Here is a 113,231-nt window from a genome sequence, read left to right as displayed (position 1 = left end):
CGGCCTTGAGGTAGCCGAGCAGACCGAAGATGCCCGGGATGACGCCACCGCAGAGGAAGCCGACGATCATCGCGATCAGGGCGTTCTTCTTGATGGTCTCGTTGCCGGCGCCGGGCACGGGGGTCTGGGGTGCGGGGTAGGTCATGGGATGAGCTCCTCGAATAGGCGGTGCCGAGCGGCACCGGATCACGGGTGTGCAGCGGGACCCGGTGAGGTGCCCGCACATGGCAGAACACTACCCAGGTCTGTGCCGCACGGCACCCTCCGATCGTCCCGGATGGGATGGACTTCCGTCGGATCGAGCGGGCGTCGCGCCGACGAGACACGCCTACGGCACGGGATCCAGCGCGATCCGGTGCGCCAGCACGGAGAGCTCCTCGCCGGTGCGCGGATCGCGGGCGCGCACGCGGCCCTCTGCGACGCCGAGGATCACCAGCTCCCGCACCTCCATCCCGCCTCTGCCGTCCACGATGCCCACGCGCACGGCGGCACCGGCGTCGGCCGCGAGATGCAGGCGCTCGCTGGGACTGAGCGCCGCGCCGCCCTCGTCGGCCGAGCGCAGGGCCGCGACCACGCGCGCGGCGAGATCACCGGGGGCGGGCGCGATGTCGCGAGGGCCGACGGCTCGGGCGGGCGCGTCGCGATCGAGCGGGGGGAGCAGACGGTCGGTCGGGAGCGACCCCGTGAGCAGCCCGCCCGTGCGATCCCCCGGACCGGGCGCGCTCGCCTGCGCGCGGAATCCGCTGCCGTCGACGGCATGCGGGGTGAGCCCCGTGCGCAGGGCGAGGCGCAGCAGCGCGCGCGGATCCCGGTTCGCGATGACCACGGTCGGGGCGATCTGCTGCAGACCTGCGGCGCCGGCCTCGGGGTGCGCGAGCAGGCGGGCGAGAGCGTCGGCCTCCCCGGTGACCCAGGCGGCCGCCGCACCCACGCGCACCTGCCCGGAGCGGCGCTGCTCGTCGGCCACGAGGTACTCGAGCGCCTGGGGGAGCGGGGTGCGGGAGGCGGAGCGCAGCAGGTCCAGCAGGGCGTCCGCGTCGAGTCCCTCACTGAGCGCGCGGCGCACGGAGGCGGAGGTGAGGCGCAGGGTGAGCCCGCTGCCGCGCGAGACGATCTCCGTCCAGTCGAGCAGGGCCAGCAGTCGTGACGAGGGGCGGCCGGGGATGACGATCGTGAGGTCCGCGCCGAGCAGCACCTCCTCCACCGGCGGCGGGGCGAGACGCGCGAGAGCGGCGGCGAGCTGGGACTCCGCGGCCTGCGGGGTGCTCTCGGCCTCTGGGGAATCCAGCACAGCGAGCGCCGCGCGGCCGAGCTCGGTGAGCACCCCGTCGGCGATCAGGCCGAGGGTGCTGCCCTCCTCCAGCACCGCGGCGGCCTCCTGCTGGAGGAGCGCGGGGGGCACGAGCGGCTGCCACCAGGCGAGGGCATGCGCGAGCTCCTCCGCGCTGACGCGGACCGCCTCGCCCCTGCCCGCAGAGGCGAGCAGGCGCAGGAGCTGGAGCCGCCGGGCGGCCGCACCGGGCCGGGCGGTCGCCTCCGACAGCGCGGCGCGCGGCTGACCTGCGGCGTCAGCGGTCCCGGCGAGCGCGGCGAGGTGGTCGGCGGCGGCCCAGGTCCAGGCGATCTCCGCCCACAGCGCCTCATCCGGTGCGTCCGCCAGGGCGAGCCACTCGGTGCTCGGGCCCCAGACCTCCCCGTCGTGGCTCAGGAGAGAGGCGAGCCAGGCGCTCTGCAGCACGAGGGCGAGCACCGGAGCCTCGACGCCGGCGTCCTTCGCGAGGCGGCGCAGGTCGCGCTGCGGCAGCCCGCCGCGGCGCAGCAGCCCCGGGGCGTCGTCCCGCCACTGCAGGATCGAGCGCAGCAGGCGCACCGCGTCGAGCGCGGCCTCCACGGCGCCGGCCGTGCGGGCCCCGGCGAAGCGCTCGGGCGCGGCCTGGCCGGTGACGGGAGGCGGGGAGAGCTCCAGGTGCGGGAGGAGTCGCCCGCCCCGCAGGGCCAGGTGGATGCTGCGGGGGATCCGCCACGATGCCCCGCCCTCGCTCGTGGGCTGATCGAGGACGGCGAGACCGACGGCCTCCAGGGCTTCGGCGGCGCTACGCCCGCGGGTGGGCCCGCCGTCGGGCTGGCCACTGCGTCCGCTGCTGTTCCCGTGGCCCGTCGCATCGGCCGTCTCGTCGGCCCCCGCTCTGACGCGCCCCGGGGCGAAGCGCAGGGACTCCAGCACCGGCGCGAGCGAGGCAGGCGCGTCGGCGACGAGCGCCCGCGCCTGCACGGCGCTCGGATCCTCGGGGCCGACGGGCGCGAGGCCGCCCGGCCAGGGGCGCGCCTCCCGCACGGCGCGCACCAGGCGCAGCGCCGCGCCCTCCTCCCACAGCAGGGCGCGCGTGGCGAGGTCGGCGATCGTCGGCGCCAGGTCGGCTTCCGGTGCGCCGAGAAGATCGGCGACGTCCCCGCGCGGCGCAGGGTCGGGGAGGACGTTCAGCGCATCGAGCACGGCCAGCTGCGGAGTGCTCAGCTCCCGCAGCGCCCGCCGCACGGACAGCGGCGAGGCGGCCCGCGCCGCGAGAGCCGCGATGCTCGCGGGCGGCGGGGAGAGCAGATCGGGCCGGGCGCGCAGCAGGGCGGCGCGGCGCGCATCGTCGAAGAGGCGCAGGGCGTCCGCGAGGGAGCGAGGGGAGGCGGGCATGGCGACCCCAGCATAGGGTGGGCCGCAGTGCGCGGGACGGCGCGGAGCAGCGCTCCCGAGGTGCCCGAGCACGGGCCCCCATAGCCCAATCGGCAGAGGCATCCGACTTAAAATCGGCCAAGTCTGGGTTCGAGTCCCAGTGGGGGTGCCCGGATGCGCGGCTGCGGCTGCCGCTGCGGTTGCGGCTGCGGCTGAGACGGGACCCCGGGCGTGCAGGCAGGGCGGCGGCGCGGAGCTGGAAGAATGGCCCTATGGCCGCCGACTCTCCCCCCGCCGATCCCGCCCTCGACGCTCGCGTCGACGCCCTTCTCGCGCGCATCGACACTGCCGCGCGCGCGGCCGACCGCGATCCGTCGGACGTGCTGGTTCTGCTCGCCACGAAGACTCGGACTCCCGCCGAGGTCGCCGCGGCCCTGCGCGCCTTCCATGCTCGCGGCGTCACCGTCGCGGTGGGGGAGAACCGCGCGCAGGAGATCGCGACGCACGAGGATCCGCAGCTCGCGGCGCTCGAGGCCGAGCTCCGCGTCGCCCGCCACTTCATCGGCCGCCTGCAGCGCAACAAGGCCCGCGACGTCATCGACTTCGCCTCCCTCGTGCACAGCGTGGACCGCGACGAGATCGCCGACGCCCTCGAGCACCGCGCCGCGCTCGCCGGCGTCGAGCGGGACGTGCTGATCCAGGTCAACACCTCGGGCGAGGAGAGCAAGGGCGGGTACGCGCCGACCCCCGAAGCCGTCGGCGCGGCGCTCGCGCATCTCGACGCGCGCCCGCACCTGCGAGTGACGGGCCTGATGACCATCGGCGCGAACACGACCGACGAGCCGGCCGTGCGCGCCTCCCTGTCGCAGCTGCGCGTGCTGCGCGACGGGCTCGGCCGGCCGGAGGTGCGGGAGCTGTCGATGGGCATGAGCGCCGACCTCGAGATCGCGGTCGCCGAGGGCGCGAGCATCGTGCGCGTCGGCTCGGCCGTGTTCGGCCCGCGCAGCTGAGCGCGAGGCGGCCGCCCGCCTGAGAGGAAGCGGTCACAGGCGCGGCGGATACCCGCAGGCCCGGCACTACCGTGGAGCGGTGACGGAACCCTCCCCCTTCTCCTCTGCACCCGCCCGCCCCGCCTCGACCGCGATCCCCGCCGCGGCCGACGAGCCGCCCACCACGACCGGCGCCCTGCTCACTCCCGGACGGCGCCGACTCGCGCTGTTCGCGCTCGCGCTCGGCGGTTTCGGCATCGGCGCCTCCGAGTTCGTCTCGATGGGCCTGCTGCCCGGCATCGCGCACGGACTCCTGCCGGACCTGATGGCCGTGGATCCGGAGCGCGGCATCGCCCGTGCCGGCCAGGCGATCAGCGCGTACGCGCTCGGCGTCGTCGTCGGCGCCCCGACCCTCGCGCTGCTGGGCGTGAAGATGAGCCGCACCCGCCTGATCGTGCTGCTCGCCCTGATCCTCGCGGTCGCAACCGCCGTCTCCGCCCTCATGCCCACCTTCGGGCTGACGGTCCTCGCGCGCTTCCTCGCCGGAGTGCCGCACGGCGCGTACTTCGGCGTCGCCTCCCTGATCGCCGCCTCCCTCATGGGGCCGGGCAGCGCCGGCAAGGGCGTGGCGCTGGCCCTGTCGGGCCTCACTATCGCGAACCTCCTCGGGGTGCCGCTGTTCACCGCGCTCGGGCAGGCCCAGGGATGGCGCGTGGTGTACCTGTGCATCGCCGCGATCTTCGCGCTCACCATGGCCCTGCTGATGCTGAGCCTGCCGAAGCGCCCCGCCCCGGTCGGCAGGAGCGTGGCCGACGAGCTGCGGGTGCTGCGCCGCGTGCAGCTGTGGGCGCTGGTGTCGATCGTGTCGGTCGGATTCGCCGGTTCCTTCACGATCTTCAGCTACATCGCCGACATCACCGAGGGCGTCGCCGGGGCGAGCGCGAGTTTCGTGCCGTGGGTGCTGGCGGCGGCGGGCCTGGGCATGACGATCGGCAACATCGTCGGCGGCATCTCCGCGGACCGCTCCCTGTTCGGCACGATCGTCGTCGGCTATGCGCTGTACATCGTCGCGATCCTCGTGCTGAACCTGACGATGGCGACCCCGATGGGCCTGCTCCTCGCCTTCGGGATCATGAACTTCTTCCACGCCTCCCTGAACCCGCCGATGCAGGGCTGGCTGATGAGGATCTCCGGCAGCTCCGAGGTGCTCGGCGCCTCCATGCACCACGCCGCCTTCAACATCGCCAATGCGATCGGTGCCTTCGCCGGCGGTGCGGTCATCGCCGCAGGCTTCGGCCTGCGCGCCCCGGCCGCGCTGGGACTGATCCTCGCCTCGACCGGCTTCGCGATGACGATCATCGTGCTCCTGACCCTCCGGGCCCGGGCCGAGGCGCGGGCGCGGCGAGCTGGCGCTGGCGCGGCGGGCTGACGGGCTGACGGGCTGACGCCGGCACGGCGGGCTGACGCCCCATCCCCCCACCTCGCAGCTCCCTCTCGCAGCTCCACCTCGCGGCCGCGCGATCCGCACCGCGCGGGAGTGCCCTCCGGCGTGCCCGTCGGCGCTCCGGCATTCCCCCTCACACCCTTCGGCCTGCTCCGTCGCACACTCCGGCCCCTCCCGTCGGCCCTCCGCCCCGAGGTGTACCTGGGCGTCGTTATGAGGCGCGCATTCCGACGATTACGTACACCTCGATCCGGGGCGGGGCTGCATTCCGACGTTCACGTACACCTCGATCGGGGGTGGGGCTGCCGAGTGCACCCTCCGCGCCGAGGTGTACCTGGGCGTCGTTATGAGGCCCGTATTCCGACGACTACGTACACCTCGATCCGGCCTGCGGCTGCATTCCGACGCCCACGTACACCTCGATCGGGGGCGGGGTCGCATTCCGACGTCCACGTACACCTCGATCGAGGCAGGGCCGGGAATCCGACGCTCGCGTACGCCGCGATCGGTGACGCGCCCGGAACGCGAGACCCGCCCGCGCGCCAGGCCCGCCCTGTTCCTCCTGCCACATCTGTTCACGCAGAGTTATGGAACCCCAAAGTAGCCCTTAGGGTAGTCACGTGCTGCGCGCCCCACCGGTCGCGCGGAACCCGACCTGAGGAGCTGCATCCGTGCGCATCGAGACCACCGCCGTCCAGGCGCTGCGCGACCACGAGCACGGCGCCGTGGTGCCGCCGATCCACCTGGCGTCGACCTTCGAGCTCGATCCCGCCACCGGCGAGGGCGACTTCGCCTACCAGCGCGGCGGCAACCCCACCCGCGCCCAGCTCGAGACGGTCCTCGCCGCGCTCGACGGCGCGGCCCACGGCTTCGCCTTCGCGACCGGGATGGCCGCCACCGCCGCGGTCTTCTCGCTGCTGCGCACCGGCGACGAGGTGATCCTCCCGGCCAGCGTCTACGGCGGGACCTACCGCTTCGTCGACCAGCTGTTCGAGGCGCGCGGGCTGACCGGCCGCTTCGTCCCCGACCTCGCCGACCTCACGGCCGACGACTTCACCCCCGCGACCCGCATGGTCTTCGTCGAGACCCCCGCGAACCCGACCCTGCGCGTGACCGACCTGCGCCGCATCGCCGCGCTCGCGCACGCGGCCGGAGCGCTCGTCGTCGTGGACAACACCTTCATGACGCCTGTGCTGCAGCGCCCGCTCGAGCTCGGCGCCGACATCGCGGTCCAGTCGGCCACGAAGTACCTCGCCGGGCATTCGGACCTTCTCGCCGGCGCCGTGACCACGAACAGCGATGAGATCGCCGCGTCCATGACCCTCGCGCAGAAGGCGCTCGGCGGGGTGCTCTCCCCGTTCGACTCCTACCGCCTCATCCAGGACATCAAGACGCTGCCGCTGCGCATCGCGCGCCAGCAGTCGTCGGCCCAGGCCATCGCCGCCCATCTTGCGGAGCACGACGCCGTCGGCCGGGTGCTCCTGCCCGGCTCTCTGAGCGCCGACGAGGCACGCATCCAGGAGTCGCAGGCCGCCGGCCCCGGCGCGATCATCTCCTTCGAGCTCGCGGACGGCGTCGATCGCGTCGCGTTCCTGCGGGCCCTGCGCCTGCCGGTGTACGCGGTGAGCCTCGGGGGCGTCGAGTCCCTCATCTGCCACCCCGCGACCATGACCCACGAGGCCATGAGCCCGCAGGCGCGGGCCGACGCGGGCATCAGCGACGAGCTGCTGCGCCTCTCCGTCGGCATCGAGCACGTCGACGATCTCATCGCCGACCTCGACCAGGCCTTCGCCGCCGCCCGCTGAGCCCGGCCTGCCGAGCTGGACCGCTGAGCCCGGCCCCCTGGCCCGTCGGCACCCCGCCGGCTCTCTGCACCCCCTCCACCCCTCCCCGCCACCCCGAATCAGGAGCACACCATGACCCGCACCGCCCGCCCCGCCTCCCTGCGCCCCACCCGCCGCACCGCCCTCGCCGCCGGCTCCGCGACCGGCCTCGCCGCCCTCCTCGCCGCGTGCGGCGAGTCCGCGACCCGCACCGAGGACGGCTCCGTCGTCAGCGACGGCGGCGGCGCGACCGAGGACGCCCTCGCCCGCATCCAGAGCAGCGGCACCGTGCGCATCGGCATCGAGGGCACGTACAAGCCCTACGCCTTCCACGACGACTCCGATGCGCTCGTCGGCTTCGAGAAGGAGATCGCCGACGCGATCGCCCAGGGCCTCGGCGCGACCCCCGAGTACATCGAGACCGAGTGGGACTCGCTGATCGTCGGCCTGGATGTCGACAAGTACGACCTGGTCATCAACAACGTCGGCATCACGCCGGAGCGCGAGGAGCGCTACCTGTTCTCCGCGCCGTACGCGCGCTCCATCGGCCGCGTCGCGGTGCACGAGAGCAGCACCATCCAGTCCATCGCCGACCTCGCCGGGAAGCGCGCCGCGCAGTCGGCCACCTCGAACTGGGCCGCGAAGATGACCGAGCTCGGCGCCGAGATCGTCGCCGTGCAGGGCTTCGCGGAGGCCATCGAGCTCGTGGTCCAAAACCGCGTGGACGCCCACGCGAACGACCTCGTCTCCTTCCAGACCTACCTCGAGGAGAAGCCCGACGCCCCCTTCCGCCTGCTGGATGAGGAGCTGCCGGACAACGGCGTCGTCGGCGTGCTGATGGCGAAGGGGCAGGAGGCCCTGCAGTCGAAGGTCGACGAGATCCTCGCGGGCATGAAGTCCGACGGCTCCCTCGCCGAGATCTACCAGACGTGGGTGGGCCAGGACCTCACCCCGCAGAGCTGACCCGCGCATGGGCGAGACGCTCCAGCTCTGGGCCGACACCCTCCCGCGCCTGCTGAAGGCGGCGATCGAGGTGACGGTGCCGCTGTCGCTCACGGCGTTCGCGATCGCGATCGTGCTGGCCGTGGCGACGGCGCTCGCCCGGCTGTACCTGCCGGCGCCCTTCAAGGCGATCGCGTGGCTGTACGTGTGGATCTTCCGCGGCACCCCGATGGTGGTGCAGCTGTTCATCGTGTTCTTCGGCCTGCCGAACATCGGGATCGTGTTGCCCGCGTTCACGGCGGCCGTGGTGACGCTCGCGCTGAACACCGGTGCGTACGCCTCCGAGGCGGTGCGCGCGGCGATCCTGTCGGTCCCGCGCGGGCAGTTCGAGGCGGCGCAGACCCTGAACCTCTCGCGCACAGCGACGTTCCGCCGGGTCATCGCCCCGCAGGCCTTCCGGATCGCGCTGCCGCCGCTCATGAACGACTTCATCGACCTGGTCAAGGGCACGAGCCTGGTCTTCGCGATCACGATCACCGATCTGTTCCAGGTGGGCCGCCAGATCGCGGCCTCGAACTTCGAGTACATGTCGATGTATTCGCTGGTCGCCCTGATCTACCTGGCGATCGTCTCCGTGCTCAGCCTCCTGCAGTCGGTCCTCGAGAAGAAGGTGTCCCGCCATGTCCGCACCAGCTGATCGCGTTCCGACCGACGGCACTGCGGCGGTCCGTGCCGATGTCGCTCGCAGCGCGTCGGCCGACGCGCCTCGCGCCACCGGAGCCGCGTTGCAGCCCGACCGAGCCGCGGTGCCCGCCCCCCTGACCCTGCGGGGGATCCGCAAGACGTTCGGCTCCCTGACGGCGCTCGACGGCGTCGACCTCGACATCCCGCGCGGGCGCACCACCGTGCTGCTGGGCCCCTCGGGCTCCGGCAAGTCGACCCTGCTGCGCTGCATCAACCTGCTCGAGCGGCCCGACGCCGGAGAGCTCGACTTCGGCGACGGGCCGATCCCCGTGGGCGGGCGGATGAGCGATCGCACCGTGCGCCGGGTGCGGGAGCACTCGACGATGGTGTTCCAGCAGTTCAACCTGTTCCCGCACCTCACCGCGCTCGGCAACGTCACCCTCGCCCCGGTCGAGCAGCGCCGCATCCCGCGCGCTCAGGCGGAGGCGTCCGCCCGGGAGCTGCTCGCGAAGGTGGGCCTCGCGGACAAGGCCGACGCCTACCCGGGGAACCTCTCGGGCGGTCAGCAGCAGCGCGTCGCGATCGCCCGGGCCCTCGCCATGGAGCCCGACGTGCTCCTGTTCGACGAGCCGACGTCGGCCCTCGACCCCGAGCTGGCCGCCGAGGTGGTGGCGGTGCTCGCGGATCTGGCAGCGGAGAACCGCACGCTCGTGGTCGTCACGCACTCGCTGTCGTTCGCGCGGCGCGTGGCCGACAGGGTCGTGTTCCTCGAGGACGGGCGGATCGTGCAGGACGGCACGCCCGAGGAGTTCTTCACCAGCGAGGACCCCCGCCTGCGCCGCTTCCGCGACGTGGTCGAGGCGGTCTGAGGGGTCGCCCGCACTCCGACGTGCACGCGCACGCCGAACTGCGAGCCGCGAGGCGCGAGGCGCGGGCGCGCGCCGACCTGCGAGACGGGGTACGCACGCCGACCCGCGAGGCGCGCGGCGCGGAGGGTTCTGATGGGCCCCCTCGCGATCGAGGTGTACGTAGCCGTCGGATAGACCGCGCCATTCCGACGTTCAGGTACACCTCGATCGGCGGGGTCACCCTATTCCGACGCCCACGTACACCTCGATCTGCGAGATCGCGCCGACCCGACGGGCAGGTACGCCCGGATCAGTCACGGTGGTCGTGGTCGTGGTCGTGGTCGTGGTCGTGGCCCGGTGGTGGCGCCGGGGGCGGTGTGGTCAGCCCTGCGGGGAGGCGGCGCCGCGCGAGTGATGGCGACGGCGCACCTGGGCCCGGCGCACGCCCCGGCTGAGCACCCGCCGCAGCCCGGTCACGGAGTCGGCGGCGATGGCCACTCCCACGGCCGAGACCACCGAGACGACGAACGTGCCGGTCGCGGTGCCCAGCACCCCGAGATGCGCGGCCAGCACCCACGCGCCGGTCGCGGCGGATCCGCCGCTGAGGAGGTCGCGCATGCGCAGTGCGCGCACCGACGGACCTGCGGGACCCGGGCTCGTGGCCGCCGGCGGTGCAGCGGCTCCCGGCAATGCGGCGGCGCCGGGCGGCACAGCGGTGCCGCCCCGAGACGCCGAGCCCGAGGTCCCTGCAGAGCCCGACAGCGGAGCCGCGGGGGAGGAGCCCGAGGCGTGGACCCTGCGCAGTTCGAGAGCCTGGGTGTCCATCGCGCGGAGCGCCGTGGTCGCAGTGACGGCGCGGCGCGCGCGGTGACGGGCCGGGGCGCGGCCCGTGGGGATCGCAGCGAGCGGGGCAGCCGAGGCTGCGGGCAGCGGGGCGGGCGCGGGCGCGGGGGTGGAGGCCACGGCGTGTGCAGAGTCGACCGGACGCGCAGTGTCGGCAGCGTGCGCGGAGGCGACCGGGTGCAAGGGGGCGGCTGGGGTCGCGAGTTCGGCAGCCTGCGCGGGAGCGCCGGGGGTCGCGGGGGCGGCGGGGTGCGCGAAGGCGGCAGGGGTCGAGAGCGGAGTGGGGGCCACGGCTCCAGCCTCGGCCCTTCGCAGCTTGAGCGGGCGGACGGATCGTGAGCGCACTGTGAAGATCGTGCGCTGTGACCCACGCAGCGTGAGCCGCCCCGCAGCCCGCCAGTGCGCTGGGAGCGGAACGGGGGCGCGCTCCCTGGTGCGCTCCAGGAGCGCCCGATAGCATGAAACGGACTTCCCCCGACTCACCCGCACGTTCGAAGGAGCCCTCATGGCACGGCACAACCCGATCTTCGGCAACGACCAGGCTGTCCGTCAGGGCCAGAGCTACGAGTACGGCCGGCCGGCGTCGGCCCCCGGCTCGCAGTTCACCTCGGACTTCGGCAGCCAGTACGGCCAGACCCAGACCCAGCAGGCCCCCGGCACCTACGGCCAGGGCCAGTACGGCCAGGCCGCACCCGCGCAGTACGGCCAGTCCCAGTACGGCCAGGCCGCCCCGTCGGCCGAGAGCCTCGACGCGATGTACGCGCGCCCCGCGGCGAGCGGCCACGACACGGGCCGGATGACGATGCGCGACGCTCTGAACGCGATCACCGCGACGCTCGGCATCATCATCGTCGTCGGCGCGGGCGTCGGCCTGCTGCCGTCGGTCCTCGGCATGGTGGCGGGCGACCAGGGCTTCTCGATGGGCGTGATGGCCGCGACCGTCGCGATGATCATCGGCGCGATCGGCGGTCTCATCTCGGGCCTCGTGCTGAGCTTCAAGAAGGCGCCGTCGGCGATCCTCACCCTCGTGTACGCGGTGTTCGAGGGCATGCTGCTCGGCGGCATCTCCGGCCTGTTCGAGCAGATCTACCCCGGTATCGCGCTGCAGGCGGTCCTCGCGACCTTCGCCGTCGCCGGCACCGTGCTGGTCATGTTCCGCATGGGCGTGCTGCGCACCTCCGCCCGACTGACGAAGATCTTCATGGTCTCGATGGTGGCGTACCTGATCTTCTCCGTCGTGAACATCGGCATCATGTTCTTCACCGGCGCGAACCTGCGCTACGACAACCCGTGGCTCGGCCTGATCATCGGCGGCCTGGCCGTGGTGATGGCCGCGTACTCGCTGGTCATGGACTTCGAGGACGTCCAGCGCGCCGTCAACGGCGGTGCCCCGCGCACCTACGCCTGGCGCGTGGCCTTCGGCGTCGCCGCCACCCTGGTGTGGATGTACATGGAGATCCTGCGGATCATCTCGATCCTGCGCAACAACTGACGCCCGCCGGGGCCCGGCCCCGGAGCAGCGCACCACCGCGGCGGCGGATCCCTCTGGGGGTCCGCCGCCGCCGGCGTTCCGACGGGCATCCGGGCCGGATGTGGGAGAGTGCTCCTGCAGGCGGGACGCCGCTTGCGCGCACAGCCCCTCGGGAGCGCAGACGCCCGGTCGCGCGAGGATGGCGCCCGACGGGGCAGTGAGCAGGGATCGGCGATGGACTGGACGGACCTCCAGGAGGCGTGGGGCTGGTTCGCCGAGCACGTGCTGATCGTCCTGCCGTACGCGCTGTTCGCGCTCGATGTCGTCCTGCGGATCGCGGCCGTGATCGTGGTGCCGCGGAACCGCCGGCCGCAGTCCGCGTTCGCCTGGCTGCTGGCGATCATGGTGCTGCCGATCGTCGGCTTCCCCCTGTACCTGATGCTCGGCCAGGCGCAGCTGCCCCGCAAGCGCCGGGAAAAGCAGCGCGTGGTCAACCGCCTGATGCGCGCGCGCTCGATGGACATCCCCGACAGCGACCTCGACGAGGACAGCCCCAGCTGGCTGCAGTCGGCCGTCGCGCTGAACCGCGAGCTCGGCGCCTACCCCCTGACGGGCGGCAACTCCGCCGATCTCGAGATCGACTACCAGACCTCGCTCGACCGCATGGCCGAAGACGTCCGCGGCGCCCGCGAGACCGTGCACGTCCTCTTCTACGCGGCGGGCCTGGACGACTGGACGCAGAACTTCTTCGACGCGGTGGGCGAGGCCGCCGATCGCGGGGTGAAGGTGCGCTGCCTGTATGACCACTTCGGCTCGTTCAAGTACTGGGGCTCCTACCGCCGGATGATCCGCTTCCTCGACGCCCACGACGTCGAGCACTACTCGATGATGCCGATCAAGCCGTTCCGCGACGGGGCATTCCAGCGCCCGGACCTGCGCAACCACCGCAAGCTCGTCGTCGTGGACGGAGAGGTCGGCTGGATGGGCAGCCAGAACCTGATCGCCGCCCACTACAACAAGAAGAAGCTGATCCGCGCGGGCGTGCGCTGGCAGGAGACGATGGTGCGCCTGCAGGGCCCGATCGTCTCCGAGATGAACCTCCTGTTCGGCATCGACTGGTTCTTCGAGTCCGACGAGTTCATCACCGAGGACCAGCTCGTCAAGCCCCATCCTGAGGCCGACGGCCCCTACGAGTGCCAGCTCGCCCCGAGCGGCCCCGGCTTCGTGCTGGAGAACAACCTGCTGCTGTTCAACCAGCTGTTCTACAGCGCCTCGAAGCGCATCGTCGCCGTCAGCCCCTACTTCGTGCCCGACGAGTCGATGCTGTACGCGCTCATCACCGCCGCGAAGCGCGGGGTCGAGATCGAGCTGTTCGTCTCCGAGAAGGGGGACCAGTTCCTCGTCTCCCACGCCCAGCGCTCGTACTACACGACGCTGCTGCAGGCGGGCGTGCGGATCCAGATGTACCGCGAGCCCGCGATCCTGCACGCCAAGCACATCACCGTGGACGACTCGGTGACGGTGATCGGCTCCTCCAACATGGACATCCGCTCGTTCATCCTGGACATGGAGAGCTCGCTGATGGTCGGCGGCAGCGACTTCATGGTGCGGATGCACGAGATCGAGGACGTCTACCGCTCCCGCAGCCGCGAGCTGACGCTCGAGGAGTGGGAAGCGCGCCCCTGGTACGTCAAGATCGTGGACAACACCTGCCGCCTGGCCTCCTCGATCGTCTGAGGCGCGCTCGCGGCGCTGCGCGCGGGCCGACGGGACGGGTGCGCGCGGGGTGCAGGCTGCACCTCAGCCGGCGCGGCGCAGGCTCTCGCGGGCCGCGCGCACACCGTCCTCGTGGTCCGTCAGACCGTCGGCCGCGTCGGTCATCATCACCGCGGGACCGCCCGGGGTGTCCACGACGGTGATCTGCAGGTGCGAGGCGCTGGTGGCGGTGACGATGTCGCTGGTGAAGGACTGGTCGGCCTCGACCTGGAATCCGCTCATGCCGTCCACCGAGACCGGCCCGCCCTCGTACCGGGTCACGGTGCGCGCGCTCGTGCCCTCCCAGATGGTGTCGTCGGCCAGCAGGCAGGCGAGCATCCGCTCTGCGGCGGCCTGCGCTCCCGGGTACTCCCCGTAGCCGGGAGCGGTGGCCCCGTCCCACCGCACCCTGGCGAGGGTCACGCTGGAGATCCAGTTCGCCTCGACCTCGGCGTAGGCGGTCGTGGAGTCCACGGCGAAGGGCAGAGCGACGATCTGGTAGGTGTCGGTGAAGACGGCGGGGGTGTCGACCTCGAGGCCCCCGGCGCGAAGGCCCCCGGCGGGATCGCTCGAGGTGCGCGCGTTGTCCGTGGCGTACCAGCACTCGGGGGCCGGGTCGATCGGGGCGAGCGCCGCTCCGCTGCCCTCCCCGCTGCCGTCCTCCCCGCCACCGCTGCTGCCGCTGGAGCCGGCGCCCCCGCTCGGCGTGCTCGACCCGCCCGTGACCGGATCAGCCGCCCCGGGCCACCACTGCCGCAGCGCCAGCCCCCCGCCCACGATCAGCGCGAGGACCAGCACGAAGGAGCACGCGCCGACGATCCCCGGCACGAGGGGAGAGGCGGGACGTTCCCCGGCGGGGCGCATCAGACGACCTTCAGGCTCGCGATGATCTCCTCGAGATCCTCCACGTGCGCGGGGACGTCGGCAGCGCAGTCGGAGGCGAGGGCCTGCGGGCCGTCGTCGGTCTCCACCACGATGGAGGTGACGATCGAGGCGCTCGAGGAGGAGAGGTAGTCGGGATCGGTGAAGTGGTAGGTGGCCTGCACGATCCACGCGGGATGGCCGTCGACCGTCGTCGCCTCGCTGCGGTAGTCCGTGATGGTGGGGTGCTCGCCGAAGCCCTGGCGCACGCCGGAGGTCGTCGCATAGCACTGGAAGACGGCCACGGCCGCCTCCTCCATGCCCGGGTACCCGCCGTCGACGTCGTCGGGCCAGTCGAGCGCCCCCACGTTCACCACGGAGTACCAGGAGCCCTCGACGTTTCGGCCCCAGCCGTTGACGTCGGTCATGAAGGGGAGCACCCCGGTGGACCACGGGTTGTTCCAGCGGTCGGGCCGCGTGTACTGGAGGTGGCCGCCGCGCACATCCGAGCCGCTGTCGCTGCCTGCCGTCTCGTACTCGGGCACGTAGCAGGAGGTCGTCGGGGTCTCGGTGAAGATCGGCGGCGGGGGAGCGATGTCGGGATCGTTCGGATCGGGGATGTACTCCCCGCCGCTCTCGCCGACATCGCGCGAGGTCGGGGCCGAACCGCTGACCACCAGATCCTCGGGGGAGGGGTCGCGCAGCACCGTCTGCCACAGCACGAGCGCGGCGATGCTCAACAGCACGACGGCCCCGGCGATCACGGCGATGATGGTCGTGCGGGTGCGCGAACGGGCGGCGTCGTCGGCCGCGAAGGGGTTCTCGCTCGCGCGCGCATGCTGCAGATCGGGCAGGGCCGCCGGGTCGCCGGGAGCGGAGAAGTCCGGGAGCGCGCCGCGGGGATCGCTCGGATCCGAAGCCATGGAACCCCCTGGTGGACGCTGCCCGGCGCACGGCGCCGGAGCGGATCATCGTGCCGGCGGATCACGCCGGCGCACCGTGCCAGCGAACATGCCGGCGCCCGGGAAGCGGGCGCACCCGGATTCTCCCACAGCGCGCAGATCCGGTCAGGCCGCGAGCACCCCGCGGTGGATCTTCAGGGCCAGCATCCGGGCCGCGGATTCCCGCACCCGCGCCTCGTTGCCAGCCTCCGCCCACTCGACGATCGCGCTGACGAGGCCTTCGGCGAGGTCGGGGTCGGCCGTCAGGACGCAGTCCCCGCCCGCCTCCAGCAGCCGCGTGGCGCGCTCGCCGAGGGGGACGTCGGCCACGGCCGCGGCGGCGCCGATGTCATCGGTGATCACGAGACCCTCGAACCCCCAGTCCTCGCGCAGCAGCCCGGTCACGAGCGCAGGGGAGAACATCGCGGGCACCCCCTCCTCGATGCGGGGGTAGACGGCGCTCGAGAGCATCACCATCTCCGCGCCCGCGTCGATGCCGGCGCGGAACGGGTCCAGGAAGGGATCCTCGGCGTGCGTATCGGCGTCGGTGATGCCGCTCGCGGAGAAGTCGGTGTTCGCCTCCACGCGGCCGAGGCCGGGGAAGTGCTTGAGGGCGGAGGCGATGCCGCTGGCCGCGAGGCCCTCGACCGCCGCGACCACGCAGGGGCCGACGGCGTCCGGGTCCGTCCCGAACCCGCGGTCGAGCTGGCCGACGGGCGCGTTCGCAGAGCCGAGCTGACCGGAGACGACATCGGCGACCGGGGCCAGATCCGCATGGAGCCCGAGCGCGGCGAGATCCTCGCCGATCGTACGGTAGGCGCTGCGCACCGCCTCCGGGCCGTCGGCCCCGAGGGTCTCGGCGCTCGGGGTGTCCCGGGCGGCGTCCCCCCGCAGCACGCGGATCTGCCCGCCCTCCTGGTCGACGGTCATCAGCGGCGCGACGCCCGTGCCGACCGCCTCGCGCGTCGCGGCGACGACGTCCCGCACGGCGCCGGCGGAGGTCCACCGGCCCAGCAGGAAGTAGCCGCCCACACGGGTCTCGGAGCCGAGGGCGGGGGCGGGAGAGGTCCCCGCGGGGACGCCGGCGAGCACGAGCTGCCCGGCGGCGGCGCGCAGGTCGAGGGCGTCGGCCTGGCGGCGGGCCGACTGCTCAGGGGTCTCCGGCTCCGGTGAGGCGGGGGCCGACGCCGAGTCCTCGGAGCCGCCCGCGCCGCCCGCGCCGCTTCCCGATCCGTCCTGCGCGGAGCACCCCGCGATCAGCAGAGCGGCGGGGGCGGCGGTGAGCAGGGATCGTCGGCGCATCCTTCCAGTCTCACACGCACGCCCTGAGGGCAGGAGCGGGCCCAGGCCCGTCCCAGCGCGCCGGCCGCGGATCGCTAGGCTGGCCCCATGAACGAGGTGCGACGCAGCCCACAGCTTCCCTCCGGCGACGGGACGGAGGATCCCTGGCTGATGCTGGAGGACGTCACCGGCGAAGAGGCCCTGGACTGGGTGCGCGAGCGCAATGCGCGCGCCGAGGCCGAGATCGACGCGATCCCCGATCCCCGCGCGAGCGGCTCCGGGGATCCGCTCGCCGCGACCCTGCAGCGCGAGATCCTCGAGATCCTCGATGCGAAGGACAAGATCGCCTACGTCACCAAGCGCGGCGAGCACGTCTACAACCTCTGGACCGACGCCGAGCACGAGCGCGGACTGTGGCGGCGCACCTCCTTCGAGAGCTACCGCAGCGGCAGCCCCGAGTGGGAAGTGCTGCTGGACATCGACGCCCTGAACGCGGCCGAGGGCGAGACCTGGGTGTGGCACGGCGCGCAGCTCCTGCGGCCCGAGGCGGGCGAGCCCTATCGCCGGGCGCTCGTGACGCTCTCGCGCGGCGGCTCCGACGCCGACGTCACCCGCGAGTTCGACCTCGCCACGCGCGGCTTCGTGCCCGAATCGGAGTCCCCGTTCGTGCGCCCCGAGGCCAAGGGCTCGCTGCACTGGATCGATGCGGACACGGTCTGGGCGTCCACCGACTTCGGGGAGGGCACGCTGACGGAGTCGGGCTACGCCCGGCAGGCGCGGATCTGGCGCCGCGGCACGCCGATGGAGGACGCCCCGCTGGTCCACGAGGCCGATGCCCGGGACATGGCCGTGTTCGCCTCCCACGACTCCACCCCGGGCTGGGAGCGCGACTGGGTGGTGGTCGCGCACGCCTTCTACGACCAGACCCTCCTCCTCGTGGATCGCAGCGGGGAGGAGCCCGTGCTCACCCCCGTTCCCGTGCCGCGCGACATGGAGCCGAACGCCCACCGCGACCTCGGCGTCTTCTCCCCTCGCAGCGACTGGACCGTGGGGGATGACGTCTATGCGGCAGGCTCCCTGGTCGTCGGCGATTTCGAGCGCTTCCTCGCGACCGACGGCGGGGCCCAGGGCGATCCGGGGCTGACCACCCTGTTCGCGCCGACGCCCAGCACCTCGCTCGCGGGGATGACGATCACCAAGAGCACGATCGTGCTGACCATCCTCGAGGACGTCGTGCACCGCCTCGAGGTCCACCACCGCGACGAGCACGGCGCGTGGGTGCGCGAGGACCTCTTCCCGGAGCTCACCGGCGCGCTGTCCGTCGGCGCCGTCGACTCCGATGAGGACGACCGGGTGTGGATCACCGTGGAGGACTTCCACACCCCCACGTCCCTCCTCCTGGCGGATCTCTCGCCCGTCCTCGAGGGCGCCTCGCCCGAGGAGCCGGAGCTCGTGGCCGCGACCCCCGCGCGCTTTGACGCCCAGGGCGTGGAGGTCACCCAGCACTTCGCGACCTCGGCCGACGGCACCCGGGTGCCGTACTTCGAGGTCGGCCGCCCGCGCACGAGCGAGGGCGGGCCCGCGCCGACGCTGCTCTACGGCTACGGCGGCTTCGAGATCTCCCTGACGCCCGGGTACCTCGGGGCGACGGGGAAGGCGTGGATCGAGCGCGGCGGCACGTACGTGTTCGCGAACATCCGCGGCGGCGGCGAGTACGGTCCTGCGTGGCACCAGGCCGCCCTGAAGGAGAACCGCCACCGCGCCTACGAGGACTTCGCGGCGGTCGCGGAGGATCTCGTCGAGCGCGGGGTCACCGATCGCGCGCACCTCGCCGTGCGCGGCGGCTCCAACGGCGGCCTCCTCACCGGCAACATGCTCACCCAGTTCCCGGAGCTGTTCGGCGCGGTCATCATCCAGGTGCCGCTGCTGGACATGAAGCGCTACTCGCACCTGCTCGCGGGTGCCTCGTGGATGGCCGAGTACGGCGACCCCGACACGTCGGACTGGGAGTTCATCCGCACCTTCTCCCCGTACCACCTGCTGCGCGAGGGCGTGGAGTACCCGCCGACCTTCCTGCTCACCTCCACGCGCGATGACCGCGTCCACCCCGGTCACGCCCGGAAGCTCACCGCGGCGCTCGAGTCGCTCGGGGCCGACGTGCGCTCGTGGGAGAACATCGAGGGCGGCCACGGCGGCGCCGCCTCCAACGAGCAGGCCGCGCGGATGTCGGCGCTGATGTGGGCGTTCCTGTGGTCGACCATCGGGGCCGAGGGGAAGGACGCCTGATGGCGACCCTCGCCGATCTCGCCGACCGCGCCGGGCAGGACGAGCTGCTCCAGATCCGCAACGACCTGATGACCGTCTACCGGCCGATCAGCAGCGACGACGAGCGCCTCTTCCCGCTGCGGTACGCGCGCGTGAACCCGCGGCGCGTCGGCCGCGCGAGCGAGAAGGTCCAGCGCGCCGCCCGGCGCCTCGTGACGCCGACGGTGCTGGTCCTGCCCGACGGGCCCGGGACCGCGTCGGTGCTGCCCTACGACCTCCTGCGCCGCGCGCTCGCCGCCAAGGGGCTCGACGTGATCATGGTCGAGCATCGCGGGGTGGGGCTCTCGCGCCTCGACGCCGAGGGCCACGACCTCCCGCCCCACGCGATGCGGATGCGGGAGGTGCTGGAGGACATCGTCGCCGTGCTCGACCACGCCCAGGTGGGCGAGGTCGTCGTCTACGGCTGCGGTTACGGCGCCCACCTCGCGCTCGCGCTCGCCGCCCTGCACCCGGAGCGCGTCGCCTCGCTCGTGCTGGACTCCCCGTTCGTCTCCGCGGCCGACGAGGCCTGCGCGCAGAGCGCGGTGCGCGCCCGCTACTGGGACGGCGCCGACCCCGCCACCGACACGATCGCCGCCGCGCTGCGCCGCCTCGACGAGAGCGGCGCAGTGGACGCCCGCCGCGCCGGGCCGGTCATTCTCGCCGCCCACGAGTACGGGGGCGTGGAGGACGTGCGCGAGCTCGTGGACCTGCTGGCCCTCGGCCGCGGGCAGCTGACCTGGGCGAGCCTGTGGCAGGCGCTCACCACGGAGTGGCTGACCTCGACGCGCTTCGTCAACGAGCCCGACCTCGTGGCCCGCATCGCGCACACCGCGATCGGCCTCGGCTCCCAGGCCGACGGCGGACCCATGGATCCCCTCCTGCTCGCAGGGGAGGCGGCCCGCGCGGTGCCCGCCTTCACGGAGCCCGAGATCGACCTCGAACCGCTGCTCGGCCGTATCACCGCGCCGACCCTCGTGCTGGTGGGGGAGCGGGACCTCGTCACGCCGCCCGAGGTCGCGCGCCGCGTGGCGGACGCGATCCCCGGCGCGCGGCTGCTGGAGGTGCGCGGCACCGGTCATGCTCTGCTCGATGCGCACTCGCAGCTCGCCCGCATCGCGATCTGGTGGAGCGCCGCCGGGGCGCACGACGCCCTGCTCGAGCGGGCCGAGGAGCTGCAGGACCTTCCGCGCACGCCCACCTCCTGGGCGCTCACGCACGGCCTGCGCCTCGCGCTCGCCGCGGAGCGCTACTCGCCCTGGCGCCTGCGGCTGGAGAGCGCCCGCTCGCGCCGGGCGATCTCGCGGCTGGACCCCTCGGGGCGGAAGGCCGCGAAGGGGCCGCGGCTGTAGGGAGCCGGCGGCAGTCCCGCAGGGGGCGCCGGGCCGGGCGGCCGCTCAGCGCGGGCCCGTCGGCCGTCGGCCGGGGCTCAGCTGTCCTGGCAGGCGACCTCGAGGCCGCCGTCGGCGTGAACGATCCGGTAGTCCGCGCCGTAGGTGCTGCGCGCCCACTCGGCGGCGTCGGCGGGCGGGGCATCCTGCCAGGAGAAGGCGAACTCGTCGATCAGCACGCAGTCGGGGACGCGAGTGTTCGGCCCGTGCACCCACTGCACGTCGTGATCGGGAACGAGCGGTGCCATGAGGGTGATGTCGGAGGCGACGACCGCGCGGTCCGGCACGGCGGCCATCGCGGCGCGGGCGGGCTCGGCGCGCCACGTCGGCTCCCAGGAGGAGCTGCGGGCGAGGTTCACCAGCGGCAGCGCGGGGCCGAGGGCGAGGGTCGCGATCGCGCTGAGCGCCACCGCGCCGATCTGCACGGCCCGGCGCGGGCGCGGGCGGTCACGCCGCAGGAGCGCGGTCGCGGCGCCCGTGCGGCGATCCCCGAGCGCGTCGAGCAGGGCCGCGATCGCGATCGGCATCAACACGGCGTTGTAGTGCCAGTACCAGTCCCAGTAGAACGGGACGGTGCCGACGAACCGCCACGCGAGCGTCGGCAGCATGACGGCGATGAGCGGGGAGCGCGCGCCGATGACACCTGCGGCGACCACGAGCATCGCGACCAGCAGCCATTTCTGCGCGGGCACGAAGACATCGAGGATCGAGCCGACGTTGCCGGTGTAGTCGTACTGGCCGCCGGTGTTCAGCGCCGGCAGGATCACGAACGTCGCGAGCACGAACCAGAGGAGACCCCAGGCGGCGAGGGCGAGGCCGGTGAGGCGGGAAGCAGTCCCGCGCAGCGCGATCACCAGGCCGAGCGCGAGCACCGTCAGCCCCAGATCCTCCTTCACGAAGACCAGCGGCGCTGCCCACAGGGCCGCGGTGAGGGGTCGCTCGCGCAGCAGTGCGGTCAGCGAGAAGGCGAGCAGCGGCACCGCGAAGGCGATCTCGTGGAACTGGACGTCTGCCGCGGACTGCAGCCCGAAGGAGAACGCATACGCGAGGCCGGCGGTGGTGCCGAGGCCGGTGCCGAGGCGGTCGATCGCGAGGCGGGTCAGGGGGATCGCGGAGACGCCGAAGAGGAGCGCCTGCACCCACAGCAGGGCGAGCGGGGAGGGCCAGATCGCCCACACGGGGCCCAGGAGCACCAGCAGCGGGTGGAAGTGGTCGCCCAGCAGGTTGAACTCGTCGCCCTTGATCGGCACGATCGGCGCGCGCAGCTCCGCGTAGGAGCGGGCGAGCTGCGAGAAGATCCCCAGGTCCCAGGAGCGCGGGGCGAGGGCCCGCCACTGCTGCACGCCGAGCAGGCCGTACGCAGCGGTCGCTGCCAGGGCGATGAGCACCGGGATCAGCGTGCGGCCCCGAGCGGGCGGCGCGGCACCCTGCTCCGACGCGGCCACGCTCCTGCGAGACCGGCTGAATGTGCCAGAAAGCGGCACAGAACGGCGGTCTCGTGCGGCGTGGGCGCCGGGCGTGTCGGGACGGGTGGGGCGAGAGCTCACCCGTGCAGGGTAGCGGCCGGGCGGTTCCTCTCCACGCCCCCTGCGCCGCCGCCCCGGGTTGTCGAGGTGCGCCTGGACGTCGGAATCGGTGCGGGTGAAGAGTCGAGGTGTACGTGACCGTCGGAATCAGCCCGGCTGACAGATCGAGGTGTACGTGAGCGTCGGAATGGGTGCCCCATTCCGACGGCTGCGTACACCTCGATGCCGGCAGTCAGGCGCACGGGACGAAAGCAGGCCGCGCCTCCGTGCCCGTGCCCCGCCGCCCGTGCCCAGCCGCCCTCACCCCCGCTCCAGCCCTCACCGCCCGCACCCCCCGGTCTCGCGTTCCGCGCCCCGCCGCAACGCGCCTAGACTTCCCGCATGTCGACGACGCCTGCGCAGGGAGCCCCCGCGCTCCGCCCCCGCCTCGCCGCGCGGGCGTTCGGGAGGCCGGGCCGAGCGGCGCTCGCCACCATCGCCGCGGGCGCGCTCACGCTCGTCGACCCCCGCAGCCTCACGCCCGTGCAGCAGGCCGCGCGTCGCCTCGCCGAAGCCGCGCTCGCCGGGTTCGTGGTCGCCGACACCGGCGAGGACCCGATCATCGATCCCACGGCCGACGGCCTGCTGACCGCAAGCATCGTGCTCGGCCTCTCCGACCTGTCCGACGCGCTCGACACGCGCGTCACCTCCGAGCTGCGCCGCGCCGGGGTGGGCGGTCCGCGACTGGTGATGGGCTCGCTCGCGGTGGTCGCCGTCGGCTGCCTCTACGCGCTCAGCTGCCACGCGAAGCCCGAGGACGAGGAGCAGGGGCCGAGCACCGAATCCTTCGACGCCCCAGACCTCGCGCCCCTGCCCCCGGCAGCCCGCGCGCTCACCGCCGCCCTGCTCGGGCTCCGCGGTGAGGGGGCCGACGGCTCCGCGGGCCACGCCGACGGCACCGCCGCAGTCCAGTCCGACGCGACAGCCACCGCGGCCGACGGCTCAGAGGTTCACGCCGGGTCCTCCGTCTCCCCGGGCGATGCCGCCCGCGAGGCCCTGCGCGAGCAGCTCGAGAGCGCCCGCTGCCTGCACCTCGGGCAGCAGGGCCCCGATGTCGTGTTCGCCGTGGAGCACCCGCGGCGTCTCGCCGTCCCTCACCATCAGGTCTGGCCGCAGCGCGCCCGCTTCACGAGCGAGGGCTTCCGCTATGAGGCCTTGCTGCAGATCGCCGAGGGCCGCCTGGCCGCGCTCGCCGTGCAGCTCGCCCCCGACGAGGATCGGATCGAGGACGCGCTCGAGGCGCTCGTCGGCGCGGATCTGCCCCGGCCCGACGAGGTCGAGCTGATCGCGGACTCCGCCCTGCCCCCGGAATAGTGCGCGCCCAGAGCGCGTTCCACTGGCCGGTGCACCCCGCGCAGCGACAGCTGCGCGACCTCCCTCAGGACCATCCCCCAGGAACGAGGACCCCGTGGCAGATGCCGCCCCCGAGACCATGACGGACTCCGCCCCGGCTGCCGCGTCCGAGAGCAGCGCCCCCGAGACCGCCGCGGGGGACGCCGCCCCGGCAGCGGAGGAGCCGGCTCTCGCGGGCCTCGACATCTTCCTCCCGGTGCCGCCTCCGGATGCGCAGGCCCAGGAGGAGTTCCTCGACGAGGCCGCGCAGCTCGCGCTGGCCGGGCACCCCATCACGGTCTACCTGCAGGATGAGGACGCCTGGGCGTTCGAGGAGTGCGAGCCGGTGCGCGGTCTGCTCGAGGCCGCGGGCCCGAGCGCCCTGCCGGTCACGCTGCTGGGCCTGGACATCGTGGTCACCGCCGTCTACCCGACGATCGAGCAGATGAAGCGCTTCGCCGCGATGGGCGGGCAGAAGCGCGAACGGAAGTCCGCGGCGGCGTCCGCCTGCGGGCCCGGCGGAACCGCTGCGGCGGCGCCCCGCACCGCGGGCGGGTTCGCCGCGCAGCTGATGGGTGCTCCGACCGCCGGCGGCTTCGCAGGCGCGCTCGGCGGCACCGTTGCACCTCTGCGCGCGGCCGACGCCCCGGAGATCGGCGCGCGCCGCAATCTGCTCGGCGGGGACATCGGCGACGGACTGCCCTCCGCTGGCGAGAGCGCCGTGCGTGCGGCCGACCGCCCGGTCGACAGCTCGGCGGGCCCCGCGGATGAGGACGGCGGCATCGAGGTCGAGGTCAGCGGGGGCTGCTGCGGTGGAGGCTGCTGCGGAGGCAGCTGAGGTCTAGCGCAGAGGCGGCCGCGCTCCTCGCGCTTCGCGCGCAGGCCACGCAGTGGCACCAGCAGAAACATCGGTGCAGGAGCCGGTGGCGTGGACCAGTCCACGCGACCGGCTCCTGGACCGAGAACTTTGCTGGTGCCTGCATGGCAGTCCCGGCACCACGGCACCAGCCGGATCGGGCGCAGGGCCCGCCTACGCGCCGCCCCGCCCCGTACCGCCCGCGCCCGTCACCCGATCGCGCAGGCCACCCCGTTGAAGCCGTGGTTGCAATACCCGCCGGGGTTCTTCGCGAGGTACTGCTGGTGCTCGGGCTCGGCGGTGAAGTAGGCGCCGCAGCCTGCCTCCGCGAGCGGCAGCAGCTCGGTGGTGATGGCGCCGCGACCGGCGGCGGTGAGCGCCTCCTGGTACTGCGCCGCGCTCGCGCGCACGATCTCGCCCTGCGCGGGCGTCGTCCAGTAGACGGCCGAGCGGTACTCGGTGCCGACGTCGTTGCCCTGGCGCATGGCCGTGGTCGGATCGTGCTGCTCCCAGAACGCGGCGAGGATCGCGCGCAGCACGGAGTCCCGCGCGGCCTGGTCCTCGCCCTGGTAGATCACGCGTACCGCCTCGGCGTGGCCGGTCTTCGCGGAGAAGACCTCCTCGTAGGTGGGGTGCGGGGTGAAGCCGCCCGCGTAGCCCGCCGAGGTGGTGTGAACGCCCGGGATCTCCCAGGCGATCCGCTCGATGCCCCAGAAGCAGCCGCCCGCGAGGATGATCTCCTCGCTGCCGACGGGCCACGGCCGCGGATCCCGCGGCGCGTCCGGCCCGAGCATGTCGGTGCCGAGCACCGCGTGCTCGCGCGCGAGCGGGTAAGGGGAGGAGTCGCGGCCGGGGAGGGCGTCCTCGCGCGCGACCATCGTCTTCTTGTGTCCGTTGAGCATGTCCATGAACTGCCACATGCCCCCGACGCTACGCCCGCGGCCTGGGCTCACCCCGCAGGGTGCGGCGAGGCCACGATGACGTGCACGTCCCCGTCGATCCGGGTGAGGATCAGCGTCGCGCTCTCCTCGCCGAAGCGCCGCGGCCGCAGCTTCCGCCGCAGCTCGTCGGGCTCCATGGCGGTGCCGCGCTTCTTGATCTCGAGCACGCCGAGGCGGTGCTCGCGCAGGTAGGCGCCGAGGGTCTTCAGGGAGAACGGGAGCACGTCGCGCACGGCGAAACCGCGCGCGAACGGGGTCGCCGCCCGCACATCGCTCGTGAGGTAGGCGACCGACGGGTCCAGGATGCCCGCCTGCAGCGCGGTCGCGAGCGTGCCGAGCAGTCCCGCGCGGATAACCGCGCCGTCAGGGTCGTAGACATGGTCGCCGATCCCGCGCAGCTGCGGATCCGCCGCAGGCCCGGAGAGCGCCCCGCCGTTCACGGTCTGTCCGCCCGCGAGGTCGGCGCTGCGCAGCTCCATGCGGTGGGCGCCCGCGCGGTCGATGACGAGCGCGCTGCGGGCGATGCCGGGCCGGGCGAGCGGGCCGAACCAGCAGCTCGCCTCGAGCACCTGCCCGTGCCAGGACAGCCACTGGGTCTCGGTGCCATCGGGCAGCGCCTCGCGGTGGATGCCCGGTCCGAGCTTCGCGCCGACGGGCCCGGCTGCCCCGCCTCGGCCGAGGCGCTGGGCGAGCTCCGCGACGACCGACAGCGGCGGCTCGTACTCCTCGGGGTCGTGGAGGCGGCGGCTGCGCCCGCCCCCGGCGGCGGTGCGGCGCGCGGGATCCAGCCAGATCCCCTCGGTGCGGGTGTGGTCGTGGCCCTCGGCGGTGCCGAGCTCGACCCGCGCGGTGGGGAAGGGCCGCAGGTTCACGGTCGCGACGGCGACCGCCGCGGGGTCGCGGTCGATCGCGAGGACATCCAGGCCGAGGCCTGCGAGGGCCATCGCGTCGCCGCCGATCCCGCAGCCGAGGTCCGCGACCGAGGCGACCCCGGCGCGCTGGAATCGGCCCGCGTGGAGCGCGGCGATCGGCAGGCGGGTCGCCTGCTCGACGCCGTCGGGCGTGAACAGCATGGACTCGGCGAACTCGCCGAACTTGTCGCGGCCCTTCGCGCGCAGTCGCGACTGGGTGAGGGCCGCGGCGACGAGCTCGGGGGAGTGCCCCTGCTCGCGCAGGCGCGCGCCGAGGCGCAGGGCATCTGCCTCCTCGTACGGAGGGAGGGAGTTCAGCAGGCGCCAGCCGGCGGGCTGGAGCACCTGCTCGAGGGAGGCGATGAGCGAGGGGGAGTCGTCGGCCACCGGGCTCATGCCTCCGAGCGGGCGGCGCGCTTGCCCGGGGCCTGCGGGTTCTCCCCGCGCAGGTCCAGCAGGAGCTTGCCGCGGGAGTGGCCGCTCTCGAGGATCCGGTGGCCGTCTGCGATCTGGTCCATCGGCAGGATCTGCGCGATCTCCACGTCGATCGCGCCGCTCTCGAGCCCTGCGGCGAGGTGGTCCAGTCGCTCGCGGCTGACCTCCAGCTGCGGGATGTGCGCCTCGATGCCGCGGTCCTTCGCGGGGGAGAGGTCGGCGAGGGTAGGCAGGACGACGATCCGCCCGCCGTCGGCGAGGTGCTCGAGGCTCGGCGCGAAGGTGGCGAAGTAGTGGGTGTCGAGGATGACGTCGGCCCCGCGCCCGGCGGTCGCCTCGTCGAGCACCACCTCCCAGTCCTGCTCGTCGTAGGCGATGGCCTCGGCCCCGAGCTCACGGATGCGCGCGGCGTTCTCGGCGCGGCCCGTCGCCCAGATCTGCGCGGCGCCCGCCTCGCGGGCGAGCGGGATCAGCATCTGGCCGACGCCCCCGGCTCCGCCGTGGATCAGCACCGTGTCTCCGCGGGAGACGCGCGCGCAGTCCCGCACGGCGATCAGCGCGGTCAGCCCTGCGAGCGCGAGCCCTCCCCACGGAGCGAGCGCGTCGGCGTCCGGAACCGCTGCCGTGTCCGGGACCCCGGTCGGAAGTGCGCGCACGGGAGCGAGGCATCCGGCGGGGATCGCGACGACCTCCGAGTAGGTGCCGCGCCAGTCGTCCATCGCGCGCATTCCGAACACGGCGGTCCCGACGGGCATGGCGAGCGCCTCGAGATCGACATCCTCCGCGGCGCCGATCACCGTTCCCGAGAGCTCCCGGCCGAGCACGGCGGGCATGGTCAGGTGCGATGCCTTGCCCGAGGAGCCGTCGCGGAGCTTGTGGTCCAGCGGGTTCAGGCCCGCGAACGCGACGCGCACGAGCACCTCGCCCGGCCCGACGGCGGGCTCGGCGGCCTCACGCACCTGCAGCTGCTCGGGCCCTCCGAAGTCGCTGATCTCGATCTGCTTCATGCACCGAGGGTACGGGCCGGGGCCGCGCGCCGCCTCGACCAGGCCGCCCCGCCAGGTCACGGTTCGGTCAGGATCGTGGCGGACCTGCGGATTCGCGGGGTGCGAGTGTGGCGGGCGCGATAGTCTGGCGCCCACTCCGCGCAGTGCGACGAGTCCCGCAGCGCAGCGACCCCCGATCACAGAGGTACGACCATGACCGAGCCCCTGAACGAGCCCATCCTGCGCGTCAGCGACCTGAGCGTCTCCTTCCCTTCGGAGGCGGGGCGGGTCAACGCCGTGCAGAACCTCAGCTACGAGGTGCGCAAGGGCGAGGCGCTCGCGATCGTGGGCGAGTCGGGCTCCGGCAAGTCGGTCAGCTCTCTCGCGGTGATGGGCCTGCTGCCCTCGACGGCGGAGATCACCGGTGACATCGAGTTCCTCGGCTACAAGATGCGCGAGATGAACGACCGCCAGCTCTCGAAGCTGCGCGGCGACAAGATCTCGATGGTCTTCCAGGATCCGCTGTCGGCGCTGACGCCCGTCTACACGATCGGCGACCAGGTCGCCGAGGTCATCACCCTGCACGATCCCTCGATCAACGACGCGAAGGCGAAGGCCCGCGCCATCGAGCTGCTGGACGCCGTCGGCATCCCGGAGCCGCAGCGCCGCGCGAACCAGTTCCCCCACGAGTTCTCGGGCGGCATGCGCCAGCGCGCGATGATCGCGATGGCGATCGCCAACGAGCCCGAGCTCATCATCGCCGACGAGCCCACCACCGCCCTCGACGTCACGATCCAGGCGCAGGTCATGGAGCTGCTGAAGACCGCACAGGAGATGGTGGGCGCGGCGACCGTGCTCATCACCCACGACCTCGGCGTCGTCGCGGGCTTCGCGGACCGCGTGCTGGTGATGGAGAAGTCCTTCCTCGTCGAGCAGGGGACGGTCGATGACATCTACTACCGCCCGCAGCAGGCGTACACGCAGAAGCTGCTCTCGGCGGTGCCGCGCGTGGACGGCCGCGAGAGCGCCGCGGAGCGGGTCGCGATCGAGCGCGGCGAGATGGATCGCAGCGAGATCAGCGCCGTCGGCGGCGCTCGCCCCGATGCGGTCACCGAGGCCGTCGACACCACCGCCGCGCCGAAGATCCTGGAGATCAAGGACCTGAAGCGCATCTACCCGATCACCAAGGGCGTGTTCTTCCGCCGGAAGATCGGCGAGCAGCCCGCGGTCGACGGCATCTCCTTCGACATCCACGAGGGCGAGTGCTTCGCGCTGGTCGGCGAGTCGGGCTGCGGCAAGACGACCACCCTGATGGAGATCATGAAGCTCGCGGCGCCCCAGAGCGGCACCATCAAGGTCAACGGCAAGCTCACCAGCGACCTCAGCAAGGCCGAGCGCCACCAGCTGCGCTCCGATATCGCGATCGTGTTCCAGGATCCGATGGCCTCCCTCGATCCCCGCCTGCCCATCGGCGACACCCTGCGCGAGCCGATGCAGGTGCAGGGGTACTCGCGCGACAAGATGGACGACCGCATCTCGTGGCTGCTGGAGACCGTGGGCCTGCTGCCCGAGCACGCCGACCGCTTCCCGCACGAGTTCTCCGGCGGCCAGCGCCAGCGCATCGGCGTGGCCCGCGCTCTCGCGTGCGATCCGAAGCTGATCGTGCTAGACGAGCCCACGTCGGCCCTGGACGTCACGATCCAGGCGGGAGTGCTCGAGCTGCTCCAGGACCTCAAGAACCGACTGGGCGTCTCCTACCTGTTCGTCTCCCACGACCTGTCGGTTGTCCGCAACATCTCCGATCGCATCGCCGTGATGTACAAGGGCCGGATCGTGGAGCAGGGGCGCACCGAGGACGTCTTCGAGAACCCCCAGCACATCTACACGCGCTCGCTGCTGTCGGCCGTGCCGATCCCCGACCCGGAGATCGAGCGCAAGCGCGAGCGGGTCATCGTGGATCGTGACGAGCTCGCCGCGCAGCTCGAGCGCGATCGCGCCGCCGCGGACTCGGCCGCCTCGACTCCGGCCGCCGGGAGCAGCGCGGCGTGAGGGGGCTGGGCGTCCGCCGAAGGGCGGACGGCTCGCTGCATCTGCGCCCCGGAGGCGCCGTCGTGCTCTCCATCGCCGTGTGGGCGGTGTGCGCCGCGCTCGTGGCGCAGGCCGTGGCGGTCGCCGGCTGGGACGGCGTGCTGCTCGCGCCGATCCCGCTGCTGATCTGCGTTCTCGTGTGGGCGACCCTGTGGCGCCCGCGCGTGATCCTGCGCCCCGATGCGGTGCGAGTGCGCAACGTCTTCTCGACGGCCGACGTGCCGATGGCGCAGATCGCCGATGTGCGCCTCGGGGCGATGCTGCGCCTGCGGCTGCATGACGGCCGCGTGCTCACGGCCTGGAACGCGCCGGGGGTCGGCAAGGACGACCACCGGGACCGCCTCGCCCGAATGCAGGCGCAGGAGCGCTCGGCGCGCGGAGGATCGCGCGCCGCAGGGCGGGGCAGGGCTCAGGGCGCGGGCCGCTCGACGTGGTCGGACCGCCTGGTCGCCGACCAGCTCGCGAGCCCCAGCTACGCGGTGGTGGAGGCGTGGCAGGCCTGGCGCGCGCAGCACGGCGAGAGCGCTGCCGCGAGCGCCGCTGCGCCCGACGTCACGCGCGCACCGAACACTCTGGTGCTGCTTGTCCTCGCCGCCGCCGGGGTGCTCGCCGCCCTGCGCGTCGTGCTCTGAGGCGCTCGGCCCTGCTCTGAGGAGCTCGGCCCGGCACAGAAGCGTGCCCTGCGCAGAGCCACGAGGTTGCCAGAGCCGCGTGACTGGATGCGCTGCCCGCACCGGCCCGACGAGAACGGCGCCCCCGCCCTCCCCGAAGGGAGGACGGGGGCGCCGTCAGTGCTGGTCGGGGATCGCCCGACCGCGGGACCGGATCAGGCGGTGTAGCCGACCTGCGTCCAGTCGGCGGACTCGAACTGCGAGGCGCCGTAGTTCACGAGGCCCTGCTTCACGCCCACGATGTTCGGGGTCGCGTAGAAGGGGAGCACGTGGAAGCCGGAGGCGACGATCTTCGAGAACTCGTTGGACGCCTTCATGCGCTCCTCGGGGTCCAGCTCAGTCGCCATCTTCTCGGCGTGCTCCTTGAGCAGAGCATCCTGATCCAGGTTCGTGTAGTTCTGCTGGGAGGCCACGGGGTAGAAGATGTTGATGCCCGAGGACTGCGGGAAGGCGGTGCCCACCCACGAGAAGGTCACCATGTCGAAGTTCTTCGGGCCCACGTTCTCGTCGAAGTACGCGTCCGAGGGGACCGTGTTCAGCGAGACCTTGAAGCCGATCGCGTTGAGGTCGTTCATGACCTGCGAGGCGCGGTCCGAGTTGGACTTGGTGTCGGCCGGGATGGTGATGGCCATCTCGAGCTTGGTGCCGTCCTTCTCGCGCACGTCGCCGTTGAGCGCCCAGCCGGCGTCGTCGAGGATCTTCTCGGCGGCAGCCTTGTCATAGGTGACCGCGGAGCCGTTGGCCTCGAAGGAATCCTCGTAGCCGTCCTGGCCGGGCATGAAGATGTAGTTGTTGACCAGCTGGATCGGCGCCTCGAGCGGGCCGACGACCGCCTGGCCGACGGCCTCGCGGTTGACGGCGCGGGCGATCGCCTCGCGCACCTTCACATCGCCCAGCGCGCCGCCGGCGCCCTGGGTGTTGATGGTCAGGTGGGTCCAGGTCAGACCGTTGGTGGTCTGGATGGAGTCGTCGGAGCGGGTCTTCGCCTGCGAGAGCACGTCGCCGTTGGCGATGTCGAGGACATCGAGCTCGCCGTTGGCGAAGGAGGCCGGAGCCTGGGTCTGGGAGACCACCGAGTAGATGATGGTCTCGAGCTTGGGAGCGCGGCCCCACCAGTTGGGGTTGCGGCCCATGGTGACAACACCGCCGGTGGCGTCGATGCTCTGCACCGAGAACGGGCCCTTGGAGGGGGTCTGCTGGGAGACGTAGCCCGTGTTGAACGCCTCCGGGGTCGCGGTGACGGCCGAGGGGACGTCCGGGTGGATCAGGGTGATCCAGTCGGCGTAGGGGGTCGTGTACTCGATCTCGCCGGTGAACTCGTCATCCGTCTGGCGGATCTCCTTCACCTGGTCGTATCCGACGGTGGAGCCGACGAGGAAGGCGGGATCGGCGCCGCTCTTGGCCTTCCACTCGGAGATGAGGTCGGCGATGGTGATCGCGGTGCCGTCCTCCCACTTCGCCTCCGGGTTGAACTTCACGGTGACGATCTGGGGGCTCTCGGAGGTGACCTCTGCGGAGACGACGTAGTCCGGGTTGACCTTGGGAGCGCCGCTCTCGTCGAGGACGAGCTCGGCACCCGCGCCCATGGGGCTGCGGATGGTCGAGAGGTCGGCGAGGAGGCCGTCGGCCTGGTTGTAGTTCCAGTTGTCGGGCAGCTGGGACACGGCGATGCGGAGCGAGCCGCCCTCCTGGACCGCGTCGTAGTCCGCGCGCTCCCAGGCGGTGCTGGGCAGAGCGGCCTGCTCCTCGGCCTTCTTGGAGTTCTCCTCCGCAGCCTTGCTGGCCTGCTGCTCACCGGTCTGCTGGCCGCCGCACGCCGCGAGGGCGCCGACGCCGCCGGCGACTGCGGTGCCCTGGAGGAAGCGACGACGAGTGCTGTTGATGCTCATGGATCTCTCTCTTTCATGGGAGGAGCCGCCGCGCCCAGCGAGGCGCGGGAATCCGTGCGGTCCGGCGGGTGCCGACCGCAGGTACTGCGGTATGGGGGATATGGATCGTGCGGGTACTGCGTCGGGCGGGGGCGCTCAGCTGCGAGCGCCCCCAGGCCAGGGCGCGCCGGTCAGGACCGGTCGGTGCCGCTGGTCGGATCGAGGGCGTCGCGCAGGGCATCGCCCATCAGCGCGACGGCGGTCAGCAGCGTCACGAGGAACGCGGCCGGGAAGATGAACAGCCACGGGCGGCTGACCGCCGCGGAGCTGCCGTCCTGCAGCAGGGTGCCGAGGGAGACGTCGGGCGCCTGGATGCCGAGGCCGAAGAAGGACAGGGAGGTCTCCGCGAGGATCGCTCCGCTCACGCCGAGCGCCGCGTCGATGATCAGCAGCGAGGACACGTTCGGGATGATGTGGCGAGTGAGGATCGTGAAGGTGCTGACGCCCATGTAGCGGGCGGCGAGCACGAACTCGCGCTCCTTGAACGTCTTCGTCTGGTTCTTCACGATCTGCGACATGACCATCCAGCTGAATCCGCCGATGGCGACCACGAGGATCAGCCAGGACTGCGAGGACATCAGCGGGGAGACGATCATCAGCACGTAGAACACCGGCAGCACGAGCAGCAGGTTCACGATCCAGTTCGTCACGCTCTCGAAGATCCCGCCGAGGTAGCCGGCCAGGGAGCCGATGAACGCGGCGATGATCGTCGCCACCGGAGCGGCGATGAAGCCGATCAGCAGGGACTTGCGCAGAGCTGCGGTCATCGAGGCGTAGAGGTCCACGCCGATCGCGTCGGCCCCGAACCAGTGCTGGGCGCCGGGAGCCGCGTTGAAGCCGTAGGGGTCCTGCTCGCCGACCGCGTAGATGTTCGGGATGTTGCCGAACAGGGCGAACAGGATGATCAGCAGAACGATCGACGCGCCGATCCAGAAGTTCGGCTTCCGCTTCAGCCTGCGCCACACGAGCGCGTTGCGCGAGATCGCGCGCGTGCGCTTGCCGGTGGTGAGGTTCGGAAGGCTGCCGGCGGCGCCGGTGCTGGGCTCGAGGTCGCGGGGGAGCTCGGTCGCCTGGTCAGCGGGCATGTTGGGCTGCACCGACATGGATCAGACCCTCACTCTCGGGTCGAGCGCGGCGTAGAGGATCTCCGACAGGGTCGAGGCGAACAGCACCAGGACCGCGGCGAAGAGCACGTTGCCGGCGAGGGCGTTGACGTCGGACTGCTGCACGGCCTGGATGCCGTACTGGCCCATCCCGGCCCAGGAGAAGACGACCTCGAGGAAGGTCGCGCCCGAGATCAGCGTGCCGAACGTGTACGCGAAGTACGTGGACATGGGGATGAGGGCGACGCGCAGGCCGTGCTTGATCAGCGCCGAGTTGCGGGTGGCGCCCTTGGCGCGGGCGGTGCGGATGAAGTCCGAGCCCAGCACATCCAGCATCACGGAGCGCTGGTATCGGGAGTACGCGGCCGCGCCGAAGAGCATGAGGGCGATCGTCGGCAGGAGCAGATGCGACATCGCATCGAGCACTGTCGGTATGAACCCTGTGATGCCTGGCGTGTACGAACCCGTGAAGCGGATGTACTGCTCACCGGTGGCGCGGTTGAACATGGTCGCGAGGATCATCAGGATCACGCCGGCGACGAAGGTCGGCGTCGAGATCAGCACGTACGAGGCGTAGGAGATGATCTGGTCGGAGGCCTTGTACTGGCGCACCGCGCCCCACACGCCGAGGGCCACACCCAGGATCGCCCCGAGGATCGTGCCGATCAGCAGCAGGCGCAGGCTCACTCCCGAGCGGCCCAGCCAGTCGCGCTCCCAGAACATCAGCCAATGGGCGGGATCGCCGAGCATCTCGGGGATCACCTTGCGGTTGCTGAGATCGGTGCCGAGCTTGTCGCGCAGCGGCGCGGTGAAGATCCGCTCGATCCACCACCAGGTGCGCAGCAGGACCGGGTCCTTGTCGTTCACGCCGTGCGAGGACAGGATGGCGTCGACGGACGCCTGGTCGACGGGAGGGTTCCTGCCCAGGTACTTCTTGCGCGGGAAGAAGAACGCGCTGGCCGCGACGTAGGCGAACACCGTCGCGAGGGAGGCCAGGATCAGGTAGTTGACGAACCTGCGCACCACATAGCTGATCACTTGCGACCTCCGAGGGCGAGGGGCGCAGCGAGGAGGGGGATCTCCCTGCTGCGGAGCCCGCGCGGGGCGAACGGCAACGTCACTGTGTGTCCTCACGTCATGGGGGTGATGCATGGGGGCGGCCGACGGCCGGCCTGCGCCGTCTGTGACCGGTCCCAGCACTGTAGGTCACTCCGGGGACCGCGACTGCACGGACCGGGCGACCTTGCCCGAATCGTTATGCGGATCGTTAGCTCGCGCAACGATCCCTGGAGCTCGCATCCGAGGATGCGTCCCGGACTTTACCGCACGTGATGGGCGCCACGAACGGTTTTGACGCTCCCTGGCGACGCTGGCGTCGAATCCGGCAGACCGGACGCAAGTGCGCTGCCGGGGGCTTGCGGGACTCGAAACCTGTGCGCCGCGGTGATAGTGGAATGGGGCTCGGCGCAGTGCTCGGTGGTGCAGTGCTCGTTACTGTGTCCCGGTGCACCTCCTGATGCCCGCTCCGGGCGCTCTCCCGCTCGCAGGCCGCTCGCCCGTTCCGGGCGCGCTGCAGCCAGTCGGCGCTCGCGCGGCTCTGCGCGGCGGGTCGACCGCTCCCGTGCCCCGCGCGGGCTTCCCGGCATGATCGCGCTCGCAGGGGCGGCTGCGAGCCTCGTCGGCTTCGGACTGCTCTACGCGTTCAGCCCCTCGACCTACGCCCTCGTGCTCCACATCCTCACCACCTCGCAGCGCGCCCTGCGGGCGATCGCTTGGCTGTGCGTCGGCATGGCGCTGGCGGCGCTCGGGTGCCTGCTGCTGTTCCGGGTCGTCGACCCGGAGACGCTCACCGCGCTCGCGAAGACCCGCGCCGAGGAGGTGCTCGTGCGCCGCGGGGTCGACCTCGCCGCGGGGGCGGTGCTCCTGCTCGCGGGGATCATCGCTGCGATGCGCGCGCGGGGACCGCGCCCGGCTCCGAAGCCGCGGCGGGCCGTCCGCCGCGGAGAGCCGGCCGGCCACATGATCCTGCTCGGGGCGGCGGAGGCCCTCACCAGCGTCAGCGGGATGGCGACGATGTACGTGGCCGGCCGCGTCATCGCGAGCGCGAGCCGGGACCTGCTCGTCCAGGCCCTCCTCGTCGCGGTGCTGCTCGCGGCGGTGATGGCGCAGCACCTGCTGGTCGCGTGGCTGTGGGGGAGATTCCCTGCGCTCGCCCGGAGGGTGACGGCGCTCTACGACCGCCTGGTCGCGATCGATCGGCGCCCGCTCCTCGCCGCCGGGCTCCTGGTGGCCGGGGCCGTGTTCCTGGTGCTCGGGATCCTTCCGCACGACGCCCCGCACCTCGGCTGACGGCGCCGCCTGGCGACTGCCGGCGCAGCCTGCCGCACAGCAGGCTGCGCGACTGGCTGCACGCCACTGCGCGCAGACCCTGCTCGGATGTCGGCCCGGCCCGATAGCGTCGGGCCATGCGCATCCTCCACTTGAGCGATACCCACCTCTACGGCGACGACGCCCTCCACTACGGGCGGATCGATACGATCGCCGCTCTCGCCGGCGTGCTCGATCGGCTCCGGAGCCTGCGGGAGAGCGGGGCCGACGGCGCTGCAGCGCGCATCGATGCCGTCATCCACACCGGCGACGCCTCCGACGACGGCAGCGTCGGCAGCTACCGGCGGCTGCATGCCCAGCTCGAGCCCTTCGCGGCGGAGCTCGGGGCGCAGCTCGTGGTCGCGATGGGCAATCACGATGCGCCGGCGGCCTATGCCGAGGTCGCGGGGGAGGGTGCTCACGGCGGGCCGTGGCAGGACCGCCTGGTGCCGCTTGAGGGCGGAGGCTGCGTGATCGTGCTCGACACCTCGGTGCCCGGCGCGGGCTACGGGCACCTCGATCCGGAGCAGCTCGACTGGCTGCGCTCCGTGCTGCCGGACGCCCCGGAGCCGGCGGTCCTCGCCCTGCATCATCCGCCGCTGAAGGCCGCGACGCCGCTGCTCGCGGCCCTCGACCTCGACGGGCTCGAGGAGCTCGGGGAGATCCTGCGGGGGTCGGCGGTGCGCCTGATCCTCGCCGGGCACTTCCACCACGAGATGGCGGGGGAGCTCGCGGGCATCCCCGTCCACGTCGCACCGGGCGTCACGAACGTGGTCGATCCGCTCGGGGCGGTGCCGGATGAGCAGGCTCTCGCGCTGTCGGGGGCGAGCCTGATCGAGATCGGCGACGCCGGAGGCGGGGGAGGGCGCGTCGGCCCTCTGCCGCGCATCGTGACGGCGGTGTGGCCGAATGCCGGGGACCGCCTCGGCGACGTCGGCGTCCCCGTCTACCGCTTCGATCCGGAGGAGGGGCGGAGGATCATCGCCGCCGCAGGCAGGCCGGCAGCCCAGGCCCCGCCGGTCCCGGACGCAGAGCTGCCGGGCCCGATCGTCTGAGCCTCGATCGAGGCGGAGACGGGGGTCCCGGCAGCGGGGGAGCGTCGGCCGAGCAGATCGGCCGACTGCGTCAGCGGCCGAAGCCGATGTGGCCGATGCCCTGGCTCGAGTGGCTCTGCAGCATGGCGGCGTAGTCGCCGCCGGCGCGGCGACCGGAGATGGTGTCGGGGCGCTCGGCGTCCTGGCCCTGGAGGCGGGTCGACAGGCGCTCGGCGATGGTGTTGATGCGGCGGAAGATGGACATGAGAGGCCCCCTCAGGCGTCGGCGCGACCAGGGGCCGCGGTGTGCAGATACGTGCAGGCGACGCCGTCGTCTCCGTGCGATACCTCTAGTCATACCGGCCCGCCGCGCGCCCGGCAAGCGATTTCGTACCAGGGGTCGCCGCCCTCACAATGCGGGTGTGACCTGGGGAACCGCCGTGTTTGTCGCGTCACCCTCGCGTCCCGCGAAACGTGAGCTGGCACTCGCCTTGCACGAGTGCCAGGGCGGTTCTAGAGTGGGGCTGTTGGCAGTCACGTGGCGAGAGTGCCAGGTGACCGCCTCGGGATCACCCGCCGGGTCGGCACCGCGACGGCGACCAGGATCGGGCCCCGCACCAGAACTCATGAATACCGCGACTCGCGAGCACCTTCGCCCGAGTCCATATCTGAAGGAGTGGCCCGCATGTCGGTCTCCATCAAGCCCCTCGAGGATCGCGTCGTCGTCAAGCCGCTGGAGGCGGAGCAGACCACCGCGTCCGGCCTCGTCATCCCGGACACCGCCAAGGAGAAGCCCCAGGAGGGCGAGGTCGTCGCCGCAGGCGAGGGCCGCTACGACGACTCCGGCAAGCGCGTCCCCATGGACGTCAAGGTCGGCGACCGCGTCGTCTTCTCGAAGTACGGCGGCACCGAGCTCAAGTACGGCGGCGAGGAGCTGCTCATCCTCGGCTCGCGCGACATCCTCGCCATCATCCAGAACTGATCACCTCTCCTTCTGCAGAACTGAACAGGACTGATACGCATGGCAAAAGAGATCATCTACAACGAGGAAGCGCGCCGCGCCCTCGAGCGCGGCGTCGATCGCCTCGCTGACACCGTCAAGGTGACCCTCGGCCCGAAGGGCCGCAACGTCGTCCTCGACAAGAAGTGGGGCGCCCCCACGATCACGAACGACGGCGTCACCATCGCCCGCGAGATCGAGCTCGAGGATCCCTTCGAGAACCTCGGCGCGCAGCTGGCGAAGGAGGTCTCCACCAAGACCAACGACGTCGCCGGCGACGGCACCACCACCGCCACCGTCCTCGCCCAGGCGCTCGTGCACGAGGGTCTGCGCAACGTCACCTCCGGTGCCGCTCCCTCCGCGCTCAAGCGCGGCATGGAGAAGGCCGTCGAGGCCGTCTCCGAGAAGCTCGGCGAGATGGCCATCGAGGTCGACGGCAAGGAGCAGATCGCCAACGTCGCGGCCGTCTCCAGCCAGGACCGCGAGATCGGCCAGCTCCTGGCCGAGGCGTTCGACAAGGTCGGCAAGGACGGCGTCATCACCGTGGAGGAGTCCTCCACCACGGCGATGGAGCTCGACTTCACCGAGGGCATGCAGTTCGACAAGGGCTTCATCTCCCCGCACTTCGTGACCGACGCGGACCGCCAGGAGGTCGTCCTCGAGGACGCCTACGTGCTGTTGAACCAGGGCAAGATCTCGGCCGTCGCCGACATCCTCCCCCTGCTCGAGAAGGTCATCGAGTCCGGGAAGCCGCTGTTCATCATCGCCGAGGACGTCGACGGCGAGGCTCTCTCGACCCTGGTCGTCAACAAGATCCGCGGCACCTTCAAGGGTGCAGCGGTCAAGGCTCCCGCCTTCGGCGACCGCCGCAAGGCCATGCTCCAGGACATCGCGGTGCTCACGGGTGCGCAGGTCGTCACGGCCGATCTCGGCCTCGACCTCAAGACCGTCGGCGTCGAGGTGCTCGGCCAGGCCGGCCGCGTGGTCATCACCAAGGACGCCACCACGATCGTCGGCGGCGCCGGCGACCAGGAGGCCGTCTCCGACCGCGTCGCGCAGATCCGCTCCGAGATCGCCGCGACCGAGTCCGACTGGGATCGCGAGAAGCTCCAGGAGCGCCTCGCGAAGCTCGCCGGCGGCGTGTCCGTCATCAAGGTGGGCGCCCACACGGAGGTCGAGCTCAAGGAGAAGAAGATGCGCATCGAGGACGCGGTCTCCGCGACTCGTGCAGCCATCGAGGAGGGCATCGTGGCCGGCGGCGGCAGCGCCATCGTCCAGGCGTCCTCCGTCCTCGTGGGCGACCTCGGCCTCTCGGGCGACGAGGCCGTCGGCGTGCGCGCCGTCTCCAAGGCGCTCGTCGAGCCCCTGCGCTGGATCGCGGAGAACGCGGGCCTCGAGGGCTACGTCGTGGTCGAGAAGGTCAAGCAGTCCGAGACCGGCCACGGCCTCGACGCTGCGACCGAGGAGTACGTGGACCTCATCGCGGCCGGCATCATCGACCCGGTGAAGGTGACGCGCTCTGCGCTGCGCAACGCCGCCTCGATCGCCGCTCTCGTGCTCACCACCGAGACCCTCGTGGTCGAGAAGAAGGACGAGGACGAGGGCTGATCCTCCCCTCGCCTTCGGGCACAGCACCGCGCCCCGTCTGCTCCGGCAGGCGGGGCGCAGTGCTGTGCGGGCCCTCCGCGCCTGCCGCGCGCGCAGATGTCCCCCTGGCCTCGTAGACTCGACGCGTCCGGGCTCGAGCGGCCGTCGGGCGTGAGCCCGGCGCGACCGTGCGGAGGATGAGAGAGCAGCGATGAGCAGCGAAGCCCTGGATGAAGCGGAGCGCGAGGAGCCCGGAGCAGGGGTCGTCGCCGATCCCGAGAGCGTGTTCGGCCCCTCGCGATCCGTCGTGCTCGCCACCATCCTCGCGGGGATCCTGTTCGCGGTGGTCCTCGAGTTCCTCGTGATCGTCAGCTTCATCGGCCAGAAGCTCTGGCGCTCGCCGCTCCTGGGCACCGATCCGATCTTCACCCTCCCGCTCGTGCTCGGTGTGGGCGCCTTCGTGCTGACAGTGCTCGCCGTGGTGCGGATCCTGACGATGTGGCTCCAGGTGGATGCGCACGGCATCCGCGTCAACGGCCTCCTGCGCCGCACTCGCCCCACCGCCTGGTCCGAGGCGGAGCGCGTCGTCGCCGTCCACAACATCCAGCGCGCGAGCTCCGCCGCTGAGCTCCTCGACGCCGCCAGCACGCTGGACGGCCTCTACGTCATGTCCCGCGAGAAGGGCCGCATGGCCGCCGTCTCCGGGCGCTTCTTCGGGGCCGACGCCCAGAGCGCCACCCTGCAGCGGGCCGACGCCGCGGGCGTCCCCATCGAGGAGATCGACGAGATCACGGTCAAGGAGCTGTGGCAGCGCTTCCCGGGCGCGCTCTCGTTCGCCGAGGGACACCCGAACCTCACGCTCGTGGCACTGGTCGGCTTCTTCGTCGGGCACAACGTGCTGACGTTCTTCATCTGGGGAATGTGAGCGCCGCGGACGACGGCGCGCGCCCCGTCGCAGGGGCGGGCGCTGGTCCGGGCGCGGGCGCGGGCGCGCGCCCCGTCGCAGGGGCGGGCGCTGGTCCGGGCGCGGGGGCGGGCGCAGGCCGGAGCCCGGTCACGGGCGGCCGTGCCGCACGGCGCCGGGCCCGTCGGCCCCCGCCGCCCCTCGCCCAGCGCGACGGACTGGACGCGGCGCACTGGCGGATCCCGCCGCGCGCGCCCGCGGCCCCGGGGGAGTCGCGAGGCGAGCTGACGGTGCTCGAGGCTCTGCTCTCCCGCTTCCCCGCGCTCGGGGCGCCGGAGGCGACGCCGCTCCCGCTGCGCTTCGCGCGCGGCGAGATCGTGCGGGCCGACGGCACTGCGTGGAGCGCGCAGGATCCCGCGCGCGCGGGCCAGGAGGTCTGGTTCCACCGCGAGCTGCGGCCGGAGGTCGTGCCCGAGCGGGAGATCCCGATCCTCTTCCGCGACGAGCACCTGCTTGTGATCGACAAGCCGCATGACATGGCGACCCTGCCGCGCGGCGCGCACGTGCTCGGGAGCGCCCTGGTGCGCCTGCGCAGGGCCACGGGGATCACGGAGCTCAGCCCTCTGCATCGCCTGGACCGGCGCACCGCCGGGGTGCTCGCCTTCGGCATCCGCTCGGCCGAGCGCGCCGCCTACCAGCAGCTCTTCGCCCGGACCGAGGTCGCCAAGGAGTACCTGGCGCGCGTGCGGATCCTGCCCGGCGCGAGCGAGTCCGAGCCCCCGCTGCACCCCGGTGCGGCCTTCTCGATGCGCGACCGCCTGGTGAAGGAGCACGGGGAGCTGCAGGGCAGGGTCATCGCCGGGGAGCCGAACGCGCACACCGAGGTCGAGGTGCTCGAGGTCAGCCCCGCAGCGGGAGAGCTGGAGGCGCTCACTGCCGCTCGGACTCCCGCCCCGCGCACGGCCCTGCTGCGCCTGCAGCCGCGCACGGGCCGCACGCACCAGCTGCGCCTGCAGCTCGCGAGCCGCGGACTGCCGATCTGCGGGGACGACCTCTACCCCGAGGCGCGCGCCGTGGGCCCGGAGGATCCGCCCCTCGCCCTGCTGGCGCGGCGCCTGGCCTTCACCGACCCGTTCACCGGTGAGGAGCGGGAGTTCCTCAGCGCGCGTTCGCTGGCGGAAGGAGCCGAAGGAGCCGAAGGGGCCGATGGGCCCGGTCGGCCGGGCCCGGGCGTCAGTACGCTGGAGCCGTGACAGCAGCCTCCGGTGCCCCGGTGCCCCCGTCGGCCGCCCCGCGCGCAGACGGGACCCCGCAGCCCCGCCGCACCCGCGCAGGAGCGGTCATCGTCGGCCCCACGCGCCGCGCCCGCTACGGACCCGGCGCCGTCATCGGGCTCCCGCTGCTCGCCGTGCTCCTGAGCTCCTTCCCGGCCGCCATGATCGAGCGCTGGCGCGAAGGCCGCATCGCTGCCGGCGCCGACGGCATCGCGGTGCGGCTCCTCGAGCCCGCCCCAGTGCAGCTCCTCGCCGGTGCGCTGCTGCTGTGGGCGGTGGTGGCGGCGTGGGCCGCGATCCCGCTGGTGCTCGTGCACCGGGTCGTGCACCTCGATCCGCGCACCGGAGAGCTCTCCCTGCGCACCGGCCTGCGGGTCGCGCAGCGGCGCGCGCTCGTCGACGTCGTGCACGCCGGGGCCGATCCGGAGCGCACCGGCACCGGGACGATCGGCTTCGCCGACGGCGCCGACTGGACCATCCCGGCAGCCGGCTGGGACGAGGCCTCCTTCGACGGCATGCGCGCCCTCCAGGAGGCCGCCGGCCTGCCCGTCCAGCCTCCGCGCGCCTCCCTCATCGCCGCCGCGCGCGCCGCGTCCCGGCTGCGGGCGCAGCGCGAGATGGCCGCCCGCATCGCGATGCCCTGGCGCACGGAGTACGACGCCGACTCCACCGCCTTCCTCGCCGAGTTCGACCGCCGCCGCCGCGTGCTCGGGCGCAAGGAGCCCGCCCGGCCCGGCGACCTGCTTCCGGGTGAGCCGCTGCCCGAGGCGCGCCGATGAGCCCGCGCGAGAGCGGGGCGGAGTCGCCCGCCGCAGAGACCGCCGTCCCCACGACGACGAGCCCCATCCCCGTCGCCGACTCCCTCACCGTCCGCTCGGAGGCGGCGGCGGAGGTCGGCAGCGTCCTGCTCTCCAGCGGCATGGCCTCCTACCGGGTGAAGGTCGCGATGGCCCGCACGGCGCGGGCGCTGGGCCTGGACTCCTTCGACTCGATCGTGACCTTCAGCGACATCACCGCGACCGCCACCCTCGACGGCCGGTATCGCACACGGATCACGCAGCCGGGCCACGTCGGCGTCGACGTCGACCGGATGACGCGCACCCAGCGACTCGTCGAGGACCTGCGCCCGGGCGTCCGCGCCGGCGAGATCCTCGAGGGCCTCGACGCGATCCGTGCGCGCGGGCCGCTGTACGGACCGCTCGTGAACGCGCTGGCCGCGGCGCTCGCCTGCGCGGCGTTCGCGTTCCTGAACCAGGGCGGCTGGGTGGAGATGGCCGGGGCCTTCGTCGGCGCAGGGATCGGGCAGGCCGTGCGGCGGCGCCTCCAGCAGCGCTCCTGGAACCACTTCCTCATCACCGTGATCGCCGCGCTGCTCGCCTCCGGCCTGTATCTGCTGGTGGTGAGCGTGCCGACGGCGCTCGGCTGGCTGGACGGGGCGCACCTGGCGGGGTACGTCGCAGCCGTCCTCTTCGTCGTGCCCGGCTTCCCGATGATCACAGGGATCCTCGACCTCGTGCGGGCCGACTACGCCGCGGGCATCGCCCGGCTCGCCTACTCGGCGCTGATGCTCGCGGGAGCGGCCGCGAGCATCTGGGTGACGGGACTGGTGGCCGGGGCCGCCGGCGCGCCCGCCTCGCAGCTCGCCCTCGACCCCGCGCTCGAGCTGGTGCTGCGGGCGCTCGCCACCCTCGTGGGCGTCGTCGGCTTCGCGGTCATCTTCAACTCGCCGCTGCGGATCGCGCTGCTGGCCGGGGGAGTGTCCGTGGTCGCGAACTCGCTGCGCTTCGTGATGACGGAGGCCCAGATCCCCGTGCAGCTCGCGACGCTGCTGGCGACCGTGCTCGTCGGCGCGGCGAGCTACGCGGCGGCCCGCGCCTGGCGCCTGCCCCGCACCGCGATCTCCGTGCCCGCGGTCGTCATCATGATCCCCGGCTTCGCGATGTACGCCTCCTACGCCCTGCTGAACACCGGCGATCTGATCGGCGCCGTGCTCCAGCTCCAGGAGGCGATCCAGGTGGTGCTCGCCGCGGCCCTCGGGCTCGCCCTCGCGCACCTGGCGACCTCGCCCGAGTGGCGGCGGGTCAGCCAGCCGCGCTGAGAGCGGAGGCGGCGCGCGCAGGGCCCGTCGGCCCTCTCGATGCCGGGGCTGACGGGCGGCGATGCCGTCGGCCCCCGAAAGCGCGCGCCGACGTGCGCAGTCCCACGCCTGCGGGACTGCCCCCGCCCTGCACCGCCGAGTAGCATCGATCCATGACGAGCGCGGATCCCTTCGGTTTCATCGGCCTGACCTACGACGACGTCCTCCTCCTGCCGGGGGAGACGGACGTGATCCCCTCCGAGGTGGACACCTCCAGCCGTCTGACCAAGGAGATCACCCTGCGCACGCCGCTCGCGAGCGCGGCGATGGACACCGTCACCGAGTCCCGCATGGCGATCGCGATGGCGCGCCTCGGCGGCATCGGCATCCTCCACCGCAACCTCTCGATCGAGGACCAGGCTCACCAGGTCGACCTCGTCAAGCGCACCCAGACCGGCCGCATCACGAACCCCGTGACCATCGGCCCGGACGCCACCCTCGAGGACTTCGACTCCCTGTGCGGGCAGTTCCGCGTCTCCGGCCTGCCGGTCGTCGATGAGGCCGGTCTGCTGCTCGGCATCTGCACCAACCGCGACCTGCGCTTCATCCCCGTGGCCGAGTGGGCCAGCACGAAGGTCGGCGAGGTGATGACCCGCGAGCTGTTCACCGCCCCGGAGGACGTCACCCCCGAGCAGGCCACCGCTCTCCTGCGCAAGAACAAGCGCGAGCGCCTTCCGCTCGTCGACGCCGCCGGCATCCTGCGCGGCCTCATCACCGTCAAGGACTTCGTGAAGTCCGAGCAATTCCCGAACGCCTCGAAGGACGCGCAGGGCCGCCTCCTCGTCGGCGCAGGGGTCGGCTTCTTCGGCGATTCTCGCGACCGCGCGGGCGCGCTGATGGAGGCGGGGGCCGACGTCCTCGTCGTCGACACCGCCAACGGCCACGCCCGCCTCGCGCTCGAGATGATCCGCTCGCTGAAGGCCGACCGCGCCTTCGACGGCGTCCAGATCATCGGCGGCAACGTCGCCACCCGCGCGGGCGCGCAGGCGCTCGTCGACGCCGGGGCCGACGCGGTCAAGGTGGGCGTGGGCCCCGGCTCGATCTGCACCACGCGCGTCGTCGCGGGTGTCGGCGTCCCCCAGATCACCGCGATCCACGAGGCGTCCAAGGCCTGCGACCCCGCGGGCGTGCCGCTCATCGGCGACGGCGGACTGCAGTACTCGGGCGACATCGCCAAGGCGCTCGTCGCCGGCGCCGACACCGTCATGCTGGGCTCGCTGCTCGCCGGCACCGAGGAGTCCCCGGGCGAGGTGGTGCTGCAGAACGGCAAGCAGTTCAAGGCCTACCGCGGCATGGGCTCGCTCGGCGCGATGGCCTCGCGCGGCAAGAAGTCCTTCTCGAAGGACCGCTACTTCCAGGCCGACGTCGAGAGCGACGACAAGATCGTGCCCGAGGGCATCGAGGGGTGCGTCGCGTACCGCGGCCCGCTCGGCACCGTCGTGCACCAGCTCGCAGGCGGCCTCGCGCAGTCGATGTTCTACGTCGGCGCGCACACGGTGGGCGAGCTCAAGGAGAAGGGCCAGTTCGTGCGCATCACCGCTGCCGGCCTCAAGGAGTCCCACCCCCACGACATGGCCGCGATCGTCGAGGCGCCGAACTACACCGCACGCTGAGCGGCTGCGCGGCTGAGCGGCTGGGCGGCTGAGCGGCTGAGCCTCCTTCCTACGAGATCGTGATCCTGTGCCAAGAACTGGCACAGGATCACGATCTCGTTGCATGCGGGCCGCTGCCACCGCCGTCGGCCCCGGCATTCCCCGCGAGACCGACGTCCTGTTCCAGAAAGTGGAACAGGACGTCGGTGTCGCGTCACCTGCGGTCAGCTCCGCCTCGCGCGCGGTGCTCTGCAGCCGGTGCGCGTTCGCGAGACCGCCTTTCTGTGCCACTATCTGGCACGAAAAGGCGATCTCGCTGGCCTGATCTGGGCGGGGCCGACAGCGGGGGGCCTTGGAGGCGCGAGCAGCGCGGCTCGCCAGCGGCTCAGCGCCGCAGCCGCTCGAGAGCCGGCCGCAGGGGTCGCAGCGCGCCCAGCAGCGCCGCGCCCGAGGCGAGCAGGGCGAGGCCTGCGGCGAGCATGAGGAGGCGCACCGCCACCCCTGGCCACACGGACATGCGGGTGAGGCGCAGTGCCGAGGGAGCATCGCCGCAGGTGACGATGAGGGTCGTGGGGTCGCCGGCGCGGATCACCTCGAGCGTGCGGTACTGGGTGCGCCCGATCGTGACGTGGAAGAGGGTCTCCTCCGAAGCCGCGCCAGGAGCGTCGACGGTGCACGCGCGCGCGGTCTCGTCCGAGGAGAAGGCGAGGACCGCGTAGCGCCCTGGCCCGATCGCGGCAGGCTGTCCGGCGGTGATCTCCTGCATCGGCGAGAGCTTGGCGGAGGCCTGAGTTCCGATCGCCCCGCCGAGCACCAGCAGGGCGAGCAGCGTCCCGAGCCCGGTCGCCAGCAGTGCTGCAGCCAGGATGCGCGGTCCCCATGACTGGGTGGCCTCGGCGAGGGAGGGGGCCGATGAGGCGGCGGGCACCGCGGTGGGGACAGGCCCGGCCGGGGGTCGGCCCGTGGGGGAGGCGGCCGACGGCGTCGGGGGCACGAGGGCGCGAGGCGGTGCCTGCAGTGGGGTCGCAGGGGCAGTCTCGAGAACCGCGTCCGCTGCCGCTATCGCTTCCGCTTCTGCTTCCGAACCCGAATGTGCATCCACATCCGTCTCAGCCTCTGCCCGCTCCTGCGCGAGTGGCGCGATCGGCGTCCCGACCCAGCGCAGGACTCGCGATTCCATCACGTCGTCGGAGGCTGTCGCCGCAGGGGCAGCCGCGCTGGCCGCGCCGTCGGCACGGTTCTCGAACTCCGAATCTCCGGTGGAGTCGGTGCTGGGATGCCCGGCGGGGTTGACGTCGGGCTCCGCCGGAAGCTCCGGCCCGACCGTCGACTCGTCGGCAGAAGCCGTGCCCCACGCGTCCACCGGGCCGTCGCCCCAGAGGGGCTGGCGCCAGCGCGCCGCCCGCACGGCGCTCTCATCGGCGAGGTCGTCGGCAGGGGAGGGGGCGGGAGCCGGCGCGGGGGTGTTGGCAGGGGCAGGGACATCCGAGGGATCTGCCGGGCTGCCTGGCACGCGGCCGTGCTCGGGCTCTGCCATCGGGTGTCCTCTCGGCCGGGGGACCGCCGGCATCCGTGATGCCCGCTCTGTCCGGTGCGAAGGACGATCCTATCCGCGCGCCCGCGGGCCCCGCGGCCCGGCTCGACTGTCGGAGGGTCCGCCTACAGTGGCTCCCATGAGCGCAACCCGCACCTCCGCACCTGGCAGCTGGATCGAATCGCCCCTCCTCGGCTTCGACACGGAGACGACCGGCACCGACGTCACCCGCGACCGCATCGTCACCGCGGCGCTCGTGCACTCCGTCGGCCCCGGCCGGGAGAACGAGACCGTGGCGACCTGGCTGATCGACCCGGAGATGGAGATCCCGCAGGCAGCCCAGCGCGTGCACGGGATCAGCACCGCCCACGCGCGCGAGCACGGGATGCGCAGCGCCGACGCGCTCGACGAGGTCGCCTCCCTCCTCGCGGAGGCCCTCGGGAAGGACGTCCCGATCGTCGCGTTCAACGGCGGGTTCGACCTCGCGATCCTGGAGAACGAGCTGCGGCGCCTGGGCCTGCCGACTCTCGCCGAGCGCCTCGGCCATGACATCGCCCCGGTGCTCGACCCGCTGGTGATCGATCGCGGCGTGGACCGCTATCGCAAGGGCAAGCGCACCCTCGGCGACGTCATGGCGCACTACGGTGTGCAGACCGACGGCACCATGCACACCGCGGATGTGGACGTCTCCGCGACGATCGACGTGCTGCGCGCGATCGCTGCCGCGCACCCGCGCGTGGCGGAATCCCCGCTGGCGGGCCTGCACCAGGAGCAGATCGCCTGGCACCGCGCCTGGGCCGAGAACTTCAACGACTACCTGCGTTCGCGCGGGAAGCCGGCCGACGTCCCCCTGACCTGGCCGCTCTGAGCGACCGGGCCAGGGCTGGCGGAAGCGTCGCAGGTAGAGTGGAGGGGTGATGAGCGAGATCGAGATCGGCCGCAACAAGCGGGGACGCCGGGGTTACAGCTTCGATGATGTGGCAGTGGTGCCCTCGCGCCGCACCCGCGACCCGGAGGACGTCTCCACCGAGTGGCAGGTCGACGCCTACCACTTCGACATCCCGATCTTCGCGGCGCCCATGGACTCGGTCGTCTCCCCGGCCACCGCGATCGCCCTCGGCAAGGCCGGCGGGCTCGGCGTGCTCGATCTCGAGGGCCTCTGGACCCGACACGAGGATCCGACCGCGCAGCTCGAGCGCATCACCACCGCCTCCGAGGAGGACGTCGTAGAGGTGCTGCGCGAGGCCTACGCCGCGCCGATCCGCCCCGAGCTGATCACCCAGCGCATCCGCGAGGTCCGCGACGCCGGCGTCACCGTCGCCGGCTCGCTCTCCCCCCAGCGCACGCAGGAGCACTGGAAGACCGTCGTCGACGCCGGGGTGGACCTGTTCGTCATCCGCGGCACGACCGTCTCCGCGGAGCACGTCTCGAGCGACCGCGAGCCCCTGAACCTCAAGCGCTTCATCTACGAGCTCGACGTCCCGGTTATCGTCGGCGGCTGCGCGACCTACACCGCCGCCCTGCACCTGATGCGCACGGGTGCGGCGGGCGTGCTCGTCGGCTTCGGCGGCGGCGCCTCGCACACCACTCGCGAGACCCTCGGGATCTCGGTGCCGCTGGCGACCGCCGTGGCCGACGTCGCCGCGGCGCGCCGCGACTACATGGACGAGTCCGGCGGCCGCTACGTGCACGTCATCGCCGACGGCGGCCTCGGGAAGTCCGGCGATCTCGTCAAGGCGATCGCCTGCGGGGCCGACGGGCTCATGGTCGGCGCCGCTCTCGCTCGCGCTGAGGAGGCGCCGGGCCGGGGCTTCCACTGGGGCAGCGAGGCGCACCATCAGACCCTGCCGCGCGGGCACCGCGTGGAGGTCGGCACCGCCGCCCCGCTCGAGCAGATCCTGTTCGGCCCGGGGCTCGCGGCCGACGGCACCACCAACCTCATCGGCGCCCTTCGCCACGCGATGGCGACGACCGGCTACCTGGACCTCAAGGAGTTCCAGCGCGTCGAGGTCGTCACCTCCGCGTGAAGCACGACCTGCGCCTGCAGCGCGGCGCGATCGTGCTGCGCCCGCTCGCGCGCGAGGACGCCTCCGCGTTCCGCGCGCTCGTGGACGAGGAGAGCTGGGCGGGGATGTCGGTCCCGCTGCCCGCGACCGACGAGGCGATGGCCGAGCACCTCGGCACGCTGATCGAGGCCCCCGCGCAGCTCGCCTTCGCGGTCGAGCAGGACGGCCGGCTCGTCGGCCGCACCACGCTCTACGATCTCGTCCCCGGACTGAAGGTCGAGATCGGCCACACGATCTATGCGCGCGAGGCGTGGGGGAGCGCCGTGAACCCCACGTGCAAGCTGCTCCTGCTCGACCACGCCTTCGGCGAGCTCGGCGTCGGGCGCGTCGCCCTGCGCTGCGATCACCGCAACGCCCGCTCCCGCGCCGCGATCCTGAAGCTCGGTGCGACCTTCGAGGGCACCCTGCGCCGCTTCCGCCGCGCGGCCGACGGCACCGTCGCCGACGCCGACTACTTCTCGATCCTGGAGAGCGAGTGGCCCGGTGTGCGCGACGGGCTCGAGGCGCGCCTCCGGGCCTCTGCCCAGGCCTGATGGGCCCGGCCGCTCATCTCTGACAGACGCTTCTCGCGCTCCGTGCCGCCGACCCCCGGAACCTCTGCTCCGGGGGTCTCGCGCATCTCGATCTGACGCTGGCGGGACGAACGTCACTTGGAGATCCCAGCGGTTCGGATTAGGTTAGGCATGCCTTGCGAAATTCCGCGGGCAGTTGCACCGCCTGTTCGGGTCGCCCACCGAGCACCCCCGCGACCCGGCCACCCCGGGTCGTCGCCTCTGTGAAAGGGATGCCCATGTCCGATCTCCTCCGCCCTCTCCCGGCTCGCCGCCGAGGACTCACGCGTCGCAGCGCCCTCGTCGGCACCGCCGGATTCCTGAGCCTGGCGCTCGCCGCGTGCACCTCCGACTCCGACAGCGCCGCCTCGGGCGGCAGCGACGCCGGCGGCTCCGCCTCTGCAGCGGGCACTGTCACCGTCGAGGACAACACCGGATCCGTCACGGTCGCCGTCCCCCCGAAGTCCGTGGTCGCCACCGACAACCGCCTGTTCGAGACCCTCTCGGACTGGGGCGTCGCGCTCGCGGCCGCGCCGCGCGCGCTCATGCCCTCTACGATCGCCTACCGCGATGACGAGTCGATCGTCGACCTCGGCACCCACCGCGAGCCCGATCTCGAGGCGGTCGTCGCCGCCGAGCCCGACCTCATCCTCAACGGCGGCCGCTTCGCCCAGTACCAGGAGCAGCTCGCGCAGCTCGCCCCCGATGCGGCGCTCGTGACGCTCGATCCTCTGGAGGACGAGCCGCTGGATGCAGAGCTGAAGCGCGCCGTCGGCGTCCTCGGGCAGATCTTCGGCAAGGAGTCCGAGGCCGCGACGCTCGGCGAGGAGCTCGACGCCGCCGTCGCCCGGGCGAAGGCCGCCTACGACCCTGCGCAGCGCGTCATGGCGCTCAACTCCTCCGGCGGCACGCTCGGCTTCATCGCGCCGACCATCGGCCGCACCATCGGCCCGCTCTACCCCCTGCTCGGTCTCATCCCCGCGCTCGAGGTCGAGGGCGAGAGCGATGACCACGAGGGCGATGACGTCTCCGTCGAGGCGATCGCCGAGGCGAACCCCGACTGGATCCTGGTGATGGATCGAGACGCCGCCGTCTCGGCCGACGACCCGGCGTTCCAGCCCGCGGACAAGGTGCTCGCGGGCTCGGCCGCGCTGCAGGGCGTCACCGCCGTGCAGCAGGGGAACGTCGTCTACATGCCCGCCGACACGTACACCAACGAAGGCATCCAGACGTACACCGAGTTCCTGAACTCCCTGGCCGACGCCATGGAGGCGAAGCGCTGAGCACTGCAGTCCCCACCCAGCAGCAGCGGCGGCTCATCGAGCCGTCGCTGCTGCTGGGGATCCTCGCAGTGCTGGTGCTGCTCGGACTCTCCCTGGTCACCGGCGTCTACGACGTCTTCGGGGCCGAGGACGGCCGCGAGATGTTCGCGATCACGCGCATCCCGCGCACGATCGCGCTTGTCCTCGCTGGCGCCGCGATGGCCATGTCGGGGCTCGTCATGCAGCTGCTCACGCAGAACAAGTTCGTCGAGCCCTCCACCACCGGCACCACCGAATGGGCGGGTCTCGGGCTGATCGCGATGATGGTCCTGTTCCCCGGAGCCGGGCTGCTGGCGACCATGGGCGGAGCGATCCTCGCCGCCTTCGCCGGCACGATGGTGTTCTTCCTGTTCCTGCGCCAGGTGCGACTGCGCTCCTCGCTGATCGTGCCGATCATCGGGCTGATGCTCGGCGCGGTCGTCTCCTCGATCTCCACCTACGTGGCCTTGCGGTTCGATGCCCTCCAGACGCTCGGCATCTGGTTCGCCGGCAGCTTCACCCCCGTCATCAAGGGCCAGTACGAGGTGCTGTGGGTGGTGCTGGTCGTGGTCATCGCCGTGTTCATCGCAGCCGACCGCTTCACCGTCGCCGGGCTCGGCGAGGAGATCGCCACGAACATCGGCCTGGACTATCGCCGGGTCGTGCTGCTCGGCACGGGCCTCATCGCGATCGCGACCGGGGTGGTGACGGTCGTCGTCGGCAACCTGCCGTTCCTCGGGCTGATCGTGCCGAACATCGTCTCGATGCTCCGCGGCGATGACCTGCGCTCGAACCTGCCGTGGGTGTGCCTGCTGGGCATCGCGGTGGTGACGGTGTGCGACCTCATCGGGCGCACGATCATCATGCCGTTCGAGATCCCGGTGTCCCTCATCCTCGGGGTCGTCGGCGCCGCCGTGTTCATCGTCCTGCTGCTGCGGCAGCGACCGCGGAGGTGAGGCGGGCATGACGGCTTCCCCCAGCGCCCCCGTAGGCTCGCGCATCGCCCTGCGCCCGGACGCTGAGCGCGCCGCAGGCGGCTTCGCCGACCGCCGCACCCGCACCCGCTTCGCCGTGGTGCTCGGCCTGCTCATCGCCCTCACCCTCGTCCTCGCCTGGGGCACGATCGCCTGGGACAACCCCATGGACCCCGGCACTCGCGGGTTCTGGCTGATCGCGAAGCTGCGGATCACCTCGGTCGTGGTGATGGCGATCGTCGCCGTCTCCCAGGCGCTCGCGACCGTCGCCTTCCAGACGGTCACCGAGAACCGCATCCTCACGCCCTCGATCATGGGCTTCGAGTCCCTCTACGGGGCGATCCAGACCACCGCCGTCTTCACTCTCGGCGTCACGGGCATCCTCGCCCTGCAGGGCACCGCGCAGTTCATCCTGCAGATCGCGGCGATGGTGCTGCTCGCGACCCTGCTCTACGGCACGCTGCTGACGGGCAGGCGGGCGAGCATGCAGGTGATGCTGCTGGTCGGCATCGTCATCGGCGGAGGGCTCGGCTCCATCTCGACCTTCATGCGCCGCATGCTCTCGCCCAGCGAGTTCGACGTGCTCACCGCGCGGATGTTCGGCTCGGTCACCAACGCCCAGTCGGACTACCTGCCGATCGCGATCCCGATCGTCGTCGTCGCCGGGGGAGCGCTGCTGCTGCTCTCGCGCCGACTGAACGTGCTGGCGCTCGGGCGCGACACCGCGGTGAATCTCGGCCTGCCGCACCGGCGCTCCCTGATCCTGGTGCTGATCCTGGTCTCGGTGCTGATCTCCGTCTCCACCGCGCTGGTGGGCCCGATGACCTTCTTCGGCTTCCTCGTCGCGACCCTCGCCTATCAGGCCGCCGGCACCCACGATCATCGCTTCGTGCTGCCGATGGCGATGCTGCTCGGCTTCGTGACCCTCGCCGGCGCCTATCTCGTGATGGACCACGTGTTCGGTGCGCAGGGCGTCGTCTCGATCATCATCGAGCTGGTCGGCGGCACCGCATTCCTCATCGTCATCCTCCGGAAGGGCCGGCTATGATCCAGTGCCGCGACGTCGTCAAGAGCTACGGGGAGCACGCCACCATCGGCCCCGTGACCCTCGAGATCCCGAAGGGCGGCATCACCGCACTCGTCGGCCCGAACGGCGCCGGGAAGTCGACGCTGCTGACGATGATGGGTCGGCTCCAGGCGCCGGATGCCGGGACCATCGAGGTGGGCGGGCTCGATGTCGCCAAGGCGAAGAGCGGGGACCTCGCGCGCGTGCTGTCGATCCTGCGCCAGGAGAACCACTTCGTCACCCGCCTCACCGTGCGCCAGCTCGTCGGCTTCGGCCGCTTCCCGTACTCGCGGGGCCGACTGACCGCTGCCGACGAGCGCGCGGTCTCCGAGGCCATCGACTTCCTGGACCTCGGCGGTCTCGAGGGCCGCTACCTCGACGAGCTCTCCGGCGGCCAGCGCCAGCGGGCGTGCGTGGCGATGGTGCTCGCCCAGGAGACCGAGTACCTGCTGCTGGACGAGCCGCTGAACAACCTCGACATGCAGCACAGCGTGCAGATGATGCGCCGCCTCGAGGCCGCCGCGCGCGAGCTGGACCGCACCATCGTGATCGTCCTGCACGACATCAACTTCGCCGGCCGCTACGCCCAGCGCATCTGCGCGATGAAGGACGGGCAGGTCGTCGAGCACGGTCCCGCCGCCGAGGTGATGACGCCGGAGGTGCTCACGGGCGTGTTCGACACCGAGGTGAAGGTGATCCACGGGCCCGACGGGCCGCTCGCGGTGTACTACTGAGCTGGATGCCTCAGACCCCGTAGGGCCCTTCGGCACGGATCTGCGCGTACCGCGACGCCGGGATGCGCCGGGCGATGACGAGCGCTGCGAGCCCGTGCAGAACCGCGACCGTGAGCCAGGGTGCAGGCCCCTCGAGGCTGAGCCCCATGGCGACGCCGACTGCGGTGGCGACATGGAACCCTGCGTGGATGCCGATGGCGGCCCACACGGAGCCGACCGCGAGGGCCAGGTACCCCGCGGAGAGGCCGAACGCGAACGGGATCGTCAGGTAGACGACGTGCTCGAGCGCGCTCTGCTGACCGCCGCTGGAGCGGAGATGGGGAAGCATGAACGCCGCGGCGCTCACCATCACGGCGAGATGCGGGCGGCGTGACAGTGAGCGCAGCAGGTAGCCGCGGAACAGCACTTCCTCGCCGATGCCCTGCAGCACGAATGCCAGCAGGACCATGTAGAGAACGATCACCCACACCGGCTCCGCGGCGAACGCCGGCAGCTCCATCTCGCGCCCCCAGCCGGCCACGGCGGAGAGGCCCTGGCTGAGCAGCAGCGCCGCCAGCGAGATCCCCATCCCCGCCGCGAGCCCGACGGCGGCGCGTTGGTTCAGCGCGAGGCCGAGCGCCCGGAATGGCCGTCGGTCCAGGCCCCGCATCAGCGCCCACGAGAGCAGCAGATAGACGCCGAGGGTGAGCACGCACTGCCCCGCGAAGAGCAGGAGCTCGAGGCCGGGATCGACAGCGCCGGGCTCGTCGAGCGGGATCCCTGCGGCCATCAGGAGCGCGTAGTACGGGAGGGCGACGCCGCTCGGGGTCACCACGAGGGCGAGGATCGTCAGCAGCACCCGGGCCCAGACCGGCAGGCGCGGGGCAGGGGAGCGCTCGGGGTGGAGGCCCGGGGCAGTCGAAGGGGCAGACGTCTCGGTTCTCGTCATGACCTCGACGTTAGGTTCTGCCGCAGCGGCGCTCATGTGCCCGTCGTCCTCTCTGCGACCGCCGACCCATGACCACGGTCATGGGTGCGAGACCGCCTGCGCTCCCTAGAGTGGAGGCGTGCCCTCCTCGTCAGCCCCGCACGGCCGCCCCGTCCCGGCCTGGGTGCTCCCCGCGCTGCAGATCACGGCGCTGTTGTGCCTCGCACTGCGAGCCGGCCAGTACGCCCTGGCCGCCGACGCCACGGGCGGCGTGTTCCCCACGCGCCTCGATATCGCGTGGATGTCGCTGCTCGCGGCCACGGTGCTCATCGCGCTCACCTGGACGGTCCGCGCACGCCTCGCACCGGGAGCGGCCCGCGGCGTCCTGTCGGCTGCGGTGCTGCTGATCCTCGTGCTCGCCGACGGCGGAGGCCACCTCGGCTTCGATATCCCGGCGCTCCTGCTCGCCCTCGCCCTGGTGGTCGTGGACATCGGACCGGTGGCGGGGCTTCTCGCCGCGCTGCTGCTCGGGATCGATGCAGCAGTCGGCCACGTGCAGATCGGCTCCGATGCGGCGACGATCGTCATCAATGCCCTCGCGCTCGCGGTGCTCGGCACCTTCGGAGCCGCCATCGGGGCGCTGTGGCACGGCTACCAGCAGACGACGGAGGATCTGGCCGCGGCGATGGAGCGACAGCGCCGCATGGCCGATACGCAGAAGGAGCTCGTCCTCGCCGAGGAGAGGGCCCGGTCAGCGCGCGAACTGCACGACACCCTCGGCCATCGCCTGACCCTGATCGGCATGAGCCTCGAGTACGCCGAGCGAGTCGGCGAGCGCGATCCGAGCGGAGCGCGAGCGGAGATCGCGACGGCCCGCACGACCGCGGCTGAGGCGATGGTGGAGATGCGCACCTGGGTGCGCGCGCTCAGCCCCGTGCGCGACCCTGACGCGACGGGCCTGCTCGCGATCAATGCGATCGCGGAGTCGTTCCGAGGAACCGGGCTCGAGGTGAGCGTCGCGCACGCGAGCGACCCGTTCGTGGTGACGATGAGCGAGGACGCGGAGCTGCTGCTCTACCGGGCCGTGCAGGAAGGGCTCACCAACGCTCTGCGCCACGGCCGCGCTCGACGGGTCTGCATCACCACCGGGCGCAGCGAGCAGACGGTCCGGCTCGAGATCACCAGCGACCTCGACGCCGCCGCCCGAGAATCTCTGCCGGAGGGGCCTCTCGCACCCGGCTTCGGCCTGCGGGGGCTGGCTGAGCGCGCCACGGCGCTCGGCGGCTCGGTCCAGGCGCGGCGAGCAGGCGACGAGGTGGTGCTGTCGATCGAGATCCCGACCGCCGGGCTCGCCACTGCAGGAGTGCCGGCGCAGAAGGGCGGTGTGCGATGACAATGCCCGGGTATGAGGAGGAGACGGATGCCCTGCGCGGAGACGGGCCGACGCCGGTGCGCGTGCTGCTCGTCGATGACCAGCAGCTGCTGCGGCGCGGACTCTCCCTCCTGCTCTCCACGGCCGACGGCATCGAGGTGGCGGCCGAGGCCGCCGACGGCGCCGAGGCGCTCGCGCTCCTGCGCCGCGACCTGCCCGACGTAGTCCTGACCGATGCGCGCATGCCGGGCATGGACGGCATCGAACTCACTGCGCAGTGCCGCACCCTGCATCCGGGCCTTCCCGTCCTCGTGCTGACGACCTTCGACGATGAGGATCTGGTGCGTGGTGCGCTGACCGCTGGAGCTGCAGGGTTCCTCCTGAAAGACACTTCGACCGATGCGCTCGCAGGCGCGATTCGGGCTGCTGCCGACGGCGGCATGGTCATCGATCCTCGCGTCGCACGGATCGCGATGACCCGCGGGCAGGCCGCCGCGCCCGATCCGCTGGCGGTGCTCACACGTGCCGAGCGCGCTGTGGCGGAGCTCGTCGCCGAGGGCCTCACCAACGCCGAGATCGCCGCCCGGCTCGTGCTCGCCGAGGGGACGGTCAAGAACCACGTCTCCGCGCTGCTGCGCAAGCTCGATCAGCGGGATCGGACAGGGCTCGCGCTCGCGCTGTATCGGACGCTGCAGGAGGGGAATCCCGGGGAAGGGTGAGGATCGGCGCTCGCCGCAGAATGTGCAGATCGGCGATGCCGGCACCAGGCGGCGATCCATCCAGCCCGCTCAGCCCTCAGCGACGGCTCTGAGGGCAGCGAGCCGGGTGTCGATCGCTTCTGCGAACAGGGTGAGCTCGCTGTCCGGCACGCCGTTCCTCTGGGCTGCTGCCCTCCACCCGCTGATCGCGGTCCCGATCCGAAGCATCCTCGCTCGAGCCGACTCCTGTCCCAGGCTGCATTCATCGGCGAAGGGGAGGAGAGCCTCGGCCTCGTCCGGCGGGGCGTCCGCCCCGAGGATGGTGGTGGATCGCTGGCGCCACGGATCCGGAGTCGGATTCACGTCGAAGGCGGGGCTGAGCCTCCAGAAGCCCTGGTCGGCGAGGAACCCGTGATTGCGGAGGTGATCGTCGGTGTTGCCGAGCGCGATGCTCGCCACGACACGGTCGAAGAGCGCGTGATGATCGGCCTTCGGCGAGCGGGAGAGATCGAGCATCGCTGCGGCGATATCCGCGTAGTCGCGGTGATCACCGTCGTCCGCGCCCAGGGCCGTCATCGCGCTGATGTATCCGACGCGGCCGCCGCTCTCGGTGCGATCGAAGCGCCGCAGCACCAGCACGCTGCGCTCGCCGACTCGGACCAGACGGCGAGACGGCACCTCGATGCCCGCCGCTTCCAGAAGATCCAGCGCCGTCATCTCCCAGGCCATCACGTCCCAACGGTCGCTCGTGTGCGGGAACTTCGCGAGCGCGAGAGGTCTGAGCATTATTGATCAGATGCAACCCTGGTGTTCGTGAGTCGCTTGGCTTCCTAGTGCCCGGCGAATGCCCTGAACGCGCACTCCGACCGGCAGCGCTCGTCGCTGTCCGGGCAAGCGTCGACGTGAGCCTGCGCCTTATGTAACTGTCCTTGCAGGTCAATCAGGGTTCGCAGCTGTTTCTCGACAGCGGTGATCTGCATGGCCAACAGTGGCTGGAGCGTGGCCTTGACTCCCGTGCAGGTGCCGTTGTCCGCGAGGTCGAGGAGGCGGCGGATCTCGGGCAACTCGAGGCCGAGCCGCTTCGCCGAAGCGATGAAGTCCAAGCGCTCCAGGTGGCCCACGTCGAAGTCCCGGTATCCGTTGGCGCTCCTGTGCGCGGTGAGGATACCGAGCCGCTCGTAGTAGCGCAGCGTGCTCGTGGGCACTCCTGTGCGCTCGGCGACCTCGGAAATCCTCATGCTCCGACCATAGGGGGCTCCGGCTTGACCTTCAACCTGGGTTCAAGGTTTAACGTCCTGGGTATGACGTATGTGATTGCGCCGCCCTGCGTGGATGTGAAGGACCGTGCGTGCATCGATGAGTGCCCGGTCGACTGCATCTACGAGGGGCAGCGAATGCTCTACATCCACCCCGACGAGTGCGTCGACTGCGGAGCCTGCGAGCCGGTCTGCCCCGTCGAGGCGATCTACTACGAGGACGACCTGCCCGACCAGTGGTCCGACTACTACCAAGCCAACATCGAGTTCTTCGACGAGATCGGCTCGCCCGGCGGGGCAATGAAGCTGGGCATGATCCGCAAGGATCACCCGATCGTCGCCGCACTGCCACCGCAGAACGGATAGAACAGCGGGTCCTGACCCAGGCCGCTCGACCCTGGATGCGATTGCGCATCCAGCACTGGTACGAGAAGGAACCTAAGGAGACTCATGCGCGCGAGCGTGGAATGGATGGAGCGGCACCAGGTGGTGCTCTACGTGGCGGGCCTGGCTCTCGGGGCCATCGTTGGATTGGCCTGGCCTGCGGTTGCTCATCCTGCGGAGCTGGCGATCCACCCGGTGCTGGCGCTACTGCTGTACGCCACGTTCCTCGGGATCCCCTTCGGCAGGATCGGGCGGGCGTTCCGGGACTGGCGGTTCCTTTCGACGATCCTCGTCGTCAACTTCGTCTTGGTGCCGTTGATCGTCTGGCCGCTCTCAAGGATCGTCGCCTCCGACCAGGCACTCCTCGTTGGCGTCCTGTTCGTGCTGCTCACCCCTTGCATCGATTACGTCATCGTCTTCTCCGGCCTCGCGGGCGGCGACGAGGAGCGGCTCCTGGCTGCGGCACCGTTGCTGATGATCGCTCAGATGCTCCTGTTGCCGCTGTACATGTGGCTCTTCGTGGGCGCGGAGTTCGCCAGCTCCATCGAGGTCGCGCCGTTCGTAGAGGCGTTCGTGCTCATCATCGCGCTTCCCTTCTTGGCCGCGGCACTGACCCAGCTCGCCGCTGCCCGGTCACGGGCCGGCAGGAAGCTCGAACAGGTTGCTACCGCGGGGATGGTGCCGCTGATGGTCACGACGCTGGCGGTCGTCGTCGCTTCGCAGATCTCCGGCGTGAGCGCCCGGCTCGGTTCACTGCTCCTGGCGGTGCCGGTCTACGTCCTCTTCGCTGCAGTGATGGTGCCGGTCGGGATGCTGGCCAGCCGCATTGCAGGCCTCGACGTACCTGGAAGGCGTGCGGTCGTCTTCAGCGGCGCGACTCGCAACTCACTCGTCGTTCTGCCACTGGTGCTCGCCTTGCCGGCTGCGTTCGACATTGCTCCTCTCGTGGTGGTGACCCAGACGCTCGTCGAGCTCGTCGCCATGGTCGTCTTCATCCGGCTCATCCCGCTCGTCATCCCCGCGCGGCCGGGAGCCGGTACTGACCGGACCCTTGCCGCACAAACCTCAGAGATCGAGACGTAGTCCCGGTCCAAGGTGCTCGTGGGCGATGACCCCATCCCCTCAGCGCCCGTGGACGTGTTGGCGGTACGGGCCAGCCGACGCAACCAAGGTTTAGGTGCATCATTGTTGCGGTAGATGCAATACTGGGTAGATGGCCCAGGACCCCCGTGGCGTCTCACCACTTCGCCAGCTTCGCAACGTGCGGGCGCTGGACGAGGGGCGCTTTGTGTTCGAGGCGATGCTCTCGGGCTGGGCGGATCAGCAGAGCAGTCGAGGACTCGCTGAGCGGACGATCGGGAGCCGTGAGTTGGTCATCCGGAGGTTCGAGGAGTTCGCAGGACGTTATCCGTGGGAGTGGTCGCCGGGTGACTTGGAGGATTACACGACCCAGGCGAAGTCTCGACAGCGGCCGGCGACCCCCTCCACGATCCGCGGGTATCACTCCATCATCCGGCTGTTCTGCGACTACCTCACCGATCCTCGGTACCGGTGGGTGGCGGACTGCGAAGAGCGCTTCGGATCAGCGCCGCAACAGGTCTGCCACGAGTGGAACACGCTCGCGCACCTGGTTGACTACGAGGGCCGTCCGCAGCGGCGAGCACTTACCTATGACGAGATTGAGCAGTTCTTCACCGTTGCCGATCGCCGCGTCGAGACGATCCTCCAGCGGGGCCGGAAGGGAGCCCTCGCAGCGCTTCGTGACTCCCAGATCTTCAAGATGATCTACGCCTACGGGCTGCGTCGGGCTGAGGCTGTGGGTCTGGACGTGGCGGACCTGCGGCCCAACGGTGTGGCTCCGCGCTTCGGACGCTTCGGTGCTGTCGATGTGCGCTGGGGCAAGGGTGCACAAGGCTCGGGCCCGCGACGCCGGTCGGTACTCACGATTCCCGAGCTGGACTGGATCACGGAGGGACTGGCCCAATGGATCGACCACGCCCGACCTCGCTTCACCGCCGGATCGGCGGGGCCTCTGTGGCTGACCGAGCGAGGTACGCGTGTCTCGCTGCGCTACATCGACCTCCGCTTCGCCCAGCTCCGCGACGAAGCAGAGCTGCCGTCAGAGCTCAGCGTGCACGCTCTGCGCCACACGTACGTCACCAACCTCATCGAGTGGGGATACGCCGAGAAGTTCGTGCAGGACCAGGTCGGGCACGCGTACGCCTCGACGACCGCGATCTACACCTCCGTCGGCGACGACTTCAAGAACCGCATGATCAACCGAGCACTCTCCCGGATCTATGGAGGACCCCATGCCGAAGACTCCCGCCCCTGACGCGCCGATCACCTGGAACCTGCGCCCGCTCATGGCTGCGGCCGGGATGTTCCAGACCACGGATCTGATCGAGCCGCTGCGCGCCCAGGGAGTACAGCTCTCTCGCGAGCAAGTGTTCCGCCTGGTGACGAAGACTCCCGAGAGACTGAACGTCGAGGTGTTCGCCGCGCTCTGCCGAATTCTCGAGTGCACCCCCAACGACCTCATCGGGATCCCGAAGGTCCAGAGCGAGCGCCCACGCCGAGCAGCCGGCGCTCCAGACACCACTGGACCGGCGATCGGCGATCTGCGCCCGATCCGCGCCAAGCTGCACCGCCCGCACGAGTGAACCGACCAGGACGAACCCATGGCCACCAGGTCGGCTGCGACAGGTGCGCTCGTCACGTCGCAGCCAGGTACTCGATCCTCGAGCAGCACGTCTGCAACGCCTGCTACTCAAGGCTCCGCCGACACCCCGGACGCTGCCCCGAGTGCGATCAGGTCAAGGTTCTGGCCTTCTACGACTCGATCCGACGCATCGTCTGCGCGACCTGCGCCGGCGTGCCCCCACGGTTCGCGTGCATCACCTGCGGAAGCGAGGAACAACTCACCGGATCCCAGTGCGGCACCTGTCGGCTGACCGAGCGTCTCCGTGACGTCCTCGCAGACGAGGGCGGCGGCATCCATCCCGGCCTTGCCACCCTGTATGACCACCTGCTGACGGCGCGCGACCCACGCGCGGTGGTGCGATGGCTGCGCAAGGAACCGGTCGGGGTGACGCTTCGTGCCATGTCCGCCGACGAACTTCCGATCAGTCACTCCACCCTCGATGCTCTCCCGCTCTCACCTCGCGTGCGGTACCTGCGCCGCATGCTCATCAGCGCCGGAACGCTCCCGGCCATCGACGTACTGCTCCATGACCTCGAGAGGCACGCCACCGCCTTCATTGCCGACCTTCCCAGGGAGCACGGCGCGGTCACCGCCCAGTACTTCCACTGGGAGCTTCTCCGCAAGATCAGACAGCGATCCGCGAACCGAGCCATGACCCCCAGCAGCTACAGCACCCGCTCCACGGAGCTGCGCAAGATCGCTGACTTTCTCGCCTGGCTCGAGACCAACGGGCTCTCTATGGCATCGCTGGACCAAGCTTCCGTCGACCGCTTCTTCGCCCACCACCACTCCCAGGCGGCAGTTGGCACGTTCCTGAACTGGGCGATACGGCAAGGCCTGACAAATCCGGTGCAGATCCCTGGACGGAAGCCGGCCCCGCCGCGCCCCCCGGTCCCCGACGACATCCTCTGGGCCAAGGTCGACCAGCTCGTCGATGATGAGTCCATCCCGCTGGGAAGTCGCCTCATCGGCCTGCTCGTCCTCGTGTTCGCCCAGCGGATCAGCGACTGTGTCCGCCTGCGCCGCTCGGACGTCACGGATGACGAGACGATGCGGATCGCGCTGGGACGGACTCCACTCACCCTTCCCATCCCCATCGCCGCGCTGCTGCGGCATCATCTCGAGGAGCTGAGCACTCGGCGGCCCTACCTCGACGGCGGACCAGATTGGCTCTTTCCCGGGGCCACGCCTCACTGCCACGTCAGCGAAGCCAGCGTCGCCCTCCACCTCGTCCCGCACAAGATCCATGCCCGAGAGATCCAGCAGGCCCGGATCGACCACCTCGTGCAAACTGTGCCGGCCAGCGTCGTTGCAGACATGCTCGGCATCAACATCAACACAGCAGTCAGGCATGCCGCGCGCACCAACTCGAGATGGGGCAACTACCCCGAACTACGAGCTTCGCCCACTGGGGAATAGTGCACGGGCGAACGATCCCGTCCGCGATGACCGGGGACACCCCGGTGAGGCGGCGGGAGAGGTCTAGCCGGCTGTGGGTTTTCTTTGGCAGGGAGCGGGTGAGGGATCGCCTCGCCGCCGTCGACACACTGTTCAGTTTTCGGTATATAGTTCAGTGCATGCTGACTATAGCTTCTCGTCTCGATGTGATGAACCGGTTGGGTCGCGCGCTGGCCGACCCGACCAGGTCCCGGATTATCCTGGCTCTGCTCGATGGGTCCGCGTATCCGGCGGAGCTGGCCCGAGATCTGGAGCTGACACGTTCCAACGTGTCCAACCACCTCGCATGCCTACGCGATTGCGGGATCGTGGTCGCCGAGCCCGAGGGTCGTCGGACACGGTATGAGATCGCCGATTCCCACCTGGCGCAGGCCCTGACCGCGCTGGTCGACGCCACCCTCGCGGTGGACGAAGACGCCCCCTGCATCGATCCCGCCTGCACTGTTCCCGGATGCGACGTAGCAGGGGAGGGCGCATGATGCTCGCCTCGGTCCTGCAGGCGATGGGCCTGTTCGTGGCGACCAACATCGACGACGTCATCGTGCTCTCCCTCTTTTTTGCCCGAGGCGTGGGCCAGCGTGGCACTACCGCCCGCATTCTGGCCGGGCAGTACCTCGGGTTCGTCGGCATCCTCGGTGCCGCTGTCCTGGTGACCCTCGGCGCCGGAGCCTTCCTGCCCTCGGCAGCCATCCCGTACTTCGGTCTCATCCCTCTGGGCCTCGGTCTCTGGGCGGCGTGGCAGGCCTGGCGCGGAGACGATGACGACGATGACGACGAGGCCAAGGTTGCCGGCAAGAAGGTCGGCGTGTGGACAGTCGCAGGCGTCACCCTTGCCAACGGCGGCGACAACATCGGCGTCTACACCCCTGTCTTCCTCAGCGTGGAACCTCTCGCAGTAGTCGCCTACTGCATCGTCTTCCTCGCGCTCGTCGCGGTCCTGGTGGTCCTGGCCAAGTTTGTCGCCACCCGCCCACCGATCGCCGAAGTCCTCGAACGCTGGGAGCACATCCTCTTCCCCATCGTTCTCATCGGTCTCGGCATCGTCATCCTTGTCAGTGGCGGAGCCTTCGGCCTCTGATTCAGCTAAAGCAAACTCAGGTCCCGGGCTCAGTAGATCGGTCTCGGAACCTGGACCCGGGACGCTTCGTCACGTCGTCATCGTCCGAGCGGAGTCCGGATCTGAGCCCCAACGAGTTCCCACCGTTTAACGGGGAGGGCTTGCTCATGGTGAGCTCGTCTGAGCTCCAGCGCGCACCGGTCGATGGCTAACCTGACCGGGGCTAGTGGAGTAGCTGACACAACAGTGAACGGGAGACTGGACAGCATGTTGAGGATCGGTACGCGCCGGGTTGCTTCCCGTGCGGCGAACAGAATGGCAGACAACGACGCCAAGACGGCCGTCTCGCCTGTCCGCGCAGCAGTTTCCGGGATTCGATGCGGGGCGAGCTGGTGAGCTCGATGCGCACCAGAATCCTCATCGTGGGTACTGCGGCTCCGTGGGCTGTTCTGTGGACGGTGATCGCGGCCGCCATGGCGGGAGCACCGGTCTCGATGGAGCTCGTCGATGCCGGCCCGGTGGTGCGGTGGGGGTTGCCGATCGTCGATGCCCTCGGTGATGTGGTCGGTGCCGCCACCGTGGCGTGCCTCGTGCTGGCGCTCGTCGTGCTGCCCCGCCGTGCGGAGCCGTCCGCGTCGGAGGCTGACCAGGAACACGCTGCCGTGTCTCGGTTCCATCCGGCGTACGAGCGGGCGCTCGATATCGGTATGGGCCTGGGAATGGTGTGGTCAACGCTGCTGGTCGTGCGGATGGTGCTTGGCTACGCTTTGGCGGCGGGCCAGGCACCCTTCTCCCCGCGGTTCGGCTCCGATCTTCTGATGTACATCACGCGGCTTGAGCTCGGTCAATACCAGCTTGCCGGGGCGGTGTTCGTCGCCGCTGCCTCGACCATGCTGATCGTCGTGAGGTCCCGCATGGGGCTCCTGATCGCGCTGGGCTTGGTGTTCGCGACGTTGGTGACGAAGTCGATGACGGGCCATGCCTCGGGGCAGACCTCTCACGAGGCGGCCACGAGCGCGATGATCGTGCACCTCGTGGCTGCCGGAGTGTGGCTGGGTGGGCTCGCGCTGCTCGTGCTGGTTGCGGGCCGGCTCGGAGCACGACTGAGGGATGTCGCCGAACGGTTCAGCGTCCTGGCGCTTGCTTGTTATGGGGCGTTGGCCGCCAGCGGTATCGCCTCTGCCCTGGTCCGGCTCTCCGCGCCTCTGGACCTTGTGACCACCGCGTACGGGTGGATGCTCGTGCTGAAGACGGTGTTGCTGGTGCTGCTGGGTGGCGCTGGCTGGTGGCAGCGCCGACGGGTACTGGGCCGGCTGCGGGACTCGGGTCGCCGGAGAGACTTCCTGTGGCTCGCCGCGGGGGAAGTCTTCCTGATCGCGGCGGCGACCGGACTCGCTGCCGCACTGTCGAACACGGCGCCTCCGGTGCCGGACGAGCCTGAGCCGGTCACCTCGACGGCTGAGGCGCTGACCGACTATCCACTGCCTGCTCCGCCTGAGCTGGCGACGCTGCTGACGACCTGGCGTGTGGACGTCGCCGGAATGGCACTCGCCCTCGGTCTCGCGGTCATCTACCTCTGGGTGCACCTGCGCCGCCCGTTGACGGGCACTGGCGGGCGACGCTGGCCCGTGGCCAGGACTTCGGCGTGGGTAGCGGGATGCGTGGTCATCTTTTGGGTGACGAACGGGGCACCGGGCGTGTACGCGCCGGTGCAGTTCTCCGTGCACCTGAGCCAGCACGCGCTGCTTGCTCTGGTGGCAGTGCCTCTACTGGTTGCCGGGCGTTTCGGTGATCTCGTGCGGGATCGGATCGCTCCTCGGTCGGACGGTTCGGCGGGACTGCGCGAGCTCGTCGACTGGAAGCCTCGCTCCCGTGCGGGTCGGTGGCTCGCTCACCCGGCGGTGTTGGCGCTGCTCGGCGCGGCGGGATTTGCAGCGATCTACCTGACCCCGGCGCTCGGCGCGGGGTTGCATACCGCGCCCGGCCGACTGGTCGTGCTTACTGCCGCTGTGGTGGCCGGTGCTGCTGTGGCGCTGCCATTCCAGGGTAGGGCGCTGGGTGGTGGCATGGTCGCTGGGCGGGAGCGCTGGGTGGCCCTGGTTGTGGGGGCCGGCTTTCTTGCTGGGCTGGCGCTTCTGCTGGTGCTGGCGCTCCCGGTCGTGGAGCCCGACTGGTTCGCAGTCATGGGGCGGACCTGGGGCCCCGATGCGTTCGGAGATCAAAGGCTTGGTGGCCGGGTCCTGCTTGCGCTGGTTCTGACGCTGGCAGTCCTGCACGGCGCGGTCATCTCGCGATCGCGACGGAGCAGCGAAGGACTCTCCGTAGGTCGTTCCGCCTCAGCGCGGTACTGAGCCGGGTTCTGTTGCTCGCCGCGGCGTGCCGTGATGCGTTGTCCTGATCGGGTTCGTGATGGTCAGTCGGTGTTGTCACCGGGGCTGCGGCGCAGGCGGACGATGATCGCACCGATCGCGGCGAGCAGTAGGAGCAGAGCGAGGCCGCCGAGGATCATACCGAGAGGAAGGCCGCCCTCGCTCTGTTGAGCCTCTGCCGGTTCGGCAGCGGTGTCTTCCGTGCTCGGTTCGTCCGTCCCGGCGGTCGGCTCCTCGCTCTCCTTCGGCTCCTCCGATTCGGAGTCCGCTGTGGCCGTGGGCTCGGCACCGACTGTGACGGTGAAGTCGACCGTGCCTTCGATCGGGTGGCCGTCCGAGGAGACGACACGCCACAAGACCTGATAGTCATCGGCGGGCAGCGGCGGCAGGTCGATCGTGGCCGTGTTGCCGGACACGGCGGGTGTCTCGGTGAAGATCTCCTCGCCGGCGGAGGTGGTCAGTCGCACGGCCGGAGAGAGGTTGAGAACCTCATCGCTGTAGGTGAGCTCGAGCGCCTCGGGAGCCTGCTCGAGGCTTTCGCCTGCTGCCGGGTTCGAAGAGGTCAAGGTGTCGTGCGCCGACGCCGCGGGCAACAATGCGGGCACCACCAGTGGCATCAGTACGGCGGCGAGCAGCCCGAACAGGCTGGCCAGCATGATCCGCACCGCCGTCCCGGTGGTTCCGCGAGCAGCCGTCGTGTCCGCCGTCATGAACGTCTCCTCCTCGGGTGACCCCTCGTGCGGGCCGGTTTGTCCCCATGACCGGGGCGCATCGAGTGTAGCGACGTGCCACCAGCGACCCCTTCGCTCATCTCCCAGGATCGACTCGTCCAGTCCCACCCCTTTACAGAACCCCACACGACGATATCATCGCCATATGACGATTGATGCGATCCCGGCCGAGCCGCAGTTCGAGGTGGCAGACAGTCATGCCGCGCTCTTCCATGCTCTCGCCGAACCCACACGCTTGGCTCTCCTCCAGCACCTCTCGACCGGTGAGCATCGAGTTCGCGACCTTGTCGAACACATGCACCTTGCCCAGTCGACCGTCAGCAAGCATCTCTCGTGCCTGCGCGACTGTGGTCTGGTCACCGCGCGCACTGAAGGCCGCGCATCGTGGTTCGCTCTCACCGATCTGCCCCGACTGAGCGACCTACTCGAGGCGGCTGACGACCTGCTCGACACCTCCGGGACCACCCTGTCCCTGAAGAACCACCGCGATCACGAGAACCTCGAGGACGGGGGCCTTTGATGAGCTCAGGACACGACCATTCGCACGGCGGTAGCGGATCGAGCACGGCCCGGACGCGACTCGCCATCGCCTTCGCCATCACCTCCGTCATCGTGCTCGCGCAAGCGATCGGGAGCGTCGTCACCGGCAGTCTTGCTCTGCTCACGGACACGGCGCATGCCCTTGTCGACGCCTCCGGTCTGCTGGTCGCGTTGATTGCGGCGACCATGATGTTGCGCCCGGCCAGCAGCAGTAAGACCTGGGGATTCGCTCGCATCGAGGTACTGGCAGCCTTGGCCCAGGCCACGCTCCTGATCGTGGTCGGCACCTACACCGCCGTCGAGGGCATTTCGCGACTGACGGACCCCCCGGACGTTCCCTCGGGTGAGCTGCTCATCTTCGGTGTGATCGGGCTGGTCGCGAACATCGCCGCGATCCTCATCCTGGCCGGAGGCAAGGATTCGAGCCTCAACATGCGTGCCGCGTTCCTCGAGGTCCTCAATGACGCTCTCGGTTCGCTCGGCGTGATCACTGCCGCGATCGTGATTCAGCTGACCGGATTCCAGCAGGCTGATGCGCTGGCCGGTTTGTTCATCGCCGCGTTGATCGTGCCTCGGGCGTTCCGCATCATGGCCGAGACGCTCCGGATCCTCATGGAGTACACCCCGAAGGGTGTGGATCTCGATCAGGTGCGTGAGCACATCCTCGCGCTCGACCACGTCCAGGACGTCCACGACCTGCACGCCTCAGCGATCGGGAGCAATCTGCCGATCTTCTCTGCGCACGTCGTCGTCGGGGAGGAGTGCTTCGAATCGGCCCATGCACTGCGGATCCTCGAAGAGGTCCATGTCTGCGTCAGGACGCACTTCCCGATAGCGTTCGAGCACGCCACGATCCAACTGGAGAGCCCGTCCGTGCATCGAGGTGAATCCGAACGTCCCTTGCACACTTAGCACCCACGGATCCGATCGCCTCCTGACCGCAGGCGAGAGCAAAGACGGCACGCACCCCTCGATGGTGGGGTGCGCGCCGCGAGTGGTCGCTGGGCTCAGCGGAAGGAGACGAAGGTGGGATTGCCCCAGATGGTGCGCTCCGTGACCGCGCCGGGAGAGCGTCCTGCATCGACGACCTTGTCGCCGCCGGCGTAGATGCCCATGTGGCCGGGCCACACGACAAGATCGCCGGGCTGCGCCTCGGACTTGGAGATCTGGGTGCCGGCGTCGACCTGCTGGCCGGAGGTGCGCGGAAGGTCGATGCCGACCTGCTTGTAGGCGTACTGGGTCAGGCCGGAGCAATCGAAGCTCACGCCCGGGTTGCTCGAGCCCCAGGAGTAAGCGGCACCCATCTGGGTCCGTGCGGCGTCGACGATCGCCTGCCCGGTGCTGCTGGAGGAGGATGCGGGCGCAGGAACCGACGCACCACCACCGCCGACACCGGGGGCCGAACCGTTCAGGGAGCCGCGCGTCTCGGGGCCCACCACGCCATCGACCTGCAGGCCGTTGGCCTGCTGGTAGTCCTTCACCGCGCCATGGGTACGCGGGCCGAACTTCCCGTCGACGGCGAGTGAGGAACCCTCATCGTTCAGCGCGGACTGGAGCTGCTCGACCGAGGCACCCTGGGATCCCCAGCGAAGCTTCTCGGAAGAGTGCAGTGCCTGCGTCGGCGCCGGAGCAGCAGGCGCGGCGGCCTGCGTGGCCGCGGACGGCACGGTCGCAGGAGCTGCGGGTGCTGCCTGGGCCGCACCACCAGCGAAGGCGGACCCGAGCAGGACGGTGCCGAGGAGGGCGGCACCTCCGGTGCCACGCAGGGCGCGTCCGCTGTGACGAAGGGGGGTGACTGCGCGGCCGGCCGCGCGATGGGAATTGCTCGTGGCCATGAATGTACTCCGTGAATATCCCCGCATGTATCCACGGGGTCGTCTGGCATTTGGTCGCGGCAACGTCGACAGCAGAGGACGCGTCGGGAAGGAATCTCGCACCTCGTCACCGGTGCAACCAACGTACCGACCGAAACACCCTCGCAATAGCGTCATGTGCGACCCCGACCGACGATTTCGCCTTCTCTTGAACACTCTCGCCACATGGGCCCCGGGGTCACACCCTCTCTTTACCAAACGCCGATGCCGCAATGGGGTAGACGTCACGAGTGCAGTCGAGGTGGACGGACCCCATGTCGGTCACCGGCAGCAGATCGGCAGGAGAGAATGCCTTCGTGAGGCTCACACGACGGGCTGGAACGTGGCGATGGAGCCTTGCAGCTGATCCATCCATGAGGCCCACATTCCCGTGAGCAGCAGCAGGCCGATCGCCATGAGTAGCGCCCCGGATAGAACTCCGATGAGGCGGCGATGGCGTGCAAGTGCCCTGCTCACGCCAATCGCCCTGTCAAGCAGCAGGGCACTGAGGACGAAGGGAACACCCAGTCCGAGCGAGTACGCGAGCGCCAGGGTCGCGCCCCGAGCTGCGGACGCTCCGTCGGCGCCGGCATCGAGGGAGAGCGCGATGATCGCGGCGTAGGTGGGGCCGATACATGGGGTCCAGCTCAGCCCGAAGACGAAGCCCATCAATGGGGCTCCCAGAAGGCCAGCATCAGGACGTTTCCTGGACACCTGGAGATTTCCCGTCAATCGAGGGAACACACCCATGAAAATGAGTCCCATGAACATGACGACGATGCCCGCCACCCGATTGATCCATACTGCGTGCGCCTGAAGGAGATATCCCATCGCGCCGGCGAACCCGCCCAGCGCCATGAATACCACCGCGAAGCCCGCGACGAACAGCAAGCTACCGCCCAGCATTCTTCCAGTTCCCTCACGGAAAAAGGTCATCGGTCGTCCCGCACTCCCGGTATTCCCACGGGTGCCCCGGGTTGGCTCGGTGGTCTTCAGTCCTTGTCCGGCGAGCCCGGAGACGTAACCGAGGTAGCCCGGCACGATGGGCAGCACGCACGGTGAGAGGAACGCGATCAGGCCTGCGATCGCGGCGACGGTGATGGCCAGCAGAAGGGACCCGGACAGGGCGATCGACTGGAAGGTCTCCGCGAGGCCGTTGATGCTCACGCGGCTCCTTCGGCGAGAACGGCGTCGAGCATCGATCTCAGGATGGAAGGGTCGATCGCTCCAGAGATCCGACCTGCGACTCGGCCGTCATGGTCGAGGACGAGAGTAGTGGGAACTGCGTTGGGCGCGACTTGGCCGCGCAGCTGGTACATGATCTCTGCGTCAGAGTCCGGCAGCGAAGGGTACGTGATCCCGTAGGTCTCCTCGAAGGCCCCGGCGGGACCTGCCGAGTCACGGACGTTGATCCCGATGAACGACACGCCCTGGTCGGCGTACTCCTCGTGGATCGCTTGAAGATCCGGGGCCTCCACCCGGCATGGCGGGCAGGAGGCGTACCAGACGTTGACCACCAGCACCGATCCCCAGTGGTCTGAGGAGTCGAACCGTTCGCCCTCGTAGCTGGTCCCGGTGAACACTGTGGGTTCGGCGCGATCGGCGGGAGCGATCTCTGTGGTCACGCCGTTGCCGGAGACGTATCCGGCGTCCTCGGAGTCGTAGCGGTCTCCGGTATCAGTGCTGCCGCAGGCAGTGAACAGACCGGTGGCGGTCAAGAAACCGGTGGCGTACAGAATCCGTCGCCGGGAGTGGGCGCGCATGTGCTCGCTCCTTCAAGGTGATCGAGAGGGGATTGGTGGGTGGGCGGAGATGTGAGCTCTCCGGCGCTTAGAACAGCGTGGACCAGTAGTCCCAGAACCTCACGGCGATGAGTGCCAGGATCACGAGGTACCAGGCCACAAGCATCGGGATGCGGAACTCGATTACGAGACGGGCACCCCGGCGAATGGCCGGGGTGGAGCTGTCTGCCAGAGCGCGGAGATAGTGAATCGTGGTGAACCAGAACAGCGGGATGGTCACTGCCCACACGACCATGCAGTAGGGGCACAGTGCCCCGATCTCGTACAGGCTCTGCCCGATCAGCCACTGCACGAAGAGCACCGCAAAGGTCACGCCTGCCTGGATGAGCACACTCATCCAGCGCGCCACACGGGCGCCGGCGAGGAACGCGAATCCGAGCGCGAGAACGGCCGCGAAGCCGGCGATGCCGAGGATCGGGTTGGGGATGCCGAAGGCTGAGGCCTGCGGGGTGTCCATCACGGAGCCGCAGGAAAGCACCGGATTGAGACTGCACGAGGGGACGTAGCTGGGGTCCTCGATCAGAGCAATCTTCTCGACCAACAGCACAACGGCCATGACCAGGCCGATAGCGCCGCTGACGGTGAAGAGCATCCCCAGGCCGCGCGGAGCCCTCGAATCCCGAGGCTCCCCGGCGGCCGGGCCGTCAGCCTTCAAGTGCGGCATCGAGAGGATCCGTGAGGTCCTCGACGCGGGTGGGCTCCAGGCGCTCCCCGTCGACGAAGAAGGTGGGAGTGCTGGTCACGCCGAGCGCCTCCGCGTCGGCAGCACTCTGCTCGATGCGTTCGAGGGTGGCCGGATCGTCATAGACTTGCTCGAAGCGTTCCATGTCGAGCCCGAGCTCCTCGGCGTACCCGAAGAACGCCTCCCGCTGCGAGGTCTCCTGGTGACTCCACTCGGCGGAATTCTCGAACAGCGCCTTGTACATGGCTTCGAACTCGCCCTGCTCTCCGGCGGCCTCAGCCGCCTTGGCGGCTTCGACAGAATTTCCGTGCAACGGCAGGTACCGCACCACAAAGGTCACGCGGTCGCCGTACTCGGCGCGAATCTCCTCGATCGTGGGGTACAGGGACAGACACGCCTCACATTCGAAGTCCAGGTACTCCACGAAGACGGCATCGCCACCTTCGGACAGCCGGGGACTGTCTTCTCGCACGAGCTGGGCCGACGCGGATCCCGTGTCCTCGGCCGGCGCCGATTCCTGCTCATCGGGGTCGAGGAAGATGATGAACCCGGCGAGGACCAGCGCAGCCACTGCGATCAGTCCGAGAGTGAATTTCGTGCTCCTGCTCATGCAACGGGCCTTCCGACAGTTGACGTCTCACGCAGATCCTGCCCGACCGGACTGGACGGCTCCTGCGCGCCTACCCCTGGAGTGCGTGCGGCCCGCATGCCATTGGCGATCACCACGACCTCGGCGACCTCGTGCACGAGCACCACCGCGGCCAGACCCAGCACCCCGAACAGTGCTAGTGGGAACAGCACCACGATGATCGCCAGCGCGAGGACGATGTTCCCAGTCATGATGCGGTGACCCCGGCGAGCATGAGCCAATGCGGCAGGGATCTGCCGCAGATCAGTGCCGGTGAAGGCGACGTCGGCCGACTCGACTGCTGCTGCCGTGCCGGTCGCTCCCATCGCGATGCCCACCGTCGCTGACGCGAGGGCCGGCGCGTCGTTGATGCCGTCTCCGATCATCGCGGTCGGAGCCTGCTCCGAGAGGCGACGGACGTAGGCGGCCTTGTCAGCGGGCAGCTGCTCGGCATGGACTTCCTCGATGCCGGCCTCTGCCGCGATTGCGTGGGCGGTCAGGGCGTTGTCGCCGGTAAGCATGACGGTGCGGATGCCTTGGGCATGCAATGCAGCCACCGTCGCGGCCGCCTCGGGACGCAGCTCGTCGCGGATGCCGACAGCGCCGATCACATGGCTGTCCTCCTCGACCATGACGACGCTCATGCCACGCGATGCCATCTCGTGGGTGCGGTTCCCGAATTGGCCAGGGGAGATCCAGCGGGGACTTCCCACGCGGATCACCCGGCCATGGATGCTTCCGGTGATGCCGTATCCGGGGACTTCCTGGACGTCGTCAGCGTCCACCGCGGCATCCGTTGCGGCGAGGACTGCGGCGGCGAGGGGATGGGCGCTGGCGGACTCGAGAGCAGCGGCCGCCGCGAGGACCTCCTCGCGGCTGCGGCCTTCACTTGTGGCGACGTCCACGACGCGGGGTTCGTTACGGGTGAGCGTCCCGGTCTTGTCCAGAGCCACAGTGCGGATCGCCCCCAGCTGTTCGAAGGCGGCGCCGGACTTGATGACCACGCCGAGCTTGCTCGCGGAGCCGATCGAAGAGATGACCGTCACCGGCACAGCGATGGCTAACGCGCAGGGCGACGCGGCGACGAGCACCACCAGGGCGCGCTCGGTCCAAGTTGCCGGGTCTCCGGTGAGGACGCCAATGAGTGCGACCAGTGCGGCGACGATCAGCACCACCGGGACGAGGGGACGGGCAATGCGATCAGCGAGGCGGGCACGTTCACCCTTGGCGGCATGGGCCTGCTCGACCAAGCGCACGATCTGGGTCAGTGAATTGTCCCGACCATCAGCAGTAGCGCGTAGCGCTAGCGAGCCCGAGCCGTTGACGGAGCCCGCATGCACCTCGTCTCCGGGGCCGACCTCGACCGGTATGGACTCGCCGGTGATCGCCGAAGTATTCATCCAGGAGCGCCCAGAGAGGATCACACCGTCCGTGGCAACCTTGTCGCCCGCACCGAGCAGGAGCACGTCCTCGGTGCGGACCTCTCCGGCCGCGATGGTCTGCGGCCCGCCCGGACGTGAAACGCGGGCAGTCTCGGGGATGAGGGCAAGCAGCGCCCGCAGGCCTTGCTTCGCGCGATCCATCGACCGGTCCTCCAACGCCTCCGCCAGAGAGAACAAGAACGCCAAGGCCGCGGCTTCACCGAAGTGCCCTAACAGCACCGCACCGAGCGCGGCAATGGTCATCAGCAGGCCGACGCCAAGCCGACCGCGTCCACGGCCCTGCACTAGGCGACGCAGAGTGCCGGGGACGAACGTCCAGGCCCCGGCCAGCAGGGCGAGAACGTGGGCCGCGAGACCGGCTGTATTGAGTCCTGCCCATCCCGTCAAGAGCCCCAGCACCCACAAGACACCAGAGGTGATCGGCAGCAGCAGCGCGCGATCGTGCCACCACGGTGAGAGCTGTTCGAGCTCGAGTGCCTCCGGCGGATCCGTCAGGCCGCTACTTCCGCAACATGCATCCTCCACCACTGGGGCCACGGGCGGTGCGGGCTTCTCGGGGCCGCAGCATTCGTCGCTCATCGCGTGCCCGCCTTGGAACGCACCTCGACGGAGGCATCGCAGCACAGCGGGATGCCGCAGTCCTCGTCGGTGCACGGACGGCCATCATCGACCGCCAGCACAGTCTCGACCAGCCCTGAGAGCGCCTTGGTCAGATGCGCGTCGGCGATCTCGTAGCGCGTGCACCGCCCCTCGGGGGAAGCGACCACGATGCCACAGCCGCGCAGGCAGGAGAGGTGATTGGACACGTTGGTACGGGTCAGCGACAGCTCTTCCGCCAGTACGGCGGTATAGCCGGGATGGTCGAGGATCGACAGCAGGATGCGGGACCGGGTTGGGTCGGCCATGGCACGGCCGAGACGATTCATGACCTCGAGGCGCGAAGCTTTAGTCAGCATGCACTGACCATACAGCTGCGGCTGCCGCCAGCGGTACCGCCTTGACGCGGGCAGTGATGTTCTCAGCCGCCACCCGCAACTCACAGATGGTCCTCCCGCTCGCGCTATCGCTTCCCGATGCCCTGGCGATCGCACCACGCGCAGTGGTTACTCAGACTCTCGTCGAACTCATCGCCATGATCGTCCTCGTCCGCCTCCTACCTGCCACCGTCCCGAGGAAGACGACAATCCCGTAACTGGTCGTTTAGGACACGGGTGCCCGCCGGGATGCCCCTCGGCGGTGCACGCAGACTGCAACGTCGCCACGAGCTGCGTTCACCGCTGTGCGCGGCTCGGCGGAGAGTAATTCTCAACCGAACGATGCCGACCCCCGGTAAGTCGTCGTCGAGCAGAACGGAAGCCTTGGGGCGCGCACCGCCCAGTCCGGTGGTGCCCGTGTCGAGCAGCTGCTTCACGGCGTCGGCCGAACCCTGGTCTCTGTCGAGCTCATCGGCGGCGTGCAGGAGCTCGGGCAGGGAGATGAGCTGCGGGACCTGAGACGGAGGGCCGGTGAGCTCGCCCGTGGTCGCACCGTCGGAGACGCGGAACCTCAGAGCTCCTTGCCGGGTGTCGTCGCTGACGCCGAGGAGGAAGTCCACGTCGTCGAGGCGGCGAGGGGCGCGCTCCTCTTCGCGGGCATGGAGCCGCTCAGCCTTCTCGAGAAGATTGCGGCCCCAGCGGTCCGGAGCGCTGTCGGCGAATGCGCGGATCAGGCCCTGCTGGTGCTGGGCGCCGCCGACGAGCGGCAGGGCGGGGTCGATGCTCGCGCCGCCGCCGGCGAGATAGCCGGGGTCGTAGATGAAGGTGGTGGAAATCCGCCCGCGAGTCCTCGTGACATGGGCTTGGCCCACCGGTACAGGAGTGCCGTCATGGTCCCAGAACACCTCGAGGCTGGTCATCGCGCGCGCTTCCGGTTGAGGCGGTCGGCGCGGAGCCGGCCGATGTCGGTGGTCAGGGGGTCGGCGGCCTGGACGACAGCATCGAGCTGCCCCAGGGCGCGCAGCACCTGCGCGACCTTGCCGAACCCCACCCCGGGATCTCCCGCCTCAATCCGTCTGAGGGTGTCCCGCGTGATGCCGGCCCGCTCGGAGACCTGCTGGCTCGTCAGCCCCAGGACCATGCGCCAGCTGTGCAGATGCTCGCCGAAGGCGGTGAGCTGCGGGTCGATGCGGTAGCCGCCCATTCTGCCTCCTGGAGTCAATGGCGAGTCTAGCAGCCGCAACTATCCTTAATGACGAGCATTCTCGTCATTGAGTCCATGAAGGGGGGGTGCGCCTTCAGCTCAGTACTCGTCGTGCCCACTTACCGGCACCGCCAGCCCCGTCACCAGATCCGCGGGGTCCATCTCGGGGGTGGGCTGGGTGTCGTAGGCCTCCCAGAACGGGTACCCGGGCGTGAGGCCCTGCTCGCGCACCGCGAGGAGGAACTGCTCCCAGGACTGGCCGAGCCCGTCGTAGGAGCCGCGGTGCTTCGCGATCGCCAGGCGCGTGGCGGGCAGCTCGGAGGGCACGATCTCGACCTCTCCGATCCGGACCGGCTCCGCCAGCGGAGCATCGAGCGGGAAGCCGGTCTCGAAAGTCGCGGTCGCACCCGGCGCGCTCTCGTAGCGGGAGAACGCGGGGCCCGAGGGCTGCACCTCTCCGCTGCCGATGGCTTGCATCAGCGCGCCGAACGCGGAATCCATCGCGACGTGCATCTGGTCCATCGGGTGGTCGGCGAAGCGCACGACGGCGGTCGGGAAGCCGGGGAAGTCGATGATCTCGATATCAGAGAGGGGCATGGTGGGGCTCCTTCGGGGACGGTGGGTCGATTCCTGCACATACTCGCTCACGCGTCTGACATTCGGCAATGCCCCTGTCGGAACCCGCGAAGGGAGACGGACCGCGCCGTGCTGGTGCAGGAGCGCGAGTCGGGCCCCGTTCCGAACCCTCACACCCCGAACGCCTCCGGGTACCGGATGACCCCGCGCGGAGTCGGCCGCGAGGGATCCAGAGCGAGTGCCATCATGGCCTCGTCGGGCACGTCGAACGGGGCGGTGACGCCGATCTGAGAGGCCGGCGTGAAGCCGAAGCGCGGGTAGTAGTCGTGGTGGCCGAGCACGAGGACGAGGTTCTCTCCGCCCTCAGCCGCGCGCTCCCGCGCCGCCTCGAGCGCCGCGCGGATCACGGCGGACCCGGCACCCAGTCCCTGGTATTCCGGCTCGACGGCGCACGGCGCGAGTGCGAGGGCGGGCTCCTCGCCCACGCGGCACCGCGTGATCAGCGCGTGCGCGACGACGGCGTCGCCGTCGGTCGCGACCCACGACAGACCCTCGATCCAGGCGGACGGATCCGTCCTCAGCGCCTCGACGAGATCCGCCTCGTCCGCGGTCGGGAAGGCGGCAGCGTTCACCGCGTGGATCGCCGGCGCGTCGGCAGGGGTCTCGGGGCGGACCGGCCATGACCATTCGGGCAGCCCGTTGAGGGTCCGGAACAGGTCGGCAGGCGACGGGGGAGTGCTCATCAGGGCTCCTCAAATCAGGGGCGGGCGGACTTCTCGATGACCTCGACCGTACCCGGGGCCCGCCGGTGCGGAGCAGGATCCCAGCCGGCATCGACGATCCGGCGCTGCATGAGGATCGCTGCGCCGAGCAGCGCGGCTCCGATCGCGAGCAGCACGAGGATCGAGACCACCGGGCTGCTGACGGTGCCCAGCGACAGGAGCGCCCCGAGCCAGGCGAGGTCGGTGTCGGCGAAGACGGTGTCGTCCCACCCCGAGAGACCGAGGGCGGCCAGCAGCACCAGCGGCAGGACCGTGATCAGGAGGCCGTTGACGACGGCCCCGGCGACGGCACCGCGGCGGCCGCCGGTCGCGTTGCCGATCACCCCCGCCGCGCCGCCGCTGAGCAGATGGGCGACCAGGCTCGGCAGCACGACCCACGAGGCGACCGCAGTCCCTTCCGCCACGGTCAGGTCTGCGGCCAGCCGGCCGCCGCCGGCCGCCATGAGACCGAGACCGGCCCCGATCCCCGCGGCCAGGCTCGCCACGAACCCGATCAGCACGGCGTTCGGGGCGAAGGGGAAGAGCACCTGCACCGGGAGCGCGGGGACCGCGCCGGGGAGCACTCGGTCGGCGATACCCCGGAACGCGGGCAGCAGCGAGCGCAGGAGCCGCTGCGCTCCGACGTGGATGAGGATGAGCCCCAGGGCCAGGGAGAGGCCCAGGCCGATGATGCTGAGCGCAGCGATGACGAGCGGATCGAGGAGAGGAGCTTCCGCTCTCGCTCTCGCGCTCACGAGTTCCGCGATCCCGATCGCGACGCTCAGAAGGAGCATGACCGCTACCGCGCCGACAGCGGTTCCCCGCATCGGCACCGCGTCCTCCGCGACCGGGAGGGGGTCAGTCGAGCTGCTGCGACCGCGGGGGTCGACGAGACGACCGGCCGCTCCCGCCGCGATCAGGCCCGTGGCGCCGAGGTCGCTGATCGCGACGGGAGCGCCCCCGGTGACTCTGCGGACGAACGGCTGCAGCAGCGCCGGCATCGCCACCAGCACGACCCCCGCCACCGCGCTGCCGACGAGGATGCTCGCACCGCGGCCTGCGCCGGATCCGGCGAGGACCTGTGCCAGGAGGGCCGCCAGCAGCAGCACGGCGGTGCCGCTGAGGGGCACGACGCGCAGAGGAGTCACGCGCGCGAGGAGCAGGGCCACTGCGAGACCGCCGAGGGCCAGAGCGGCGATCATCGGCAGATCGAGAGTCTGCGCCATGGAGAGCGCCGCTCGGCTGTCGGGCAGGACGCCGCGCAGATCGCTGCCCGTGGTCCCGTGCGCATCGATGCCGAAGGCTGCCGTGAGCAGGGGGCTCATCTCGCCGAGGCTCAGGAGCGTCAGAGCTGTGCCGGCCGCGAGCACCGCGACCCCGGTCCCCGCCCTCAGCGTCCCGACCACCACCTCGAATGCTCTCGCCCGCTGCAGCAGCAGACCGGCGAGAGCCACCAGCGAGACCAGAACGACCGACAGGCCCGGGAGCGCATCGAGGATCATCTCCAGCGAGGGCAGCAGATCGGGGATCGTGGGCATCGAACGGGGCCTTCCGCCGCGGGTGCGCGCCGGGCCTCAGCCCCGCGCACGGCCCTTCTCCTCGATGATCTTCACCTCGACGGCGTCGTCGGCCTTTCGGCGCGGTGCGGGATCCCAGCCGGCATCCACGATGCGGCGCTGCACGAGGATCGCGACGCCGAGGAGGGCCGCCCCGATTGCGAGCAGCACGAGCGTGGAGATCATCGGGTCATCGAGGGCGCTGAGCGACAGCAGAGCGCCGAGCCAGGCGAGGTCGGTATCGGCGAAGGGGATGTCCATCCACCCCGGGATCCGGAGAGTGGACACCAGCAGCAGCGGCAGCAGCGCGACGAGGATCCCGCTGACGAACGCTCCGGCGACGGCGCCTCGCCGCCCGCCGGTCGCATTGCCGATCACGCCTGCCGCGCCGCCGGTGAACAGATGTGCGACCAGGCTCGGCAGCACGATCCACGGTCCCATGGTCACGCCGGAGGCGGCCAGCGCGAGCGCGGTCGCGATGCCGCCAGCGAGGCTCGACAGGAAGCCGATCAGCATGGCGTTCGGGGCGAAGGGGAACAGGATCGGGGCGTCCATTGCCGGGACGGCACCGGGGAATGCCCGATCGGCGATCCCGCGGAACGCGGGCACGAGGGATCCCAGCAGCAGGTGCCCGCCGAGGTAGGCGGCGAGGATGCCGACGCCGAGCATCATGCCGTGCAGCCCCGCGAGCATGAGGTACCCGAGCCACTCCTTGGGCGTGGCCTCGAAGACGCGGAACGCCTCCGGCTCCCCGACGCGCAGCAGGCTCGCGATGGCGAGCCCCAGGCCCAGCACGGTGCCGACCGCGAAGGTCACGAACACGGTGTTCTGCGTGGCATCGACGTCCTCCGCGTCGCTCGCCGTGTCCGTCGCTCGGCTGCGCCCCCGGGGATCGACGAGGCGGCCGACGAGCCCCGCGACGATCATCCCGGCGCTGCCGGCGTGGCTGATCGCGACGGGCGTGCCGCCGGTCGCCTTGCGGACGAATGGCTGCACGAGCGCCGGGACCGCCACCAGCATGATGCCCACGAGCACGCATCCCACGAGGGTGCTCACCCCGCTCCCCACGCGCCGGTCGCCGATCACGAGCGTCACGAGCGCCGCCAGCAGCAGCACCTGCGTCCCGCTGACCGGCACGTAGCGCAGCGGCGTCAGCCGCGCCAGGACGAGGGCGACGGCGAAGCCCCCGAAGGTGAGGGCAGGCATGAGCGTCCACTCGAAGTCCTGGATGTCCTGGAGCATCGCGGCGCTGTCGGGGACGATGCCGGGAACGCCGAGGGCGCCTTCGAGCATGAGGTTCATCGGGACCAGGGCGTAGGCCAGCAGGCCGAGGCCCACGACGAGCAGCAGATACCCGAGCTCCGTCTTCAGCGCCCCCCGAACGACCTCGCCGGTGCTCGCGCGCTGCAGCAGCAGACCGGCCAGCGCCACCAGGGCGATCAGCAGCGCGGGGAAGCTGAAGAACGCATCGAGGATCGCCAGCGCATACGGCAGGACCTCGTAGAAGGTGGTGCGGGCGGATTCCATTGGCGCTTCCGGGGGCGAGGAGACGGACGCCCGCGCCCTTGGGGAGCGCGGGTGTCCGAAGGTCCCGGCCAGGATACTGCCCGAGGTCTCCGTGCCTCAGGGTTTCCGGCGCTCAGGGTTTCCGGCGCGCAGAGTCTCCGGCGCTCAGGCGCGCGCGACGTCCAGCGCCTGCTGCGCGATCGCGAGCTCCTCGTTCGTCGGCAGCACGAGCACCAGCACGTCGGAGTCCTCGGCGGAGATCACGCGAACCTCCTTGGAGCGCTCGGCGTTCTTGGCCGGATCCAGGCGGATCCCGAAGGCCTCGAGCCCGTCCAGGAGGCGCTCGCGCACTTCCGGCACGTTCTCTCCGATGCCCGCGGTGAAGGTGATGACGTCCAGGCCGCCGAGCACGAAGGCGTAGGAGCCGAGGTACTTCTTCAGCCGGTGCACATAGATCTGCATGGCGAGCTCGGCCTGCGCATCGCCCTGCTCGATCGCGGCGGTGATGTCACGGAAGTCGCTCATGCCGCACAGGCCCTGCATGCCGGACTTCTTGTTCAGCACGGTGTCGATCTCCGCGGCGCTCATGCCGACGGTGCGATGCAGGTGCGCGTAGATGCTGGGGTCGATGTCACCAGTGCGGGTGCCCATGACCAGGCCCTCGAGGGGCGTGAGGCCCATCGAGGTCTCCACGGCCTCCCCGCCGTGCACGGCCGAGGCCGAGGCCCCATTGCCCAGGTGCAGCACGATCTGCTTGAGGTCGGAGACGTCCTGGCCCTCGTCGGCCAGCTTCTGCGCGACCTGCGCGGAGACGTAGGCATGGCTCGTGCCGTGGGCGCCGTAGCGGCGCACCTGGTGGGCGTCGGCGATCTCCTTGTTCAGCGCGTACGTGCGCGCGGCCTCGGGCAGATCCGCGAAGAACGCGGTGTCGAAGACCGCCACGTGCGGGATCGCCGGGAACAGGGCGAGCGCGGCGTCGATGCCGTCGACCGCCGCGGGATTGTGCAGTGGGGCGAGCGCGCCGAGCTCGGCGATCCGGTCGCGCACCGACTGGTCGATGAGGGTCGGCTCGGAGAAGTCCGATCCGCCCTGCACCACGCGATGGCCGACGGCCACGATGTGCGAGTCGGCGAGCGAGATGCCGACCTCCTCGAACAGCCGCGTCACCACGCGCATCGCCTCGACGTGGTCGGGCACGGCGCCCGTGAAGGGCGCCTCGCGCTCGCCGGCGGCGATCTTCGCCTGGCCCTGCTCGAGGCCGATGCGCTCGACGATGCCGCTCGCGAACACGTCGCCGGTGCCGGGGTCCAGGAGCTGGAACTTCAGCGAGGAGGAGCCGGAGTTGATGACCAGGATCGTGGATCCGGCCTGCTCGGGTGCGCGGATGCTCATGCGGGATCCTTCTGGTCAGAGGGGGCGGACTGCGCCTGCGTCGGGTCGGCAGCGGGGGCGGGCGCGTCGGCGTCGGCCGCCTGCGCCTGGATGGCGGTGATGACGACGGTGTTGATGATGTCGTCCACCAGCGCCCCGCGGGAGAGGTCGTTGACGGGCTTGTTCAGTCCCTGCAGGACCGGGCCGATGGCGATCGCCCCGGCCGAGCGCTGCACGGCCTTGTACGTGTTGTTGCCGGTGTTGAGGTCGGGGAAGACGAACACGGTGGCGCGCCCGGCGACGGCGCTGTCGGGCAGCTTCGTCTGGGCGACCGAGGCGTCCACGGCGGCGTCGTACTGGATCGGCCCCTCGACGTCGAGATCCGGGTGCTGGGCGCGCACGGCCTCGGTCGCGGCGCGCACCTTGTCGACGTCGGCCCCGCTGCCGGAGGTGCCGGTGGAGTACGACAGCATCGCCACGCGCGGCTCCACGCCGAACTGGCGGGCCGTCTCGGCGGACTGCGCGGCGATGTCGGCGAGCTCGTCGGCCGTGGGATCGGGGTTGACGGCGCAGTCGCCGTACACGAGCACCCGGTCCTGGAGCGCCATGAGGAACACGGAGGAGACGATCTTCGCGCCGGGCTTGGTCTTGATGATCTCGAAGCTGGGGCGGATGGTGTGCGCGGTCGAGTGGACCGCGCCGGAGACCATGCCGTCGGCCTCGCCGAGCTGCACCATCATCGTCCCGAAGTAGGAGACGTCCTGGATCCTCTCGCGGGCCTCCTCGAGGGTGACGCCCTTCTTCGCGCGCAGCCGGGCGTACTCGGCGGCGAAGGTCTCCACGAGCTCCGGATCGCTCGGGGAGACGACGCGCGCGGCGGAGATGTCGTGGCCGAGCTGCGCGGCCTTCGAGCGGATCGCCGTCTCGTCGCCCAGCAGGATCAGGTCGGCGACGCCGCGCGCGAGGATCGCGGCGGCGGCCTCGAGGATGCGGGGCTCGTCGCCCTCGGGCAGCACGATCCGCTTCTTCTCGCCGCGGGCGCGGGCCAGCAGCTCGAACTCGAACATCATGGGCGTGACCACGTCGCTGCGGGTGACGTCCACGGTGTCGAGCAGCTCCTCCAGCGGCAGGTAGGCGGAGACGTCGCGGCGCGCGGCGTCGAGCTTCTGGGGGCTGTCGGCGCTGAGCCGCCCGCGGGTCTGCGCGACGGCGAGCGCGGTGTCGAAGGTCGAGGACTCGGTGACGATGAGGGGGAGGTCCTGCGGGACGCCGCTGAGCAGGCGCGTGATCTCCTCGGGGACGTCGTACCCGCCGGTCAGGACGATCGAGCTCAGCGCGGGGAAGGTGCCGGACTGCTGGGCGAGCAGCAGGCCGGGGAGCAGGTCGTAGCGGTCGCCGGGAGCGACCACCGTGCAGTTCTCGGTGAGGCGCTTCAGCACGTTCGGCAGGCTCATCGCGGCGACGACGGTGCCGAGCGCGACGCGCCCGAGCCACTCCGGGTTGCCCTGCACGAGGGTGCCGCCGACGGCGCTGCGGATGGCGCCGACCGTCGGCGCCATGATCACCGGGTTCTCGGGCATCGCGGCGACGATCATGCCGGCGGGCATGCGGGCGCTGACGGCCTCGCGCACGCTCTCGAGCGCGTCGGCGTCGGCGCGGTTCACGACGAGCGCGATCGGGGTCGAGTGGTGGGAGGTGAACTCCTGCACGCTCACCGAGGCGAGCGCGGCGATCTGTTCGGGGGTGCGGTCGATGCCGGAGACCACGATGACGACGGGGGAGCCGAGGTTCGCGGCGACCTCGGCGTTGAACGCGAGCTCGGTGGGGTTGGCGACGTCGTCGTAGTCGGAGCCGATGACGATCAGCGCGGAGTGCTGCGCGGCGAGCTGGTGGTAGCGGCGCAGGATCTCCTCGTGGGCGCCGTCCGGATCATCCAGAGTGCGCTGGGAGTCCACGCCGAGGGCGTCCTCGTAGGACTGGTCGACGGCAGGGTGGCTGGTGAGCAGCTCGACGGCGGCATCGTGCTCCGCCTCGGCCTTGTAGACGGGGCGGAAGACGCCCACCCGATCCGTGCGGGCGGCGAGGGCCTCGAGCAGGCCCAGGGCCACGCTCGACTTGCCGGTCATTCCTTCAGGGCTGGCGACATACACGCTGTGGGACACGCCCTCAGGATAGGTGCTGGGAGGGCTCCTGCGAAGGACTGGGGTCCCGCGCGGGCGTCGGGCCGCGCGGGACCGCGCTCCGGGCCCGCTCAGGGGCGCCGCGTAGAATGGCGAGGTGCTCCGCGTCGCTCTCCGCCCCCGATTCCTGGGCCTGCTGGCCCTGATGATCGCGGCGACGATCGTGTGCGGACTGCTCGCCACCTGGCAGTGGGATCGCGCGCACCGCGCGATGACCGCGCGCACCGAGGTCTCCGAGACCGTGAACGACCTCACCGCAGTGCTCGAGCCCGGCAGCCCCGTGACCAACGAGCTCGTCGGCACGACCGCCCGCGTGGAGGGCGTCTTCGCTCCCGAGGAGCAGATCGTCATCCCCGGCCGGCAGATCGACGGGCAGAGCGCCGCGATCATCGTCACGGCCCTGCACGTCACCCAGGCCGACGGCTCCATCGCCCGCCTGCCCGTCGCCCGCGGGTGGCTCCCCGAATCCGTCGCCATCCGGGCCGACGGCACCCTCGACCCCTCGGCGATCCCCGCCCCGCCGGAAGGGACGGTGCAGGTCAGCGGACGCCTCGAGGCGAGCGAGTCCGCCACCAGCGGCGTCAGCGGCGGCATCGCCCAGCAGATCGCGACCCCGCTGCTGGTGAACACCTGGGGCGGCCCGATGTACTACGGCTACATCGCCGTGCAGGACGCCCCCGCGCCCCTGCAGGGGATGCCCGCCGCGCAGTCCGCGTTCTCCGCCGGGCTCGACTGGCAGAATCTCGGATACGCCCTGCAGTGGATCGTCTTCGGCGGATTCTTCCTGTACCTGTGGTGGCGCTCCGTGCGCACGGTCGTCCTCGACGAGCGCGCCGCTGCCCGCGAGGCGCTCGCCGAGCGCGCCGCCGCCGCGGTCGTCGGCCCGTCGGCCGACGCTGAACCGACGGCGGGAAGCGCCCCGCCCGTGAACCCTGTCCCGCACGAGAGAGAAGAGACCGGTGCCGACTCCGCGCCCGCTCGATGAGGTCGCCGTCCGCGCGTCCTTCGCCCGCTTCCGCTTCGCCGCAGTCGCCGAGGGCATCGCCCTGCTGGTGCTGGTGGCGATCATGGTGATGCGCTACGTGATCTCCGGTGACCCCGAGGGCACCTGGGGGAGCATCTCGCGCGCCTGGTCGCCGATCCACGGCGTGATCTACATGGTCTACGTCGTGCTCGGCTTCGACCTGTGGAACAAGATGCGCTGGAAGCTGCCCCGGATGCTGCTGATCATGCTGTACGGCGTGGTGCCCGTGCTGTCCTTCTTCGGGGAGCGCTGGATCCACGGCTGGATGGTCGAGGATCTGCGGCGCCGGCCCACCCTGCAGGACGAGGAGCGCGGGGCGGTGCGGCCCGTAGACTGAGGGCGTGACTGACACAGACCAGCGTCCCGTTCTCGTCGTCGACTTCGGCGCCCAGTACGCCCAGCTCATCGCACGGCGCGTGCGCGAGGCGAACGTGTACTCCGAAGTCGTTCCGCACAGCATGCCCGCGAGCGAGATCCTCGCCCGCGAGCCGCTCGCGATCATCCTCTCCGGAGGCCCCAGCTCGGTGTACGCCGACGGCGCCCCACGCCTGGATCCCGCGATCCTCGAGGCCGGGGTCCCCGTGCTCGGCCTGTGCTACGGCTTCCAGGCGATGGCTGCGGCGCTGGACGGCACGGTCGCGCCGACGGGCGTGCGCGAGTACGGCGCCACCCGCCTCAGCGCGATCGACGCCTCCTCCCAGCTCCTCGCGGGCCAGGACCTCGAGCAGAACGTGTGGATGAGCCACGGAGACTCGGTCTCCGAGGCGCCGGCAGGGTTCGAGGTCATCGCGACCTCCCCGGGCTCTCCCGTCGCGGCGTTCGAGCATCCGGGCAAGCGCCTGTTCGGCGTGCAGTGGCACCCCGAGGTCGGCCACTCCGATCGCGGCCAGGAGGTGCTGGAGAACTTCCTGCACCGCGGCGCGGGCATCGAGCCGGCCTGGACCACCGGGCACGTCATCGAGGAGCAGGTCGAGCGGATCCGCGCGCAGGTCGGCGAGGGCACCGCGATCTGCGGCCTCTCCGGCGGCGTCGACTCCGCGGTCGCCGCGGCCCTCGTGCAGCGGGCGATCGGAGATCGCCTCACCTGCGTGTACGTCGACCACGGCCTCATGCGCCAGGACGAGTCCGCGCAGATCGAGAAGGCCTTCGGCGACTCCACCGGCGGCGCGAAGCTCGTCGTCGTCGACGCCGAGAAGCGCTTCCTCGATGCGCTCGCCGGAGTGACCGACCCCGAGACCAAGCGCAAGATCATCGGCCGCGAGTTCATCCGCGTGTTCGAGCAGGCTCAGGCCGACATCCTCCGCGGGCAGGGCGTCCTCGAGGGCGACGGCGAGGGGGGCCTCGAGACCGCCGGGCCCGACGGCGCCGGCGCGAAGACCTTCCTCGTGCAGGGCACTCTCTACCCGGACGTCGTCGAGTCCGGCGGCGGCGAGGGCGCAGCGAACATCAAGAGCCACCACAACGTGGGCGGGCTCCCGGAGGATCTCTCCTTCGAGCTCGTCGAGCCGCTGCGCGCACTGTTCAAGGACGAGGTGCGCGCCGTCGGCAGCGAGCTCGGCCTTCCCGACGCGATCGTCTGGCGCCAGCCGTTCCCCGGCCCCGGCCTCGGGATCCGCATCATCGGCGAGGTCACCAAGGAGCGCCTGGACATCCTGCGCGCGGCCGACGCGATCGCCCGCGCCGAGATGACCGCTGCGGGACTGGACCGCGACATCTGGCAGTGCCCCGTCGTGCTCCTGGCCGACGTGCGCTCCGTCGGCGTGCAGGGCGACGGCCGCACCTACGGCCACCCCGTCGTGCTGCGCCCCGTGACCAGCGACGACGCCATGACCGCCGACTGGGCGAAGGTGCCCTACGAGGTGCTCAGCCGCATCTCCACCCGCATCACCAACGAGGTGGCGGAGATCAACCGAGTAGTCCTCGACGTCACGAGCAAGCCGCCGGGCACCATCGAGTGGGAGTGAGGGGCGGGGGCGTCGCTGGCCGCTGCGAGTGCAATCCGAGCGCTCAGGCTGAGGCGACCTCGGCACCCTCGTCCCACTGGCTCGGCTTCGGGATCGCGGCGATGAAGCGGTCCAGCAGCATCAGCAGCAGCGGCAGCGCGATGAAGAAGAGGCCCGTCCCGAGCCCCACCCGGACGTCCGCGACGGCCAGCAGGAGACCTGCCAGAGTGCCGGTGAGCGCCACCGGGATGCCGACCGCGAACGTGTTGGCTGCGATCACCCGTCCCTGCATGCGCTCGGGAACGCGCCCGAAGAGGTAGCCGCCGAGCGCCGCCGCGTGCGCGGGGACCGACAGGGCGTAGAGGAAGTGCGCGATCAGCAGGGGCCAGAATTCCTGCGAGAAGAGCGCGATCGCCATCGACCCGACCGCCCAGAGGGTCGAGGCGATGATCAGGATTCCCGTCGGGCACGCCGCGATCAGCCGCTTCTAGACGGCCGCGGCAAGGAGCACGCCGACGGCCTCAGCAGTGTTCATCAGGCCGATCAGAACCGCTGTCATCCCGGAGCGGATCAGGTACAGCTCGATGAGCACGAACACCAGGAACACGCCGAAGTTCGAGCTCGCGCTCATCATCGTGAGCACCAGCATCTGTCGGCGCTGAGCGATCCAGCGGAAGCCGCCGAGGGCGCGCCTCCAGCGCGGCTCGCGGGCTTCACCACCGTCATCCTTCGGATCGACTCGGGGCTTCAGCGGCGGGAGGAAACTGGTGGCGGTTCCCATCACCACGAAGCCGAGCACGGTGAAGAAGAACGGAAACGCAGCGCCGATTGCGTAGAGCAGGCCTGCGAGCGGGTTGCCGATCAGCTCCGCATAAGAATCGCGGGCCTGGTTGATCGACATCGCCGAGGCGTACTGCTCAGGGGTGGTCATCGACCGCAGTGCGGCCTCGCCGGCGCTGCCGAGCAGGCTCCCCACCGCGGTAGCGAGCGAGACCAGGATCAGCAGCAGGGCGAACGGCATCGAGCCGAACATGACGAGGATCGCGATCAGCAACCAGATGGCCCCGCTCAGCCCCGCCCGCAGCAGCATGAGGCGCCTGCGGTCGTGACTGTCGACGATGAGGCCGCCAATGGGCGCCAGCCCGAAGGAGATCAGCATCCGCACCGTGCCGATCACGCCCGCCAGCATCGTCGATCCCGTGATGGCGTAGGCGAGGAGCATGAGCGCGAGCGTGGTGACCGATCCGCCGTAGCGGTCCGCGGTGGTCGCGGCGAGCCACCAGCGGTAGGCGGGGGAGGCGCTGATCGCCGGGGTCGTCACCCTGCCGCCTCAGGTCGCGGCGTCCGCCGGGATGTCGCTCGTGCAGGGGTTCGCATCGGCAGTGACGGGAAGGACATGGGGCTCCACTTCTGAGACCACGGGTGCCGGAGAGATCCTTCGGCTCCGGCGGAGGTACGAGACCCGAGATCGGTGAGGAGCGGATCTCGAGAGGGTGCCCATGCTGCAGGTCACATCCTCGGGCCAGTATGGCACCGCCCCACTCAGACGCAACTCAATCCCGACTTCACGGTTCGGCCTGGATCGGCCCCGGCTGTGCGCCCCGAGGGCGCCGGCGCTCCCGTTCCAGGTGGCGGCGCTCGCTCGCGACGGTGGTGAGCGAGATGGCGCGCTCGAGAGCCGAGTCAGCGTCGAAGGAATGCCCCAGTGCACGCAGCGCATGGGCTCTCACGACCCAGGCCGGCTGGTAGGCGCCGGCGGAGCGGGGGAGCTCGTCGAGAGCGTGCAGAGCGGCCTGCGGCCCCCGTGCCTGCTGCAGGACCGCCGCGCGCGAAACCTGAGCACCCAGAGAGGGGGCGATCCGCAGGAGATGATCATGCTGGCGCAGGAGAGCGTCCCAGTCGGTCCGGCCCGTGCGCACCCCTTGCATGTGGAGGGCCTGGATGACGGCCTCGAGGCCGAACCGGCCGATGTGACCGCAGCGGAGGACTTCTCGGAGATGCTCCTCCCCGACTTCGACCCTCGCGCTGTCCCATCTCCTCGAGTCCTGTGCGTGCAGAGGCACGAGATCGCCCCCGCTCCGCCGGGCGGCGAAGCGGGCCGAGGAGAGGTCGATGAGGGCGGCGAGTCCGTGGGACTCGCCGTCGTCGGGACAGAGCTCCGCCACCAGCTCGGCCAGGAAGACGGCCTCGGCGATGAGGCCGTGCCGGAGGTCGCTCTCCGCGTGCGCCCACTCGACGGTGAAGACGCCGTAGATGCCCTCGTGGATGGCGAGCAGGCGCTCCGGGAGCTCTGAGCGGTCGGGGATGCGCATGCTGCGGCCCGAGGCTCGAATCCTCTTCTTGGCCCGGGTCAGCCGGGCGGAGACGGTTGCGGCAGGCAGGATCATCCCTTCGGCGATCCGGCGAGCGGGCAGTCCCATGACCGTCGACAGCATCAGCAGCGGCCGGGAGGCGGGATTCACGGCGGGGTCCGCGCAGGCCGCGAGCAGCTGGAGCCGCGCGTCAGGGAGCTCCGAGAACGCCAGGGCCGGATCGGGGTCCGCGGCCGCATCATGGGCACGGGCATCCAGCGGCACCGACGTCCTGGCAGCCGCAGATCTCCACACGTCGCGGCGCGCGTTGAGCGCCGCCCGATAGACCCACCCCCTCGGGTTCCGAGGCACCCCGGAGGCCGGCCACGCGCGCAGGGCGCTCTCGACGGCGTCCGCGAGGGCGTCCTCCGCGCCGGCGATGTCGCCGTCACGCGCGCAGAGCAGGGCGATCATCCTTCCCCAGTCGTCGGCGGTCAGCACCACCGCCGCCGCAGCCTCGCTCGGCGGCCCGGGACTCACGGCTGCTGCCAGCGCCCGTCGATGTAGGACGCCCCGGCGGCACGGACCTCGACGGTGCCGTAGCTCGCTCCGGGGAACCTCTCGGCCCATGCGATGGCCGCGTCCCGGTCCGCCGCGTCGATGATGAACACACCGGCGAGCGCCTCTTTCGCGGCGGCGAAGGGACCGTCCTCGATCACCGTGGCACCGCTGCGGCGCGTCACCGCGGCGGCACCTGCCGGAGGCGCGAGCATCTCCGCGGCGACCATGATCCCCGCGGTCTCGAGCGCGTTCGCGAAGTCGGTCATCAGTTGCTGCATCTCGGCGACGACCTCTGCGGACAGAGCGGCCTCGTCGGTGCTGTCGGGGTGATCGGCATGGAAGGCGAGCAGATAGCGCATGGGGCTGGTCTCCTTGTCGTGGCGTGGTGAGCGCGAATCGCTCTCCTGCTGGAGAGACGATCCGGCGGCTGTTCTTTCGACACGGTGCCATATGGGCGTCCCGGAGGGGGGTCCGACGGGATCTCGGCGGCATGGGTCCCCTTCGGCGGCCGCGTCCCGGCGCGCCGCCTCCGCCCGCGACCCCGGAGCGTCGGGGCGGCGGGGAGATACACTTCCGCACTCGCACCGACTGCAGGAGGACCAGATGGAGCTCAGCCCCGCCGCCCGCTGGAGCATTGGCATCCAGCGGGCCGACGGCACGGTGCTCGCGGAGCACGAGCCGCACCTCCTCCTGAAGACCGCGAGCATCGCGAAGCTCCACCTCCTCGTCGAGCTCGCCGCGCGCGCGGAGGTGGGCGAGATCGATCTGCGCGAGAACGTGCGCCGGGAGGACTCCGAGCGCGTGGAGGACTCCGGCATCTGGCATCTGCTGCACGATGCGCCGGAGCTGTCGCTGCGCGATGCGGCAGCGCTCGTCGGCGCGGCGAGCGACAACTGGGCGACCAACGCCCTGCTCGACCGGCTCGGGATGGACACCGTGCAGGAGCGCGGTCGCGCGCTCGCCCCGGGCGGCTCCCTCCTGCACGACCGGATCCGCAATGCCCGCCGCCCCGGCGACCCGGAGACGCTCTCGCGCGGGTGCGGGGCGGACTGGGCGGGCTTCATGGCGGGGCTCGTGCGCGGCGAAGTCGTCAGCCCGGGCGTGAGCGCCCAGGTCTCGCAGTGGCTCGCCGCCAGCATGGATCTCTCGATGGTCGGCTCCGCGTTCGGCTTCGACCCGCTCGCCCACGCCCTGCCCGACCGCGGCCTGCGCCTGCTCTCGAAGACGGGCACCGATACGGGAATCCGCGCCGAGGTCGGCTGCGTGTGTCGCAAGGGCGAGCGGGCCAGTGCGATCTCCTACGCGGTGCTCGCGAACTGGACCGTCGATAGCGACGAAGACGCCGTGCGCGATGAGGTGCTGGCAGCCATGCGCCGCATCGGCGAGGAGATCCGCGCGGCGCTGTGACCGCGCGGGCTCCGCGCCCCCAGCCTGTCCCTAGCGGGGCGTGCGACCGTCGCCCCCGCCCCGATCAGCCCTCCGCCGGCTCCAGCAGCCGCGAGGGATGCGCCGGCACATCGCGGTGCCAGGACTGCGTGCGCTCGAACTCCTCCCAGCCCATCGACGCGTAGATCGCATCGGCGCTGGTGGGGGAGTCGGCGTCGACCTCGAGGTCGACGAAGCCGCGCCCGCGCTCGGCCGCATCCCGGATCGCGGCGCGCAGCAGGGCCTTCGCGACCCCGTGGCCGCGGGCGGAGCGGTGCACCCCGAGGTACTCGAGATAGGTGCCGCCGTCGGCAGTCGGCGTGCCGGGCGCCCCCGCGGGGATCGGCGCGGCGACGAGACCACCCGCGGGCAGCCAGCGCTCCGTGCCGTCGGCCCCCTCGCGCAGCACCTCGGCGATCCACCAGTGGTCCCAGTCCGCCTCGCTCGGCGCCTCGATCAGGCGCTGCGAGAACTCGGGGAACGACTCCCGATAGGAGTTGAAGTGGTCGGCGAAGGACTCCTCGAGCATGCGGTGCACGGTGCGGACGTCCTGTGCGACGGGCAGTCCCGAGTCGTGCCGGTGCACGCGCCGCACGCGTACGCCCTCGCGGGGCTGCGGGGTGGTGGTCGCCTCATCGGGGCCGACGGGCCGGCGCATGTGCAGCCAGGTCCGGACCATCTCGAACCCGTTCTCCCGCAGGAGGCGCTGGCGATCCTCATCGACCGCGTTCGCGTCGGCGTTCAGCGAGGTGGTCTCCTCGCCCCGATGCCGGGCGAAGGAGCCGCCGACCTCCGCCGCCCACTCCAGCAGGCTCGCGACGAGGGCCTCCCGATCGGGGGCGTCGGCCGCGGCGGCCCACTGCACGTTCGTGCGGCCCGAGGCGCGGTCCTCGAGGCAGATCCAGGCGACGGGAGCCTGGTCCAGGCTCGCCCGGCCGTCGGCGCCGACGGGGACCACGAGCACTTGGCGGCGCGACCACGACTTCGGGCCGACGAGCCGGGAGCGCAGCGGTCCGACGGGAGCGGAGCCGTCCGGGGTGTGGCGGCGGATGTCGGCCGTGAGCAGGGCGGCGAGGGGTTCGACGTCGGCGTCCATCGGCACGCGGGTCGCGAAGCGGCCCTGCAGCGACGTCGGGAGGTGCGGCGGGAAGTGGTCGTCCAGAAGCATCCCGCCATGGTGTCACGGATGCCCGCAGGGCCCGCCCCTGACCGGATCGCGGTCAGGGGCGGGCCCTGCGAGGTGGTGCGGCCTCAGGCGCCGCGCATCCGGGGTGGGGCCGGTTCAGCGGCCGTCGGCGGGACCCCGGTGATGGGGGTGCTGCGCGACGTGCTCGTCCTCGGCCGGCGCGGGCGCGGCGTGGTGGTGCACCGGCGCCGCCTCGGCGAGCTCCTCCTCGCCCCGCTCGGAGTTGTCGGCCCCGACGGTGTTGCCGGCGGAGTCGCTCACCACGGGGATGGAGCCGGTCTCAGTGGAGAGGGTGTCGCGCAGGGGGACCTGCTTGATGAACAGCGACAGCACCAGAGCGAGCACGACGAAGGGCAGGGCGGTGAGGAACACGAGGTGCATCGCCTCGCCCATGCCGCCGCGGATCGCATCGACCAGGAAATCGGGGAGCTTCGCCAGCTGCGCGGGATCCAGCACAGCGCCCTCGAGGGAGGAGCCGCCGCCGCTGCCGCCGCCGGCCTTCGCGAGCGCCGCGAGCTGCTCCGGCGGGAGCGCCTGGATGTGCTCGGTGATCTTCGAGGACATCTGCGAGGTCATCACGGTGCCGAGCACGGCGATGCCGATGGTGGAGCCGATGTTGCGGAAGAACTGCACGGCGGCGGTCGCGATGCCGAGCTCGCGCTGGGCGACGGCATTCTGCACGATCAGCGTGTACACCTGCATCGTGAAACCGAGGCCCAGGCCGATCACCACCATCGCGGCGGTGAGGTGCCACTGCGAGTCGCCGTACTGGACGCGGGTGAGCAGCACGTAGCCGGCCACCATGATCACGCCGCCGAGGATCATCAGGCCCTTGTACTTGCCGGTCTTCGAGATCAGCAGGCCCACGATGATCGAGGTGACGATCATGGCGACCGACAGCGGGATCAGGATCGCGCCGGAGTTCGTGGCGGAGACGCCCATGACGCCCTGCGCGTACACCGGGATGTAGATGATGGCGCCGAACATCGCGACCGAGATCGCGAAGGATGCGGCGACCGACAGGGCCACGATCGGGCGGGTCAGCAGCGCCATCGGGAGCAGGGGCTCCTCGACCTTGAGCTCGATGATCACGAAGCCGACGATGAACAGCGCCGCCACTGCGAACATGCCGATGATCACCGCGGAGTCCCACGCGTAGGTGGTGCCGCCCCAGGTCAGCGCGAGCAGACCGATGACCAGGCCCGGCGTGAGGGTGAGCATGCCGAGGTAGTCGACCTTGCCGTGCTGGCGCGCGCGGTCCAGGTGCAGGAACTTCCAGATGAACGCGAAGGCGACCACGCCGATCGGCAGAGTCAGGTAGAACAGCCAGCGCCAGCCGACGTTGTCGGTCACCCAGCCGCCGATCAGCGGTCCGGCCACCGAGGTCACGCCGAAGACGGCGCCCATGATGCCCTGATACTTGCCGCGCTGGCGGGGCGGGATGATGTCTCCGATGATCGTCTGCGACAGGGGCATCAGGGTGCCCATGCCGAGGCCCTGCACGGCGCGCGCGAACACGAGGAACCAGAAGTCGGTCGCCATTCCCGAGAGGATCGAGCCGATCATGAAGATCCCGAGGCCGCCCAGGTAGAACCAGCGTCGGCCGTAGAGGTCGGACAGCTTGCCGACGATCGGGACGACGACGGCGGAGACCAGCATGGACGCGGTCGCGATCCAGCTGTAGTGCTCCACGCCGCCGAGCTCGGCGACGATGCGGGGCATCGCCGGGCCGACGATGGTCTGGGAGAGGGAGGCGACGAGCATGCCGAGCATGAGCCCGACGAACACGAGCTTCCCGCTGCGGTCCAGGCCGGTGAAGGCCTCGGGCTGCGCAGGGGAGGCCGCGGCCGGCTGCGCGGCGACGGTGGAGGAAGAGGACAACGGAACTCCTGTAAAGGCGGGGGCGTGGAGGCGGCGGGCGGTGCGATCGGATCGCGCCTACCCGCGCCATGCGGCCAGAGCGCGCCTTCGGGCTCCGACCGGTCGAGGCTACTGCGATTGCAGTCACTGCACAATTGCATCCACTGCACTGTTAGCGGGATCTCGCTCTACGATGAGCGGACCGAGAAGAAGGGACCTGCGGTGGCGGACAGCCTGAGCACGGACAGCGGGAGCACGGACAGCGGGAGCACGGACAGTGGGGCCAGCGCCGACGGCGCGTGCGACAGCCTGCGCGAGCGCAAGAAGCGCCGCACCCAGGACGCCATCCACCTCGCCGCCCTTGAGCTGGTCGCCGAGCAGGGCCTCAGCGCCGTCACCGTCGAGAAGATCGCCGAGCGCGCCGGCGTCTCGCCGCGCACCTTCTTCAACCACTGGGCGACGAAGGAGTCGGCGGTCCTCGGCCTGAACGCCCTGGGCGGGGGCGACGTGGCCCAGGACCTCCGCGACCGGCCGGAGAGCGAGGGCCCCGCGGCGGCTCTGCGCGAGACGATCCGGATGTTCATCCGCCGCATCTCCTCGGCCCCCGAGCGGCGCGAGCTCAAGCGCGCGGTGATGCTCAAGGAGCCGCAGCTGCACGTGCTGAGCGCCGGCCAGTCCCAGGCGACGCAGCAGGATCTCATCGCCGCGTACGAGGAGCGCCTGCGCCGCGCCGCGCCGCAGCTCAGCCCCGATGCGGTCCGCGCCCGCGCCACGCTCGCCGTGCAGGTCGCCTACGCCATCGTCCGTTCGGCGTTCGCCGTCTCGATGGCGCAGGGCACGGAGCTGACCCCCGAGTTCGAGCGCACGCTCGAGGCCTACGAGGCGGGCGGGCTCATCTGAGCGGGCAGCGTCGGCCGCCGCTGGGGGCGACGGGCGTCAAGGGCCGACGGGAGTCGCGCGTGCGTGGGGGACAGCGCAGGCCGTTACGATCGGGCCCCATGAGCACTGACACCGCTGCCGCTGTGCGCGACGCCTACGCCTTCGCCGGCACCCAGATCCACCTCGGCGCCCTCGTCCAGGACGGCCAGCCCGACGCCGCCGTCCCCGTGAACCTCGCGCTGTCCATGCTGAACCGGCATGGCCTGATCGCGGGCGCCACCGGCACCGGCAAGACGAAGACCCTGCAGGTCATCGCCGAGCAGGCCGCCGCCGCCGGCACGCCGGTGTTCGTCGCCGACATGAAGGGCGACCTCTCGGGCATCGCCGTGCCCGGCGAGGACACTCCGAAGATCCGCGAGCGCGCCGCCGCCCGCGGCCAGCAGTGGGAGCCTCGCGCAGGCACCACCGAGTTCTACTCCCTCGGCGGGCAGGGCACGGGCATCCCGATCCGCACCACGGTCTCGGACTTCGGGCCCGTGCTGCTGTCGAAGGTCCTCGGCCTGAACGCGACCCAGGAGTCCTCCCTCGGTCTGATCTTCCACTACGCCGACACCCAGGGCCTCGGCCTGCTCGACCTCAAGGACCTGCGCGCCCTCATCCAGTTCCTCACCGGCGAGCCCGAGGGCAAGGCCGAGCTCAAGGGCATCGGCGGCATCTCCACGGCCACCGCCGGTGTGATCCTGCGCGAGCTGACAGCCTTCGAGAACTCCGGGGCCGACGTCTTCTTCGGGGAGCCCGCCTTCGAGACCTCGGAGCTGCTGCGCACCGCGGCCGACGGCACCGGGATCATCTCCTGCCTCGAGCTGCCCGGTGTCGCCTCGCGCGCCGAGCTGTTCTCTACGTTCATGATGTGGCTGCTCGCGGATCTCTACCAGGACCTGCCCGAGGTGGGCGACGCCGACAAGCCGAAGCTCGTGTTCTTCTTCGACGAGGCGCACCTGCTGTTCAAGAACGCCTCGACCGCCTTCCTCGACCAGGTCACGCAGACGGTGCGCCTGATCCGCTCCAAGGGCGTGGGCATCTTCTTCATCACGCAGACCCCGAAGGACGTCCCCGGCGACGTCCTCGCCCAGCTCGGCAACCGCGTCCAGCACGCCCTGCGCGCCTACACGCCCGATGACGCCAAGGCGCTGAAGGCCACCGCCTCCACGTTCCCGCGCAGCGAGTACGACCTCGAGGAGGTGCTCACGCAGCTCGGCACCGGCGAGGCGATCGTGACTGTGATGAGCGAGGACGGCGCTCCGACGCCCGTGGCGCTGACCGCGGTGCGCGCGCCCGAGTCCGCGATGAGCCCCGCCCCGGCGGAGCGCATGGCGGAGATCGTGGCAGCCTCTGCGCTCGGCGCGAAGTACACCGAGGTGATCGACCGCGAGAGCGCCTACGAGATCCTCGCTGCGCGCGACGCCGCGGCGTCCGGTGGCGCCGGGGCGGGCGGGGCGGCCGGGGGAGCGGCGGCTGGCGGCGCCGGCGGGCCGACGGGGGCGCCGGCTGCGGCTGGCGGCGCGTCGGGCGCAGCCTCCGGTGCTCAGGCGCAGGCCCCAGCCCCGGCCCCCTCGAAGACCCCCGCTCCGGCGCGGCGCGAGAAGGAGTCCGGCGGGTTCATGGAGAACGCCGCGGTGAAGTCGTTCCTGCGTTCGGCGGGAACGGTGCTGGGCCGAGAGATCACGCGCTCGATCTTCGGCACCCGTCGCCGCCGCTGACCGTAGCGGGTCCGCCACCGGGCACGATTGCCCCGGCGGCCTGGCGCCCCGGCGCCATGGCCTCCCGCGACCGGCCCGTCCTTCCGCGAGATCGCCTTTCTGTGCCAGAAGTTGGCACAGAAAGGCGATCTCGCGCGTTGGGCGCGGGTCGGTGATCCTGCGGCTGGCGTCGGTCTCGATCTGAGCAGACGATGCACCATCGAGGCGTACCGCAGCGTCGGAATAGGCGCCCATTCCGACGGCTAGGTACGCCTCGATCGGGCGGCCGTGCCCATTCCGACGGCTAGGTACGCCTCGATCGGGGCGTAGTGCCCATTCCGACGGTTACGTACGCCTCGATCGGGGCGGCGTGCGCATTCCGACGGTTACGTGCGCCTCGATCGGGCGGTCGCGTTCATTCCGACGGTCGGGTACGCCTCGGCGTGAGGGCGAGCAGCAGATTGCGCGGTGCAGGAGCCGGTGACGTGCACACATGCACGTGACCGGCCCCTGCACCGAGGAATCTGCCGCGCTTCTGCGCAACACCTGCGCCGCGGCACGTGCCCCGCTCCGCCCCGCGCCGGCCGGCCCCGCGGCCACCCCGCACGCCGCCGCGACTGCGCCGCCTCGAGCGGCGGCAATGGGCCCGCTGACCGGCCGCGGCCGGATCAGGGCCCGGAGATCGCGGTGATCAGCACGAACGCGTCGACGATGATCCCGATGCCGAACAGCGGCGAGACCATGGCCCACAGCACGCGGGCGGGAGTCACCACTGTGCGATCGAGCGCCGCGAGCACGCCGCCCGCCACCCCCATCGCGATGCACAGGGCGAGCCCCGCTAACCCCGTGGTCGGCATGCCGTCGGTCCACTGGATCGCCGAGGCCAGGAAGAGCACCGAGCCGAGCATGCACAGAACAGTCCCTCGCGGAACGAACCGTTCTCGCGGAGCGACCCGTTCCGGAGGATCCAGACGCCCCGGAGGATCGAGACGCCCCGGAGGGACGAAACGGCCCCGGGCAGCGAGACGCCCCGCCCGCTCGCTGCTCTCAGCGTGCGGACGGGGCGCATCGGCGCTCACTCAGATCACTTCTTGCCCTGGTTGGCGACGGCCTCGGCGGCGGCCTTGGCCGCGACCTCATCGAGGTAGCGGCCGCCCTTGGTGACGGGCTGGAAGTCCTCGTCGAGCTCGTAGACGAGGGGCTGGCCGGTGGGGATGTTCACCGCGGCGATGTCCTCGTCGGAGATGCCGTCGAGGTACTTCACCAGTGCCCGCAGCGAGTTGCCGTGGGCGGCCACGAGCACGGTCTTCCCGGCGGCGAGGTCGGGCTTGATGCCCTCTTCCCAGTAGGGGAGGAAGCGGTCGATGACGTCCTTGAGGCACTCGGTGCGCGGGACGTCCTCGCCGAGATCCGCGTAGCGGGGATCCTGGTCCTGGCTGAACTCCGAGCCCAGCTCGATCTCCGGCGGCGGGGTGTCGAAGGACCGGCGCCACAGCATGAACTGCTCGTCGCCGTACTTGTCGCGCGTGGCGGCCTTGTCGAGACCCTGCAGCGCGCCGTAGTGGCGCTCGTTCAGGCGCCAGTCGCGGCGCACCGGGATCCAGTGGCGGTCAGCGGCATCCAGCGCGAGGTTCGCGGTCTTGATGGCGCGGCGCAGCAGCGAGGTGTGGACGACATCGGGCAGCACGCCCTCCGACTTGAGGAGCTCGCCGCCGGCGACGGCCTCCTTCTCTCCGGCCTCCGACAGGGGCACGTCGACCCAGCCGGTGAAGAGGTTCTTGGCGTTCCATTCGCTCTCGCCGTGGCGGAGCAGCACGAGTGTGTAGGTCATGCGCCCAGCCTACAAGGGGGCCCCGACGGGTGACTCTTCTCCCCACGAGTTCCCAGCATGTGGCCAGTGCCCTACCGTGGAAGGCCCGGACTCATGGCATCAGCGGCGATGCCCGACGAGAGCACGACGCGCCCGGCCCCGCCGCTGACCTGCTGCGTTCCCGAGCGCGCGCTTCCGTCGTCCACCCCCGGCACGACCCGCACGAAAGGAAGACTGCGTGAGCGAACGCGATCAGCCCCTCAGGACGCCCGACCCCCGACAGCCCCGCACTGGATCGACCCAGGCCGCGCCCGCGGCGCCGTCGGCCCCCGCCCGCACAGTTTCCCTCGAGGCCCGCCGCGCGAGCCGCGACAGCAGGCCGCCGGAGACGAGCGAGGAGATGGAGCGCGGTCCGAGCGATCTCGCCCCGGGCAGCCCCAGTGGAATCCGCGTCAACCTGCCGGTGCTGCTGATCTCCTCGGCGATCATCCTCGCGTTCTCGATCTGGGCGATCGCCATGCCCGACTCCGCCGCCTCCACGATGAAGGGCATCGTGGCCTGGCTCGCCGCGAACGTCGGCTGGTTCTACGTGCTGACGGTGTCGATCGTGATCGTCTTCGTCCTGTGGGTCGCCCTGTCGAAGTCCGGCCAGGTGCGGCTCGGCCCGGATCACTCGCGCCCGCAGTACAGCCTGTTCACGTGGGTGGCGATGCTCTTCGCCGCCGGCGTCGGCATCGACATGCTGTTCTTCTCCGTCAACGGGCCCGTCACCGCGTACTACATGCCGGTGATGGAGGATCCGCAGTCGCGGGAGGCCGCGCGCGAGGCCGTGGTGTGGACGATGTTCCACTACGGCCTCTCGGGCTGGGCGATGTACGCCCTGCTCGGCATGGCGATGGGCTACTTCGCCTACCGCTGGGGCATGCCGCTGTCGATCCGCGCGGTCCTGTACCCGCTGCTCGGCAAGCGCGTGCGCGGCGCGACCGGCCACGCGATCGACATCGTCACGCTGGTCGGCACCGTCTTCGGCGTCGCCACCTCGATGGGCATCGGCGTCGTGCTGCTGAGCATCGGCCTGCACCACCTCGTCGGGGTCCCAGCGGGGCTCGGCACCCAGATCGCCCTGGTCGCGGTCGCCGTCGTGATGACGATCGCGGCCTGCACCTCGGGCGTCGACAAGGGCATCCGCCTGATCAGCGAGGCGAACATCTGGATCGCCGCCGCGATGGTGCTCTACATCCTCGTCACCGGCAAGACCGGCTTCCTGCTCTCCGCGATCGTCGAGGATATCGGCCGCTTCGTGACCACCCTGCCCGGCCGCACCACGCAGACCATGGCGTACGAGCCGGGAGGCTCGGAGTGGATGGGCGGATGGACGCTCTTCTTCTGGGCGTTCTGGCTGGCCTGGGGCCCGTTCGTGGGTCTGTTCCTCGCGCGCATCTCGCGCGGCCGCACGATCCGCGAGTTCGTGATCGCCGCGATCACCGCCCCGGTGCTGTGCGACCTGGTGATCGTCGCCGTGTTCGGAAACAGCGCGCTCGCCGAGGTGCTCGCCGGGAACGACGCCTTCGGGCAGCTCGCCATGGCGAGCCCCGAGGAGGGCTGGTACGCGCTGCTGGAGATGTTCCCCGGCGCGGCGTTCCTCATCGGGCTCGCGACCCTCTCCGGGATGCTGTTCTACCTGACCAGCGCCAACTCGGGCGCGATGGTGATGTCGAACTTCTCCTCGCGCATCAGCGACCCCGGGGCCGACGGTCCCAAGTGGCTGCGGATCTACTGGGCCGTGCTCACCGCCGTGCTGACGATCGCCATGCTCATGGCCGGCGGCGTCACCACGATGGAGTACGCGACGCTCATCTTCGCGCTGCCCGTCACGATCATCGCCTACCTCGTGATGCTGTCCTTCTCGAAGGTGCTGCGCATGGAGCGCGCCGAGCGCGAGGGCTGGGCGCGGATGCGCGAGGTCAGCGGGCGCGGCGCGGCGGGCCGCACGTGGCGCCAGCGCCTCACCAGCATGCGCACGCACCCGTCGGCCGAGGCCGTCGCGCGCTTCAGCGCCGAGACGATCGCCCCGGCGCTCGAGGAGTTCGCGGCGGAGCTGCGCGAGCACGGGCAGGCAGCCGAGGTCCGACGCGAGAGCGACGCCGTCACCGGCATCGACTCGCTCGAGCTGGCCGTGCCGATGGGCGCGAACCGCGACTTCCGCTACCGCGTGAGCGCCGTCAGCGCGCCGATCCCGGCGATCGGCTCCAAGGCGAGCCGCGGGCGCGACGACTACCTGCGGCTCGAGGTGTTCTCCCAGACCGGCTCGGCCGGGTACGACCTGTACGGGATGACCCAGCAGCAGGTGCTCGGCGATGTGCTGGACAGCTACGAGGCGCACCTCGCGTTCCTCAACTACAGCCTCGAGCACGACAGCATCTCGGCGGTCTCCCTGGCCGAGCCCGTCGAGGTCGAGGCGCCCGTCGACGCCGAGCAGCGGTAGAGGCCGGGTCGGCGCCCGCACGGGCGGCTGCAGGAGAGGGGCCGAGGTGCGTGAGCGCTCCGGCCCCTCCGCGTGCGCGGCCTTTCGCTCAAGGCCGCGCAGGGGGCCGGATCAGGCCTCGAGGATGAGCGTCGAAGGCCCGTCGTTCACCAGGCTGACCTGCATGTCGGCGCCGAAGCGGCCCGTGGCGACCTCGATGCCGCGCTCGCGGATCGCTGCGACCACGGCCTCCACGAGCGGCTCGGCGACGGGGCCGGGCGCGGCGGCCGACCATGACGGCCGGCGCCCCTTGCGGGCGTCGCCGTAGAGGGTGAACTGGGAGACGACGAGCACGGGCGCCCCGAGATCGAGCACGGAGCGCTCCTCGCTGAGGATCCGCAGCTCGCAGATCTTGCGCGCGATCGTCGCGACCTGCTCGGGACCGTCATCGTGGGTGACGCCGACGAGGGCGAGGATCCCCTCGCCCTCGATCTCGCCGACGACCTCCCCGGCGACCTCGACCCGGGCACTGCTGACTCTCTGCAGGACTGCGCGCATGGGCCCGATGCTAGTGGGACTCGCTGTCGCGGGCGGCATCGACCCAGCGCTCGGCGACGCGGATGATCGACTCCGTGGTGGCCTGCCACGCCGGCTCCTGCTGGCGGTGCGGTCCGGTCGCGAGCGACAGCACCACTCCGGCCGTGCGCAGGGCGAGCTCGGTGGGATCCACCCGCTCGGCGAGCACCGGGCGCCACTGGGCGATGGCCTCCTCCACCGCCTCGCGCGTACGCGGGTCGATGCGGCCGGTCGCGCCGTCGTTCGCGAGGACGCTGAGGTGCGCCAGCAGGCACGCGAGATCGTCGGCCCGCCTGCCGGGGCCGACGGTGTCGATGTCGAGGAGTCCGGTGGCGCGGCCGTCCTGCACGAAGACCTGCGCCTCGTAGAAATCGCCGTGGACGACGTCATGGGCGCTGAGGTCGATGCGCCGGCCCACTGCCGCCAGTCCCTCCCGGATCGCGCGCACGAGCGCATCGGTGCGGGGGCCGAGCGGGGGGAGGGCGGAGGCGACGATCCCCGCGTAGAACTCGACGGAGTCCGTCCACGGGGGCCGCAGCGGCTGGGAGAACAGCGAGGCGGGCAGGCGGTCCAGCAGCGCCACCAGGCTCTCGGGCCGGCAGGCGGCCGCGCCCTCGCTGAGCACGGCGCGGGCGAGCGGCTCGCCGGGCAGCTCCGAGAGCACGATCAGGCCGTCGCGCTCACCGAGCACCTCGGGGACGGGCACGCCGGTGGCCAGCAGCAGCCGGTGCCGCTCGACGATCTCCGCCGACCTGTGCGGCTGCATGACCTTCAGGAACACGCCCCGTCCCGGCAGCTGCGCGCGAAGCACGGCGCGGCGCCCCGGCCGGTACGAGATGACCTCGATCGGGACCGGCGCCGCCGGATCCTCGCCCGTCTCCACGCCGAGGGAGGCGAGGGTCGCGCCGACGACGTCGGGGTAGCAGACGTGGGGGAGCATGGGCAGCCATGGGTCATGGGGGTAGCGCCACACGCGCACGCTGATGTCCCCGTCGGTCATCACCAGGGAGCTCTCGGTGTCGAACAGGTCCCGCTCCTGCTCGCCGACGTGCGCGCTCGCGCCGAACAGCTCCTCGCGCACGGGTGCCTCGACTCCGTCGACCTCGGGCCAGGAGACCGTGGTGCGGTAGAGGGCCTTCGTGGAGCGGCCGGGCCGATGGTCGACGTGGTCGAGCTCCCAGGTGCGGAGCATCCCGCCGGCGTTGCCGACGGCGGAGCGGAGCAGCCCCGCGGCATCGGTGCCGGTGAGCAGCTCGGATCCGTCGAGGGTGCGGGCCATGCGTCCGATTCTGCCAGTCCGTCCTGTGCGCGCCCGCCCTACGATGGGGGCATGACCGAGACCTCGCGCCCCCTTGATGCCGCCAACCTGCTGGGAATCCCGCCCACCCTCCTCCCGGAGGACCACCCGGACACCGCGGTCGCCGCCGCGCTGAAGGACGGCGAGGACGCCCGCGATCTCGCCGCGCGCTTCCCCTCCTCCTCCCTGGCCTGGGCGGAGCTCGCGCAGGAGGCTCTGGACTCCGAAGAGGTCGTCGCGGCCTACGCGTACGCCCGCACCGGCTACCACCGCGGCCTCGACGCCCTGCGCCGCGCGGGCTGGCGCGGCCAGGGTCCGATCCCCGCCTCGCACCCCACCAACCGCGGATTCCTCAAGGCCCTCGCCCTGCTCGGGGAGTCAGCCCGCCGCATCGGCGAGAGCGACGAGGCCGATCGCGTGCGCGACTTCCTCCACGACGCCGATCCGAGCCTGCTGGGCTGAGGGCCGCCCGGCCGCCTGTCGGGGCCCCTTGGTAGGCTCGAGGGGTCCGAGCGCGGCGCTCCGCTGCGCTCCGCCCTGCTTCGCGCGAGCCCTCCGAGGGTGCCGCGCGCCCTCCTGGAGGAGTCCGCATGCCTGCTGTCGTGATCGTCGGTGCCCAGTGGGGCGATGAGGGCAAGGGCAAGGCGACCGACCTGCTCGGGGAGAGCGTCGACTTCGTCGTCAAGCCCAACGGCGGCAACAACGCCGGCCACACCGTGGTGGTCAAGGGCGAGAAGTTCGAGCTGAAACTCCTTCCCGCCGGCATCCTGTCCCCGCAGGTCACCCCGGTGATCGGCAACGGCGTCGTGGTGAACCTCGAGGCCCTGTTCGAGGAGATCGAGAGCCTCTCCTCGCGCGGAGTCGACACGGGCCGCCTGCGCATCAGCGCGAACGCGCACATCGTCGCCCCGTACCACCAGACCCTCGACAAGGTCACCGAGCGCTTCCTCGGCTCGCGCGCGATCGGCACGACCGGCCGCGGGATCGGCCCGGCCTACATGGACAAGGCCGGCCGCCTCGGCATCCGCGTCCAGGACCTCTTCGACGAGTCGATCCTCCGCCAGAAGGTCGAGGGGGCGCTGCGCCAGAAGAACGAGCTGCTCGTGAAGCTCTTCAACCGCCGCGCCGTCGAGGTCGAGGAGATCACCCAGGGCCTGCTCGCCTACGCCGAGCGCCTGCGCCCCATGGTCGTGGACACCACCGAGCTGCTGAACTCCGCACTGGACCGCGGCGAGGTGGTGCTCATGGAGGGCGGCCAGGCGACCTACCTCGACGTCGACCACGGCACCTACCCCTTCGTCACGAGCTCGAACCCGACTGCGGGCGGCGCCTGCACCGGCTCCGGCATCGGGCCCACGCGCATCGACCGCGTGATCGGCATCGTCAAGGCGTACACGACCCGCGTGGGCGCAGGGCCGTTCCCCACGGAGCTGTTCGACCAGTGGGGCGAGTTCCTGCAGAAGACCGGCGGGGAGGTCGGCGTGAACACCGGGCGGCCGCGCCGCTGCGGCTGGTACGACGCCCCGATGATCCGCCATGCGGGCCGCATCAACGGCTTCACCGACATCGTCCTCACGAAGCTCGACGTCCTCACCGGCATCGAGGAGATCCCGCTGTGCGTCGCCTACGACGTCGACGGCGTGATTTACCACGACATGCCGATGACGCAGACCGAGTTCCACCACGCCGTGCCCGTCTACGAGACGATGCCCGGCTGGACCGAGGACATCCGCTCCTGCCGCACCCTCGAGGATCTCCCCGAGAACGCGCGCGCCTACGTGCAGCGCCTCGAGGAGCTCGCCGGCTGCCGGATCAGCGCGATCGGCGTCGGCCCCGACCGCGAGGACACCATCGCCGTGCACGACCTCCTGCCCGGCCCCGGCGAGGCCCGCTCGCTGCCCGCGGCGTGAGGGCGCGGCGCTGATGGCGATCCGTCGCCGCACCGATCCGGACGAGGGGGACCAGGCGCTGCGCGACTGGGACGCCGATCCCGCGGCCGCGCGCCGCGCGATCCTCGGGCCGGCCGTCCGCCACACCCTCGAGCTGATCGCCGAGGAACACCCCGGTCATGCGGTCGAGCTGCGCGTCCCCCCGTACGGCGCCGTGCAGGCCCTGCCGGGAGTCCGCCACACCCGCGGCACTCCGCCCGCGGTCGTGGAGACCGACGCCGCGACCTGGCTCGCGCTCGCCGTCGGCGATCTGAGCTGGACGGATGCCCGCGCGAGCGGCCGCATCTCCGCCTCGGGCGAGCGCAGCGATCTCTCCGAGATCCTCCCGCTGCCCGGTCCCCGGCGCATCATCCGCGCTGCCCGCGCCGCGCGCGAGAGCGCGGGGGAGCAGCAGGGCGCGGGCGGAACGGGTGCGCAGAGCTCTGCGGGGGCCGCCTCGTGAGCGTCGCCGTCGAGATCGCCGTGGAGGACGTCGCCGGGCTCGTGGTCGCCGCGCAGTCGGGCGCCGCCCGCGTGGAGCTGTGCGCGGACCTCAGCCGCGGAGGCCTCACTCCGGATGCCGCGCTCGTGGCCGAGTGCGCGCAGGCCGCCGCGCGGCTCGTGGAGGAGCGCGAGGCGAAGCCCGGATTCGGGGTCCACGTGCTGGTGCGCAGCCGCGCGAGCGCGGGGGAGGGGCTCACCGGGGAGGGCGAGTTCGTCTACAGCCCCGAGGAGATCGATCTGATGGCGCAGCAGGCCGCCCGCAGCGTGCGCGCCGGGGCCGCGGGGGTCGTGATCGGCGCGCTGACGCCGCAGTGCGCCGTCGATGCGCCGGCCGTCGGCGCGATCCGCGATGCCGCCCTGGAGGCGGCGACCGCCCAGCTGCGCAGCCTCACCCTGACCTTCCACCGCGCCCTGGACGCGATGCCGACCGACGCCGACCGCACGGCCGCCATGGAGCAGCTCATGCTGCTCGGCTTCCACCGCGTGCTCTCCTCCGGCGGCGCGCAGCGCGCGATCGACGGGGCCGACTGCCTCGCGCAGATGGTGCGCGCGGCCGACGGACTGATCGACGTGTGCGCCGGCGGAGGCATCCGCCCCGCCCACATCCGCGACCTGGTGCAGACCGCGGGGGTGGAGGACATCCACCTCTCCGCGCGGCGCCGCACCCCGCTCGCGCCCGGGGAGAGCGACCCGGAGACCCGAACCGATACGGCGGTCGTCCAGGCCGCCGTCGATGCTGCAGGAGAGCTGTGACCCCCGAGACCGCCCCCGATTCCACCCCCGCGGCCGCCGACCCCGCGGCCGCCGACCCCGTGGCCGCCGACCCCGCCGCCGCCGACGTCCCCGCGGGCACCGAGGCAAAGGCCGACGGCGCGGACGCGGCGCGACCGCAGACCACGGCGCTGTACGCGCGCCGCAGCCGCACCCCGGCGCTCGGGCTGTGGGTGCTGATCGCGATCGCCGTCGGCGCGCTGATCGGCGTGATCGCGGCGCTCGCGACCCAGACGTTCTGGATCGCGGGAATCGCCTACTTCGCTGCGATCGGCGCGCTGTTCATCGGCATGCCGCTCGCGGCGATCGCCGCACTGGTCGACGCGCGCCGCAATCGCTCCGCGCCGACACGCTCATCGCGTCGCTGAGCAGGCACGGCGCGCCGCCGGGGCTGCAGCACTGTGCGATGATGGGGCAGTGCTGCGCGGTGACGGAAAGCTTTCGCACGACCTGCTCCCAGGGGAGAAGGGTCCTCAGGATGCCTGCGGGGTCTTCGGCGTCTTCGCGCCCGGTGAGGAGGTCGCGAAGCTCACGTACTACGGGCTCTACGCGCTCCAGCACCGCGGTCAGGAGTCGGCCGGGATCGCCACGAGCGACGGCGAGCAGATCCTCGTCTACAAGGACATGGGACTGGTCTCCCAGGTCTTCGACGAATCTGCGCTGAGCGCCCTGACCGGCCACATCGCGATCGGCCACGCGCGCTACTCGACCACCGGCGGCTCCGTCTGGTCCAATGCCCAGCCCACCCTCGGCGCGCGCGCCGAGGGGACGGTCGCCCTCGCGCACAACGGCAACCTGGTCAACACCCAGGAGCTCGTGACGATGCTCCGCGAGCGCCACGGCGGCCGCACCCCCGGTCGCGGCGAGATCGCGCGCGGCAACACCACCGACACGGCCCTGGTCACCGCGCTCCTGGACACCGAGGGCGACCTCGGCGAGGCGCTGCGGGACCTCATGCCGCACCTGCGCGGCGCCTACTGCTTCACCCTGATGGACGAGACCACGCTGTACGCGGCGCGCGACCCGCAGGGCATCCGCCCGCTGGTGCTCGGGCGCCTCGAGCGCGGCTGGGTGGTCGCCTCGGAGACCGCTGCGCTGGACATCTGCGGCGCGAGCTTCGTGCGCGAGGTGAAGCCCGGCGAGATGATCACCATCGACTCCCAGGGCCTGCGCAGCGAGCAGGTGCTCGAGCCGCAGCCCAAGGGCTGCGTCTTCGAGTACGTCTACCTCGCACGGCCCGATACGCAGATCGCCGGGCGCAACGTGAATGCGGCGCGGCTGGAGATGGGCCGACAGCTCGCGCGCGAGTTCCCGGTGGAGGCGGATCTCGTGATCCCGACCCCTGAATCCGGCACCCCCGCCGCGATCGGCTATGCGCAGGAGTCCGGCATCCCCTACGGCCAGGGCATGGTGAAGAACGCGTACGTCGGCCGCACGTTCATCCAGCCCAGCCAGACCATCCGCCAGCTCGGCATCCGGCTCAAGCTGAACCCGCTGACGGAGATCATCGCGGGCAAGCGCCTGGTGGTCATCGACGACTCGATCGTGCGCGGCAACACTCAGCGCGCCGTGGTGAAGATGCTGCGCGAGGCCGGCGCCGCCGAGGTCCACGTGCGGATCTCCTCCCCGCCGGTGACCTGGCCCTGCTACTACGGCATCGACTTCGCCACGCGCGCCGAGCTCATCGCCAACGGGCTGGACGTCGAGGAGATCGCCCGCTCCATCGGGGCCGATTCGCTCGGCTTCGTGTCTCAGGAGGGCATGATCGCCGCGACCGAGCAGCCCCGGGAGCGCCTGTGCACCGCCTGCTTCACCGGCGAGTACCCCGTTCCGCTCCCTGACCCCCGGGTGCTCGGCAAGAGCGTGCTGGAGGTGCGCGAGGAGGGTGCTCGCGCCGCCGCTGCCGAACCCCTGCACGAGAACCCCGCGCACGACACCAAGGAGAACGCCCCCGCATGAGCGCCGAGACCACCCCCGCGCTGAGCTACGCCGCCGCCGGCGTCGACACCGAGGCGGGAGACCGCGCCGTCGAACTGATGAAGGCGGCGGTCTCCGCGACCCACGGCCCCGAGGTGCTCGGCGGAGTGGGCGCCTTCGCGGGCCTGCTCGACGTCTCGGCGCTCAAGGAGTACCGCCGGCCCCTGCTGGCCTCGAGCACCGACGGCGTGGGCACGAAGATCGCGATCGCCCAGGCGATGGATGTGCACGACACCATCGGCCAGGATCTCGTGGGCATGGTCGTCGACGACATCGTGGTGGTCGGCGCCCGCCCGCTGGCGATGACCGACTACATCGCCTGCGGCCAGGTCGTGCCCGAGCGCATCGCCGACATCGTGCGCGGCATCGCCGAGGGCTGCCGGATCGCCGGCTGCGCGCTCGTCGGCGGAGAGACCGCGGAGCATCCCGGCCTCATGGGGCCCGAGGACTACGACGTCGCCGGCGCCGCCGTCGGCGTGGTCGAGGCCGATGACCTCCTCGGCGCGCACCGCGTGCAGGCGGGAGACGTCGTCATCGGCATGGAGGCCTCAGGCCTGCACTCCAACGGCTACTCCCTGGTGCGCGCGGTCATCGCCCGCCAGGGCCTCGCGCTCGACGCCGAGATCCCCGAGTTCTCCCGCACCCTCGGCGCGGAGCTGCTCGAGCCGACCCGCATCTACACCGGGGATCTCCTCGCGCTGCTCGCGAGCGAGGCGGGCGCCGGCGTGCGCGCCCTCAGCCACGTGACCGGCGGCGGGCTCGCGGCGAATCTCGCGCGCGTCCTGCCCCAGGGCGTGACCGCGCGGATCGATCGCGCGAGCTGGGCTCCGCCGGCCGTCTTCGAGCGCGTGCGCGCGTGGGGCGGGGTGGAGCTGAAGGATCTCGAGGCGACGCTCAACATGGGCATGGGGATGGTCGCCGTGGCCGCCCCCGAGCAGGCCGACGCCGCGGTGCGGCTGCTCGCGGACCGCGGCCTGCCGGCGCGAGTGATCGGCGAGGTGCTCGCCGATGCCGACGCTCCCGAGCCGGGGCGGGCCGACGTGCGCGTGGCCGGCGCGAAGGGCGTCGTCGGCGGGGCGGTCCTGGTCACGGGAACGCACGACGGCTGGGCCTGAGCCCCGGACATGGCGAAGGGACGATCCCTCAGGATCGTCCCTTCGCCATGCGCAGCGGTGGTTCAGCGCCGGCGAGCGGGTGCTGACGGGCCCTCATTGCGTGCAGCCCAGCTGTCGCTCTCGCTCCACGAGCTGTCATCGGACCACTCTTCGCGATCCTCGGTGCGCCGGGTGGAGGGAGCCGCTCCGGACTGGAGCTCTCGCTGCAGGGCAGTGAGGTCCGTCGGGGGGCTGTAGTACTTGAGGTCCCGGGCCACCTTGGTCTGCTTGGCTTTCTGTCGGCCACGACCCATAGATCTGACCCCCTGTGCGTCGACTGGCGGGCGCGCGAGCCCGGGCGATGGCGATTGTACGGATCCCAATCCTACCCCCTCCCCGGGGTCGGCGTCTCCTCGGGCCCCGGGGCGCGGCCGGAGCGGGTCTGCGCGCCCCTCGGCGGCAGGCTGCTCCTCGGGCGGGGAGTGCTCGCAATGCGCCGGGCGGGGATCAGGATGTCCTCAGGTTTCGTCGGATTGCCTCACATTTCCCGGGCAGTTCGACAGTTCAGGCACCGAAGATCAGGTGAATCATCACGAAATGTACCGGTATGCCCGCTTTTGGGCGGGATGACGGCGAAGTGCTCGGAGGCGTGCTCGGTAGACTCAACTCAGCAACCTTGGCCCCAACACCCTAGAAAGGGGACCCCCCCCAATGGCTGCAGCTCCAGAACAGCAACCCATGGATAGCGGAACGACCTATTCTGCCCTGCTCACACCGGCAGAGGTGGCGAGGCTCTTCCGCGTCGATCCGAAGACCGTCACCCGCTGGGCGATGTCCGGCAAGCTCTCCCCCCTGCGCACCCTCGGCGGCCATCGCCGGTACCGGCGCGAAGAGGTCGAGCGCCTGCTCGCAGAGAGCTCCGAGCAGCACTAGAGAGCTCTGAGCATCACCGGAGAGCTCCCAGCAGTGCGGGAGCGCTCAGCGCAGCAGCGGTGAGCTCGGAGCGTCAGTGTCTCCGAGAGCCCGCATTCCGTGAGGGCGTCGCCCAGCCGATCCGAGAGGATCAGGGGCGGCGCCCTTCGTGCATCCCGGGCCCTCTCCGACCCGGCACGAGGAGCGCCGTCAGGCCGCACGCGGCCCCCAGCAGCAGAGGCGCCGCCAAGGTCGCGAGGCTCAGCACGAGCGCAGAGGTCGCCGCTGCTGCGCCCGGCATCCCGAGAGCCACGAGCACGGCGGCCGCGGCAGCCTCCGTGAGCCCGCCTCCACCGGGGGTGAGGGGAACGAGCGCGACTGTGCGCGCCACGAGGAACACTCCGACCGTCGCCGCTGCCCCGATCCCGAAACCGCTCGCATGGATCGCCAGCGCGAGAGCGCCCAGCTGCAGGGCCCTCGCGAGCAGCAGCGGCAGGGCGATCTGCGCCCCGCGGTTGCGCAGGCGGTGCGCGGCGCCGTCGCGCACCGCGAGGGCGGAAGCGATGACCGCTTGGGTGCCCCCATCCTGGCCTGCGGGCACCGTGCCGGCGACAGCGTCGCCGTCGGCCCCGTCGGCCCCAGCGCCCCAGGCGCCGCGGTCGAGCAGCGGGACCACGGTCTCCAGCACGGAGAGGAATGCGGCGCGGTGCGCGAGGAGCGCGACGGCGGCCGCGCTGAGGAGGGCGCCGAGCAGCGCGACGAGAACCGCGACCCAGGTGCCCGGGAGCGCGGTGCCGGCGGAGAGCGCGGCGTAGGAGAGGACGCCCGCGAGCGGCACCGCGATGCCGCCGATCGCGATATCGGCGACGGAGAAGGTCACGATCCCCGTGAGGATCGCGCCGAGGGGCAGCCCGCGCCGGTGCAGGATCGCGCTGACTGCGCCGATCCCCAGCAGCGATCCCCCGGGCACCAGCAGGGTGAGCGCCATGGAGGCGCCGTGGGCCTGCAGGGCGGCCGGTGCGGGCGAGCCGGGGACGGCGGCGCGCAGAGCGAGCGCCTCCAGGGCGAAAGCGAGCGCGCCGAGTGCGAGAGCGGCGAGGAGGACCCACGGCGGCAGCGCCCCGAGCCCGGCGGAGATCTCCGTCCAGGATGCGCCCACCACGAGCGGCAGCAGCCACAGGAGCAGGGCGACGAGGAGTGCGAGGGAGAGCAGCGCCCACACCGCTCGCGAGGGCCTCAGGGTCTCGGATCGCGGGCGGAGGAGCTCCTGCGCGATCGCCTCCGCGCTGTCCGAGGGGGCGTCGGACGGCGTGGAGCGATCAGCACTGTGCATGGCGGCAGTGTCCCACGGGCCTGCTGCCGGCGCCTCTCGGCCGGATGTCGGCTGCTCCGCCTATCCTGGAGCGGCGATGAGCTCACTGTTCGATGACATGTCCCTGCCCGATTCCTTCCGCCGCCTGAGCGGGGTCCGGGTGGGTCCCGACGCGCCCGCTCCGCAGGACCCGCCCGCTCCGCACGGGGCGCCCGGACTGCACGAGGCGCCCGAGCTGGGGGAGGCGCCGCCGCTGGAGGAGGACGTCCCGCCCGAGGACGACTCCGCGGCGGGCGCCTTCGCGCCTGCAGGCGAGGAGAGCCCCTTCGCGCACCTGCCCGTCCCCCCGATCCCGACCGGTCACGGCGGCTCCGCCTATCGCGATGAGCCGCGCCGCGCGCCCTGGGGAGGCGGAGACCCGTCGGCCCTCGCAGAGCTCGTCGAGGGGCTGAACCCGCCCCAGCGCGAAGCGGTCGAGCATCGCGGCAGCCCCCTGCTCATCGTCGCGGGCGCAGGCTCCGGCAAGACCCGCGTGCTGACCCGCCGCATCGCCCACCTGCTGCGCTCCGGCGAGGCGATGCCCGGGGAGATCCTCGCGATCACCTTCACCAACAAGGCGGCCGCGGAGATGCGCGAGCGCGTGGCGGAGCTCGTCGGCCCCGCGGCGCGGTCCATGTGGGTCTCGACCTTCCACTCCGCGTGCGTGCGGATCCTGCGGCGCGAGCACGACGCCGCGGGCCTGCGCAGCTCGTTCACGATCTACGACTCGGCCGATTCGCTGCGCCTGATCACGAACATCGCGAAGGATTTCGGGCTCGACACGAAGAAGAACCCTCCGCGCGGGATCGCCTCGAAGATCTCCTCGCTGAAGAACGACCTGGTGGACCCCATCGACTTCGCGGATCAGGCGGAGAGCGCGAAGAACCCGTGGGAGAAGTCCATCGCCCAGGTCTTCACCGCGTACACCGAGCGTCTGCGCCAGGCCAACGCCGTCGACTTCGACGACCTCATCGGCCTGACCGTCGGTGTGCTGCAGGGCAATCCGGCGATCCGCGAGGGCTACCGCCGCCGCTTCCGGCACGTGCTGGTGGACGAGTACCAGGACACGAACCCGGCGCAGTACGCCCTGGTGCGGGAGCTGGTGGGCGATGATCCCCGCGCCGACCTCACCGTGGTGGGCGACTCCGACCAGTCGATCTACGCCTTCCGCGGCGCGACGATCCGCAACATCGTGGAGTTCGAGCAGGACTTCCCGACCGCGCGCACGATCGTGCTCGAGCAGAACTACCGCTCGACCCAGAACATCCTCACCGCCGCGAACGCGGTGATCGAGGAGAACCAGGGCCGCCGCAAGAAGAATCTCTGGACGGCCGAGGGGGAGGGGGAGCCCATCACCCTCTACGTCGCCGACGACGAGCAGGCGGAGGCCCGCTACATCGGCCGGCAGATCGACGCCCTGGTCGACTCGGGGCGCCGCGCGAGCGACGTCGCGATCTTCTACCGGGCCAACGCCCAGTCCCGCGCGCTCGAGGATCAGCTGATCCGGGTGGGCCTGCCGTACAAGGTCGTGGGCGGCACGCGCTTCTACGAGCGGCGGGAGATCAAGGACGCGCTCGCATACCTGCAAGTCCTCGCCAATCCCGACGACGAGATCAACCTGCGCCGCATCCTCAATGTGCCCAAGCGCGGCATCGGCGACCGCGCCGAGGCAGCGATCGCGCTGCTCGCCGAGCAGGAGCGCATCAGCTTCGGCGAGGCGCTGCGCCGGGCCGACGAAGCGCCCGGCATCGCCACGCGCTCGCTGAACTCGGTGCGGCTGTTCGTCTCGATGCTCGACGACCTCCGGGGCGTCCTCGAAGCGGGCGCGAGCCCGGCGGAGCTCGTCGAGGAGGTGCTGCAGCGCTCGGGCTACTACGCCGAGCTGCAGGGCAGCGATGATCCGCAGGACGAATCCCGCCTGGAGAACCTCGCCGAGCTCGTGAGCGTCGCGAGCGAGTTCGAGGCGCAGGCCGAGGCCGTCGCGGCCGCGGCGAGCGAGTTCGAAGAGGACGAGGACGAGGACGAGGCGGCCGGCGCCGCCGGAGCGGCTTCCGCGGCTGCCGGGGATGTGCAGGAGACTTCCGCTGCGGCAGGCGAGCCCGGCTCCGCCGCCGAGGATTCCGCTCTGCCGACGTCCACGACGCCATCTGCCCAGGAGGCGGCGATCGCAGCGGATCCGCTCGCGGGCGCACCTGCGGCGAGCCTGCTCGACCAGTTCCTCGAGAAGGTCTCGCTGGTCGCCGACGCCGACCAGATCCCCGGCCAGGAGGATCAGTTCGTCACCCTCATGACCCTGCACACCGCCAAGGGCCTCGAGTTCCCGGTCGTCTTCCTCACGGGTCTGGAGGACGGCACCTTCCCGCACCAGCGCACGCTGGGGGATCCCGAGCAGCTCGAGGAGGAGCGGCGCCTCGCGTACGTCGGCATCACGCGCGCTCGCGAGAAGCTC

At 71.2% G+C, this 113,231-nt stretch carries 104 protein-coding genes and 1 tRNA gene (2 of these 105 cut by a window edge); 59 read left to right on the top strand and 46 right to left on the bottom strand.

Features of this window, described 5'->3' with window-relative positions:
• Both Bequi_RS06310 and Bequi_RS14205 read right to left on the bottom strand, forming a co-directional pair.
• Positions 1-145, bottom strand: partial view of a hypothetical protein gene (locus tag Bequi_RS06310; protein ID WP_249737102.1) — the 5' portion only. Its footprint begins 140 nt before the window's first position; 145 of the gene's 285 nt are visible here — the first part of the coding sequence; its start codon is at positions 143-145; its stop codon lies beyond the left edge, outside the window.
• A 183-nt stretch (positions 146-328) separates the two neighbouring features.
• Positions 329-2,686, bottom strand: coding sequence for a helicase-associated domain-containing protein (locus Bequi_RS14205; protein WP_283774719.1), 2,358 nt, complete (start codon positions 2,684-2,686; stop codon positions 329-331).
• Between the two features lie 74 nt (positions 2,687-2,760).
• Here Bequi_RS14205 and Bequi_RS06300 point away from each other — a divergent pair.
• The 7 genes from Bequi_RS06300 (at position 2,761) to Bequi_RS06270 (ending at position 9,416) form a co-directional block, all read left to right on the top strand.
• A tRNA-Leu gene (locus Bequi_RS06300) sits at positions 2,761-2,834 on the top strand.
• Between the two features lie 103 nt (positions 2,835-2,937).
• Complete coding sequence (locus tag Bequi_RS06295; protein ID WP_249737101.1) at positions 2,938-3,675, top strand: YggS family pyridoxal phosphate-dependent enzyme; 738 nt, start codon at positions 2,938-2,940, stop codon at positions 3,673-3,675.
• A gap of 79 nt (positions 3,676-3,754) precedes the next feature.
• Positions 3,755-5,083, top strand: coding sequence for an MFS transporter (locus Bequi_RS06290; RefSeq protein WP_249737100.1), 1,329 nt, complete (start codon positions 3,755-3,757; stop codon positions 5,081-5,083).
• Between the two features lie 686 nt (positions 5,084-5,769).
• Positions 5,770-6,903: a trans-sulfuration enzyme family protein gene (locus tag Bequi_RS06285; protein ID WP_249737099.1), complete on the top strand. Its 1,134-nt coding sequence runs from the start codon at positions 5,770-5,772 to the stop codon at positions 6,901-6,903.
• A 111-nt stretch (positions 6,904-7,014) separates the two neighbouring features.
• Positions 7,015-7,884, top strand: a complete 870-nt coding sequence (locus Bequi_RS06280) for a transporter substrate-binding domain-containing protein (RefSeq protein ID WP_249737098.1) — start codon at positions 7,015-7,017, stop codon at positions 7,882-7,884.
• A 7-nt stretch (positions 7,885-7,891) separates the two neighbouring features.
• Positions 7,892-8,560, top strand: coding sequence for an amino acid ABC transporter permease (locus tag Bequi_RS06275; RefSeq protein WP_249737097.1), 669 nt, complete (start codon positions 7,892-7,894; stop codon positions 8,558-8,560).
• Complete coding sequence (locus Bequi_RS06270; RefSeq protein ID WP_249737096.1) at positions 8,544-9,416, top strand: amino acid ABC transporter ATP-binding protein; 873 nt, start codon at positions 8,544-8,546, stop codon at positions 9,414-9,416. The genes Bequi_RS06275 and Bequi_RS06270 overlap by 17 nt, the downstream gene beginning before the upstream one ends.
• A 360-nt stretch (positions 9,417-9,776) precedes the next feature.
• On the opposite strand, the gene Bequi_RS06265 is transcribed toward Bequi_RS06270, so the two are convergent.
• Entirely contained in the window at positions 9,777-10,529 is a 753-nt protein-coding gene (locus tag Bequi_RS06265) for a hypothetical protein (RefSeq protein ID WP_249737095.1), read from the bottom strand.
• A gap of 214 nt (positions 10,530-10,743) precedes the next feature.
• On the opposite strand from Bequi_RS06265, the gene Bequi_RS06260 reads away from it, so the two are divergent.
• Positions 10,744-11,730, top strand: a complete 987-nt coding sequence (locus Bequi_RS06260; protein ID WP_249737094.1) for a Bax inhibitor-1/YccA family protein — start codon at positions 10,744-10,746, stop codon at positions 11,728-11,730.
• Positions 11,731-11,943: 213 nt separating this feature from the next.
• Positions 11,944-13,446 (top strand): cardiolipin synthase, encoded by a 1,503-nt coding sequence (gene cls, locus Bequi_RS06255; RefSeq protein ID WP_249737093.1) that lies wholly within the window; start codon positions 11,944-11,946, stop codon positions 13,444-13,446.
• 63 nt (positions 13,447-13,509) lie between these two features.
• On the opposite strand, the gene Bequi_RS06250 is transcribed toward cls, so the two are convergent.
• The 3 genes from Bequi_RS06250 to Bequi_RS06240 all read right to left on the bottom strand — a co-directional run bounded on the left by Bequi_RS06250 (position 13,510) and on the right by Bequi_RS06240 (position 16,568).
• Entirely contained in the window at positions 13,510-14,328 is an 819-nt protein-coding gene (locus Bequi_RS06250; protein ID WP_249737092.1) for a hypothetical protein, read from the bottom strand.
• A complete protein-coding gene (locus Bequi_RS06245) occupies positions 14,328-15,248 on the bottom strand; it encodes a hypothetical protein (RefSeq protein WP_249737091.1) in 921 nt (306 codons plus the stop codon). The genes Bequi_RS06250 and Bequi_RS06245 overlap by 1 nt, the downstream gene beginning before the upstream one ends.
• Before the next feature lie 144 nt (positions 15,249-15,392).
• The gene (locus tag Bequi_RS06240; protein ID WP_249737090.1) at positions 15,393-16,568 is read right to left on the bottom strand and encodes a glycoside hydrolase family 3 N-terminal domain-containing protein; all 1,176 of its coding nucleotides are present in this window, start codon (positions 16,566-16,568) and stop codon (positions 15,393-15,395) included.
• An 87-nt stretch (positions 16,569-16,655) separates the two neighbouring features.
• On the opposite strand from Bequi_RS06240, the gene Bequi_RS06235 reads away from it, so the two are divergent.
• Together Bequi_RS06235 and Bequi_RS06230 are read left to right on the top strand one after the other, a co-directional pair.
• A complete protein-coding gene (locus tag Bequi_RS06235; RefSeq protein WP_249737089.1) occupies positions 16,656-18,833 on the top strand; it encodes a prolyl oligopeptidase family serine peptidase in 2,178 nt (725 codons plus the stop codon).
• On the top strand, positions 18,833-20,203 hold the full coding sequence (locus Bequi_RS06230; protein WP_249737088.1) for an alpha/beta fold hydrolase: 1,371 nt from the start codon (positions 18,833-18,835) through the stop codon (positions 20,201-20,203). Before Bequi_RS06235 ends, Bequi_RS06230 begins: the two co-directional genes overlap by 1 nt.
• A 77-nt stretch (positions 20,204-20,280) precedes the next feature.
• Here Bequi_RS06230 and Bequi_RS06225 read toward each other — a convergent pair whose 3' ends face one another.
• Entirely contained in the window at positions 20,281-21,630 is a 1,350-nt protein-coding gene (locus tag Bequi_RS06225; RefSeq protein ID WP_249737087.1) for a DUF2079 domain-containing protein, read from the bottom strand.
• A gap of 519 nt (positions 21,631-22,149) precedes the next feature.
• Here Bequi_RS06225 and Bequi_RS06220 point away from each other — a divergent pair.
• Both Bequi_RS06220 and Bequi_RS06215 read left to right on the top strand, forming a co-directional pair.
• Complete coding sequence (locus tag Bequi_RS06220) at positions 22,150-23,121, top strand: hypothetical protein (protein WP_249737086.1); 972 nt, start codon at positions 22,150-22,152, stop codon at positions 23,119-23,121.
• Between the two features lie 94 nt (positions 23,122-23,215).
• A complete protein-coding gene (locus Bequi_RS06215; RefSeq protein ID WP_249737085.1) occupies positions 23,216-23,977 on the top strand; it encodes an arsenic metallochaperone ArsD family protein in 762 nt (253 codons plus the stop codon).
• A gap of 227 nt (positions 23,978-24,204) precedes the next feature.
• Here the strand turns inward: Bequi_RS06215 and msrA are convergent, their stop codons facing one another.
• Genes msrA through Bequi_RS06200 form a run of 3 tightly spaced genes read right to left on the bottom strand, consistent with a single transcriptional unit; the run spans position 24,205 to position 27,289 of the window.
• Complete coding sequence (msrA, locus tag Bequi_RS06210) at positions 24,205-24,915, bottom strand: peptide-methionine (S)-S-oxide reductase MsrA (protein ID WP_249737084.1); 711 nt, start codon at positions 24,913-24,915, stop codon at positions 24,205-24,207.
• A gap of 29 nt (positions 24,916-24,944) precedes the next feature.
• Positions 24,945-26,243 carry a THUMP-like domain-containing protein gene (locus Bequi_RS06205; RefSeq protein WP_249737083.1) on the bottom strand — a complete coding sequence of 433 codons (1,299 nt, stop codon included), beginning with the start codon at positions 26,241-26,243 and terminating at the stop codon, positions 24,945-24,947.
• The gene (locus Bequi_RS06200; protein ID WP_249737082.1) at positions 26,240-27,289 is read right to left on the bottom strand and encodes a quinone oxidoreductase family protein; all 1,050 of its coding nucleotides are present in this window, start codon (positions 27,287-27,289) and stop codon (positions 26,240-26,242) included. The genes Bequi_RS06205 and Bequi_RS06200 overlap by 4 nt, the downstream gene beginning before the upstream one ends.
• 192 nt (positions 27,290-27,481) lie before the next feature.
• Between Bequi_RS06200 and Bequi_RS06195 the strand changes: the two genes are divergently transcribed.
• Both Bequi_RS06195 and Bequi_RS06190 read left to right on the top strand, forming a co-directional pair.
• Positions 27,482-29,317 (top strand): ABC transporter ATP-binding protein, encoded by a 1,836-nt coding sequence (locus Bequi_RS06195; RefSeq protein WP_249737081.1) that lies wholly within the window; start codon positions 27,482-27,484, stop codon positions 29,315-29,317.
• A gap of 62 nt (positions 29,318-29,379) precedes the next feature.
• The gene (locus Bequi_RS06190; RefSeq protein ID WP_249737080.1) at positions 29,380-29,988 is read left to right on the top strand and encodes a PH domain-containing protein; all 609 of its coding nucleotides are present in this window, start codon (positions 29,380-29,382) and stop codon (positions 29,986-29,988) included.
• Between the two features lie 194 nt (positions 29,989-30,182).
• Here the strand turns inward: Bequi_RS06190 and Bequi_RS06185 are convergent, their stop codons facing one another.
• The 3 genes from Bequi_RS06185 to Bequi_RS06175 all read right to left on the bottom strand — a co-directional run bounded on the left by Bequi_RS06185 (position 30,183) and on the right by Bequi_RS06175 (position 34,096).
• Entirely contained in the window at positions 30,183-31,916 is a 1,734-nt protein-coding gene (locus tag Bequi_RS06185) for an ABC transporter family substrate-binding protein (RefSeq protein ID WP_249737079.1), read from the bottom strand.
• 170 nt (positions 31,917-32,086) lie between these two features.
• Entirely contained in the window at positions 32,087-33,058 is a 972-nt protein-coding gene (locus Bequi_RS06180; protein ID WP_249737078.1) for an ABC transporter permease, read from the bottom strand.
• A 3-nt stretch (positions 33,059-33,061) separates the two neighbouring features.
• Positions 33,062-34,096, bottom strand: a complete 1,035-nt coding sequence (locus tag Bequi_RS06175) for an ABC transporter permease (RefSeq protein WP_249737077.1) — start codon at positions 34,094-34,096, stop codon at positions 33,062-33,064.
• Positions 34,097-34,702: 606 nt separating this feature from the next.
• Between Bequi_RS06175 and Bequi_RS06170 the strand changes: the two genes are divergently transcribed.
• A complete protein-coding gene (locus tag Bequi_RS06170) occupies positions 34,703-35,407 on the top strand; it encodes a hypothetical protein (RefSeq protein WP_249737076.1) in 705 nt (234 codons plus the stop codon).
• A gap of 116 nt (positions 35,408-35,523) precedes the next feature.
• The gene (locus Bequi_RS06165) at positions 35,524-36,480 is read left to right on the top strand and encodes a metallophosphoesterase (protein ID WP_249737075.1); all 957 of its coding nucleotides are present in this window, start codon (positions 35,524-35,526) and stop codon (positions 36,478-36,480) included.
• Between the two features lie 70 nt (positions 36,481-36,550).
• Here the strand turns inward: Bequi_RS06165 and Bequi_RS06160 are convergent, their stop codons facing one another.
• Positions 36,551-36,724, bottom strand: coding sequence for a hypothetical protein (locus Bequi_RS06160; protein WP_249737074.1), 174 nt, complete (start codon positions 36,722-36,724; stop codon positions 36,551-36,553).
• 420 nt (positions 36,725-37,144) lie between these two features.
• Here Bequi_RS06160 and groES point away from each other — a divergent pair, with 420 nt between their 5' ends.
• The 7 genes from groES to guaB all read left to right on the top strand — a co-directional run bounded on the left by groES (position 37,145) and on the right by guaB (position 44,974).
• The gene (gene groES / locus Bequi_RS06155) at positions 37,145-37,441 is read left to right on the top strand and encodes a co-chaperone GroES (RefSeq protein ID WP_249737073.1); all 297 of its coding nucleotides are present in this window, start codon (positions 37,145-37,147) and stop codon (positions 37,439-37,441) included.
• 39 nt (positions 37,442-37,480) lie between these two features.
• Positions 37,481-39,067, top strand: coding sequence for a chaperonin GroEL (gene groL / locus Bequi_RS06150; RefSeq protein ID WP_249737072.1), 1,587 nt, complete (start codon positions 37,481-37,483; stop codon positions 39,065-39,067).
• 190 nt (positions 39,068-39,257) lie between these two features.
• Positions 39,258-39,971, top strand: a complete 714-nt coding sequence (locus Bequi_RS06145) for a hypothetical protein (protein ID WP_249737071.1) — start codon at positions 39,258-39,260, stop codon at positions 39,969-39,971.
• On the top strand, positions 39,968-41,203 hold the full coding sequence (locus Bequi_RS06140) for a pseudouridine synthase (protein ID WP_249737070.1): 1,236 nt from the start codon (positions 39,968-39,970) through the stop codon (positions 41,201-41,203). Before Bequi_RS06145 ends, Bequi_RS06140 begins: the two co-directional genes overlap by 4 nt.
• Entirely contained in the window at positions 41,200-42,003 is an 804-nt protein-coding gene (locus tag Bequi_RS06135; protein WP_249737069.1) for a hypothetical protein, read from the top strand. Before Bequi_RS06140 ends, Bequi_RS06135 begins: the two co-directional genes overlap by 4 nt.
• The gene (locus Bequi_RS06130) at positions 42,000-43,322 is read left to right on the top strand and encodes a threonine/serine exporter family protein (protein WP_249737068.1); all 1,323 of its coding nucleotides are present in this window, start codon (positions 42,000-42,002) and stop codon (positions 43,320-43,322) included. Before Bequi_RS06135 ends, Bequi_RS06130 begins: the two co-directional genes overlap by 4 nt.
• A 152-nt stretch (positions 43,323-43,474) precedes the next feature.
• Complete coding sequence (gene guaB, locus Bequi_RS06125; RefSeq protein WP_249737067.1) at positions 43,475-44,974, top strand: IMP dehydrogenase; 1,500 nt, start codon at positions 43,475-43,477, stop codon at positions 44,972-44,974.
• 364 nt (positions 44,975-45,338) lie between these two features.
• On the opposite strand, the gene Bequi_RS06120 is transcribed toward guaB, so the two are convergent.
• Complete coding sequence (locus tag Bequi_RS06120; protein ID WP_249737066.1) at positions 45,339-46,490, bottom strand: hypothetical protein; 1,152 nt, start codon at positions 46,488-46,490, stop codon at positions 45,339-45,341.
• A 136-nt stretch (positions 46,491-46,626) separates the two neighbouring features.
• Between Bequi_RS06120 and Bequi_RS06115 the strand changes: the two genes are divergently transcribed.
• From Bequi_RS06115 to Bequi_RS06085, 7 genes are all read left to right on the top strand, one after another.
• The gene (locus Bequi_RS06115; RefSeq protein ID WP_249737065.1) at positions 46,627-47,355 is read left to right on the top strand and encodes an exonuclease domain-containing protein; all 729 of its coding nucleotides are present in this window, start codon (positions 46,627-46,629) and stop codon (positions 47,353-47,355) included.
• Between the two features lie 49 nt (positions 47,356-47,404).
• Entirely contained in the window at positions 47,405-48,514 is a 1,110-nt protein-coding gene (locus tag Bequi_RS06110) for a GuaB3 family IMP dehydrogenase-related protein (protein WP_249737064.1), read from the top strand.
• Positions 48,511-49,086: a GNAT family N-acetyltransferase gene (locus tag Bequi_RS06105; protein WP_249737063.1), complete on the top strand. Its 576-nt coding sequence runs from the start codon at positions 48,511-48,513 to the stop codon at positions 49,084-49,086. The genes Bequi_RS06110 and Bequi_RS06105 overlap by 4 nt, the downstream gene beginning before the upstream one ends.
• Before the next feature lie 257 nt (positions 49,087-49,343).
• Positions 49,344-50,387 (top strand): siderophore ABC transporter substrate-binding protein, encoded by a 1,044-nt coding sequence (locus Bequi_RS06100; protein ID WP_249737062.1) that lies wholly within the window; start codon positions 49,344-49,346, stop codon positions 50,385-50,387.
• A complete protein-coding gene (locus tag Bequi_RS06095) occupies positions 50,384-51,361 on the top strand; it encodes an ABC transporter permease (RefSeq protein ID WP_249737401.1) in 978 nt (325 codons plus the stop codon). Before Bequi_RS06100 ends, Bequi_RS06095 begins: the two co-directional genes overlap by 4 nt.
• Positions 51,362-51,368: 7 nt before the next feature.
• On the top strand, positions 51,369-52,427 hold the full coding sequence (locus Bequi_RS06090; protein ID WP_249737061.1) for an iron chelate uptake ABC transporter family permease subunit: 1,059 nt from the start codon (positions 51,369-51,371) through the stop codon (positions 52,425-52,427).
• A complete protein-coding gene (locus Bequi_RS06085; protein WP_249737060.1) occupies positions 52,424-53,179 on the top strand; it encodes an iron ABC transporter ATP-binding protein in 756 nt (251 codons plus the stop codon). Before Bequi_RS06090 ends, Bequi_RS06085 begins: the two co-directional genes overlap by 4 nt.
• A 10-nt stretch (positions 53,180-53,189) precedes the next feature.
• Here the strand turns inward: Bequi_RS06085 and Bequi_RS06080 are convergent, their stop codons facing one another.
• Positions 53,190-54,107, bottom strand: a complete 918-nt coding sequence (locus Bequi_RS06080) for a CPBP family intramembrane glutamic endopeptidase (RefSeq protein WP_249737059.1) — start codon at positions 54,105-54,107, stop codon at positions 53,190-53,192.
• A 118-nt stretch (positions 54,108-54,225) separates the two neighbouring features.
• Between Bequi_RS06080 and Bequi_RS14365 the strand changes: the two genes are divergently transcribed.
• The gene (locus Bequi_RS14365; protein ID WP_249737058.1) at positions 54,226-55,479 is read left to right on the top strand and encodes a sensor histidine kinase; all 1,254 of its coding nucleotides are present in this window, start codon (positions 54,226-54,228) and stop codon (positions 55,477-55,479) included.
• Positions 55,476-56,177 carry a response regulator gene (locus tag Bequi_RS06070; protein WP_347271977.1) on the top strand — a complete coding sequence of 234 codons (702 nt, stop codon included), beginning with the start codon at positions 55,476-55,478 and terminating at the stop codon, positions 56,175-56,177. Before Bequi_RS14365 ends, Bequi_RS06070 begins: the two co-directional genes overlap by 4 nt.
• A 69-nt stretch (positions 56,178-56,246) precedes the next feature.
• Here Bequi_RS06070 and Bequi_RS06065 read toward each other — a convergent pair whose 3' ends face one another.
• Together Bequi_RS06065 and Bequi_RS06060 are read right to left on the bottom strand one after the other, a co-directional pair.
• The gene (locus tag Bequi_RS06065) at positions 56,247-56,942 is read right to left on the bottom strand and encodes a type II toxin-antitoxin system HipA family toxin (protein ID WP_249737057.1); all 696 of its coding nucleotides are present in this window, start codon (positions 56,940-56,942) and stop codon (positions 56,247-56,249) included.
• A gap of 44 nt (positions 56,943-56,986) precedes the next feature.
• Entirely contained in the window at positions 56,987-57,394 is a 408-nt protein-coding gene (locus Bequi_RS06060; protein WP_031306891.1) for a MerR family transcriptional regulator, read from the bottom strand.
• Positions 57,395-57,457: 63 nt separating this feature from the next.
• Between Bequi_RS06060 and fdxA the strand changes: the two genes are divergently transcribed.
• The 8 genes from fdxA to Bequi_RS06020 all read left to right on the top strand — a co-directional run bounded on the left by fdxA (position 57,458) and on the right by Bequi_RS06020 (position 65,366).
• On the top strand, positions 57,458-57,778 hold the full coding sequence (gene fdxA / locus Bequi_RS06055) for a ferredoxin (protein ID WP_031306890.1): 321 nt from the start codon (positions 57,458-57,460) through the stop codon (positions 57,776-57,778).
• Between the two features lie 84 nt (positions 57,779-57,862).
• On the top strand, positions 57,863-58,879 hold the full coding sequence (locus Bequi_RS06050; protein ID WP_017822359.1) for an arsenic resistance protein: 1,017 nt from the start codon (positions 57,863-57,865) through the stop codon (positions 58,877-58,879).
• Positions 58,880-59,009: 130 nt separating this feature from the next.
• The gene (locus Bequi_RS06045) at positions 59,010-60,131 is read left to right on the top strand and encodes a tyrosine-type recombinase/integrase (RefSeq protein WP_249737056.1); all 1,122 of its coding nucleotides are present in this window, start codon (positions 59,010-59,012) and stop codon (positions 60,129-60,131) included.
• Positions 60,109-60,459, top strand: a complete 351-nt coding sequence (locus Bequi_RS06040; RefSeq protein ID WP_249737055.1) for a helix-turn-helix domain-containing protein — start codon at positions 60,109-60,111, stop codon at positions 60,457-60,459. The genes Bequi_RS06045 and Bequi_RS06040 overlap by 23 nt, the downstream gene beginning before the upstream one ends.
• A 212-nt stretch (positions 60,460-60,671) precedes the next feature.
• Entirely contained in the window at positions 60,672-61,919 is a 1,248-nt protein-coding gene (locus tag Bequi_RS06035; protein ID WP_249737054.1) for a site-specific integrase, read from the top strand.
• A gap of 158 nt (positions 61,920-62,077) precedes the next feature.
• Positions 62,078-62,437 carry a Cd(II)/Pb(II)-sensing metalloregulatory transcriptional regulator CmtR gene (gene cmtR / locus Bequi_RS06030; RefSeq protein ID WP_031306889.1) on the top strand — a complete coding sequence of 120 codons (360 nt, stop codon included), beginning with the start codon at positions 62,078-62,080 and terminating at the stop codon, positions 62,435-62,437.
• Positions 62,434-63,036 (top strand): cadmium resistance transporter, encoded by a 603-nt coding sequence (locus Bequi_RS06025; protein WP_249737053.1) that lies wholly within the window; start codon positions 62,434-62,436, stop codon positions 63,034-63,036. The genes cmtR (Bequi_RS06030) and Bequi_RS06025 overlap by 4 nt, the downstream gene beginning before the upstream one ends.
• Positions 63,037-63,416: 380 nt before the next feature.
• The gene (locus tag Bequi_RS06020; RefSeq protein ID WP_249737399.1) at positions 63,417-65,366 is read left to right on the top strand and encodes a cytochrome c oxidase assembly protein; all 1,950 of its coding nucleotides are present in this window, start codon (positions 63,417-63,419) and stop codon (positions 65,364-65,366) included.
• A 62-nt stretch (positions 65,367-65,428) separates the two neighbouring features.
• Here the strand turns inward: Bequi_RS06020 and Bequi_RS06015 are convergent, their stop codons facing one another.
• Positions 65,429-66,040 carry a copper resistance CopC family protein gene (locus tag Bequi_RS06015; RefSeq protein WP_249737052.1) on the bottom strand — a complete coding sequence of 204 codons (612 nt, stop codon included), beginning with the start codon at positions 66,038-66,040 and terminating at the stop codon, positions 65,429-65,431.
• A gap of 220 nt (positions 66,041-66,260) precedes the next feature.
• On the opposite strand from Bequi_RS06015, the gene Bequi_RS06010 reads away from it, so the two are divergent.
• Positions 66,261-66,635: an ArsR/SmtB family transcription factor gene (locus tag Bequi_RS06010; RefSeq protein WP_249737051.1), complete on the top strand. Its 375-nt coding sequence runs from the start codon at positions 66,261-66,263 to the stop codon at positions 66,633-66,635.
• On the top strand, positions 66,635-67,567 hold the full coding sequence (locus tag Bequi_RS06005) for a cation diffusion facilitator family transporter (RefSeq protein WP_249737050.1): 933 nt from the start codon (positions 66,635-66,637) through the stop codon (positions 67,565-67,567). The genes Bequi_RS06010 and Bequi_RS06005 overlap by 1 nt, the downstream gene beginning before the upstream one ends.
• 95 nt (positions 67,568-67,662) lie before the next feature.
• Here the strand turns inward: Bequi_RS06005 and Bequi_RS06000 are convergent, their stop codons facing one another.
• From Bequi_RS06000 to pta, 15 genes are all read right to left on the bottom strand, one after another.
• Complete coding sequence (locus Bequi_RS06000; RefSeq protein WP_249737049.1) at positions 67,663-68,490, bottom strand: C40 family peptidase; 828 nt, start codon at positions 68,488-68,490, stop codon at positions 67,663-67,665.
• Positions 68,491-68,832: 342 nt separating this feature from the next.
• On the bottom strand, positions 68,833-69,675 hold the full coding sequence (locus Bequi_RS05995; protein ID WP_249737048.1) for a cytochrome c biogenesis CcdA family protein: 843 nt from the start codon (positions 69,673-69,675) through the stop codon (positions 68,833-68,835).
• A complete protein-coding gene (locus tag Bequi_RS05990) occupies positions 69,672-70,271 on the bottom strand; it encodes a TlpA family protein disulfide reductase (protein ID WP_017822345.1) in 600 nt (199 codons plus the stop codon). The genes Bequi_RS05995 and Bequi_RS05990 overlap by 4 nt, the downstream gene beginning before the upstream one ends.
• 67 nt (positions 70,272-70,338) lie before the next feature.
• Positions 70,339-70,902, bottom strand: coding sequence for a vitamin K epoxide reductase family protein (locus tag Bequi_RS05985; RefSeq protein WP_249737398.1), 564 nt, complete (start codon positions 70,900-70,902; stop codon positions 70,339-70,341).
• 52 nt (positions 70,903-70,954) lie between these two features.
• Positions 70,955-71,602, bottom strand: a complete 648-nt coding sequence (locus Bequi_RS05980) for a DsbA family protein (protein WP_249737047.1) — start codon at positions 71,600-71,602, stop codon at positions 70,955-70,957.
• Positions 71,599-73,641 carry a heavy metal translocating P-type ATPase gene (locus tag Bequi_RS05975; RefSeq protein ID WP_087484037.1) on the bottom strand — a complete coding sequence of 681 codons (2,043 nt, stop codon included), beginning with the start codon at positions 73,639-73,641 and terminating at the stop codon, positions 71,599-71,601. The genes Bequi_RS05980 and Bequi_RS05975 overlap by 4 nt, the downstream gene beginning before the upstream one ends.
• Positions 73,638-74,018, bottom strand: coding sequence for a Cd(II)/Pb(II)-sensing metalloregulatory transcriptional regulator CmtR (cmtR, locus tag Bequi_RS05970; protein WP_249737046.1), 381 nt, complete (start codon positions 74,016-74,018; stop codon positions 73,638-73,640). The genes Bequi_RS05975 and cmtR (Bequi_RS05970) overlap by 4 nt, the downstream gene beginning before the upstream one ends.
• 197 nt (positions 74,019-74,215) lie before the next feature.
• Positions 74,216-74,956 (bottom strand): HipA N-terminal domain-containing protein, encoded by a 741-nt coding sequence (locus Bequi_RS05960; protein WP_249737045.1) that lies wholly within the window; start codon positions 74,954-74,956, stop codon positions 74,216-74,218.
• Positions 74,953-75,240: a helix-turn-helix domain-containing protein gene (locus Bequi_RS05955; RefSeq protein ID WP_249737044.1), complete on the bottom strand. Its 288-nt coding sequence runs from the start codon at positions 75,238-75,240 to the stop codon at positions 74,953-74,955. Before Bequi_RS05955 ends, Bequi_RS05960 begins: the two co-directional genes overlap by 4 nt.
• Before the next feature lie 99 nt (positions 75,241-75,339).
• Positions 75,340-75,837, bottom strand: a complete 498-nt coding sequence (locus Bequi_RS05950) for a GyrI-like domain-containing protein (protein WP_249737043.1) — start codon at positions 75,835-75,837, stop codon at positions 75,340-75,342.
• A gap of 149 nt (positions 75,838-75,986) precedes the next feature.
• Positions 75,987-76,559, bottom strand: a complete 573-nt coding sequence (locus Bequi_RS05945; protein ID WP_249737042.1) for a GNAT family N-acetyltransferase — start codon at positions 76,557-76,559, stop codon at positions 75,987-75,989.
• Positions 76,560-76,573: 14 nt separating this feature from the next.
• Positions 76,574-78,115: a PTS transporter subunit IIC gene (locus Bequi_RS05940; RefSeq protein WP_249737041.1), complete on the bottom strand. Its 1,542-nt coding sequence runs from the start codon at positions 78,113-78,115 to the stop codon at positions 76,574-76,576.
• A gap of 36 nt (positions 78,116-78,151) precedes the next feature.
• Complete coding sequence (locus Bequi_RS05935; RefSeq protein WP_249737040.1) at positions 78,152-79,660, bottom strand: PTS transporter subunit IIC; 1,509 nt, start codon at positions 79,658-79,660, stop codon at positions 78,152-78,154.
• Between the two features lie 144 nt (positions 79,661-79,804).
• Positions 79,805-81,031 carry an acetate kinase gene (locus Bequi_RS05930; protein ID WP_249737039.1) on the bottom strand — a complete coding sequence of 409 codons (1,227 nt, stop codon included), beginning with the start codon at positions 81,029-81,031 and terminating at the stop codon, positions 79,805-79,807.
• Positions 81,028-83,172: a phosphate acetyltransferase gene (gene pta, locus Bequi_RS05925; protein ID WP_347271975.1), complete on the bottom strand. Its 2,145-nt coding sequence runs from the start codon at positions 83,170-83,172 to the stop codon at positions 81,028-81,030. The genes Bequi_RS05930 and pta overlap by 4 nt, the downstream gene beginning before the upstream one ends.
• A 115-nt stretch (positions 83,173-83,287) precedes the next feature.
• Here pta and Bequi_RS05920 point away from each other — a divergent pair, with 115 nt between their 5' ends.
• From Bequi_RS05920 to guaA, 3 genes are read left to right on the top strand one after another with little or no spacing between them, the layout of a single operon-like run.
• Complete coding sequence (locus tag Bequi_RS05920) at positions 83,288-84,175, top strand: SURF1 family protein (RefSeq protein ID WP_249737038.1); 888 nt, start codon at positions 83,288-83,290, stop codon at positions 84,173-84,175.
• Entirely contained in the window at positions 84,150-84,551 is a 402-nt protein-coding gene (locus tag Bequi_RS05915; RefSeq protein ID WP_249737037.1) for a DUF3817 domain-containing protein, read from the top strand. The genes Bequi_RS05920 and Bequi_RS05915 overlap by 26 nt, the downstream gene beginning before the upstream one ends.
• Before the next feature lie 4 nt (positions 84,552-84,555).
• On the top strand, positions 84,556-86,178 hold the full coding sequence (guaA, locus tag Bequi_RS05910; protein ID WP_249737036.1) for a glutamine-hydrolyzing GMP synthase: 1,623 nt from the start codon (positions 84,556-84,558) through the stop codon (positions 86,176-86,178).
• Between the two features lie 43 nt (positions 86,179-86,221).
• Here guaA and Bequi_RS05905 read toward each other — a convergent pair whose 3' ends face one another.
• The 4 genes from Bequi_RS05905 to Bequi_RS05890 all read right to left on the bottom strand — a co-directional run bounded on the left by Bequi_RS05905 (position 86,222) and on the right by Bequi_RS05890 (position 89,368).
• A complete protein-coding gene (locus tag Bequi_RS05905) occupies positions 86,222-86,575 on the bottom strand; it encodes a hypothetical protein (RefSeq protein ID WP_249737035.1) in 354 nt (117 codons plus the stop codon).
• Positions 86,576-86,644: 69 nt separating this feature from the next.
• Complete coding sequence (locus tag Bequi_RS05900) at positions 86,645-87,478, bottom strand: MFS transporter (RefSeq protein ID WP_249737034.1); 834 nt, start codon at positions 87,476-87,478, stop codon at positions 86,645-86,647.
• Positions 87,479-87,722: 244 nt separating this feature from the next.
• The gene (locus tag Bequi_RS05895; protein WP_249737033.1) at positions 87,723-88,988 is read right to left on the bottom strand and encodes an RNA polymerase sigma factor; all 1,266 of its coding nucleotides are present in this window, start codon (positions 88,986-88,988) and stop codon (positions 87,723-87,725) included.
• The gene (locus Bequi_RS05890) at positions 88,985-89,368 is read right to left on the bottom strand and encodes a YciI family protein (RefSeq protein ID WP_249737032.1); all 384 of its coding nucleotides are present in this window, start codon (positions 89,366-89,368) and stop codon (positions 88,985-88,987) included. Before Bequi_RS05890 ends, Bequi_RS05895 begins: the two co-directional genes overlap by 4 nt.
• 244 nt (positions 89,369-89,612) lie before the next feature.
• On the opposite strand from Bequi_RS05890, the gene Bequi_RS05885 reads away from it, so the two are divergent.
• Positions 89,613-90,416, top strand: a complete 804-nt coding sequence (locus Bequi_RS05885; protein WP_249737031.1) for a serine hydrolase — start codon at positions 89,613-89,615, stop codon at positions 90,414-90,416.
• Positions 90,417-90,480: 64 nt separating this feature from the next.
• Here Bequi_RS05885 and Bequi_RS05880 read toward each other — a convergent pair whose 3' ends face one another.
• On the bottom strand, positions 90,481-91,602 hold the full coding sequence (locus Bequi_RS05880; RefSeq protein WP_249737030.1) for a GNAT family N-acetyltransferase: 1,122 nt from the start codon (positions 91,600-91,602) through the stop codon (positions 90,481-90,483).
• 114 nt (positions 91,603-91,716) lie between these two features.
• Positions 91,717-93,501, bottom strand: a complete 1,785-nt coding sequence (locus Bequi_RS05875; RefSeq protein WP_249737029.1) for an MDR family MFS transporter — start codon at positions 93,499-93,501, stop codon at positions 91,717-91,719.
• Between the two features lie 201 nt (positions 93,502-93,702).
• Between Bequi_RS05875 and Bequi_RS05870 the strand changes: the two genes are divergently transcribed.
• Together Bequi_RS05870 and Bequi_RS05865 are read left to right on the top strand one after the other, a co-directional pair.
• Positions 93,703-94,380, top strand: coding sequence for a TetR/AcrR family transcriptional regulator (locus tag Bequi_RS05870; RefSeq protein WP_249737028.1), 678 nt, complete (start codon positions 93,703-93,705; stop codon positions 94,378-94,380).
• A gap of 98 nt (positions 94,381-94,478) precedes the next feature.
• Entirely contained in the window at positions 94,479-96,119 is a 1,641-nt protein-coding gene (locus tag Bequi_RS05865; RefSeq protein ID WP_249737027.1) for a helicase HerA-like domain-containing protein, read from the top strand.
• 647 nt (positions 96,120-96,766) lie between these two features.
• On the opposite strand, the gene Bequi_RS05860 is transcribed toward Bequi_RS05865, so the two are convergent.
• Together Bequi_RS05860 and Bequi_RS05855 are read right to left on the bottom strand one after the other, a co-directional pair.
• Positions 96,767-97,006, bottom strand: a complete 240-nt coding sequence (locus Bequi_RS05860) for a hypothetical protein (RefSeq protein ID WP_249737026.1) — start codon at positions 97,004-97,006, stop codon at positions 96,767-96,769.
• A gap of 176 nt (positions 97,007-97,182) precedes the next feature.
• Positions 97,183-97,929 (bottom strand): phosphoglyceromutase, encoded by a 747-nt coding sequence (locus tag Bequi_RS05855; RefSeq protein WP_249737025.1) that lies wholly within the window; start codon positions 97,927-97,929, stop codon positions 97,183-97,185.
• Between the two features lie 217 nt (positions 97,930-98,146).
• Between Bequi_RS05855 and betT the strand changes: the two genes are divergently transcribed.
• Positions 98,147-100,393 carry a choline BCCT transporter BetT gene (betT, locus tag Bequi_RS05850; protein WP_249737024.1) on the top strand — a complete coding sequence of 749 codons (2,247 nt, stop codon included), beginning with the start codon at positions 98,147-98,149 and terminating at the stop codon, positions 100,391-100,393.
• Between the two features lie 111 nt (positions 100,394-100,504).
• On the opposite strand, the gene dtd is transcribed toward betT, so the two are convergent.
• Both dtd and Bequi_RS05840 read right to left on the bottom strand, forming a co-directional pair.
• On the bottom strand, positions 100,505-100,930 hold the full coding sequence (dtd, locus tag Bequi_RS05845) for a D-aminoacyl-tRNA deacylase (RefSeq protein WP_249737023.1): 426 nt from the start codon (positions 100,928-100,930) through the stop codon (positions 100,505-100,507).
• Positions 100,931-100,940: 10 nt separating this feature from the next.
• Positions 100,941-102,227 carry a phosphotransferase gene (locus tag Bequi_RS05840; RefSeq protein ID WP_249737022.1) on the bottom strand — a complete coding sequence of 429 codons (1,287 nt, stop codon included), beginning with the start codon at positions 102,225-102,227 and terminating at the stop codon, positions 100,941-100,943.
• Positions 102,228-102,278: 51 nt separating this feature from the next.
• On the opposite strand from Bequi_RS05840, the gene Bequi_RS05835 reads away from it, so the two are divergent.
• The 7 genes from Bequi_RS05835 (at position 102,279) to purM (ending at position 108,540) form a co-directional block, all read left to right on the top strand.
• On the top strand, positions 102,279-102,707 hold the full coding sequence (locus tag Bequi_RS05835; protein WP_249737021.1) for a DUF3151 domain-containing protein: 429 nt from the start codon (positions 102,279-102,281) through the stop codon (positions 102,705-102,707).
• A gap of 128 nt (positions 102,708-102,835) precedes the next feature.
• On the top strand, positions 102,836-104,155 hold the full coding sequence (locus Bequi_RS05830) for an adenylosuccinate synthase (RefSeq protein ID WP_249737020.1): 1,320 nt from the start codon (positions 102,836-102,838) through the stop codon (positions 104,153-104,155).
• Positions 104,156-104,168: 13 nt separating this feature from the next.
• A complete protein-coding gene (locus tag Bequi_RS05825) occupies positions 104,169-104,636 on the top strand; it encodes a sterol carrier family protein (protein WP_249737019.1) in 468 nt (155 codons plus the stop codon).
• A complete protein-coding gene (locus tag Bequi_RS05820) occupies positions 104,633-105,430 on the top strand; it encodes a copper homeostasis protein CutC (protein WP_249737018.1) in 798 nt (265 codons plus the stop codon). The genes Bequi_RS05825 and Bequi_RS05820 overlap by 4 nt, the downstream gene beginning before the upstream one ends.
• Positions 105,427-105,816 (top strand): hypothetical protein, encoded by a 390-nt coding sequence (locus tag Bequi_RS05815; RefSeq protein WP_249737017.1) that lies wholly within the window; start codon positions 105,427-105,429, stop codon positions 105,814-105,816. Before Bequi_RS05820 ends, Bequi_RS05815 begins: the two co-directional genes overlap by 4 nt.
• Before the next feature lie 49 nt (positions 105,817-105,865).
• Positions 105,866-107,407 (top strand): amidophosphoribosyltransferase, encoded by a 1,542-nt coding sequence (gene purF / locus Bequi_RS05810; RefSeq protein ID WP_249737016.1) that lies wholly within the window; start codon positions 105,866-105,868, stop codon positions 107,405-107,407.
• Positions 107,404-108,540: a phosphoribosylformylglycinamidine cyclo-ligase gene (gene purM / locus Bequi_RS05805; protein WP_249737015.1), complete on the top strand. Its 1,137-nt coding sequence runs from the start codon at positions 107,404-107,406 to the stop codon at positions 108,538-108,540. The genes purF and purM overlap by 4 nt, the downstream gene beginning before the upstream one ends.
• Positions 108,541-108,602: 62 nt before the next feature.
• Here purM and Bequi_RS05800 read toward each other — a convergent pair whose 3' ends face one another.
• Entirely contained in the window at positions 108,603-108,833 is a 231-nt protein-coding gene (locus tag Bequi_RS05800; protein WP_249737014.1) for a DUF3073 domain-containing protein, read from the bottom strand.
• A 424-nt stretch (positions 108,834-109,257) separates the two neighbouring features.
• On the opposite strand from Bequi_RS05800, the gene Bequi_RS05795 reads away from it, so the two are divergent.
• Complete coding sequence (locus tag Bequi_RS05795) at positions 109,258-109,452, top strand: BldC family transcriptional regulator (RefSeq protein WP_249737013.1); 195 nt, start codon at positions 109,258-109,260, stop codon at positions 109,450-109,452.
• Positions 109,453-109,582: 130 nt separating this feature from the next.
• On the opposite strand, the gene Bequi_RS05790 is transcribed toward Bequi_RS05795, so the two are convergent.
• Positions 109,583-110,764, bottom strand: coding sequence for a lysylphosphatidylglycerol synthase domain-containing protein (locus Bequi_RS05790; protein ID WP_249737012.1), 1,182 nt, complete (start codon positions 110,762-110,764; stop codon positions 109,583-109,585).
• A gap of 76 nt (positions 110,765-110,840) precedes the next feature.
• On the opposite strand from Bequi_RS05790, the gene Bequi_RS05785 reads away from it, so the two are divergent.
• Positions 110,841-113,231, top strand: partial view of a UvrD-helicase domain-containing protein gene (locus Bequi_RS05785; RefSeq protein ID WP_249737011.1) — the 5' portion only. 462 nt of this gene lie beyond the right edge of the window; the window shows 2,391 of its 2,853 coding nt (coding positions 1-2,391); it begins with the start codon at positions 110,841-110,843; the stop codon falls past the right edge of the window.

It is taken from the genome of Brachybacterium equifaecis, from assembly GCF_023509525.1.
Classification (GTDB): domain Bacteria; phylum Actinomycetota; class Actinomycetes; order Actinomycetales; family Dermabacteraceae; genus Brachybacterium; species Brachybacterium equifaecis.
This window is presented reverse-complemented; position numbering and strand designations above follow the sequence as displayed.

What these genes read in the sequence shown, in the direction of transcription:
- Bequi_RS14205 (WP_283774719.1), bottom strand. Translation starts at nt 2,686, where the DNA reads ATGCCCGCCTCCCCTCGCTCCCTCGCGGACGCCCTGCGCCTCTTCGAC.
- Bequi_RS06295 (WP_249737101.1), top strand. Translation starts at nt 2,938, where the DNA reads ATGGCCGCCGACTCTCCCCCCGCCGATCCCGCCCTCGACGCTCGCGTC.
- Bequi_RS06280 (WP_249737098.1), top strand. Translation starts at nt 7,015, where the DNA reads ATGACCCGCACCGCCCGCCCCGCCTCCCTGCGCCCCACCCGCCGCACC.
- Bequi_RS06275 (WP_249737097.1), top strand. Translation starts at nt 7,892, where the DNA reads ATGGGCGAGACGCTCCAGCTCTGGGCCGACACCCTCCCGCGCCTGCTG.
- Bequi_RS06270 (WP_249737096.1), top strand. Translation starts at nt 8,544, where the DNA reads ATGTCCGCACCAGCTGATCGCGTTCCGACCGACGGCACTGCGGCGGTC.
- Bequi_RS06260 (WP_249737094.1), top strand. Translation starts at nt 10,744, where the DNA reads ATGGCACGGCACAACCCGATCTTCGGCAACGACCAGGCTGTCCGTCAG.
- cls (WP_249737093.1), top strand. Translation starts at nt 11,944, where the DNA reads ATGGACTGGACGGACCTCCAGGAGGCGTGGGGCTGGTTCGCCGAGCAC.
- Bequi_RS06250 (WP_249737092.1), bottom strand. Translation starts at nt 14,328, where the DNA reads ATGCGCCCCGCCGGGGAACGTCCCGCCTCTCCCCTCGTGCCGGGGATC.
- Bequi_RS06245 (WP_249737091.1), bottom strand. Translation starts at nt 15,248, where the DNA reads ATGGCTTCGGATCCGAGCGATCCCCGCGGCGCGCTCCCGGACTTCTCC.
- Bequi_RS06240 (WP_249737090.1), bottom strand. Translation starts at nt 16,568, where the DNA reads ATGCGCCGACGATCCCTGCTCACCGCCGCCCCCGCCGCTCTGCTGATC.
- Bequi_RS06235 (WP_249737089.1), top strand. Translation starts at nt 16,656, where the DNA reads ATGAACGAGGTGCGACGCAGCCCACAGCTTCCCTCCGGCGACGGGACG.
- Bequi_RS06230 (WP_249737088.1), top strand. Translation starts at nt 18,833, where the DNA reads ATGGCGACCCTCGCCGATCTCGCCGACCGCGCCGGGCAGGACGAGCTG.
- Bequi_RS06220 (WP_249737086.1), top strand. Translation starts at nt 22,150, where the DNA reads ATGTCGACGACGCCTGCGCAGGGAGCCCCCGCGCTCCGCCCCCGCCTC.
- msrA (WP_249737084.1), bottom strand. Translation starts at nt 24,915, where the DNA reads ATGTGGCAGTTCATGGACATGCTCAACGGACACAAGAAGACGATGGTC.
- Bequi_RS06205 (WP_249737083.1), bottom strand. Translation starts at nt 26,243, where the DNA reads ATGAGCCCGGTGGCCGACGACTCCCCCTCGCTCATCGCCTCCCTCGAG.
- Bequi_RS06200 (WP_249737082.1), bottom strand. Translation starts at nt 27,289, where the DNA reads ATGAAGCAGATCGAGATCAGCGACTTCGGAGGGCCCGAGCAGCTGCAG.
- Bequi_RS06195 (WP_249737081.1), top strand. Translation starts at nt 27,482, where the DNA reads ATGACCGAGCCCCTGAACGAGCCCATCCTGCGCGTCAGCGACCTGAGC.
- Bequi_RS06185 (WP_249737079.1), bottom strand. Translation starts at nt 31,916, where the DNA reads ATGAGCATCAACAGCACTCGTCGTCGCTTCCTCCAGGGCACCGCAGTC.
- Bequi_RS06180 (WP_249737078.1), bottom strand. Translation starts at nt 33,058, where the DNA reads ATGTCGGTGCAGCCCAACATGCCCGCTGACCAGGCGACCGAGCTCCCC.
- Bequi_RS06170 (WP_249737076.1), top strand. Translation starts at nt 34,703, where the DNA reads ATGATCGCGCTCGCAGGGGCGGCTGCGAGCCTCGTCGGCTTCGGACTG.
- Bequi_RS06165 (WP_249737075.1), top strand. Translation starts at nt 35,524, where the DNA reads ATGCGCATCCTCCACTTGAGCGATACCCACCTCTACGGCGACGACGCC.
- Bequi_RS06160 (WP_249737074.1), bottom strand. Translation starts at nt 36,724, where the DNA reads ATGTCCATCTTCCGCCGCATCAACACCATCGCCGAGCGCCTGTCGACC.
- groES (WP_249737073.1), top strand. Translation starts at nt 37,145, where the DNA reads ATGTCGGTCTCCATCAAGCCCCTCGAGGATCGCGTCGTCGTCAAGCCG.
- groL (WP_249737072.1), top strand. Translation starts at nt 37,481, where the DNA reads ATGGCAAAAGAGATCATCTACAACGAGGAAGCGCGCCGCGCCCTCGAG.
- Bequi_RS06145 (WP_249737071.1), top strand. Translation starts at nt 39,258, where the DNA reads ATGAGCAGCGAAGCCCTGGATGAAGCGGAGCGCGAGGAGCCCGGAGCA.
- Bequi_RS06130 (WP_249737068.1), top strand. Translation starts at nt 42,000, where the DNA reads ATGAGCCCGCGCGAGAGCGGGGCGGAGTCGCCCGCCGCAGAGACCGCC.
- guaB (WP_249737067.1), top strand. Translation starts at nt 43,475, where the DNA reads ATGACGAGCGCGGATCCCTTCGGTTTCATCGGCCTGACCTACGACGAC.
- Bequi_RS06120 (WP_249737066.1), bottom strand. Translation starts at nt 46,490, where the DNA reads ATGGCAGAGCCCGAGCACGGCCGCGTGCCAGGCAGCCCGGCAGATCCC.
- Bequi_RS06115 (WP_249737065.1), top strand. Translation starts at nt 46,627, where the DNA reads ATGAGCGCAACCCGCACCTCCGCACCTGGCAGCTGGATCGAATCGCCC.
- Bequi_RS06110 (WP_249737064.1), top strand. Translation starts at nt 47,405, where the DNA reads ATGAGCGAGATCGAGATCGGCCGCAACAAGCGGGGACGCCGGGGTTAC.
- Bequi_RS06100 (WP_249737062.1), top strand. Translation starts at nt 49,344, where the DNA reads ATGTCCGATCTCCTCCGCCCTCTCCCGGCTCGCCGCCGAGGACTCACG.
- Bequi_RS06090 (WP_249737061.1), top strand. Translation starts at nt 51,369, where the DNA reads ATGACGGCTTCCCCCAGCGCCCCCGTAGGCTCGCGCATCGCCCTGCGC.
- Bequi_RS06085 (WP_249737060.1), top strand. Translation starts at nt 52,424, where the DNA reads ATGATCCAGTGCCGCGACGTCGTCAAGAGCTACGGGGAGCACGCCACC.
- Bequi_RS06080 (WP_249737059.1), bottom strand. Translation starts at nt 54,107, where the DNA reads ATGACGAGAACCGAGACGTCTGCCCCTTCGACTGCCCCGGGCCTCCAC.
- Bequi_RS06070 (WP_347271977.1), top strand. Translation starts at nt 55,476, where the DNA reads ATGACAATGCCCGGGTATGAGGAGGAGACGGATGCCCTGCGCGGAGAC.
- Bequi_RS06065 (WP_249737057.1), bottom strand. Translation starts at nt 56,942, where the DNA reads ATGCTCAGACCTCTCGCGCTCGCGAAGTTCCCGCACACGAGCGACCGT.
- Bequi_RS06060 (WP_031306891.1), bottom strand. Translation starts at nt 57,394, where the DNA reads ATGAGGATTTCCGAGGTCGCCGAGCGCACAGGAGTGCCCACGAGCACG.
- fdxA (WP_031306890.1), top strand. Translation starts at nt 57,458, where the DNA reads ATGACGTATGTGATTGCGCCGCCCTGCGTGGATGTGAAGGACCGTGCG.
- Bequi_RS06050 (WP_017822359.1), top strand. Translation starts at nt 57,863, where the DNA reads ATGCGCGCGAGCGTGGAATGGATGGAGCGGCACCAGGTGGTGCTCTAC.
- Bequi_RS06045 (WP_249737056.1), top strand. Translation starts at nt 59,010, where the DNA reads ATGGCCCAGGACCCCCGTGGCGTCTCACCACTTCGCCAGCTTCGCAAC.
- Bequi_RS06040 (WP_249737055.1), top strand. Translation starts at nt 60,109, where the DNA reads ATGCCGAAGACTCCCGCCCCTGACGCGCCGATCACCTGGAACCTGCGC.
- cmtR (WP_031306889.1), top strand. Translation starts at nt 62,078, where the DNA reads ATGCTGACTATAGCTTCTCGTCTCGATGTGATGAACCGGTTGGGTCGC.
- Bequi_RS06025 (WP_249737053.1), top strand. Translation starts at nt 62,434, where the DNA reads ATGATGCTCGCCTCGGTCCTGCAGGCGATGGGCCTGTTCGTGGCGACC.
- Bequi_RS06020 (WP_249737399.1), top strand. Translation starts at nt 63,417, where the DNA reads ATGCGCACCAGAATCCTCATCGTGGGTACTGCGGCTCCGTGGGCTGTT.
- Bequi_RS06015 (WP_249737052.1), bottom strand. Translation starts at nt 66,040, where the DNA reads ATGCTGGCCAGCCTGTTCGGGCTGCTCGCCGCCGTACTGATGCCACTG.
- Bequi_RS06010 (WP_249737051.1), top strand. Translation starts at nt 66,261, where the DNA reads ATGACGATTGATGCGATCCCGGCCGAGCCGCAGTTCGAGGTGGCAGAC.
- Bequi_RS06005 (WP_249737050.1), top strand. Translation starts at nt 66,635, where the DNA reads ATGAGCTCAGGACACGACCATTCGCACGGCGGTAGCGGATCGAGCACG.
- Bequi_RS06000 (WP_249737049.1), bottom strand. Translation starts at nt 68,490, where the DNA reads ATGGCCACGAGCAATTCCCATCGCGCGGCCGGCCGCGCAGTCACCCCC.
- Bequi_RS05990 (WP_017822345.1), bottom strand. Translation starts at nt 70,271, where the DNA reads ATGCGCGCCCACTCCCGGCGACGGATTCTGTACGCCACCGGTTTCTTG.
- Bequi_RS05985 (WP_249737398.1), bottom strand. Translation starts at nt 70,902, where the DNA reads ATGCTCTTCACCGTCAGCGGCGCTATCGGCCTGGTCATGGCCGTTGTG.
- Bequi_RS05980 (WP_249737047.1), bottom strand. Translation starts at nt 71,602, where the DNA reads ATGAGCAGGAGCACGAAATTCACTCTCGGACTGATCGCAGTGGCTGCG.
- Bequi_RS05975 (WP_087484037.1), bottom strand. Translation starts at nt 73,641, where the DNA reads ATGAGCGACGAATGCTGCGGCCCCGAGAAGCCCGCACCGCCCGTGGCC.
- cmtR (WP_249737046.1), bottom strand. Translation starts at nt 74,018, where the DNA reads ATGCTGACTAAAGCTTCGCGCCTCGAGGTCATGAATCGTCTCGGCCGT.
- Bequi_RS05960 (WP_249737045.1), bottom strand. Translation starts at nt 74,956, where the DNA reads ATGACCAGCCTCGAGGTGTTCTGGGACCATGACGGCACTCCTGTACCG.
- Bequi_RS05955 (WP_249737044.1), bottom strand. Translation starts at nt 75,240, where the DNA reads ATGGGCGGCTACCGCATCGACCCGCAGCTCACCGCCTTCGGCGAGCAT.
- Bequi_RS05950 (WP_249737043.1), bottom strand. Translation starts at nt 75,837, where the DNA reads ATGCCCCTCTCTGATATCGAGATCATCGACTTCCCCGGCTTCCCGACC.
- Bequi_RS05945 (WP_249737042.1), bottom strand. Translation starts at nt 76,559, where the DNA reads ATGAGCACTCCCCCGTCGCCTGCCGACCTGTTCCGGACCCTCAACGGG.
- Bequi_RS05940 (WP_249737041.1), bottom strand. Translation starts at nt 78,115, where the DNA reads ATGCCCACGATCCCCGATCTGCTGCCCTCGCTGGAGATGATCCTCGAT.
- Bequi_RS05935 (WP_249737040.1), bottom strand. Translation starts at nt 79,660, where the DNA reads ATGGAATCCGCCCGCACCACCTTCTACGAGGTCCTGCCGTATGCGCTG.
- Bequi_RS05930 (WP_249737039.1), bottom strand. Translation starts at nt 81,031, where the DNA reads ATGAGCATCCGCGCACCCGAGCAGGCCGGATCCACGATCCTGGTCATC.
- Bequi_RS05905 (WP_249737035.1), bottom strand. Translation starts at nt 86,575, where the DNA reads ATGGCGATCGCGCTCTTCTCGCAGGAATTCTGGCCCCTGCTGATCGCG.
- Bequi_RS05890 (WP_249737032.1), bottom strand. Translation starts at nt 89,368, where the DNA reads ATGCGCTATCTGCTCGCCTTCCATGCCGATCACCCCGACAGCACCGAC.
- Bequi_RS05885 (WP_249737031.1), top strand. Translation starts at nt 89,613, where the DNA reads ATGGAGCTCAGCCCCGCCGCCCGCTGGAGCATTGGCATCCAGCGGGCC.
- Bequi_RS05880 (WP_249737030.1), bottom strand. Translation starts at nt 91,602, where the DNA reads ATGCTTCTGGACGACCACTTCCCGCCGCACCTCCCGACGTCGCTGCAG.
- Bequi_RS05865 (WP_249737027.1), top strand. Translation starts at nt 94,479, where the DNA reads ATGAGCACTGACACCGCTGCCGCTGTGCGCGACGCCTACGCCTTCGCC.
- Bequi_RS05860 (WP_249737026.1), bottom strand. Translation starts at nt 97,006, where the DNA reads ATGCTCGGCTCGGTGCTCTTCCTGGCCTCGGCGATCCAGTGGACCGAC.
- Bequi_RS05855 (WP_249737025.1), bottom strand. Translation starts at nt 97,929, where the DNA reads ATGACCTACACACTCGTGCTGCTCCGCCACGGCGAGAGCGAATGGAAC.
- dtd (WP_249737023.1), bottom strand. Translation starts at nt 100,930, where the DNA reads ATGCGCGCAGTCCTGCAGAGAGTCAGCAGTGCCCGGGTCGAGGTCGCC.
- Bequi_RS05840 (WP_249737022.1), bottom strand. Translation starts at nt 102,227, where the DNA reads ATGGCCCGCACCCTCGACGGATCCGAGCTGCTCACCGGCACCGATGCC.
- Bequi_RS05835 (WP_249737021.1), top strand. Translation starts at nt 102,279, where the DNA reads ATGACCGAGACCTCGCGCCCCCTTGATGCCGCCAACCTGCTGGGAATC.
- Bequi_RS05830 (WP_249737020.1), top strand. Translation starts at nt 102,836, where the DNA reads ATGCCTGCTGTCGTGATCGTCGGTGCCCAGTGGGGCGATGAGGGCAAG.
- Bequi_RS05825 (WP_249737019.1), top strand. Translation starts at nt 104,169, where the DNA reads ATGGCGATCCGTCGCCGCACCGATCCGGACGAGGGGGACCAGGCGCTG.
- purM (WP_249737015.1), top strand. Translation starts at nt 107,404, where the DNA reads ATGAGCGCCGAGACCACCCCCGCGCTGAGCTACGCCGCCGCCGGCGTC.
- Bequi_RS05800 (WP_249737014.1), bottom strand. Translation starts at nt 108,833, where the DNA reads ATGGGTCGTGGCCGACAGAAAGCCAAGCAGACCAAGGTGGCCCGGGAC.
- Bequi_RS05795 (WP_249737013.1), top strand. Translation starts at nt 109,258, where the DNA reads ATGGATAGCGGAACGACCTATTCTGCCCTGCTCACACCGGCAGAGGTG.
- Bequi_RS05790 (WP_249737012.1), bottom strand. Translation starts at nt 110,764, where the DNA reads ATGCACAGTGCTGATCGCTCCACGCCGTCCGACGCCCCCTCGGACAGC.